Source organism: Methylobacterium sp. CM6257 (assembly GCF_054611515.1).
The window spans coordinates 4,600,235-4,712,711 of the sequence record NZ_CM137735.1 but is presented as its reverse complement, the minus strand read 5'-3'; the positions used below and the strand labels follow the sequence as shown (position 1 = coordinate 4,712,711).

Here is a 112,477-nt window from a genome sequence, read left to right as displayed (position 1 = left end):
TTGCCCAGCTCCTGAAAATGAGTGCGCCAAGCACCGTTGTGAAAGGCCTCCCGCTGCTGGCGCAGCAGGGTGGCGAGATCGCAGCCCGGGTGGTTGCCCACTGCGATACTGGCGCTCATGACTTGGTGGGTCGTCATTCCCGGCACGACCGCGCCCGCGGGCAGACCGTAAATCTCGCTATAGCGCCGGTTGACCACCATCAGGCGGTCCTGCGCGTCGAAGAGGCAGAGCCCCTGGGACATGTTGTCGAGGGCCGCGTCGAGCCGCAGATTGGTCTGGGTCAGCCGATCCTCCTGCTCCTTGAGCAGGCTAATGTCGCTGCACACCGCAATGAAGCCGCCCTGTTGGGTGGCGCTGCGGCTCACGCGGAGCCAGCGCCCATCGGCCAGCCGGATCTCGCCGTCGCGCGCAAGAGCCCTGAAGCAATCTTCGAGAGCCTCCGATCCGTCGGCAGGCTGCGCCAACGAGATCCCGGCCTCGATGGCCGGGCCCAGCCCGTCGAAGAAGCAGAGGGCCTGGGTGTTAGCCAGGGCGATGCGGCCGGCCGCATCGACGACCACAACGCCCTCTCGGGAGGTCTGGAGCGCATCCGTCACCAGCGCTTCGGCGGTGCGGCGCTGGCTGACCTCGCGCGCCATCATGGCCCGGATGTTGTCGCGCATCGTCGCCATGGAGCGGAGCAGACTGCCGAGCTCGTCGCGGCCGCCGGCCGGAATGCGATCGTCCAGACGACCGCTGGCGATCCGCTCCGCCGCCGCTGAGGCTGCCGCCAGCGGCCCGGTAATGCGGCGGTTGAGCAGCCAAGCGATCAGCGCGCAGGCAGCGATGGCAAGACCAGCCGCGATGGCGTTGACGTGTATCTCCTGGGCGACGAGCATGCGCGCCGCCTGTCTGAAGGTGAAGCCGTCTCCGGCAGTGTAATTGACCAGCAGGTCGATCTGGCTGTCGACCACGTTGGCCTGCTGGTCCAGGGCATCCCAGCGTTCCGGGCGCGCCGTGGCAGGATCCAGGGTGCGGCGCATCTCCTCCCAAGCGGTCACCGCCGCCTGGACCGCTCCGGCGGTACGGACCGCCCGGTCGGATTGCGAGCGCTCGACGGCGATCGTCAGATCCTCCGCCAGTGTCGTCGAGAGATCCGCGATCTCCGCGTCCAGCTTGGCCGCTTCGGCGGCGTTCTGAACGTGCGTCCGCCGGGCGAAAGCCGTCCGCATCTTGGCGAAATCGGCCGCCGTCGCGCGGGCGTAATTGATGGACATCAACGATTCGTCGTACGTGCGGTTGATGAGCGTCCCGATGTGCGAGATCGCAATGACTGCGTAGAGCCCGAGCGCGCCTGACAGCAGGCTCATGCTCAGGAAGGCGACGAAGATCCGGCCTCGGATCGTATTCGGGAGCCCCACGAATCCGCGTGCGGCGCGCACCCGCCCGGGTGGCCCCCTGTCATCCGTCGCTGTCTGGGGCTCTTGCATCGCACCGGCCGCCGTGTCGTACGTCCGGCGGAACGTAATTGCCACATATTAAGAGGCGATTAGCTCGGCGGTTTGAGAACTCGATTCAACATCAACGGTATGTCCCCTGCATAACCGGGGCGAACCGCGCGATCCGCGAGATACCGCGCATCGCGAAAATGATTCCTCAATCAAAGACAGCCAAGATCAAATCCTCGGAACCCGAGGAACAGCATGGCCGCCGCAGTGATAAGGTTCGCCACGTCGCCGGTCTTGAGGGCGACGATCTCCGCCGCGCTGGCGCTGGGGCTCGGGGCGGGCTGCGGATTGCTCCTGACCGGACAGCTGCAGGCCTCGGGCATCGCGGTGTCGCAGAAGGGCAGGATGTTCCATCCCGGCAATCTCGTCGTCACCCGCGGCGAGACGATCACCTTCGTGAACGACGACAGCGACCTGCTGCACCACGCCTACGTCGAGTCCGACAGCTTCAACTTCGATTCCGGAGACCAGGAGCCGGGCAGCCGCACCCCGGTCGCCTTCACCGAACGCGGGACCTTTCAGGTGCTCTGCGGCATCCACCCGAAGATGAAGCTCGTGGTCCGGGTGGATTGAGGGCGGTCAGCGCTGGGCCGAGCGCATCGGCGTCGCGGCCGGGTCCGGCTTCAGGCGCTCTACCGGCTGGCCGTCGCGCAGGTCCGGGGGCGGGCTGTAGATGATGTGGCTGTCGACCGACAGACCCGCTTCCAGCTCGAGAACCCGCCCGAGATCGCGCCGCACACGAACGGTCCGCCATCTCACCCGGTCGTCGCCGCCGATTTCGGCCACCTGCAGGCCGTTGGTGTTGAACACCGTCGCCTCCGCGGGCACCGTGATACAGGGTTCGGTGCGCGGGATCTTCAACGTCACGTAGGCGTAGAGGCCGGCCCGCAGAGCCCGGTCGGGATTGGGAACATCCACCTGCGTGGTGAGGGTGCGCGAGGCCGCGTTCAAAGCCACTGAGCTGCGTTCCACGAAACCCTCGAAGGTCCGGCCGGGCATCTGCGGCACGGTTATCGCGGCCGTCACGCCCGGTTTGACGCTCACGGCATCGTTCTGCGGCACGTTGACGGTGATGCGGAGCGTGCTGTCCTGGTCGATGCTCACGAGTGGCGTGCCGCCGTTATCGGCCCGGACCAAGTCGCCGACATCGACGTTGCGGACCGTGACGACGCCGTCGAACGGCGCCACAACCCGCTCGAAAGCCGTGAGCGCCTTCAGCCGCTCCACCACCGCCTCCTGAGTCTTGATGTTGGCGGTCGCAACCTTCACGCCCGCCTCCGCGGCTGCGAGCGTCGCCGCCTGCGAGAGGACACTGGCCTGCGCATTGTCGGCGTTCTGCCGCGAGGCCCAGCCCTGTACGGCAAGCGTCGTGGTCCGGTTGTTGGTGAGATTGGCGAGGTTCACATTGGCGCGGGCCTGCTCGACTTGAGCCTGCGCCTGGAGGAGCTGCGCCTTGAGCTGGCCGACCTGTGCCTCGGCCTGGGCGAGCTGCTGGTCGAGATCCGGCGCCGCGATCCGCAGCAGCAGGTCGCCGGCCTTGACCCGCGTGCCGATATCGACCCGGCGCTCGGCGACGTAGCCGGTGGCGCGGGCGGCGATCGCCGCCGTGGTGAAGGCCTGCGTCTCTCCCGGCAACACGAGATCGAGGGGTCCCTCCGCCCGTTCCACCGCGACGGTGCGCACCTGCGGAACAAGAGACTTGATCCGCTCCAGCGTCGCGGTCGCCTCGGTATTGCGCTGCCAGTGGCCATAGGCGCCCCAGGCCACGAGCCCAGCGCCGACCAGCCCCGCGAGGAGAAACGGGGCTTTGGGGGGACGCGGGGGGACGTCCTGCGCCGCGTCATGCCCCTTCATCGACCGCCTCTCCGCCCCGGACCATCCCGACCGGGCTGCGGCAAAGGTAGCGGCCCGAATCCATTGCGGCCAGAGCGGGGTTTGGCCGCATCACAGTCTACACCGCGCGCGGTCCCTCCAGGCGCATCTGCCGGCTCAGCCTTTTGTGCAGATGAACCATCAGGGCGATGCCGAACAGGGGTGTCAGCAGGTTGAGGACTGGAACCACCATCAGAGCGGCCAGCAGGCAGCCGGCCCCGAGCGTCCGGACCGAGAACACGCGGCGCATCTCGGCGGCCTGGGACAAGGGGCGGAACCGCGCGGCCGCCATCTCGAAATACTCGCGGGCGAGCAGGTAGGCGTTTGCGCCGAAGAAGGCTGCGATTCCGATCACCGGAACGAAGAAGATGATCAGCGCGGCCAGGTTGACCAACAGCGTCACGCCCGCGAAGCGGATCGCGTACAGCATGGCGGTTCCGAACGGCATGGCGCGGCCCGGCGGGTCGTCCGGGAAATCCGTGCGCTCCACGATCGCGGCGGCGTCGTCGAGGAAGAAGCCCGCCACCAGGATCGAGACCGCCGGCATCAGGTAGGCGAGCACCACGAAGAGGCCGAACCCCGCGAGATAGTAGGCGAGGCTGTCGAGGATCGGGTACTGGGCTGAGATATGGTGGCTCGCCTGGAAGGCCTGAATAAGCCGGGTCAGGCCCAGCCAGACCAGGACCAGGAGCCCGAGCGTCAGGCCGAGGGACTTCCAGAGGATCGCCCGCAGCGGCGGGGAGAAGGTCTGGCGCAAAGCCGCCGCGGCGGACTCGACGAGCATCGGGCGAGATTTCCGGCCCGCGCCAGGAGCGGCGCGGCTGCGTTGTGAAGCGGTGCGGCGGCCGGCGCAAGATCAGGCCTCGGCACGGGTGAGACAAGGGTGCGGGGGCGCGCGTGCAGGATGCGATGGTGAAGGACTCGATACCCGGTTCACCCGGCTCCAGGAGCGCCGATCCGCCGCGCCCGCCCGCCTACCGGCCGCGCCTCGCACCGGTTCCCGATGCGCCGGAGGTGCTGGTGATCGGGTCCGGCGCCGCCGGGATCGGTGCGGCCCGGACGCTCGCGGCGCGCGGCGTCGCCGTGGCGGTTCTGGAGGCCCGCGACCGGGTCGGCGGCCGGGCCTTCACGGTGTCCCTGCGCGGCCACGCCCTTGATCTCGGCGCGCACTGGCTCCATGCCGGGCCAATCAATCCCCTCGTCGCCGTGGGCCGCGCGCGCGGAGAACGCCTGCGCCCAGCGCCGCAGGACAGCCACGTCTGGGTCGGCCGCCGGCCGGGACGCGCCGACGAGGTCCGGGCCAATGCCCGCGCCTTTGATCGGGCCGACCGGGCGATGACGCGGGGCGCCGCGCAGCCCGGAACCGACCGGCCGGCCGGGAGTGCCCTGCCGCCGGTCCTCGGCCCCTGGGGTGCGCGGGTGGCGCAGGTTCACGGGCTCGTCTCCGGAAGACCGCTGGGCGAGGTCTCGCTGCACGACTTCCCGAGCCTCGAATACAGCGACAACTTCTTCCTCGCCGAGGGCTACGGAAGCTACCTCGCCCGCTTGGCGGACGGTCTGCCAGTGGCGCTCTCCACACCGGTGACGCGGATCGATTGGTCGGGAGGGCGCGTCTGCGCGACGATCGCCGACGGCCGGGACTATCGGGCCCGCACGGTGATCGTCACGGTGCCGGTGATGGTGCTGCGGGACGGACCGGTCTTCACGCCGCCTCTGCCGAATGCGGTTCGCGCCGCTGTCGACGGCTTCACCACCGGCATCTACGAGCACGCGGTGTTGCACTGGCCGTCGAGCCCGTTCCGGGGCCGCGACCGGCTGGCGGCGATCCACGGCGGGAGACACACGCCGGCCGGGATGCTCACCCGGATCGACGGGACGCCGTTCCACTACTACGAACTCGACCTGCACGAGGCTGCGGCGATCGATGCGGCCGGCTCCGGAACGGACGGAGTCCGCCGCCATGTGCGCGCGGTCCTGGCCGATCTGTTCGGCCGGGCACGGCTGCGCGACCTGACGATCCCGGCGGTGAGCACGTGGCGGCACGATCCCTGGTCGCGCGGCTCCTGGGCGGTGGTGCCCCCCGGCCACGCACCGGCACGCCAGTTCTTGCGGGAGCCGCTGGCCGACACAGTGTGGTTTGCCGGAGAAGCGCTGTCTCGCGAACAATGGGGCACGGTCGGCGGTGCCTACGCGGAGGGCACCCGGGCCGCCGAGGCCGTGGCGGAGCGTATCCGCACGGGCACAGCCTGAGCCACGCGCGCCAGGCAGGCGCCCGGGCGGCTTGCCGGGGCCGGACAAGACGGGCATCTCCGAGGAGTCAAGCTTTGCGGGGACGCTTATGGATTGGATCGAGGGGATCGGCTACCTCGGCACCGCGCTGACCATCTCGGCTACCGCCATGAGCACCATGATCCCGCTGCGGATCATCTCGCTCTGCGCGAGTTGCGCGGTGATCACCTACGGCACGCTCATCGGCAGCATGCCGGTGGTCCTCACCGAGCTGATCCAGATGCCGTTCAATGCCTATCGGCTCTGGCAGATGCTGCGCCTCGTCCGCGACGTCGAGACCGCCGCCGACGGCGACCTGTCCCTTGACTGGCTGCGTCCCTTCGGTTCACGGCGTCCGTTCGGGATCGGCGAGGTGGTCTTCCGCAAGGGCGACCTCGCCAAGGAGATGTACTACATCGAGAGCGGCACCTTCCGGATCCCGGAAGTCGGCATCGAGGTGCGCAAGGGCGGGATCGTCGGCGAGCTGGGCCTGCTCTCTCCGGGCAACGCGCGGACGGCATCGCTCATCTGCGTCGAGGCGGGCCAGGCGCTGTGCGTAACCTACTCGGACGTCAAGCAACTCTACTACCAGAATCCGGAATTCGGGTTCTACTTTCTGAAACTCACCAGCGAGCGCCTGTTTCAGAGCGTTCAGGGCGTCAAGGAACCGATGCCGGCGGGCGACGCCCTGTAGCGGGGCCGCCCGCCGCCGCTGTCAGAGCATGCTCGGCAGGATGCGGTCCGGCGGGCGGTGCCCGTCCATGAAGGTCTTGATGTTGATAATGACCTTTTCGCCCATATCGATACGGCTCTCGTAGGTCGCCGAGCCCATGTGCGGCAGGAGCACGACCTTGCCCTGACGGGCGAGCTTCACCAGCCGGGGGCTCACCGCCGGCTCTTGCTCGAACACGTCGAGGCCGGCGGCCGAGATCTCGCCCCCCTCGATCAGCCGCGCCAGGGCGTTCTCGTCGATCACCTCGCCGCGAGCGGTGTTCACGACGATCGCCTCGGGCTTGAGGAGCTTCAGGCGCCGCGCAGAGAGGAGGTGGTAGGTCGCCGGCGTATGCGGGCAGTTCACCGACACGATGTCGACGCGCGCCAGCATCTGGTCGAGGGATTCCCAGTAGGTCGCGTCCAGTGCGTTCTCAATGGCGGACGGCACCCGGCGACGATTGTGGTAGTGGACCTGCAGACCGAAGGCACGGGCGCGTTTCGCCAGCGCTTGGCCGATTCGACCCATGCCGACGATGCCCAGCCGCTTGCCGGTAATACGCCGGCCGAGCATCCAGGTCGGGGACCAGCCGGTGGTCCACTCGTCGTCCGGGATGATGCGCGCGCCCTCGGTGATCCGACGGGCGACCGCGAGGATCAGCGCCATCGTCATGTCGGCAGTATCCTCGGTCAGCACGCCGGGCGTATTGGTGACCGTGATGCCCCGCTCCAGTGCCGCCGCCACATCGATATGATCGACACCGTTGCCGAAATTCGCGATGAGCCGAAGATTCGGCCCGGCCTGCGCGATGAGTCCGGAGTCGATTTCGTCGGTGACGGTGGGGACCAGGACGTCGGCCTCGCGCAGGGCCGCCGTCAGCGCATCCGACGACAACGCCGCATCGTCGGAATTGAGGCGGACGTCGAACAGCTCGCGCATCCGCGTCTCGACGGCATCCGGCAGGCGCCGCGTCACGACCACCAGCGGCTTGCGCTTCGACACGTCTCTCTCCCCGTCAGCCTCGCGGCCCTGGTTTCGGCTCGTGCCTGGCGGCTCTCGCCCGGACCGCTTCCTGCAAGCGTCCGTTAACCGAACTCGGCCAGACAGGATCGGGTACGCGGCGCCGGTTCCGGAGCCTGTTCCGACCCATTGGCCTCTCTACCAGAGGTGGGCCGGAACACAATCGGAAGCCGGCCGGACCCGTTTGGCAATGGGCCCTGCTTTCGACATGCGCAGCGCTCACCGTCGTCACATCCGGATAGGGAGAGGATCATGCGCGCGTCACGCCTGAGCTTCGCCGTTGCGGCGCTGCTGCTGGGCGGTCTCGCGACTGGGGCGAGGGCGGCACCCGCCGCGCCGCCCGAGGCCGGAATCGGCCCGGTGACCAAGCTTCCGCTGCCCCGCTACGCCAGCCTGAAGACCGACCGCGTCAATCTCCGCGAGGGGCCTTCCAAGGATCACCGCACCTTGTGGGTGTTCCAGCGGGCAGGCCTACCCGTGGAGATCATCGGCGAATTCGAGACCTGGCGCCGGATTCGCGATTCGGAGGGGACTGAAGGCTGGGTGCTGCACTCACTGCTCTCGGGGCGGCGCACCGCCATCGTGAATGCCGGGCCCGACAAAGGTGCCGAGAAGGCCGCCGTGTCGCTACGGGCCCGGGCCGACGACAGCGCCGAAGACGAGGCGCGGCTTCAGACCGGTGTAATCGGCAGCGTGAAGAGCTGCACCGGCACGTGGTGCCGGCTGGTGGTGGTTCTTCCGAACAAGCGGGACGTAGACGGCTACATCCGGCAGAATCGTCTCTGGGGCGTCTATCCGAACGAGATCGTGGAGTAGCCGTCTGAAACGAGAAGGGGCCCGGACGATTCCGAGCCCCTTCGAGGATCCTTCGGACGATCAGGCGGGTCGGCTCAGCCCTGGCGGCGCCCGGCTGGCCGGCTGCGGCGCAGGCGAACAATGACCTCGACCCCGGCGATCTCCATGCCCTCCGGAGCCTCGGGCAGCGAATCCACCGTGATGCCGCAATCGGGCATGTCGATCACTTGGCTCTCGTCCTCGAGGTAGAAGTGATGGTGCTCGGTCGGGTTGGTGTCGAAATAGGCCTTCGACCCGTCGAGGGCGAGCTGACGCAGCAGCCCCGCTTCCGTAAACTGGTGCAGCGTGTTGTACACCGTCGCCAGCGAGACCGGCACCTTGGCGCGCATGGCCTCGTCGTAGAGCATCTCGGCCGTCAGGTGGCGGTCGCCACGGCCGAAGAGCAGCCAGCCCAGCGACAGGCGCTGACGCGTGGGCCGCAGGCCCGCCCGCCGCAGGCGGTCACGCAGGTCAGACAGCGGGCAACCGCGGCGCGGAGTCCCGTTGGCCTCCAGTTGGGGGGCGGGGACCCGGCCGTTGAAGACGGCCTGGAATGGCACCGGTTCGGACATCGCTGGACTGAACGCTCGACGAGGGGCCTGGGGAACGGAGTTACATTTAGTATATTGGAGTGACTGGGCTGTCGCAACCCGAGCATCGCCGCACCCGCAGGTTGATGGCTTTGAAGGCGCAGCACACCGTGCTAACCCGCGCGCCAGACGACGGGGCGAGCGTTCTCGCCCGCGACGCGAAGGCCGCGCAACTCCGAGGAAACAGCCAGCTCAATGCCGCCAGACGCCGAGACACCAGCGCAGGGCGCGAGCCGCCGGTCGCATTACGCCTACGAGGATCTTCTGGCCTGCGGGCGCGGCGAGCTCTTCGGCCCCGGGAATGCGCAGCTTCCGCTGCCGCCCATGCTGATGTTCGACCGCATAACCTCGATCAGCGACGAGGGCGGCGCCCACGGCAAGGGGCACGTGCGGGCAGAGCTCGATATTCGCCCCGATCTCTGGTTCTTTCCATGTCATTTCCAGGGCGACCCGGTCATGCCGGGCTGCCTCGGTCTCGATGCCCTGTGGCAGATGGTGGGATTCTACCTCGGCTGGCTCGGCTCGCCCGGGCGTGGTCGGGCGCTGGGCGTGGGCGAGGTGAAACTCGCCGGGCAGGTCCTGCCGTCGATCAAGAAGGTCGTCTACAACGTCGACATCAAGCGCGTCCGCCAAGGCAAACTCGTGCTTGGCATCGCGGACGGCTGGCTTGAGGCCGACGGCGAGCGGGTTTACCAAGTGCAAGACATGCGGGTCGGTCTGTTTCAGAGCTGATCAGGCCTGAAGTTCCGTGGGTGTCGTTCATATCCCGGCGGCAACGCCGGACGCCCTCGGCAGTTGAGATTATGGACCCGTCACCTTAGCTGACCGGGACGCGGCGCGGGCGACCGACGCCGTGACGGAGGTATCGTCACCATCATGCGCCGTGTCGTCATCACCGGGATGGGCATCGTCTCGTCCATCGGCAACAACACGCAGGAGGTGCTCGCCTCTCTGCGCGAGGCCCGCTCGGGCATTGCGCGCGATGCCAGCTACGCCGAGCACGGATTCCGCAGCCAGGTCTCCGGCGCGCCCACTCTCGATCCCGAGGGCGTGGTGGACCGGCGCGCCATGCGCTTCCACGGCGGCGGCACCGCCTGGAATCATGTCGCCATGGATCAGGCGATCCGCGACGCCGGGTTGGAAGAGGGCGACATCTCCAACGAGCGCACCGGCATCATCATGGGCTCCGGCGGCCCCTCGACCCGGGTGATCGTCGAGGCCGCCGCTATCGCACGCGACAAGGGTCCGAAGCGGATCGGCCCGTTTGCTGTGCCGAAGGCGATGTCGTCGACCGCCTCGGCCACGCTCGCGACCTGGTTCAAGATCCGCGGCGTGAACTACTCGATCTCGTCAGCCTGCGCGACGTCGAACCACTGCATCGGCAATGCCGCCGAGGTGATCCAGGGCGGCCGACAGGACATCATCTTCGCCGGCGGCTGCGAGGATCTCGACTGGACGCTCTCGGTCCTGTTCGATGCGATGGGTGCCATGTCGTCGAAGTACAACGATACCCCTTCTCGGGCGTCCCGCGCCTACGACGCCAACCGCGACGGCTTCGTCATCGCGGGCGGCGCGGGCGTCCTGGTGCTCGAGGAGCTGGAGCACGCCAAGGCGCGCGGCGCGCGGATCTACGGCGAGGTCGCCGGCTACGGCGCCACCTCGGATGGCCACGACATGGTCGCGCCGTCGGGAGAGGGCGCGGTGCGCTGCATGCGCCAGGCGCTCGCTGGCCTGAGGGGTGCGCGGATCGACTACATCAACCCGCACGCCACCTCGACTCCCGTGGGAGACGACAAGGAGATCGAGGCGATTCGCGAGGTCTTCGGTCGCGGCGACGACTGCCCGCCGATCTCGGCTACGAAGTCTCTGACCGGCCATTCTCTCGGCGCCACCGGCGTCCAGGAGGCGATCTACAGCCTCCTGATGATGAACAACGGCTTCATCTGCGAGAGCGCGCATATCGATACGCTGGATCCTGCCTTCACCGACATGCCGATCCTGCGGGAGCGTCGCGACGGCGCCAAACTCGGCCATGTCCTGACGAACTCTTTCGGGTTCGGAGGGACCAACGCCACCTTGGTGCTGAAGCACATCGACGCCTGAGCTGCAAGCACCGGAACTGCCGCCAGGGGGACGGCGTTTACCCGGTGTTGAGATTTGGTGGTGGCGATGGGGACCTTCATCTTCGGGACACTGGGCGGCCTCATCATTGCGGGTTGCGCCGCAATTTTCGCCAAGCAGGCCCTGATCGACGAAGCGCGCTCGCGCACCGACGGGTACTTCTGAGCCCAGCCAGCTCACCATGAACACCCCGCCCTCCGGCGGGGTTTTTTGTCCGCTCTCAATCGCCACCGGTTTGGAACGCGCGCCGAGCCGCGTTAAGGCACCCTGTCGCGATTCGATGGATCGCATTGCGGCCCGTCCTCGCCTCCTGGGGGGGCGTGCTCGTTCAGGAAATGGGTCGGCATGACGGGTTTGATGGCGGGCAGGCGCGGCCTGATCATGGGTGTCGCCAACGATCACTCGATCGCCTGGGGCATAGCCAAGGCCCTTCACGCCGAGGGGGCGCGGCTCGCCTTCACGTATCAGGGCGAAGCGCTCGGCCGCCGTGTGGCGCCACTCGCCGCCAAGCTCGATTCAGACATCGTCCTGCCCTGCGACGTGGAGGATCTCTCCTCCGTCGACGCGACCTTCGCGGCGCTCGACGAGCGATTCGACGGCGGGCTCGATTTCTTGGTCCACGCCATCGGCTTCTCCGACAAGGGGCAGCTCAAGGGTCGCTACGTCGACGTCACCACGCGCGAGAATTTCGTGCGCACGATGACGATCTCGTGCTTCTCCTTCACGGAAGTCGCGCAGCGCGCGGCCAAGCGCATGACGAACGGCGGCTCGCTCCTGACGCTGACCTATGGCGGCTCGACCCGCGTCATGCCGAATTACAACGTCATGGGTGTGGCCAAGGCCGCCCTGGAGGCGTCGGTACGCTACCTCGCCAGCGATCTCGGCCCGGACGGGATCCGGGTGAACGCCCTCTCGGCTGGGCCGATGCGGACGCTTGCGGGCGCCGGGATTGCCGATGCGCGGCTGATGTTCAACCACCAGCGGGCCCACGCGCCGCTGCGGCGCACGGTCAGCTTGGAGGATGTGGGCGGCTCGGCCCTCTACCTGCTCTCACCGCTCTCGGGCGGCGTCACCGGCGAGGTCCATTTCGTGGATGCCGGCTACAACATCATCTCCATGCCGCGCCCGGACGTGCTCCAGGCGCAGGACGCGGCGGGTGTCGTAGGCGATTCCTGAGACCCGCTACTCCTCGGGAATCCGGCCCGGCGGCAGCGGACCACCCCGGCGCTCGCCATAGTCGCCGCGACCGCTACGCCGGTGGTGCTCGGCCCGGACCTCATCGGCGGAGGGGGGCGCCGAGGGATAGTTCGAGGCGAACGGGTTCGGCGGTGCCCCCCGAGACGTGCCGCCGAAGAGCTTGTCCAGAAAACCCTCGTCAGCGCCGGCAGGCTTTGCGGTGAGGAGAAGGGCGAGGGTGAAGATCGGTCGGAGCTGCATCGTGATCATCTGCATGCCGGGATCCGATGCCCGTAGCAGCCCTTTCCGGCAGATCGGAGGCCGAGGACGTGGTCGCCTGGAACCGCGGCGCCCGCAGCGGGTTCGCGGTCAACGGTCATGGACGCGTACAGGAGGCGAGATGTCCGAGGTCACCTATCGCATCGTCGAGCACGACGGCGGCTTCGCCTACAAGGTCGGCGACGTGTATTCAGAGACGTTCCCGAACCGCGAGGCGGCCCTTCAGGCGGCCCAGGCTGCTGCGGCGGAGCAGCAGGTCCCCGGCTCGACGGAAGGCATCCGCTATCAGGACCAGGCCGGAGCGTGGCACGACGAGACTGCGCGCGGGAACGACCGCCCCCGCGCCAAGGTCGAAGAATAACGGCGACGGGCATACCGGCCATGCGGAATCCGGCGCATCGGCGGGAGGCGTCGTGGCGCGGGTGACCAGTGTGAAGAAGGGAGCGGGTGTCAAGGCCCGCTCCGCTGCAACGACCCTGCCGAAGGGTGCGCGCCGCACGACCCCGTCGCCCGAAACCCTGGCGGCGCTCGGGCCGGATCGGCTCATTGGGTTGATCCTCGGCGAGACCGCGCGCAATCCGGCCTTCAAGAAGCTCGTGAGCGCGGCGCTCGCGTCCCTTCAGGGACCGGACGCGGTCGCGGCTATCGTCGACAGGCGGCTTACGGCGCTCGAAGGCGCTCAGGGCTATATCGACTGGCAGAAGCGGCGCGCCTTCACCACCGACCTCAACGCCACCGTCACGGTCATCCTGAACGAGCTGCGCCCCCTCGACCCCGGCGCCGCCCTCGACCGGCTGCGGCGCTTCCTCGACGGCGCCGATGCCGTGCTCAACCGCGTCGACGACAGCACCGGCGCCGTGCAGGGCGTGTACGAGCGGGCCTCCGACGCCTTCGTGGAGATCGCGGCCGGTTTGCCGCCGGAGGATACTGCGCGCGTCGCGGAGAGCCTTGTGAGTTCGTTCACGGCCGATCCGTTCGGCTCGCTGGGGGCCGTGCTCGGCGATATCGTCCCGAAGCTCAACGACGAAACCCTCGCCGACATCGACGCCCGCCTCGCCGAGACTGCGGCCGCCCTGCCGAAGGCCGGCCAGCCCCGGAGCGAGGCTGCCTACCGTCGGGAGGCGGCACGGGCTCAGATCCTGCGCCTGCGACAAGCCATCGCCGACCGGCGCGGTGACCCGGATACCTTCATCGCCCTCGAGGGCGAGATCATGCCGGGGCGGGAGAATCGGGCGGAGATCGCCCGACGGCTGCTGGAAGCCGGGCGGTCAGAGGAAGCCTTGACCTGGATCCGGCGCATGCAGGATCCCGGACTCCGCGTCGCCACCCGGGCGGACCTGATCGCCGGTTTCGACCTGCGCGGCCCTGAACGCGAGCGGCAGGCGCTGGAGATCGAAATTCTCGACGCGCTCGGACGGGGCGACGAGGCCCAGGCCCAGCGCTGGGCACGCTTCGAGCGCGATCTCGATGCGCCGATGCTGCGCGCCTACCTCGCCAAGCTGCCGGATTTCGAGGACGAGGAGGCACTCCTGCGCGCCCTCGACCATGCCGAGGCCTTCCCGCAGCCCCATCGGGCGCTCGCCTTCCTGGCGGGCTGGCCGGATCTGCGCCGCGCGGCACGGCTGGTGACGGAGCGGCCGGAGATCTGGCAGGGTGACCAGTACGCCGTGCTGGCGCCGGCCGCCGACGCGCTCACGCAGGACCATCCTCTGGCCGCGACGATCCTCTACCGCCGGCTTCTCGACGAGATCCTCCAATCCGGCCGTAGTGCCGCTTACCCCCACGGAGCGCGCTACCTGCTTGAACTCGACGGCCTCGCCGGCCGGCTCGAGGCGGGCGCGATCAGTCCCGAGCCGGACGCATACCGGGAGAAGCTGCGGCGGGAGCACGGGCGCAAGCACGCGTTCTGGAGCCTGCTGCGGGATTGAGGAGCGACCGCGCCGATGCAAGGAACGCGGACCGTGCGTTCGTCGCCGCGCTCAATCGGTGATCTCGATCGCGTCGACGCGGTCCGGATAGAACGCCACGTACTCCCGGATCGCCGCGACCGCCGGATAGGGACTCTCGTAGCTCCACACCGCATCGGGCCGTCGCAGGCCGTCGACCACGAGGTCGAAATACCGCGCATCGCCCTTGTAGGGGCAGTGGCTGGTCTGCGCCGAGGGGACGAAGCTCTCGGCGCGAATATCGCGTCGCGGCACGTAGAAGACCGCCGGGTAGCGGGCCTCCTCGAGGCGCAGGGCGCTGCGCGTATCTGCGACCGCGATGCCCGCCACGAGGACGCGGATGCGGCGGGGCTCCGGCGCGACGGTAATCGGGTGGTCAGGGCCGGGCACCTTCATGAAGATCCTCCGCTCTCGGGTTTCAGCTCGACGGTCCCGAGCGCATCGGCCAGGCGCGACTTGGCGGTGCCTGGCCTGAGCGGCTTCTGCTGGCTCGCGTGCGGCACCCAGCCCGACAGCCACAGCACCTCGAAGGTCGCCCGCACCCGGCCGTCGGGATCCGAGAAGCGTTCCGCGTAAACCTCCGCGGCGCGCAGGAGGGTGGCCCGGCGCAGCGGGGTCCGCCGCCGTTCGGTGAGAACGTTGGTCATCCCCATGGCGCGCAGATCGCGCATGAGACCGAACGGTTCGGCATAGCGCACCGTCAGCGTGTCGGTGTCCGCCACAGGGAGGGCAAAGCCCGCCCGCTGCAGGAGCGCCCCCGCCTCGCGCACGGCCGCGAAGGGCGCCACCCGCGGGCTGATCCCGCCCTCGACTTCACTCTCGGCCACGGCGAAGCTCTGGCGCAGTTCGGTCAAGGTCGCGCCGCCGAGGAGGCATCCGAGGAATAGGCCGTCCGGCCGCAGGGCGCGGCGCAGCTGGATCAGGGTGCCCGGCAGGTCGTTGACGGCGTGAAGAGCCAGCAGCGAGACCGCGAGATCGAGACTGCCGGTCGCAAGGGGCAGAATCTCTGGATCGCCGACGATCCGACCGCCGCCGGTTTCGGGAAGTGCGGCGAGGCGGAGCTGCCGCGCCTGCGGATACCGGGCCGCCAGCAGCCGGGTTGCGGCCAAGCCCGGCGTTGCGAGATCGAGCGCCGACGAGAAATCCCGCAGGACCGCACCCAATCGATCATCGAGATCCTCGGCAAGCCGATCGGTCAGGAATCCCGCGAAGCCGTTGCGCTCGGCTCTGGCGAGGCGGCGGCGGGCGAGGGCGGTGTCGAACAGGGTGGCCGGTGCATCCATCGGCGTGCAGATGGCATTCGCGACGGCATCCCGCCAGCTCTGCGGCAGCGGATCCGGACGCGCACAGAACCGTGAGCCACGATAGACTGACGGAACGACTCGGCAGCGTCGCTGTTCCTGCTGCAACTGGCCCTACGGCCGAGATTCCTCACGGAGCACGATCATGAAGCGCACGCTCGTCGGGGCCGCTGTGGCCCTTGCCGCCCTCACCGCCGCCGGCGGCGCAGAGGCGAAGGGTTGCATCAAGGGCGCAATCGTCGGCGGCGTCGCCGGCCATTACGCCGGGCACCACGGCCTCCTGGGCGCCGCCGCCGGCTGCGCCATCGGCCGGCATCGGGCTAACGCCCGGGCCCGGCAGATGGATCAGCAGCAGACAGATCCCCAGGCGCGGCCCGTCTCCGCCCACTGACGCCAGGGCGGACGGACCGTCCTCAGGATGGCGGCGATCCACGCCGCGGCAGCAGCCTTGCGCGGGCTTCCGCGCGGGATCCTGTCTTTGGTCTACCCGCCAACCTGCTCCGGATGCGGCGCTGCCACGGCCGATCCCGGTGCCTTGTGTCCGGTCTGCTGGTCCAGTCTGCGGCTGATCGAGGAGCCGGTCTGTCAGCGCTACGGCACACCGTTCGCGCTGGATCTCGGGATCGGTCCGCTGCTCTCGCCTCGAGCGATCGCGGACCCGCCGGCCTTCGCACGCGCCCGGGCGGTGGCGCTTTATGACGAGGTGGCGAGGCGCCTCGTCCATCGTCTGAAATACGAGGACCGCCTCGATTTGGCGGGTATCATGGCGCGGATGATGGCCGCGAGCGGCCGAACCCTGGTCGCCGAGGCAGAGTGCCTCGTGCCGGTGCCGCTCCATCGCGGACGGCTGTGGCGGCGTCGCTTCAACCAGGCAGCCCTTCTCGGGAAAGCGATCGCGGCCGGAGCGGGGCTCCCGTTCGCGCCGACGGCGCTGGTGCGCATGCGCGCGACCCGCTCGCAGGTCGGCCTGAGCCGCGCGGCGCGGGCCGAGAACCTGAGCGGCGCGTTCCGGGTCCCAGCCGCCGAGGCGCATCGGATCTGCGGGCGCCGGGTTCTACTCGTCGACGATGTCACCACCACGGGCGCGACCGGCAATGCGGCCGCCCGTGCCCTCCTGCGCGGAGGAGCTGCGTCGGTCGATCTCCTGACCTTCGCCCTGGTGGGCGACAGGGCGGGGTGAGCGCCCACCGTACTGTCAGGCCGGACTGCGTTCCCGGTTCGGGAAGCTCACCGCGAGGCTGAAATCGAAGGCCTCCGCGATGCCCTCGTACCAGAAGGAGAACGGCGTCGGCCGTTCGAGGTGGAGGGCGCCGTCGATCTCGGCCCCCTCGTGCTGGAGTTCCGCGCCATGCTTGGCCGCGAGCCGCAGCATCGGCCCGTTCCCGGACAGGCAGCGGACATGGAGATCCACCACCCCGCGGTACCGAGCCGCGCGGGCGATCCGCGCGAACAGGCCCGCACCGATGCCGCGGCGGCGGAAGGCGTGCTCTACTGCGAAGGCCGCTTCGGCTCGCGGACCGAGGACGCAGCTCGACCTGCACGGCCCCATGGGGCGCAACTCGCCGAGCCCCCGCAGAAGGCCGTCCACGAAGGCGCCGTACATCACGCCCTCGGCCGTCACAGCCTGCGCGGCATAGCTCCGCACGCCCGCCTCGCTGACATTGCCCATGAAGCGGCTTTCCCGAGTGTCGGGATCCAAGCGCAGAAAGTAGTCGAGAACTGCGGCGCGGTCGGCCGGCCACAGCCGCCGGATGCTGTGAGCCGGCACATCAAGGTGTCGAGCGGCCATGATGGGTCTCCGGTCTTGGCGCATGGATGCGCGGTTTGATCCGGACGTTCCTCCCCAGAGACGGCCACGGTCTCGCATCCCCGGCATCGTTGTGCAATGCAGCACGAAGGGAGGATGAATGTTCCGCGTGGCAGCCATGCAGGGTCGCGATGGGACTGCAGGCCCCGGACTGTTCGATGCCGCACTTGATTCGGGTTGAGCTTGCGCGGCACAGGAAGTGGTCCTGGCTCGGAAGCAGCCGAGGCGGTCATGGGGGTGCCGGTCCGGCGCCGCGAGGAGCTGCGAGGAGCCGGCGGCGTGAGCGAGAGAACCGGGAAGCAACACGCCCCGTCGCCGGAGGCGCGGGCGAGCGCCGTGTCACCCGGCCCGGTTCACGAGCGCTACGAGGCGCTTGTCGCTGCGGGCGCCATCGAGCGCGATCCGGCCCAGGTGCGACTCCTGCGCGCCCTCGACCGGCTGATCCTCGAGTTGCAGCGCCAGAAGCGCGCCAGCAAGACCAGCGCCCTGGGCTGGCTGTTCCGGCGCAAGGACGAGGCCGAGCCGCCGAAGGGCCTCTATGTCTGGGGTTCGGTCGGGCGCGGCAAGACCATGCTGATGGACCTGTTCCACGAGGCAGCGCCAGAACCGAAGCGGCGGGTCCATTTCCACGGCTTCCTGGCGGACGCCCACGAGCGGATCCATACCTACCGGCAGGCCCTCAAGGCCGGAACGGTGAAGGGTGACGACCCGATAGGCCCGGTCGCCGATCAGCTCGCCGACGAGGCGACCCTGTTGTGCTTCGACGAATTCACCGTCACCGACATCGCCGACGCGATGATCCTGGGGCGCCTGTTCGGCCACCTGTTCCGGCGCGGGGTCATCGTGGTGGCGACCTCGAACGTCGAGCCGGACCGGCTCTATGAGGGCGGCCTCAACCGGGCGCTGTTCCTGCCCTTCATCGAGACGCTGAAGGAGCGAGTCGACGTCGTACGCCTGGATTCGCGGACCGACTTCCGCCTTGAGAAGCTGGGCGGTGCGGCCGTCTACCACGTGCCGCCCGACGCAAACGCCCGCGCGGCCCTCGATGCCGCCTTCAAGGGGCTCACCGGGAAGGCGCGAGGACGTCCGGCTACGATCAAGGTCCATGGGCGGGATGTGGCGATCCCCGAGGAGGCGAGCGGGGTTGCCCGCTTCACCTTCGACGACCTCTGCCGGCAGCCCCTCGGCGCCTCGGACTACATGGCCCTGGCGCGCGCCTACCACACCGTGATTCTCGACCAAATCCCGGTGATGCGCGAGTCCGAGCGGAACGAAGCCAAACGCTTCATCACCCTGATCGACACGCTCTACGACCGGCACGTGAAGCTGGTGGCGTCCGCGGAAGCTGAGGCGCAGGATCTCTACACGGCCCAATCCGGCCGAGAGGCCTTCGAGTTCGACCGCACCGTCTCCCGTCTCATCGAGATGCGTTCCCGGGAATACCTTGCCCTACCGCATGGCCGGCCCGATTCCGAAGCTTCCGGGGCGAGCACCGGGCTGGTGGAAACGTGAGCGCCGCACCGGGAGCCGGATCAATCTTCGGCCTGCGTCGCCGGAACTGGCGCGGGTCCGGCCCCTTGGCGCCTCTGCTCGGCTCGCCCGCCGCCTTCATCCTGCTGGTTGTCGCGCTGGCGGCCGGAACGGCGAACTACCTGGCCGGCGAGGCCGGCCGCGCCGCCACGGCCCGGACGAATGCCACCATTGCGGGGGTCGAGCGCCTCCTCTCCGAGGTCAAGGACCTTGAGACCGGCGAGCGCGGCTTCGTGCTGGTCGGCACAGAGGATTATCTCGCGCCGTACACGATGGCGCTGAGCAAGATCGAAACCGAGCTCTCAAGTCTCGGCTCTGCCGCGCAAGAGCCGGTCCGTGCCGGCGGCCCGTCGCTCGCCGGTCTGATCGCGCAGAAGCGCGACTTCGCAGCTCGGGTCGTCGCGGCCCGGCGGGAGCGGGGTTTCGATGCGGCCACCGACGTTGTCCGGACCGGCGAGGGCAAGCGCCTGATGGACGCGATCCGCACCGAGGCGGCCGCGCGCCAAGACGCCGCCGCGGCGCACCTTGCCGCGCTGCAGGTCCGGGAGCATTGGCGCGGGCTCGCCTTGTTCCTGCTTTCCGGGGCGGCGGCTCTGGGCGCCATCGTCCTCCTCGCCCGGCTCGCCCTGGTGCGGCGGCAGGAATCCCTGCGCATGTCCCGGCTCCTCGACGGCGTTCTGGCCAATGCCCCGGTGGGACTGGGCTTCCTCGACCGCAACCTGAAGATCCGGCACATGAACCGGGCGCTCGCCACCATGAGCGAGCGCGGCTTCGGGGCCGATCTCGGCGCGCCGATCTGGGCGATGCTGCCGACTCTGCGGGAAGACCTGGCGCCCAAGCTCGCCGCGGCGCTTCGCGAAGGACTCGTGTCTCCCAATGTCCCGGTCGCCGTCCCGGCCCCATCGGCGCCCGGGGGCGTACGCCACTTCTCGATGAGCTTCTATCCGCTGCGCGGGGAATACGGGACCGCGGACAGTCAAGGGCATGATGTCGAGGGCGTCGGCCTCGTGGTAGTCGACGAGACCATCCGCCACCTGGCGGAGACTCGGCTTCGGCGGAGCGAGGAACGGTTCCGCTCGCTGATCGAAGCCAGCGCGGCGATCGTCTGGACGGCGAATCCCGAGGGCAACCTGCATAGCCGCCAGATCGCCTGGAGCCGCTTCACCGGCCAGGACGAGGCCGCCTATGCCGGGCTGGGCTTCCTGGAGGCCGTCCATCCCGAGGATCGCGATCATACCCGGGCCGAATGGGCGCGGGCAGTCGGGACCCTGCAGCCCTACGCCACCGAGCACCGGATACGCGCGCGCTCGGGCGCCTACCGGCACATGAGCGTGCGCGCGGTCCCGATCCTCGAATCCGATGGAACCCTGCGTGAGTGGGTCGGCACCCACACCGACATCACCGAGCGCAAGGAGGCCGAGGCGGCGATCGAGGCGGCACGGTCTGCCGCCGAGGCGGCCAACGCGGCCAAGAGCCAGTTCCTGGCCAATATGAGCCACGAGCTGCGCACCCCGCTCTCGGCGGTGATCGGGTATTCCGAAATGGTGCAAGAAGAGTTGGAGGATCTCGGCGAGGCCGAGCTCGTCGCCGACATGAAGAAGATCGAGGCGAATGCCCGACACCTTCTCGGCCTGATCAACGACGTGCTCGACATTTCGAAGATCGAGGCGGACCGGGTCGAGATCTACGCGGAGGATTTCGACGTCGCCGCGATGGTGAGCGACGTCGCCACCACCGTCGAGGGTCTGATCGCCAAGAAGGGCAACACCCTGGCGCTTGCCCTCGCGGACGATCTGGGCACAGCCCATACCGACGTGACGAAGCTGCGGCAGTGCCTGATCAACCTCCTGAGCAATGCCGCGAAGTTCACCGAGAACGGCCGCATTACCCTGTCGGTCGACCGGAGAGACGATGCGCTGCACTTCGCCGTTGCCGATACGGGCATCGGGATGACGCAGGAGCAGGTGGGCAAGCTCTTCGAGCGCTTCACCCAGGCCGATGCTTCGACGACGCGGCGCTTCGGGGGCACCGGCCTCGGCCTCGCAATCACTCGGGCCTTCGCCGAGATGCTCGGCGGCTCGATCGCCGTGGAGAGTCGGGCGGGGGAAGGGACCACCTTCACGCTGACGCTTCCGGTCCTGTTTCGAGGGTCTGAGGCGGAGCACGCGGAAGAGACCGGCGAGGCCATGGGCGACCGCAAGACCATCCTGGTGGTGGACGACGATGCCGCTACCCGGGACCTGCTCGCCCGCTTTCTGGAGCGCGAGGGCTTCTCGGTCGCCGTGGCCGAGGATGGGCGGCGCGGACTTGATCTGGCGCGCAGCCTGCGGCCCCGGGCCGTTCTGCTCGACGTGACCATGCCGCAGATGGACGGCTGGGCGGTCCTCCGATCCCTGCGCGCCGATCCGGAGATCGGCGCGACGCCGATCGTGATGGTCACGGTCCTCGACGAGCAGAACCTCGCCTTCTCGCTGGGTGCGACCGACTACCTGCAGAAGCCGATCGACTGGGGCAACCTCCGCCAAGTTGTCGACCGCTTCCGGCCGGTCGCGGGCGAGGGGCCGGTCCTCGTCGTGGAGGACGAGGCGGATGTGCGCTCCCATGTCTGCGCTTATCTCAGGCGCGAGGGCTTCCCGGTGGCGGAGGCGGAGAACGGCGTGCGCGCCCTCGACGCCCTGGCGAAGGAGCGTCCGTGCCTGGTCCTGCTCGATCTGATGATGCCGGAGATGGACGGCTTCGCCTTCCTGCGGGCGCTCCGGGCGCGGCAGGAATGGCGTGACGTGCCGGTGGTGGTCCTCACCGCCAAGGACATGACCGCGGAGGATCGCCGCCGGCTGGCCGGCCAAGCCGACCGGGTGCTCGCCAAGGGATCGACCGGGCTGGGCGAGCTCGCCCGCGAGTTGCGCGCGCTGATGCCGGCTGCGGCCGAGGCGGATGAGTCCCTGTCGCGCTGACCGAATAAGGGACCAATTCGACCCGGGGCGCTCGACAGGGCAGCCCTACGTCCTCGGGAGCGCAGCGAGGCAATCCGGGCGGCTCTGGGCTGTGCGACCTCGCGCAGCCCTGCACCGCTTCACTGTGCTCGCGATGATGGAAGAGCGGAAGCCACCGGACGACCGCACCGCATGCAGTCCTAAAGCCCCCGGAACGCCAGCACGAGCGCCCCGATGGCAATGCCCCAGAGCGCCAGGGTCGACCAGATCGCTCGCCAGCGTTCGTTGCGTGCGAAACGCTCCAGACGGCGTGCGTCACCCGTCCCGGTCTCGTCGAGGCGGATCAGCACGCGCTTGAGCCGCATCGCGAGATCCGGGATATCGCCGACCACATCGGAGACCACCCGCAGAGCCTCGAGACCGCTCTGCGCCCGGCCCACAGGCCCCATGTTCCGGGCGATCCACGACCGCACCACCGGCTCGGCCGTGGTCCACATGTCGAGGCGCGGATCGAGGGAGCGCGCCACGCCCTCGACCACCACCATGGTCTTCTGGAGCATAACCAGCTCGGTGCGGGTGCTCATGTCGAACAGGGCCGTGACGTCGAAGAGCAGGGTCAGCACCTTGGCCATCGAGATCTCGTCGGCCCGGCGCTGATGGATCGGCTCGCCGATCGCCCTGATCGCCTGGGCGAAATCCTCCACGGAATGATGAGCCGGCACGTAGCCCGCCTCGAAATGGACCTTCGCCACGCGGCGATAGTCGCGCAGGATGAAGCCGAGCAGGATCTCGGCGAGGAACCGTCGCTCGTTGGGCCCGAGCCGGCCCATGATGCCGAAATCGACTGCTACCAGCCGGCCGTCGGCGTCGACCATCAGGTTTCCCTGGTGCATGTCGGCGTGGAAGAACCCGTCGCGGATCGCCTGCCGCAGGAAGCTCTGGATGACGGTGCGCCCGATCGCCTGCGGATCGTGACCCTTGGCGGCGAGTTCGACCGCGCTGTGGAGGCGCGTGCCGTCGATCCACTCGGCGGAGAGCACCTCACGGGCGGTCAGCTCCCATTCGGGCCTTGGAACCCGGAAATCGGGGTCGTCCTTGGTATTCTCCGCGAGTTCCGAGGCGGCCGCCGCCTCCAGGCGGAAATCCATCTCCATCAGCACGGAGCGTGCGAGGATCTCCACCACCTCCCGTGGGCGCAGCCGCTCCGCCTGCGGAGAGAGCGCGTGCACCACCCGCGCCATGAACCGCATGACCTGGAGGTCGCGCATGAAGCGTTCCCGCACGCCCGGCCGCATCACCTTCACGGCAAGTGCGCGCTGCGTCCCGTCGGCATCCTGCACGACCGCCCTGTGCACCTGCGCGATCGAGGCGGCGGCGATCGGCTCGCTGAACGACACGAACAGCTCGTGGACCGGCTTGCCCAGCGCCGTCTCGACGACGCGCAACGCGGTCTCCTGCGGGAAGGGCGGAACCCGGTCCTGCAGCTTCTCCAGATCGAAGGCCGCCCGGACGCCGACGATGTCCGGCCGGGTCGCCAGGAACTGACCGAACTTCACGTAGGAGGGCCCCAGCCGCGTCATGGCCGCCGACAGCCGGGCGGCGCCGTCGCCGAGCCCCGGTCGCTCCAGGGAACGACCGATCCTCAGGGCGAGGCGCAGATGGGGCGGCAGCTCCGAGGGATCGGCGAAGGCGAGCGCACCCTCGCGCGCCAGCACGAAGCCGACCCGCGCACCGCGGAAGAGGTTGATCGCGGCGCTGATCATCGGGCCGGCACCCCTGTCTCAACCGCCTGGTCGGGCCGCTCTTTCCCCCTGCGCGGGGGCGTCGGAGGTGGGGGTGGTCCCGGATGGATAAGGGTGCTGCCGCCTGCAGCACCCATACCCCAAGCCCCTCCCCACACGGGCGAGGGGAGAGCGCTGCTGCTCAAGATCAGGAGACCTTCCAGCCCGAATGGATCGCCACGATTCCGCCGGAGAGCGGCCGGTCGGTGACGTGGCGGAAGCCCGCACGCTCGATCATGCCGGCGAAGGCGCCGCGGGTCGGGAACTTCCGGATCGATTCCACCAAGTAGCGGTAGGAATCGGCATCGCCGGCCACGCGGGCGCCGATGCGCGGGATCACGTGGAAGGAATAGGCGTCGTAGATGCGATCGAGCAGCGGGATGTCGACGGCGGAGAATTCGAGGCAGAGGAACCGCCCCCCCGGCTTCAGCACCCGTCGAGCCTCGGCGAGCGCCACCTCGATCCGCGGCACGTTCCGAATGCCGAAGGCGATCGTGTAGGCGTCGAAGGACGCGTCCGGAAGCGGCAGGCTCTCGGCATTGCCGGTCACGAAGGCAATGCGGTCGCCCAACTCGTCGACCCGACGTTCCTTCGCCCGTTCCGCGCCGACGCGCAGCATGGACTCATTGATGTCGAGCACCGTCACGTGGGTGCGCGGGCCGCCGGCGGCCAGCACCCGGAACGCGACGTCGCCGGTACCGCCGGCCACGTCGAGATGCGCGAAGGGCCGGCCCTGCGGCGGGCGCAGCATTGAGACGAGCTGCGCCTTCCAGGCGCGGTGCAGGCCCGCCGACATCAGGTCGTTCATGATGTCGTAGCGGCGGGCGACCGAGTGGAAGACGCTGTCGACGCGCCCCTGCTTCTCGTCGAGCGCCACGCGCTCGAAGCCGAAATCCGCGCTCGCGCGCTCAGACGCCTCGTCTCCGGCCTTCATGACGCTCCCGTTCCTCGATGGGCGCGTCATAGCGAAGGTCGCGCCCGTCCGCCATGCGTCGAAACACGCGGCCGGTGCGCGGACCCCTGCGCCGTCACGCGCCGGGTCTGATTTTCAGGCCGCGCGCGCCTTGAGGGCATCGGCGACCACTGATGCCATCGCGCGGGTCCCCATCGGATTGATCCCCTCGCCGGCGATGTCGGCGGTGCGCGCGCCACCCGCAAGCGCATCCGTGATGGCGCCGTCCAGCGCATCGGCCGCATCGCCGAGGCCGAAGGAGTAGCGGAGGCACATGGCGAGCGAGCCAATCATGGCGATCGGATTCGCTCGGTCCTGGCCGGCGATGTCGGGGGCCGAACCGTGGACCGGCTCGTAGAGGGCCCGGCGGAGGCCGCTCGAATCGACGGCGCCCAGCGAGGCCGACGGGAGCATGCCGAGCGACCCGGTGAGCATCGCGGCGATGTCCGACAGCACGTCGCCGAACAGGTTATCGGTCACCAGCACGTCGAACTGCTTCGGCCGGCGCACCAGCTGCATGGCGCAGTTGTCGGCCAGGATGTGCTCCAGTTGCAGACCGGCGTAGTGCTCGGCATGGACCTGGGTCACCACCTCCTTCCACAGGACGCCGGACTTCATCACGTTGTGCTTCTCGGCCGAGGCCACCCGGCCCGAGCGCTTGCCGGCCAGATCGAAGGCGACATGAGCGATCCGCTCGATCTCCGCCGTCGTGTAGACCTGCGTGTCCACGGCGCGCTTCGAGCCGTCGGGGAGGGTGGTGATCTCCTTGGGCTCACCGAAATAGACGCCGCCGGTGAGTTCGCGGACGATCATGATGTCGAGCCCCTCGACCAGCTCGCGCTTGAGCGCCGAGGCGTCGGCCAGCGCCGGGTAGCAGATCGCCGGGCGCAGATTTGCGAACAGGTCGAGTTCCTTGCGCAGGCGCAGCAGGCCGGCTTCCGGGCGCTGCTCGTAGGCAACGCCGGCCCATTTCGGCCCGCCCACCGCGCCGAGCAGGATGGCGTCCGCCGCCTTCGCGCGCGCCAGTGTCTCGTCCGCGAGCGGGGTACCATGTGCGTCGAGGGCGGAACCGCCCACGAGGTCGGTCTCGGTCTCGAACTGCGCGAGGCCGGTCTCCTTGAGGGTGTCGAGCACGACCTGCATTCCGCCCGCCACCTCCGGGCCGATCCCGTCGCCGGGCAGGAGCAGGAGCTTGTAGCTGGCCATGATAGTCTCGCGCTTTCTCTCTCGACGTGCCGGCGGGCTTTATCGAGGGCACACCGCGATTGGCAAGGCGCCCGCGAGGCGGGTCGATGCCCGCGACGGTGCCTTGCCGCCCGACTGGGTCCCGCTACCCGCAGCGTCTCGGCGGAATGATCTGCTACGACGATCCGGCGGGCACATCGGCATGGAGCGGCCTTTTGGCTCGCCGAGCCTCTCCTGACCGTAAGAAGACCGGACGCGTATGGCGGCGCATCGGCCTCCCTTGTGTTCGCGAGGTTCCGGAGATACCTACGGTCGACCCCGCGCCGTGGCCGAGCCCCCGCGCGGGCCGCCGACAGGAGAGACGAGCCTTGGCCAGAGCCGGCTCAGCGACCGAGACCGCCCGCGCCGCTTCGACGGCGCCGCGGTCGCGTGCGCGCTTCGCCGGGCTTCGTCTTCCGCTTCTGCTTACCCGCCCCTGAGGGCCGTCCGGGCACGCGCCTGGGCCTTCAGGGGAGTTGTTTCATTCGCGAATCCGCCCTCACGGGCACCACGCCGCGCCGCGCCATCTGCCGGGCGGCCCGCGACAGGGTAAAGCCATGACCACGACCAGCAGCACGCAGACCGCTCCTTCCGTCCGCGACCGGATCCTGATCTTCGACACGACGCTCCGCGACGGCGAGCAGTGCCCCGGCGCCACCATGACCTTTGACGAGAAGCTCGCGGTGGCCGAACTCCTCGACACGATGGGCGTCGACATCATCGAAGCCGGCTTCCCGATCGCGTCCAACGGCGACTTCGAGGCGGTGTCTGAGATCGCCCGACGCACGAAGCGTGCGACCATTGCGGGGCTCGCCCGCGCCATCCCGGCCGACATCGCCCGGGCCGGCGAGGCGGTGCGGCACGCCAAGCGGTCGCGAATCCACACTTTCGTGTCGACCTCGCCGATCCACCTCGCGCACCAGATGCGTAAGAGCCAGGACGAGGTGGTCGAGATCATCCTGAAGACCGTGGCGCAGGCCCGCGACCTCGTCGAGGACGTGGAATGGTCGGCCATGGACGCGACCCGCACGCCGATCGACTACCTGTGCCGCTGCGTCGAGGCCGCGATCAAGGCCGGCGCCACCACCATCAACCTGCCCGACACAGTGGGCTACGCCACACCGTCCGAGTATCGCGAGATGTTCGCAAGCGTGCGCGAGCGCGTGCCGAATGCCGACAAGGCGGTGTTCTCGGTCCACTGCCACAACGATCTGGGCCTGGCGATCGCCAACTCGCTGGCCGGCATCGAGGGCGGGGCCCGGCAGGTCGAGTGCACTATCAACGGGATCGGCGAGCGGGCCGGCAATGCCGCGCTTGAGGAGATCGTCATGGCGCTGCGCACCCGCGCCGACGTGCTTCCCTATGAGACCGGCGTCGAGTCGACGATGCTGACCCGCGCCTCGAAGCTCGTGAGCCACGCCACGAACTTCCCCGTGCAGTTCAACAAGGCGATCGTCGGCCGCAACGCCTTCGCGCACGAGAGCGGCATCCATCAGGACGGCATGCTCAAAAATGCCGAGACCTACGAGATCATGACCCCGGCCTCGGTGGGTCTGACGAAGACCTCCCTGGTGATGGGAAAGCATTCGGGCCGGGCAGCCTTCCGTTCCAAGCTCGAGGATCTTGGCCTGCACCTGTCCGACAACCAGTTCCAGGACGCCTTCGAGCGATTCAAGGCCCTGGCCGACCGGAAGAAGCACGTCTACGACGAGGACATCGAGGCGCTGGTCGACGAGAACCTCGCCACGGCTCATGACCGGATCCGCCTCGTCTCCCTGTCGGTGATCGCCGGCACCCGCGGGCCGCAGCGCGCGACCCTCCGCATCGCCGACGAGACCGGCACGCGCATCGAGGAGGCGGACGGCAACGGGCCGGTGGATGCGGTATTCAACGCCATTTCGGCGCTGGTCCCGCATCAGGCGCAACTGGAGCTCTACCAGGTACACGCCGTGACCGGCGGGACGGATGCCCAGGCCGAGGTCTCGGTACGCTTGCGCGACGGCGACCGCAGCGTCACCGCCCGCGGTGCCGATCCGGACACCCTGGTCGCATCCGCGAAGGCGTACCTGTCGGCGCTGAACAAGCTCGTGGCCCATGCCGTGCGGGTTCATGCGCAGCATAACGCCGCCGAATGACAAAAAACCTGCGGCTGGGGGTGGACAGCCCCCGGCCGCGTTGGTATCAGCCCGCCACCCCGACGGACTTGGTGGCCGCCGGGCGATCGCAGAAGCGATCGGGCGCATAGCTCAGTTGGTAGAGCAGCTGACTCTTAATCAGCGGGTCCTAGGTTCGAACCCTAGTGCGCCCACCAATCAAATCAGACACTTAGAGGCACAACTGCCTCGGCCCGCCTTCCCGCTGGCTCAGACGTAACGGCGCGCAGCTCCGCAGACTATTGCCGCTGCAGGCGTGCTGAGCTTTCGCTACGGCTGTGCACCTGATCGGAGGCTAAATCGGCTCAGCCCGCCCCGCGACATGGGCGTAGTACGTCGACGTGGCGATCGGCAGCACCCTGTAGATCGGCTCGACCTCCTGCAGGGTGCGGCGATCGTCGATAAAGGCGACCATGACCGGAACCGGCGGTCGAGCTCCACGTCCGGGCCAAATACGCCGACACCTTGATCAGGATCTCGTTGGCCTCCCGGAGTTCGCGGCTCTCCCGCTCAAGCGCCTTGATCCGCTCGCGTTCGTGCGTGGCCGATCCGGCTCGCACGGCCACGGTCACGCTCAGCTCGCGGCACCCAGTTCCTTAGCGTTTCGCTCGAGCAGCCGAACTTCGCTGCGATCGAGCGGATCGATCCGTCCGGCGAGCCGTGCTCGCCCTGGTGCTTCAACACGATCCGCACTGCACGCTCGCGGATCTCAGGCGGAAGGGCAGGGTTCGCTTCCTCATGGCTCCATCCTCGCAAGATCAGGAGCCTCCGGGACATCCGGCGCGGTTCAGTCCAGGGCAGCCAGTATTACAATGCCCTCGCTCACGCAGCCATGCCTCACCGTCTATTGCGCAACTGGGCCGGTGCTGCTCGTTCCTTGTGGAAGGCCCACACCAAGAGCCAAGCGCACCAGCTCCGAAAAGCTTCGGGCCTGGGTCTTGTCCATAATTCGAGCCCGGTGGACCTCGACCGTGCGATAGCTGATCCCAAATTCGCGCGCGATATCCTTGTTCGACAGCCCAGCTACCAGCCGATCCACGATCTCCCGCTCGCGACCTGTCAGAACAGCAAGGCGACCGGTATCAGGATTCTGCGCTGGGTCGGATTGCGCTTGATGACACCCTTGCTTCAGAGCCTCTTTGAGGCTGGCAAGCAGCCGCTCCGCCTCGAACGGCTTTTCCAGAAAGTCGCACACGCCTGCTTTCATGGCCTGCACAGCCAGGCCCACGTCGGCATGGCCGGTGATGATGATAAGCGGTTTAGTGACACCTCGGCGGGTCAGCTCCTGCTGGAGTTGCAGCCCATCCATCTCCGGCATGCGGATGTCGACGACCAGGCAATCCGCCGCCAGTCCGCCCGGGCTGTTCAGAAGCTCGATTGCGGACGAGTAGGTCTTGGCCGAAAACCCCTCGGATTCCACCAGGGCCGCCAAGGATTCGCGCACGGCCTCATCATCGTCCACAATGTGAACGGATTGCCCTCCCGATCCCTCCACCATGGACAGGCCTCATCATCTGCGCTTGATCAACAACATGCGCACAAGTGAGCGCATATCTCTGAGCTAGATCAATCTTCGGAGGACGAGATCGCGATGCGCGAGAGCCTTCCGGATCAGGACCTCGGAGGCGCGTGGGCGTACCGCTTGCTAGTGGCCGCCACGCTGCTCATCCCGGCGCTGCTGTTCGGCGCCGTAGCCTGGGAGGACCGCGCCCGCGTTCTGGACAATGCAGAGCACGATATCCAGCAGACGGTCGACATCTTTCGCCAGCAGGCCTTGAACGTCTTCGAGACCCACGAGCTGATTGCAGCACGCATCAGCGAGCACCTGCGCGGCATGACTTGGGACGAGATCGCCGGGGCGGAGCCGCTCCACCGCTACCTAAAGGCGATCCAGGAGGATTATCCGCAGGTTCAGCATATCTGGCTCGCTGACCCCTCTGGCATAATCCGCAACTCCAGCCGCTTCTTCCCTGCCGCGCCGACAAATGTATCGGATCGCGATTACTTCGTTGCGCTCCGTAGAGCCGATCATGGCACATTCATTGGCCATCTAGTGTACGGACGTGTTGTCAGAGACCTCAATTTCAACGTGGTGAGCCGCCGCGAGAGTAAGACAGGGGCCTTTGACGGCGTGATTATCCTGACCGTCTACCCACAGTACTTCATCGAGTTTTGGCGCAAGGTCGCGCCTAATCCCGAGAGCGTGGCCGCGCTGGTCCGGGCGGATGGCATGATCCTCACCCGCGTACCCGATCCCAAGATCCTGTCCCTGCCTCAAGGGGCGGTACTGTTACGCGCGATCCAGCAGAGTGATGAGGGCTCCTTCCGGGCCGCCTCCGCCGTGGACGGGATCGACCGGCTCTTCAGCTTTCGCAGGATTGGAAGATACCCCGTCTTTGTGGCCTCCGGCCTGAGCATCAAGGCAGCGCTGAACCAGTGGCGGAAGGACCTCCTGTTCTATGGTGTCTTTCTCGGGCCTGCGGCCTTGGCCCTGGCGCTGATTGCGCTCCTGGCGCTCCAGCGCGCGCAGCGCGAGATCGCCGCCGTGCAGGAGCGCCGGCGAGCCGAGGCGCGGCTGCAGGAATTGCGCGCGGAGTTGGCTAATGTCTCGCGGCTGGCTGCCATGGGCCAGATGGCCTCAGTGCTCGCCCACGAGCTCAATCAGCCTTTGGCGGCGGCCTCCAACTACCTGGGCGCAGCCAAGTGCTTGCCCGTCGTTGATGGGAGCCGGGTCATGGCTTTCGTCGACAAGGCAGGCCAGCAGGTTCTGCGCGCCGGCGAGATCATCCAGCGCCTGCGTGACTTCGTCTCCAAAGGCAAGCTCACCCGCCGCCCTGAGGATCTCGGACAAGTGTTGAAGGAAGCTGCCGCCCTGGCGCTTATCGAGCCGAAGCATCGGACCATACGAGTGATCACTCACATTGACCCGAAAACCCGCTATGCGCTGATTGACCGGGTCCAAATCCAGCAGGTGTTGGTAAACCTGATCCGCAACGCGGCTGAGGCGATGGAGGGAAGCCTGCAGCAGGAGATCGCGCTGGCAACGGTGCCCAAAGAAGCTTGCCTGATCGAGGTCAGTGTTGCGGATACCGGACCAGGGCTGCCTGAGGATGTGGCCGGCCGGCTGTTTGAGCCGTTCATCACGACCAAGCCGGACGGCATGGGAGTGGGTCTCTCGATCTGCCGGACGATCATTGAGGCGCATGGCGGGCATATCCGGGCGGAGGCCAATCCGGCGGGCGGCACGGCGTTTCGCTTCACCCTCGAAGCCGCTGACGGGCCTTCGACCTTGGATCAAATTCGCTGATTCCTGCACCTCGGCCGAAGCTTTGTGATCCGCCTGTATCGTGGCGGCTATCGGACCTGGATTGGCTTGTGGCCTCGGAGGAGGCTGCACAGTGTCAGCAGACCTCACTCGAAACTGATCACCACCCTCCGACGGAGATCCAGGCCCACCGAGAGAAAATGTAGGTGTTTCTGCGTACGTGTTTAGCCGAATATCGTTGCCCACCCCCGCCGGGTTAGTCGCTGCGTGACCGTCAGGCCTTGCACCTGATCTCTTCTGGTCCGGAACCGCTCCGATCAGCTAGCGTAGATTGCAGATCTTGCCACCTAAAGCCTCCACCAAGGCAATGGATGGCTTCGCTTTATCAGCCTAGGCCGGACCATTTTGCTCCACCAAAGCCGGATTCGATGTTGCCGCTTTCAGGAGGCGCAACAATTTGTCACCACAAACGCGGATAAGAGATATTTATCTATACAGGATTGAGCCGATGATTGCTCTTCAGACATCATGTCAGGTTGAGCCCAACGGGCTGTCAAGTCGGCGTGCTGTGGCCGTAGCTAATGCGAAGTGGTTTCGCGACTTGGCGCGGAGAGCGCTGCGCGACGGTGGGCCGAAGGGGGCATTGCGTGCGGCCAAGGCCCGCGCTGCAGCCCGCATCGTCATCCAGAAGGCGAAGCGGGAAGCCCTGGTCAGTCGCATGGCTACCGGCGCATTGACGTCCGATCTACCTGCTCGTGCTTTCACCTCTCCATCGGTGTCATCGAGCGCGGGTATGGAGTGCACGCCCCAAGCTCAAGCGAGGACCCTATGAGCGCCGCCCCGGCGCGGACGGTTTCAGATTGGCGTGCAAACGGCTATCGCGGCTTGCGCATCATGCGCTGCCCAGAGTGCCGCTGCGCGACCGACCGGACTTGGGAGCAGTTGGGAGCTGAGCCGGGAGAGGACGTGGTCGAAGTCGCTCGCCGTGTCCGGTGCGACAGGTGCGAGAAGCCGCCGGCTGGACTGGCTGTCCTCACCTACAAAGAGGTCGCCTGACAGCCGCCGCCTCCTGATCCCGAACCTCCCGCCTCAACGGCACCGGATCGGTTTGGGTGTGCTGAACGGTGAGGAGCCACATGGTGATCCTCCCTCGGTTTCGTGGACACCTCTGATACGCTCTGGATGAGCGGGGCAGGTGTCGAATGGCGAAGACGAGACGAGAGTTCACGCCCGAGTTCAAACGCGAAGCGGTCGCCCTGCTGGAGAGCAGTGGCCGGCCGCAGATGCAGATCGCGGCCGAGCTCGGGATCCAGCCGTCGATGTTGCGGCACTGGCGTGCAGTGCTGAACGGGGCCTCGCCCCGACCACGGCCGGCAGGACCGACGGGGATTTCGCCCCAAAGCTCGGTCGCGTCCCCGTCCGATCAGGACGCCGAGATCGCTCGGTTACGGCGTGAGCTCGACCGCACGCGCATGGAGCGCGACGTGCTAAAAAAGCCATTGGCATCTTCGCGGAGATGCCCAAGTGACCTTCGCCTTCATCGAGCAGCATGCACGCAGGTGGCCGGTGCGTCTCATGTGCCGCGTGCTCGGAGTCTCCCCCAGCGGCTTTTACGGCTGGCGGTCACGCCCCGAGAGTGCCCGATCAGCGTCCAACCGTCAGCTCCTGGATGACGTCCGGCGGATCCATGCCGCTCACCATCGACGCTACGGTGCGGCGCGCGTGCATGCCGCCTTGCGGGCGGAAGGCCGATCGGCCAGTCGCGGGCGAGTAGAGCGCCTGATGCGCCGCCACGGCATCCGCGCCCTGGCGGGTCGTCGGTTCCGACCGTGCACGACCGACAGCCGCCACGATCTTCCGATCGCCCCAAACCTCCTGAGGCAGGACTTCTCGGCCGCGCGGCCCGACACGGTCTGGCTGGCCGACATCACCTACCTGCCGACTGGCGAGGGGTGGCTCTACTTGGCCGCCGTCCTCGATCTGGCCACGCGCAAGATCGTCGGCTGGTCGATGCGCGATCACATGCGCACCGAGCTGAGCGTGGCTGCGCTGATGATGGCCACCCAGCGGCAGCGACTAGCTGCCGGGCTGATCTGTCACTCGGATCGCGGCAGCCAGTACGCGGCCGAGGCCTACCGGAAGCAGCTCGCCAGAATGGGGGCGAGGCCGCCGATGAGCCGGACGGGGTGCTGCTACGACAATGCCCCGATGGAGAGCTTCTTCCACACCCTCAAGGTCGAGCTCGCCCATCAGCGGCGATGGGCGACACGAGATGAGGCGCGGCGCGAGCTGTTCGCTTACATCGAGGGCTACTACAATCGGCAACACGTCCACTTGGCGCTCGGCTATCTCACGCCCGAGCAGGCCGAACGAACCGCGAGCTAAACTCCCGTGTCCGCGAAATCAGGGGAGGATCAGTACATTGTCGTCAAACCCGTGCGTATGGCAGGGCGTCAGAGCCTCTCCTGCTGGCGCAGGCGGACGGATGCAAGCCGCATGCGATGAGCTGCTCGGGTTAATCGCCGTCAGCAACATCTGCTCCCAGCCCGTGCGGACCAGACGGGCCGCACGCTCAACGTCCGCTATGGAAGAGCGGAAAGCAGCATGCGAGCGACCGGAATGGGCGCGAAGCCGAACGTCCGGTCCTGCGCGCGATGGCGATCCGGCGTGACGGAGTCTGGCCGATTGCGGCCCGGCCGCTTCTGGACAGGAGATCGGAATAGCGGACGCTCTGATCAGTGGCAGCACCAGGGTTATCTGCGGCTGAGGCTGAATCTGTGGCAGGCTCCAGAACGTTGCGCCCATTCCTGTCAAGGAGCGCGGTGCCGATCCCTCAGGCTGGAGAGGTAAATTGCGATCGCATCCGCCTGTTGATCGAGCAGTTGCGGGTTCGGCATCTCGAACGGTGGGGTGGTGCCGACATGCCTCGTTTGCAGGAACACACGCATCGACCGAGGTGAAACGTCCCTCCTTTGAGCAATCTGGGCGAAACTCGGCCCTGGCCGTCTCAAGATCGGAGCGCTCTGCTGGTCAGAACCGACGACGTGGCAGGCACTGCAGATCTGAAGCGCAAGGCGATGGCCCTCGTGGATCTCCGCTTTCTCGGCGTCGCCCTCGGCACAGACGTGGCTGGCGTGAAAGGTCGGAAGACCGATGAAAAATGCTTGAACAAGGTGCTTCATGCGCGCCAAGGTTTCATAGGGGCGAGCCCTATCTGGAGCTTTCGGGTACCGGTAAAGGGAATTTTGCGATCTGGGCACTGGCGAAACGAGATCAGCGGGAACAGCCGACACAGATCCCGCGCGTGATCGCATCATCGCGCATCTGGTCGGGAGTCCGCCGTTGAATAGCGCTGTTCTCGTTGGGATCGAGCTTGTCCGGCTTCGGCACAGTCTTGCCGCTCTTCGCAATATAATCCGTCCTGTCGGCCACCGTCTGCGCCGGATCCGAGTGGATCGCGTCCTGCCCAAGCACCGGCAGTGAGCCCGAAAGCCCAAGCATAGCCCCTGCAACAAGTAGACGTCGCGCAGACATGGCAATCTCCCTTGAAGATCAGGGAGTGACGTCACGGCTTTTTTGGGCGGGCACCTTGATGTAAATCAAAGCGGATATGCGGATCGTTCAGAAGGCGGCAGGCAGCGAGTCTCGGAGATCCGCCATGGCCCTGTCCAACCAAACGGCAACTCCTGCCGCTCCAGAGCCGTTGGACCGAGAGCCGCGCGTGACGAAGCGAACTATCGCTCAACGCACTTTGGACGAAGCGAAGCGGTATGTTGCCTTCGCGGCCTACCTGATGGTGGTCCCAGGAACACTGATCCTATTTAGTCTCAACATCTACGCTCGCGTCAATCAGGACGTCCAGCAATATCCGAGCTACCATTTCAACGCGCTCGCCTTGATATATGCGCTTGTGCTTGGCAAATTCATGCTGGTGGCGGAGATGACCAAATTAGGCTCTCTGACTGTGGGTCACCATTTGCGGCAGGGGCCGCTCATCTACCCGATCTTGTACCAGCCAGCCCTGTTCTCCGCCGTTCTGACCGTTGCCTACGTGCTGGAAGAGGTCTTGGTGGGAGCCTGGCACGAGAAGCCCCTCAGGGAAGTCCTCCCCGAGATCGCCGGCGTTCCGCGTGGATTGGCCACAGTTGTCTGGGTGCTGTTCGTAGCGCCGATCCCATACTTCGCTTACCGCGAGACCGATCGTGCGCTTTGCGAGACACGATTGCGGGCTCTTCTGTTCAACGCCCGCCCGGCAGCATAGCCGCATCGGCTTGGCGTAGCTTCGCATTCAAACAGCTCGTTGTGGACATGCGAACCTGCGCTTGACTGAACAAGACCTCGCCGGGGGCATTTGGCGGTCGGAAGGCCCCCTTGCCGATCAGGGCGAGGATGGAAGCACCGAACTGGCCGAAATAAAGGGCATTCGCTGCGAGACGATCAGCGTTGGCGCCGGCCGGCGTCCCGTGTCCGGCCCGAGGCTTACCCGCCGTTGATCAAGGGCGTGCCGCGCATGCGCCAGGGCTGTCAAAAGGGCCGCCATACGATCGCGATCGGTATCACTGCCCTCGGGCGACCGCCCCAGCACGGATGAGACGATCTGATGGAATTCGCTCTCCAATGCGGCGAACTCTGCCATATCGGCATGCGGCGCCGTGTCGGCAATCTCGACCAGCCGCTTGATCGGCCGCCGATCCGCCCCCGATCGACATCAGTTCCAGCGGGCGGATGCGGCCGCGAAGAACGACCCGGGCAGATTGACCACAAGGCCGCCAACGTAAAAGTACTGCTGAAACTGGCGAAGAGGCGCTGATCCCCGTTGCTCAGATAGGCGGTGACGCCCGGATGGACGGACAGGATCGGGGTCTTGTCGTCCGGATCGGGCGCCTCGATCTGGCTGGCGAGCGGCGTCACCGCCACGAGCTTGGCCTTGGTGGTCAGGATCGACCGGGCGATCGCCGCCGCGACGACGTTGGGCATCAGTTCCGAAGCGGCGAACCGATAGGTGACCGCCAACGTCGTGACGGAGTCGCTCGGCGTAGCCGGCCGCGCCCGGAACGCCGCGGCGGGCACGTCGATCGACTCGAATCCGGGGAAGCGCTTGCCGATGGTCTCCGCCTCATCGGGCGCGAGAATGCCCGGGAACCCCGTGTCGCGTGCGCAATCGCGGCGGGCGACCACGTCGACGACCTCGCCTGCCGCCATGGGACCGACCGCGCGGACTGCCGCGAGCGTCTGCTGCTGGACGCTATTGGCAAGGTCGTCGACCGACGGGAAGGTCCGGCTGACATCCTTCGCGTGCAAGTTGAAGTAGCCCAGCACCATGTCGATGACATCGGAATTGGCGGCCTGCAGCGGCCCAGTTGAGATGCCTACTGTACCGCCCGCGGATTGTGAGACACCGATCTGAAGCCTATGCGGCCAAGGCCGCGGGTGGAAGCTGCGCGGTGCGAATGGCGGCTGGTGGTCGGAACCCGTGCCGCTCGATCAGCCACGTCTTATTGTAGAGGTCGCGAAACGCCAGCAGCGCGCGGCGCAGGTCCTCGACCGTGTCGAAGTGCTTCACCCACAGCAGGTTCTCCTTGAGCGTGCGGATGAAGCGCTCGGCGCAGCCATTTCCTTCCGGCGCTCGCACGAAGGCGGGCGAACTTGCGATACCCAGGAACGCCAGCTCCGCCTGGAAATCGTCCGACATGTACTGGCTGCCGTGATCGTGCCGGACACTCAGGCCGGAGGCGATCTCGGCCGTAAAGCCGCCGAAGCGCTGCCGCACACCCTGGCGGATCGGCTCCAGCGCCTCAAAGCGCGTGGCCCGGCGCGCCGCATGGAGGCCCACGCATTCGGCCGAGCAGTGGTCGACGGCCACGAACACCGCGACCTGCCCCTCAGCCGTCCAGGTGGTGGTCAGATCAGTGCCCCACATCGTGTCCACCCTCTCCGGGACGATGGTGCCGTCGTGGTTGCGCGGGCCGCGCGGTGTGCCGACGCGAGAGGGGGCGAGCAGATCATGGGCGCGCATCAGGCGCAGCACGCGGCGTTTGGAGGTGCGCACGCCCTTGTGGCGCAGCCGCGCCCAGACCTTGCGGTGACCCTCGCCGTGAAAGGGGCTGTCCGTGAGGGTGGCGCGGATCTGCGTGAGTAGCGCCGCATCCGGCATCGGCCCGACCGGGCCGGGACGGCGCGACGGCTCGGGCCGGGCGGGTGAGAGGTGCCGGTGGACGGTGGCGCGCGACACGCGCCAGATCCGGCACACCCGGGCCAGTCCGTAAGCTTTGCCGCTGGCAGGCGAGACGGCCCGGCTCATAGCCGCGACCTCCTGCGGGCCAAAGGGCCGGGGCCGCGCGCCTCCAGGGCAGCGATCTTGGCCTCCAGCAACTCGCGCTCGATCAGCATCTCGCCGAGCTTGGCCTTCAGTCGCCCGCTCTCCAGCGCGTCCGCATCAAGGGACCGGGTGGAGAGACTGGCCTCGCCCGCCGTCAGGAAGGCGTCGCGCCAGCCCGACAAGGTCGCGGCCGTCACGCCTAAGCTGCGCGAGACGCTCTCCAGGTCCTCGCCGCGCAGCAGCCGCAGCACCGCATCCCGCTTGCGCTGCCGGGACATGCGCCCGCCGCGACCAGGACCGACTGCGCCTGCATCTGCCTTCGTATCCGAGCTCATCGTCCTCACCCCTGTCGCGGAGACCGTCCGCTAACGGGGTGTCTCAAGCAACCGGGAGGCGGAGGACTACCGTCTTACCTGCTAAATTCGCGATAGAGCTGACGTGACTGTGGGGAAGCAGAACGAAGGCGACGACGTCCCTGCGCAGGATCACGATGGTTTGGGCATTGGCGGGCGGGCCGCATCGCTTCGCACGATGACGAGGTTGGTCCGGCGCTCCTCTATTGCCTTGGCACCCCCCGCAATGTCGTCCACCTGCACGAGCTCAAGGTTGACGCAGGGATGCTGCACTTTGGAGACGGACGCGAAGGCCGTGATGAAGCGGTGGGCCGTACTGCGCGGTGGACCGGTGGTGATGCGTAAGTTGGCGTGCGGTGACCAGAGTTGAGCGAGCGCGAACCCGGCGGCTGCGACCAGCAGCACCCCAGCGGCAGCAAGTGTTCAGCTCCATCGCCGGCGCCGTAGCGCGGGGGGAACTGGGCCTTCTGGACCGGTCCGCTATGGGCTGGCGCGCTTGGCGCCATAGCACATTGCGGGCCGCAACGATGGTGCCGTTCTCTACGGTCAGGTCCGTCAGCTCCGTCATGATCGCGCCGACGGCAGCGTAGAGTTGCGCTAATCAGTGCTCAAGAGAAGTTCTTCTTTCAGACCTGGCGGAAGGGGAAGCGTGACGGCCTGCTCGTGGCGGAGATCGTCTCCAAGGCACAGATCGAAGCATGCCCCTGGCTTGCTCTCCGCCCGGCTGTCGCCTCGTCGGTGCCAAGCGGGAGTACTTACGAGCGTCTGCGGTCGGTGAGTAACCCCAGGGTGCGACGTCATGCTCGTCGATTGTCATGATGAGCAGGCGATATTCGTAGATGTTATGTCATTTCCGCCGTTATCCTGCGAGTTCCATCTTCCTGGAGATATAACGGAGTGCGGTGGAATAGAGAAATAGTAGTTCTTTGTATCGAACCCCTGCGAACCATCTGGCTTGTAGTAGGTTCGAAAGAGCTGGAGCGTGCATCTGTGGTGCGGCTTGTCGTCTGGATTTATTACGAGCAGCTGGAAGACCGGCGTCGGCGATGGCAGATACCAAGCAAAGTAAGGCGCCGCCTGGGCCGGAAGGCAAAACGCGAGAACCTGAAGCGTTGCCATGAAGTAGCGTGCGACCCTGGCAAGCATGGAACCCCTCCTTTTCCACTAAAGGAGCAGCCACTTAGGGTACGCGTGCAGAAGCCACATCACAAGGGTGCGGAATGATCGGCCGCACGCAGCGATTCATCGCCGAGCTTGATACTGCTAACGGACTCCGGAAGAACATTGGAGCATAGGAGTTGCGGATGCGAGGCGTGTTGACGCTGATGTTCACAAGCCTCGAAATCTCAGACAATACTGCCGGGCCCCCCTCAATCTTGCATGATCCCAGTCTCGCCTGGCAATCAAGTTAATCTCCGTCATGGCGCCAAGCGAGCGGGTAAATTCCAGCTCATCGAAATTCACCCAAGGCCACGCATTTGCAAAATCTTGTGGGGGCCTTCTCGTCAGTAGCCTTGAGCCCGATAAACATGTCTTCAGAACGTTGTGGCTCCAGAACTTGAAGACATCCTTGCTTCGCAGGAGCAGGTCGCCAGCCAGGGAGTGGGTCGCAGAACGGGTGAACGCTTGGCTTGATCCAGATCAATGTAGGGAGGACTTCACAATCTCAGGGCGCGTTCAACCGAACGGCTTGGTTCGAGGCAGCATCGCCCGCGATGCCGACCGAGTGGATGTCGCTGGCCGACTCTGGAAAGGTTACGGAGCGGGAAGCTGGGCAAGCTCCGGTGAATGGAACTGCGCCGGTTATTTGAATGCGGAGCAGCGGAGCTTGTAGCGAAAATGTGCTGACGCGCACAACTCGCGTTGGCGCCGGAGGACTCTTCTTCCAAAAATCGTTGCCTCCGCAAGAAGCCAATTTGTAACATATTTCCAGCGCAAATTTTGATGGCTCTATAATCGTAATCGGTGAGTAATCTCTAGATTGCTGTAGATTATCATGCGCAAACTATATTCCAGATCCGCTCGGCGTCAAACAATTCGGCGCGCCGGCAATCTGATCCTTTTCGTAGGCCTACTGACCTGCGGTGCAGACGCGGCAACCCAGAAACCAAAGGCATGCGCTCAGAGCTCCGGCTTCACGGAACAGGATCTCGCCGCAGCGCGACCGGAGAATCTATCGCCGCAGGGTCGCTTACCGGCCGATGATCCCGATCGCTTCAAGGCTCTGGTCCGGGAGAGCCCGATGGCCGGACGCACGCCCTGGCTCATTCTGTCGAGCGGCGGCGAAAACGGCGCCTTCGCCGCCGGTCTCCTGATCGGCTGAACCGAGGCCGGGACGCGGCCGAGCTTCGCCGTGATCACGGGAATCTCTACGGGAGCCCTGATTGCCCCCTTCGCCTTCATCGGCGCCAAAGGGGACGCAACGCTGGAAAAGCTCTACACGACGACCTCTGCGGCGGATGTGTTCGAGTTCGGCGGAACACACGATGGCTTGACGGACACTTGGCCGCTGAAGCGGCAGATCGAGCGGACTGTCACGGCATCGCTGCTGAACGAGATCGCGGCTGAGCACCGTGCCGGCCGTCGGCTGCGGGTTGTGACGACCGAACAGGACAGCGCGGCCGATCCTCTGGGGCATGGGCGCCATCGCCGCCGAAGGAGGGCCTGCAGCGCTGACGCACTTTCGCGCAGTCCTTCTGGCGTCCGCCGCGATACCCGGTGTGTTCCCGCCCGTGATGATCAACGCCCGGGGCACCGAAAACGCATGCCTGCAGGAATGCATGCTGACGGCAGCATCACCGTGCCCTTCTATCTCGCTCCGGGTCGACTCTTATTCGCCGAAGATTCTGAGCGCCTACCTGCCCCGGCGATCTACCTCGTGGTGAACCACAGGCTCCGCCCGGAATTGCAGATCGCACAACGGACTGTGCTCGACGTGCTCGGTCGCGCGCTGTCGGCGGCCATCAAGGCTCAGGTCGCCTCGACGCTCACGCTGACACGCGCCTTTGCGCGCCGTCCCAGTCAGTCCTTGTACGTAGCGCTGCTGGACGCGCGCTTTGATCGAACAGCCCGCGCTCTTCGACTCCGACTACATGAAGGCTTTGTTCGCGCATGGCCGGATCGTCGGACGGTCCCAGGCTGCGTTCGAGCCCATCGGCCATGCTGCGCCGGCGGCAGAACCAACGAGCTTCAGGTCCGTTGCGGCCGCATCCCGAGTGACCGATCGTTCGAACGCCATCCAATACCCAACCGTCCGGGCTTATGACCGCGACCATCTACCGTCCGTTGGTATTCAGCGCGCATCCGGACATGCTTTCCCCTTCATGCCACATCATCGACGAGGGGCTCCTGTCTTGTCCGATCAAGCTAGGTCCCTTCGGCTACGGTAGCCTGCATTCGAAAGCTACCAGGAGGAGCCAATGAGAAGTGCGGAAAACCCTGCAGTATTCTTGACCGAGCCACGGCCAGCCCAATGATGGCTCGCCACGGCGGAAGCCCTGTTGGTGATCCTCGGCACCGCACGCCAGCGATGGCCCTGGCGTTCGCCGGCGACCGCACCCTTTGATATTGCGTGCCGCTGCTGACGGCCTGTCCCGCTGCGGAGGTCGAGGCCGTAGCGCGCGAGGGACAGCGAATTTTGGCGCTCACGCGCGCCGCGGGTTCTAGCGGGCAGCAATGGCCCTGGTCAGCCTCTGGGCGATGGCCTTCTCGTCTCGTGTGACCTGATCGCTGCCGGCCTGTCCGGGCTCTGAGTCAGCCAGTGAGGGGGCAACTCACGCGACCTTCTGCTGAATCTCCTCACCCGGCCAGCTCCCCGGCACACTGACGGCCCGGCGGAGCCGCATCGGGGCACGCACGCACCGCAAATCACAGGAGCTACGACATGGCCGGAGCACGTGGAACGGCCGGGACTTCGAGGAAGAGCCGCAATCGGGGCGCGGAGCGCTTGCCTCCGCAACCCGCGGCGCGTCCGGACCGCCTGGCCTTCACCCTCGACCTGAGTACCGGCCAGATCACATGCGTCGAGGGCGTGGATGCCGACGGTGTCCGCCGCGAACTCTCCGAGACGGAGATGGCCGATCTGAGAGGCGGCCTGCGGCGGGCCAAGATCGAAACACTGCTGGAAGAAGCCTTCGAAGCCGGCATCACATGCGTGCTCGGCGGCGGCGATCCCGATGAGCCGCCGGAGACGTCCGACGATACCGATCTCCGGCAGACCATCCTGAAGCCGCTGATGGAGCGGAGCGCGGCCGCGCGCCTGATGCGCAGCGACGTGCTCGACCAAGCCATCGTCGAATCCTTGATCGACCACGCTCTCTTGCGCCGTCCCGCTGGACCGAATGGTGGACCGCAGAACCCGGATTCCGACCGCGCTGCTTCACCCAATTCAGCGGCGTCACACTAGAAGGAGACCACCATGGCCTTAGCACTTCGTGACGACGACCTCGCCCGGGTTCTGATCGGGAGCCGGCTCCTGCGTCGACGCCGCATGCGCCGCCTGCTGCTCGCCCATTTGCTGCGTGAGAAGCGCGCCGGCGAGGCTGAGGACAGCGGCTTGGACGAGGGCGAGGACGAAGACGGCGGCGAGGAGGAGAGCCGCATCCTGCGCCTGCCGTTGGCCAGCCGCGTGGCGCGCCGGCGGCGCATGCGCCGGCAGTTGCTCACCCACCTCCTGCATGAGAGGGAGGACGAGGGCGAGGAGGACGAGCCGGAATCGTCTGGCGAGGAGGACGAAGAGGACGAGAACGGCGAGCGCCGCATCCTGCGCCTGCTGATCGCGAGCCGCATCCTGCAGCGGCGGCGCATGCGCCGCGCACTGCTCGCTCACCTGCTGCGCGAGAGGCCCGCCGGCGAGGAAGAAGACGAGTCCGGCGACGAGGAGATCGGCGAGCATGAGGAGAGCGGCGACGAGGAACGCCGTCTTCTGCGTCTCCTGATCGGCAGCCAGATCCTGCGCCGGCGGCGGGCACGTCAGATGTTGCTCGCCCATCTCCTGCGTGAGAGGCGCGCCAGCGCGGAGACCGGCGAGGAGGAGGATTTCGGCGAGGACGACGAGCTTGGCGAAGCTGAGGAGGGCAGCGACAGGGAGCGCAAAATCCTGCGCCTCCTGATCGGCAGCCAAGTCCTGCGTCGTCGGCGGATCCGTCGTTTGCTGCTGGCCCATCTCCTGAACGAGAGGCGGAAGGCGGCCTGATCACTGCCGCGTCTTAGCCAGCAACCGAGGGACCGGAGGGAAATCCTCCGGCCCACAGCTGTGGGCGCCCCCGCTCCAGCCCCGAATGCAAGCATCAGCAGCGGAAGACTCAGCGGTGATAGACGCGGCAATAGCCCCGCCCAAAGGCGCATCAACTCACACGCCGCCTCACGACCGGCTCGGACGGGGCGGTTCGGCGCTGCTGCCGTCGCGCCCGCGCTCCGCAGGTGATGATTCTGCGCCCGCAGTGAGAATGATCAAACCGTGCATCTCACACTCCCAGCATCCGGCCAGATCGGCGACAGGAGGAGCGTCATGAAACGTCAATTGTTCACCGTGGTGACCTTCTCGAATGCTCTGGTCCTCTCTGCTGCGAGCGCCGACGCCCGCGGATTTGGCGGGATGGGCGGCTTTCACGGCGGGATAGGGGGTGCTGGCTTTCACAGCGGGGGTTTCGGGGGCGGTTTCAGGGGCGGTGTTGGGGGTGTCGGCTTGGGTGGAGCGCGTGTTGGAGGCTTCGCGGGTGGATACCGCGGCGGTTTCGGAGGCCATCCCGGCGTAGCAGTGGGCGCCTACCGAGGGGGTGCCGGTACCGTCGGCTTGGGTGGTGCGCGGGTTGGAGGCTTCGCGGACGGATATCGAGGCGGTTTCGGAGGCCACCCCGGGGCGGCGGCCGGCGTGCACCGTGGTGGAGTGGCTGCCTATCGCGGCGCGGGGATTGGCGGCTACCCCGGGGTCTATGGTGGGGTCGGACGTTACGGCTACGGCTACGGGCGGGGTTACGGCTACCGTCGCGGTTGGTACCCGTACGGCTACGGTCTGGCTGGAGCGGGACTCGGGCTGGCCGCGGGCTATGCCCTCAATAACGGCTACTACGGCGGCTATTACGGCACCGGTGACTGTGGGCCTTACGCCTATTACAATCCGTATTACGGGGCCTGTGTCTCTACAGATTACTATGGCTATGCTTATTGAGGCATTGACTAGGGCGTTCAATACTCTCGAACAGGGTCGAAAAGGGATGCGGCAACGCTGAGCCCGCCGTTCGCCGCGCCACACCCCCTGCCGCTACGGCAGCGACAACGGGCTCGCGCAGGTCCACGACAGCAATAAGGGCCCAAGAGGTCCTCTACCGGAGCGTCCGCTTTCGAGATGCTGCTGCATCCGGCTGAACGGCAGCAACGGGCGCAAAGCCGAACGTCCGATTGGCGCGTGGTGCCGATCCGGCGTGACGTCATCTGGCCGGAAGCAGCTGGTCCGTTCCAAGGCGACTAACACGCTAAAGCAGACACCCCACTTCCGATTCATCAGGGCTCTACGATGTTGGGCACCTTTCGCGTCCTACGCATCTTGGGTCAATGCTTGACGCACGTCGGCGATGAGGTCTGAGGGCTTCTCCAGACCCGCGTTCAGCTGCAAAACCCGCCTTCGTAGCCAGACTGCGCCCGCGGTCGCGGTGGTAGGCCATCACAAGGCTGTGCGTTCCGTCTCAACTAGCGTCCCAAGCGGTCAAGCGGCGTCTCCGAAGACCGGTATCGTAATTTCTCTCTTCAGGCCCGATGTCGTTGCATCAGTCACCTGAAAACGTTCGGAGGCTCATCATGAGATACGCCCTGCTGATGCTTGGTCTCCTCGCGGGCCTCGTTACATTCGTGCCGATTGAGGCGAACGCCGTTGTCTGTGCCCGAGGCGTGTACCGGGCCGGCTGCGTCGGGCCGCACGGCGCGGTGGGTGTCAGGCGTGGCGTCTACGGGCGACGTGCCGTGGCAGTCGGGCGCCACCGTCGCTGGTAATCTCCGCCTTGCACGCGCTTGTCCTTAGACCGCCGTGACCTGACCGGGATTTTGAACCGGGTCCATTCCAAGTCTGCTGAATGGCGGCGACCATGCATAGCCGGAAGTCCAGATCCGGGATGGTGACACGCGCGGGTGGGCGGTAGCCCTAGGATGAGTGCGGCCTTACGCGGGTGTAGGTGGCGCGCGCCGATCGCAACCTTGACGGTCGCGCCGCCAGAGTGGTCAATTCCTGCGGAATAGACTGTGGTATATTTTACTTAGCACACTTTACCGACTGACATCCATTCGTCGGTCCAACGACAGAGCTGGTTTAGCATCGCTGACCGGCGAGCGCTCAACACCCGATCTTTACGGCCCTGAATGTCGGCTCTCGCTCCGAGCAATATATTGGGTTCGCGGAAGAGCGGGCAATCACTGCATATGCAATTAGGTGCGGCGAATAAAGGCTTCTCGGCAAAACATGACGTGATACCTCTATATCTTTGGATGATTACTCTCCGAAGAGCGCACCATGCCGATGTAGTGCTCATTGCGTCGGCGGCTCCGGCGCGGCATCGTAATTATACCGAGATGATGTGCTCCTAGTTCGGAGGAGAGCTTATGATGGCTAGGTCAAGAAAGTTTCCGTCGTGGCTTTCACGTCGTGGATACGATGATCGTCTGAAGCAGCGCATAGCTACGATGCTCTCTCGGGACCAAATTGCTCAGGCCACGGCATCGAAGCCCAATCTACCTGAGGAGCAAGCCCTGGACGAGAACGTGCTTGTCTTTCCCCTAAACCGCGTCCTCAAGCGTCCTAACGCGGCCTGAGACAGGGTGCCCAAAAAGCTACCCAGACGGGAACGCTTTGGCTTCGAAGGCGGCGTGCGGTTCAGTATTCAAGCTCGTTCCTTGGCCACCTTTATGCGAGTAGCTCGTCTACCACGCAGGAAGGTCTGCTTTCGAGACATCATCACGGTCAGCTCGATGGCCAGGTTGGGCGCGAGGCGGCCGGCCGGATCTGGCCCGTTACAGCCCGTCCGCTTCTCGGCGGGAAAGCGGAAAAACGAACGCCGTCGTGAGGCTCGCTCGCGACCCTGCGCAGTCATTTAGGTGCAACCAGCGAAGGACCGCTTGCAATGGCGTAGCGGACCTTCTGGAGGAGCCCTCCCAGCGCCGACAGGCGAACTTGGCTGTTTCGATGGGTTCGAGGGCTTCGAGGCCGAGGCGTTCCGGAAACTTACGCCCTCCGTTTGGAACGGTCTTGGTGGTCGTCTGGAGCATTCCACACGGACAGGCCCTTTTGGAACGCTTCGCTGCGTCGCGGCCTAGCTCACCAAGCCCTACTTCTTCGGGTATCCGACATAGTAGACCCCGATGACGCCGCTGCTGGCATCGCGGATCGGCTCGTAGCCCGTCGTATAGGGCTTGCCCAGAATGTCGGCGTCACCGAAATAGGCCTCGCCCTTCGTGATCGCCGCGAAGGCTTTTCCCTTCGGGTCGAGGACGCCGGCTCACCGCCTCGTATCGCTGATCTCGATCGAGCATCAGGCCCAGACCATATCGGGCGCGACTCAGGACCCGCCCTCGCGGGCAAGGAGCGCTGCGAGCAGGCTGAGGTTCACCTGCAGGGCGTGGCGCACCTGCCCCCGCCGGAAGCCGAGATTCCGACCCACCATCTGGTTGAACTCACCGACGCGCCTGCCAGCAGCGCGTCTGCTCATCATGACGTGCTGATGACCTAAGTGCCGCGTCCAACTGAACAGCGAGCGCGGCAGTTCACGAGTTTGTGCGGGAGGAGGAGTGCCCCGCTCCAGAAGGAGTGAGCGGGGCGCTCCAGATTGCCGGTAATCGGGGACGGTAACGACTTACCCACATCCAATCTTTCGGTCGTCAACTGCACAAAGAATTACGTTCGGAGCAGCCTACGAGCGGGGCTCCTGTGGCCAGCTGCGGAGTGGGGATTGTCGACAGCGTGACCCTAAACAGCGAGGGACAGGGGAGAAGACGTTCAAAGTCCCCTCCCATAGTCCCCTCCCGAAGACTGTCACGTATGCAGCAGTAAGCCCGAATCCGCCTGTTGCATCGGTGCGAACGCGAAGTTCAGCATGACTTCGGATCCCGCAGAAAAACTAGTGCCCAATAAGTTAACGGTCACATCGTTCGCGTCGAACGTGATGTCACTCTCGCTCAAGCCCGAGGCGCTGCCGCCATTGTTGACGAGGGTTACACCTGTGATGTCAGGAACCTGATTGTAGAGGTCAGATAGCGTGAAGCTGTTAAAGATCCCACCAAACGATGCATTCTGCGTGAACGTGATCGTCGCGGACGCGCCAGAAAGATCCAGGTAGCCGACGCTGGGCACGAACCCAGGCGCAGGAAAGCTCGTTTCGATTCCCGGGCCGACCGTGAGGTCCTCCTCGAAGTGAAATCCGGCCGGAGGCGAGGCGAAACCATAGGAGTAGTTGATGGTAGCGCCGTCGAAGTCTTCGACGACCGGGGGATTGCCTCGCAAAGCCGCATGCCAGTCCACGCTGCCGGTCAGATCCTTCAAGATGCCGTCCACACTGTCCCCGATGGAGGTATGGTCATCATAGAGCCAGCGATCAAAAACGATGCCGGCGCGCTCCATACCTGGATGTAGGTGGAAGTCGGCGATCACATGGCGGCAGTCCTGCGGCGCATTGCCGGCACCGGGAGCTGCGTCTTGGTCAAGGATCGTGCCGAGCCCCACGCCCTTGGCAATCCCCGCGTTGACCGGGTCCGAAAGGTTGACGCTGAAATACTCGGTGCCCTCGTTGATGTTGTCGCCCAGGATCTCGACGTTCACCGTCTGCGCAATTACACCCGGCGCGAAGGTCAGCGTGCCTTCGGTCGGCACGTAATCGATGCCCGCCTCCGCGCTGCCATTGGCGGTCGCATAGTGAACCGTAACCTGTTGGCTACTGGGGCCGGGCAACGAGACTAGGAACGTGGCGTCGGTCTTGTCGCCCGCAACGGCCGGCTCGGTCACGGACTGCGCATCGGAAATTGTCATAAACGGGAATCCGGGCATGGGAAATCTCCTAGTGCGACATCCGATCAGGTTGTGTCGTAGCCGGCAGGGGCGAGGTAGGCTGGGCACTGTCTGGCGCGAAGCGAGTCAAGCTGCGTCGGATGACTCCCACGCCTGGTTCAGAACCGCATTCCATTCCAGCATGGCGCCTCGTCATTCCTCGGGTGGGATCCCGCCGGTCCGCTACCGTTCCGGAGCCGCGGGAGCCCACCGTTTTCCTAGCGCGCCGCGGCTTTCGCGACCTCAATCCACTCGCCACGCATGGCGGTTGGGGAAGTCATGGTGAAGCTGTATCGGCCGGTCTCTTTGACGTTTGCATAGGCGCCCGTGCCTGACACGTGGCGCCATGTCCCTTCACTCGTGGTGCGGGGCTGGCCATCAACCATCTTCGTGGTGACCCGGCCTGTGTAGCCCGAGGTAATACTGCCTTTGTCGTCGACGAGCGTGAAATAGCCGTTCTGAGGACCATTGCCCTGGTTCAACTCAGCCGTATCCGAGATCAATACTTGAGCGCCGTCGCCGTGAGGTTCCGATCCGGTGCTCTTATTCAGGCCTGTTGCCATTCCGGCGACGATGACGTGATCGGGCCCGCCGAGTGGCCGTGCTTCCCGCTTGGTAAACTCTGCAATCCACTCCCCGGCGTGTGATGCGTCAGCAGCAACGGCCGGCACCCCGACCAAAACGCCTGCGGCCGCAAACGTCAAGCTGATCAGTATATTGCTTGTCATGCGCGCCTCCCGCAGATTATATTCTCGCATAAATATTTGCGGACCCGTTAGTCTTGCGCGTTATCCGCGTCGGCGAATCCAGGCCGTAGGACGTCGCGCTATGCCAGCCGCTGGCCGGCAATTCTGAGACGCCGATACGCAGGATATAATCTTTCGTACTTGAGAATTAGTTGTTGCTGCGGTAGCCGCGTGAGGAGTGATGATTGGCTTGGCCATCACTTGATTCCTAAATGTCGTGCCGCGCGTATCGTCGTTCTGAACAACCATGCGCCCGTTCCCGGCGTTCGTTTTTGATTTGGCTCAATGATTTCGTCGCCCTAGCGGCTGATCCTTCCAAGAATCGCTTGAATCTCCGAGCTTCAAGGGCCCATGGATCGGCCGAAAGACTGAATTTATATATGTTATGTGGCAAATCTGAACTATAAGCGGTTGATGTATGCACAAACAGGGGCAGAAATCCGGATTTGCTGAGAATTTATCGGGACCGGCGGAAGTCTAGGTGGTCGCGCGCCTCAGCCGATGCCCCAAGCCGCTCATCCGATCATGAGCCGAGCGGAGGGTCTCATTCTGATCTACCTACGGGAGGAGGCGGTATGGCGCAGAGCGGGCGATCAGGTGAACTGCACCGAGCGCTCCAGCGTAGCGTCGGCGCCCTCGCCGGTGTCGCCTGGATGAGCGCGCTGGTGAACGTGCTCACGCTGACCGGCTCGTTCTTCATGCTGGAGGTCTACGACCGGGTCATCCCCAGCCGCTCGCTGCCCACCCTGGTCGGCCTGTGCGTCCTGGCACTCGCCCTGTTCGCCGCGCTTGCCATACTCGAAACTCTGCGCGGACGGGTGCTGTCGCGGGTCGGTGCGGCCTTCGACGTCGATCTCGGGTCGCGCGTCCTCGGTGTCAGCCTGCAGGCGCCCCTGCGCGGGGCAAGCTCCGAGACGGCCGGTCAGCTCCTGCGCGACCTCGACCAGATCCGTGCTTTCCTCGCCAGCTCCGGACCGGCGGCCCTGTTCGATCTCCCCTGGTTGCCCGCCTACGTCGCGCTCTGTTTCCTCTTCCATCCCCTGATCGGCATCGCTGCGGTCGTGGGCGTCGGGCTGCTGGTCGGCCTGACCCTGGCGACCGATCTCGCCTCCCGTGCACCGGTCCGCGCCACAACCCTGCATGCCGCCCGCCGGCAGGCCCTGTCCGAGGCGGCGCGCCGCAACGCCGAGGCGGTGGCGGCCATGGGCCTGCAGGACCGGGTGTCCCGGCGCTGGGAGACCATCAGCCGAGAGCACGCCGCCGCGCAGCAGCGCTGCTCGGATGTATCCGGGGGTCTCGGTGCTGTGTCGAAAGCCGCCCGTATGGCGCTGCAATCGGGTGTGCTGGCGCTCGGGGCATGGCTGGTGATCAACAATCAAGCCAGCGGCGGCATCATCATCGCGAGCTCGATCCTGGTCGCCCGCGCCCTGGCGCCAGCCGAACTCGCGATCGCCCATTGGCGCGGCTTCGTAGCTCTGCGCCAGAGCTGGCGGCGCTTGTCCGAGGCGCTGGAGCGGCTGCCTGCCTCAGCTTCACCGCTGACGCTACCCGCACCCTGCGCGTCGATCTCGGTCGAGGGGATCAACGTCGTACCGCCCGGGACCGGACGGGCGGCGGTCTACAATGCGAGTTTCCGCCTCGCCGCAGGACAGGCGCTCGGCGTGATCGGTCCCTCGGCGTCGGGCAAGTCGAGCTTGGCACGGGCGCTGGTCCGGGTCTGGACACCGGTGCGCGGCCAGGTGCGCCTCGATGGGGCGGCGCTCGACCAGTGGGCGCCCGAGGCTCTCGGGCGGCATATCGGCTACCTGCCGCAGGAGGCCGGGCTGTTTGCCGGCACGATCGCCGAGAACATCGCGCGGTTCGACCCGCAGGTGTCGGCCGAGGCAGTCATGTCAGCAGCCCGCGCGGCAGGCGCGCACGACCTGATCCTGCGACTGCCCCGGGGCTACGAGACGCCGTTGGGAGATGCCGGGGCCGGGCTCTCGGCCGGGCAGCGCCAGCGCATCGGATTGGCGCGCGCGCTCTATGGCGAGCCGTTCCTGGTGGTGCTCGACGAACCGAATGCCAACCTCGACGCGGAAGGTGAGCAGGCCCTGACCGAGGCGATCCGCGGGGTGCGGGCGCGCGGCGGGATCTGTGTGGTCATCGCGCACCGTCCCAGCGCATTGGCGGCGGTCGATCTCGTGCTGATGCTGGCCGACGGGCGGATGCAGGTATTCGGCCCGAAAGACCAGGTGTTCAAACGCGTGCTGCGTCCGACGGCGGTGGCGCCTGCGGTTGCGTCCGCGCCGCAGCCCGAGCCTGCGTCGCCAGCGGCGGCCGCGTCGCCGCGGGCCACGTCACTTGGCGACGTCATGGAGCAGAGCGCGTGACGACGATTCAATCCATCGTCTTGCCCGCGACGGATCTCGCGGCGCATCCGCGGACCTCGATCCGCCGCCATCTGGCGCTGGCGACCCTCGTCTCGCTGGCGCTGGTACCCGGGATCGGCGGCTGGGCGGCCTACACCGCGATCGCGGGAGCGGTGATTGCGCCGGGCCAGCTCGTGGTCGAGTCCGACGTGAAGAAGGTTCAGCACCCCACCGGCGGCGTCGTCGGCGCGTTGCGGGTGCGGGAGGGCCAGCGCGTCAAGGCCGGCGAGGTGCTGATCCGCCTTGACGAGACGCAAGTCCGGGCCAACCTCGACGTGGTGCTGAAGGCGCTCGACGAGCTGTCGGCGCGTCGCGCCCGCGATGAGGCCGAGCGCGACGGCGCGAAAGCCATCACCTTCCCGGCAGCCCTCCTGGCTCGCAGGAACGAGCCGGACGTGGCCCACCTCGTCGATGGTGAGGCGCGGCTATTCGCGGCGCGCGTCGCCGGCCGCGAAGGACAAAAGGCGCAGCTGCGCGAGCGGGTTGCTCAATTGCGCCAGGAGATCGCCGGCCTGAGCGAGCAGACCGAAGCCAAGGGCCGGGAGATCGCGCTGATCGGCACGGAGCTGGTTGGAGTGCGCGACCTTTACGCCAAGAACCTGGTGCCGCTCTCGCGTGTGACGGCGCTGGAGCGGGATGCGGTGCGACTGTCGGGCGAGCGGGGTCAGCTTGTTGCCTCGACGGCCTCGGCCAAGGGCAAGATTGCCGAGACCGAGCTGCAGATCCTGCAGATCGACGGCGACATGCGCACCGAGGTCGGCAAGGACTTGGCCGAGATCCGGGGCAAGTGGTCGGAGCTTGTCGAGAAGCGGGTCGCGGCCGAGGACCAGCTGAAGCGGGTGGACCTGCGCGCGCCGCAGGACGGCGTGGTGCATCAACTCGCAGTGCATACGGTCGGCGGCGTCATAACCCCGAGCGAGCCGGCGATGCTGATTGTGCCTGATGCCGACCAGCTGATGCTCGAGGTGCACATCCAGCCACACGACATCGACAGCGTGCGCTTGGGGCAGCGGGCGGTGCTGCGCTTCTCAGCGTTCAACCAGCGCACGACGCCGGAGATCGAGGGCATGGTGAGCCGGATCTCAGCGGACGTGACCCAGGATGCCAAGACGGGCCAGAGCTACTACACGGCGCGTATCAGTCTCACGGCCGACGAGCTGGAGCGGCTCGGCGGGGTGAAGCTGGTGCCGGGCATGCCCGTAGAGGCATTCCTGCAGATCGGTGAGCGCACGGTGTTAAGCTACCTTGTCAAACCGCTGTCCGATCAGATCGCGAAGGCCTGGAAAGAACGATGAGCCTTGTGGGTCGGCGATCTCTTCGCGGGCGCTGGGGGCAAGCGAACTCATCGAGCATGTCTACGCCTACCCGATCCAGCAGCGCGACGGCAGCGCAGAATTCTCGATTGATCCGGGCGAGTTTGAGCGGCGGGATCGGAGGGCGGCTGGGCTCGGGCCGACTGATACCAAGACGCGTTGGGATCACTTTGCGGCGGCCTTGCAGGTCTTTGTTGATTACTTCCGGCGGTTCACGGTAAAGCCGGATGTCGGAGCGGACTCGTCACTGATTGAGATGGCCATCCGTGCGAGCAGGAAACACCGGATTCTAGGACCGCTATCCACGCTTCTGCGACATTTACCTGATTACACCGAGCGTCCGGCTCGGAGGATGGGCCAGGAGGCCCGCGACGTCCGGCATTGGCGCAAAACTGAAGGTCTGCTTTTCCGCAGCCCACTTTGGCTTGCGGTGCCCTACCAGACGTCGAGCCACACGCAGTGCGCGACGTACTCGCTCTCTGAGAACGCTCTGGGCGCACTATCCAGGCTTATGGTACGCATGCGCTGCGCAAGCCATCAGGCGCTAGCCCGATTTCTTGGCTAAGTATGCCGAAAATATTCGTACCTTGAGTCCACAGCAGGTCATCACAAATGGGCTGCTTCAGATTGCTACCCTGTCCGAGGGCGTTTTTGTCGTTTGCAGCTGAGTGCATACTCGCGCACCCGAGGGCCGTTTCTCGCTCTCGGAATATCAATGAGTCTCTGACCGAGAGATTCTAAGGCGCGCCACTACCGTGGTACGTCCGGCAGCCAGCCTGGTGGCGACACCAAGTTCAATTGAAGATCAGGCAAGTCAGGACGCAAAGCCGGTGCTTCGGGCCGACGGGGTCACATCAGCGCGCGGGGCGGACCTATCAGTGAGCCATGCTACCGCCAGTGCCAGGGCTTCTTCGATCGGTCTGGGTTCGTAACCGAGTTCCCGGCGCGCTTTGCTGTCATCGAACGACGCGGAGCGTAGCGCAAGGCGTACACACAAGATCGACGGCGGCCATCTGACTTCTCTGACAACTTGAAGAATTCTGACATCCCGATAATTTTGCGCGTTGATCTCGATCGAGGCGGCCGTAAATCTTCGAATGATTTGCGCTAGGTCGAATACAGTCGTCAGATTGGCCGAATTGGATAGGCCGCAGGCTCAGGCCATATCTTGGATTCGTCGCATCGCTTCGGGGGTCAGGAGGTGAGCGCCCCATCCCTGCCGCGCCATTGCCCCGGCGCGTCCCGGCTGCGCGAGGAGCATCAGCGCCGCGCCGACCACCGGTAAGACGCTGGGCGGGTCAAGACCCGCCGGCGTCAACTCTTCTCGCGCCTGCGCCAGCGACCCTGAGCAGCCGACAAGCTGCATGAGCGCCGCGACAACGTCTCGCCGGCTGCCGCTCCGAAGCGCCGCGCCCAGGAGAATTTGCAGGGCGAGCCGCGTGCGCACCCCCGGTCGACCAGTGAGGCACTGCGCGATGCATTGACCGGCAGACACGCGGACCAACAAGTCAGCAAGGTTGAGGCCCGCGAGTGTGGCGGCCATCGGCTCGACCAAGCGCGGGTTGCCATCGATGTACAGCGGATGCTCGCCGCCGTCGTCGATGAAATAATCGACGGATAATGCCCCATGCCAGGACAGATGTGAGCCGATTTTCGCAAGATCGCCGGCAATCTTCGGACGGTGAACGCTCTCCTTGAGGGCCGCGCCGCCTCCCGCCCCTTCGACGAGCCTGCGCGTGGCGTGGAACCCGACGAGCTGTCCCTCTTGGAACACACCCTGAGCCTGCTCCAGCGGCGCGGACACCCATGCCTGCACGAGGATCGGCTCGCCCGCGATCGCCACTTGCGCGAGTTCGGCAGCGGCGCGGTCGCGGTCCGCCTGGCAATGGATCAACCATGTGCTGCGGCTGGCCGTGCCAAGGTTCGTCTTCACGACGAACGGGTAGGCCGTGTGCTGGGCGAGGCTATGAGAATTGTCGAGCAGGCGCGTTTGTGGCTGTGGTAGGCCGAGTTCGTTCAGCAGGCCGCGGAAACCCAATTTCGTCTGGAAGCGCTCGTAGCTTTCGAAGGCCGGAACAGCAAACGCAACCAGCGGGCGCAGTTCGTCGGCCACGCGGGCGATGAGGCATCCTTGCTCGTGAATGGGCAAGAGGACATCGAATCTCTCCTTTAGGAGTGTGTTGTGCAGGAACTGTCGAAACCCCTCCGGATCCGTGCCGAGGGGCGGGCAGCGGTAGCGGCGGACGACGAAGCGCGAGAACCGCCCGAGGCATATCGGAGCGGGATCGCAGAAGGCGATTTCGTGGCCGGCGAGCGCCAGGGCCGTGATGGCTTGGCGCGCAGACGTGCTGCTGCCCTCGGTCAGGAGAACGCGCATGCGGTGCCCATCGCCTGCAGGATGCTGAGAGGGGTGCCTGCCATGCCAGGGTAGCCGGCGCCACTGTCGACGCCTTCAGCTCGACTTTGGCCATTCATGCGGCGTGGCAGAGGGCATAGGCCCAGGGCGCGGGCAAACGGAAGCGGGGTTTTGTTCGGGCGCGTCGGCGCGGTGATGTTGCCAAAGTCCGCTCGCGCCAGATCGCGCAGCGCACGGCGGCCAGAGCATCGGCGAAGGTCGGGCGCGGTTTGGGGTACCACGCGGCGGCCGCGATCCGTCGCCGTTGGCGGGCCGGGAGCCGTGCGGCCAGCAGCGTGACGATCGAGAACAGGGCGAGCAGGCAGGGTGTGGTGCGGGCAATCGCCGTGTCGGACCACTGCCGCTGCGTCTCGACGCCGAGATGAGCGCGCACTTCCTGGAAGGTGACCTCGACGGTCCAGCGCCGCACGAACCACCCCACGATCTGCGTGGGCTCGCGCGTCGGATCAGTGCAGAGCAGGGCCTGGGGCGGGAAGCGTGCCTTGGGATCGCGGATGAGTACCCAGCGGATCGGCACGACCGGCAGACCGCCGTGCCGCCACACCGCGGTGTCCGAGGCGATCTCGATCGTGCGCTCGCCCGCCCCGTACCAGCCCGGCACCACGACCGCGTGCCAGCGCGTGTCCTTGGCCGCGAGGGTCGCGGCGAGCGTCGGCCGCCGAGCGCCTTTGGTCCGCGGGCGCCCGATCGTGCCGGGTGGCCGCGGCGGGGCGGGATCGTAGAGAGCAGCATCCAGCCGCAGGCGGGTGATTGCCGTGATGCGGGCGCGGCGCATCGCGTCGAGGAACAGCAAGGCCGAGAAGCCGCTGTCGCCCACCACCACGAGGTCGCGTGCGCGCAGCCAGCGGCGGGCCTGGAGGGCAAGTTGGCGTCCGACGTCGAGCAACGGCTTGTGCCGACGGCCCCGGTCGCGACAGGCGCGCTCTGATGGCACCAGCGCGGTCAGGAACGGCAGCGCCCAGACGCGCCCCGCCCAGGGGATCGGGGCGAGCAACATCAGGCTCATCCAGCGCAGCCCGCTCGCCTTGACGAAGTGGCTGTCGGAGGAGCGAACCGGATCACGGTAGATGCCCTTGGCGGCGATCCGCTTGCCGCGGCGGCGCTCAATCGTGTCGTCCAGTCCCAGGACCACGGGGCCGCGTTGCGCGAACGCGTCGACGAGGAACCCGAGCAAAATGCGGCTGCCGCTGCGCGGGCACCACGCCGCCCGGTTGAGGATGCGGTGGGCGTTCACGAACCGCCGCTCCTGCGCGCGGCCCATGATGCGCAGGACACTCGCCACCGTGCGGCGGCCCGGCGTCAGGATCGCGCCGATCAGCAGAAGCTGAGCATGGCGCCACGAGCGGTGGACGAACAGCGGCGCGAACGCCAGGATGATCCCGGCGAAGCGGGTGGGCAGGTCCAGCATGGCGGTGTCTCTTGGCGGGGACGCCACCAGCCTATCCGTCACACCCGCTTCGTCACCTCACATCCTCGACGACCCGTCCGATTGGCCAAAGTCGAGCTTCAGAGCACATCGTTTTATCGCGCCGGACAGTGTCGCTGCCGACTCCTTATGAGCAGGGCACGGGACCCTCCCCAGGATGAGCAGACTGGCACGGTTGCCGCGGCGGAGGCGCGCACAGCCGGTCGCGAAGCCACCGAAAGCTGGGTACCGGCCCAAGCTCGCGGACGTTTGAAAGGTCTTCTCCCGCGCGCCACACCGACCTGGCCGTGGTAATTCTGCGACCTGTTGATCATGGGCGACCGGCCCTCTGTGATTCGACGGCTTGGGCCGTCGTCTCGCAGTTGGCCGGATCTCGCCGTTCCTATCGCCCGACCGTTTTCCGAGTCGAGAGCCGCCGTCGGCTCATCCGCGAGGATGACGGACGGATCCGCGACCAGCGCGCGTGCGATCGCGACGCGCTGCTGCTCGCCGCCGCTCAGCTCGCGCGGGAAGGACCTCAGCTTGGCGGAGAGGCCGACATCGGCAAGGACCGCAGCGCTCTTATCAATCGCCTCGGAGCCTCGCTCGCCGCGGATGTCGAGGGCCAACTGCACGTTCTCCGCCGCGGTGAGCGTGGAGAACAGATGGTAGGATTGAAAGACAAAGCCGATATGCTGCCGCCGAATGGCCGCCAGCATCTCAGGCCGGGCGTCGCGGGTCGACACGCCGCAGACCCTTACGGTGCCGCTCGTGGGCGTCAACATGCAACCCAGGATGGACAGCAGGGTCGTCTTGCCACTGCCTGACGGCCCGACCAAGACGGTCAATTCGTTAGCGCGGATGACAAGATCGAGGGCCCGCACCGCCTCGACGCACGTCGGCCCGTGCCCGTATTTCTTGGTCAACCGCGCGGCTTCGAGCGCGGCACTCATCGCGTGAGCACGCTCGCAGGATCGACACGGACGATCCGGACTATTGAGGCGACGCCAGAGGCGATGCACATGAGGAGCGTGAGCGCGAAGGCTACAGCCACCAGAGCGGGCGTAATGACGACCGGGGCGACGCTCGTCGCTGTCAGATGCTCGACCCCGATACTGATCACGGTGGCCACCGAGAGACCGATCAGCGCGTTCACGAGCGCTTGGATAGCGATGACGCGATAAATGTATCGATTGGAGGCGCCGATCGCCCGGACCATCGCGAATTCGTAGAGGTGCTCCTTCGTGCTGGAGTAGAGTGTCTGCGCGATGATGACGGTCCCGACGATGATGGAGAGCAATGCACCGGCGACGAGAGCCGCGCCAGCTCCCGTCCGATAGAGCCAGAAGTTCAGGGACCGGGCGCGAAATTGATCCGGCGTGAGCGCCTCGACGCCGGAGACACGCGATTGCGCGTCCTGTCGGATGCGCTCGATGTCGGCTCCGGGCCTCGCCTTGATGAGGTAGTACGTGACCAGATTGGCCGGCAGTCCGATGTACGATCGGGCGCTGCGGAAATCGGTGAAGACGTAGGGCCGCGTCGTGAAGGAGCGCAGACCGGAAGTGACCGTGCCCACCATCACCGGGTGTCCGCGAACCTGTGCCGTCTCGCCGCGCGAAGACACGCCAAGTTGGTCTGCGTAGGACCGTTCGAGCGTCACGGTGCCGGGCGTCGTGAGATCGTCGAGGCTACCCTCAACAATGTTCCACGGCGCGAGGTCACCGACAGGGTCTGACGCGATGATGAAGATCCCGATCAATCCCCCTTCCGGCGGCAACCAAGCCGAGAAGCCCGCCACAACCGGCATGACGTCAGACACTCCGTCGAGAGCGCTCAAATCCTGGCGAATGTCTGTGTCCAGAATTGAGATGTCCTCGAAATACTGGGTGCCTTTCGACACAATCCATAGATCAGCTGGGGTGTGATCGACAATCAGCGTCACCATCCGCCCGAAGCCGTAGAAGAGGCCTATTTGCACCAGAATGAGGACTACCGAGAACACGATGCCGGTGACCGCTGCCACGAAGCGAAGCCGGTCCTGAAGCAGATTTCGTCGCGCCAGCGTCAGGACAAGCGGCATACTAGTGTCCAGTTCGTGTCTTGAACCATGCAAATTTGATCGTAATTCTTAAGGCGACCACATTGATCCGCGTCAATGACGGTATTTGAAAGCTGTATTCGCGTCAGATCTCATTGTAGATTGGAGAGGCAGATATGCGCTGCTCGTGTTGTGTAGTCGCCGCCACGACAGCGGTGGTGCTGGGTGGCTCTGCCGCTTGGGCAGGAGACGCTTTCGAGGGGCGATATCTGCAGAACCGGCCATGTCGTGGCGACAGTGCCGATCCCGCAAATCTAAGGGTGACAATCACGCCTCAGCAGATCACGTACGCGGGCGGAACTTGCGCGATAAAGAGCAGACGCAGCGAAGGGAGCAGGATCGTCTTCGGCGTCTCATGCCGGTTTCGCAGCGGCAATACGATGGGGTCGGACATCGCGTTCACGCCCCAGCAGGGCGGCGCATGGCACATGACCCAGGGCGACGGAGATTTCGAAGCCGATATCTACAGGTGTCCGGATTGAATCCAGATTCTGGCTGACCGGAGCGGGCCTGGCGTAGCCGTCACACCGAAGCCTCAGCGGTGCGCTTCTTTGCATAGCAATTACTTGAGCCTCGAACCTATGCGAAGCCCACTGCAGGGTCACAGGCTCTGACCTGCCTCGGTCCAGTCAGTAGCTGTGTGTCCGCTTCATCTAATCGGTCGCTCCGAAGCGGGCAGGCAGTTTTCGGCCGACATCGGTCGCTGCGCCTAATGAGATGAGACTGCCCGGAAGCGAATGTTTGCAGGGCCTGCTCTAGGTCATCCTCTCTGGTTGGACGCTCCTTAAGCAGGATGGCGCGGGGAGCACCTCAGCCGCGATTGCGGATCTTACCGCCCCCCGCCTTTGTCGCCGAAGCCTTGCGCTGAACTAAGCGGCGGTCAGGCCTGTCGAAGCGTCGAGCATTCAGACGCACGAGACGGCGCTTAGAAGGGCGGCAGCGGCACTCGAGCCCGGCGCACTCCGCGCTGCGTTTAGCACACTCCCGCCCGTCTGAACCGCGCTCTCGCGGCTTTTTAGCTGCGGTGTGCGCTGCTCGTCGATCTGCAGCGTTTCAAGCCACGTACCAAGTCGCCCTACGACCTGGGCCTGAACGCGGATCAGGCGAGCAGTTAGCCGAGCATGGTTTGCCGCGTGCATGCCCGTCGGCCGAGGGGGAAGGGGGCTGAGCGCTCCGTTCGGCGGAGCCCCACCCGCGATACGTGCGTAGAGCCGGCGCAAGGCCGCGAACGTGTTTTGCTTCGTGGCCGGCTTGTCGCTTAGGGCGTCGAGGACGGCGATTACGTTCCGGCGCCGGATATCCTCGATATGCCGCCCGGACCACTGATCGACGCTGCCGCCTCTGACAGGCGTGAGGCGATCCTCATCAGGTCGTAGCCCAAGAAGCCTGACAGTTTCCTTCCAGGTCCGGTTCTCAGGCCGCTGATCGCGCTCAATGAAGAGGCGAGTGACCTCAGCGCAAAGGGTAGAGGTGTCACCTCTGGCGTGACGCTTCTCGGCCGCCGGATCACGTGCTTCTGCGACAGCACGACGTGCCGCTCGCGCGGCCTCTCGTGCGTCGCCGAGCGAGAAGGCGGGCAATCACGCCAAGGTCATGTTCCGCGTACGCCCCACATGGCGATAGCGCAGGGCGGCGGAGCGGGTTCCGGATGGCTGGATGACGAGATACAGGCCCGGCAGCCCGCCGTCCGAGAACTCGCGCACACGCGCTTCTGGCTTCATCTGATCGATGGCGCGCGGTGAGTGGCTTTGCCATTGTGGGCAGCTCCACGTAACAGATACGTAACGGCATAAGGACGTTAGACCGCGTGCGGCCGCGCTATAACGCGAGCTAACATTTGCCGGCTGGTAAATTTTAATCAGCGGGCTCTAGTTTCGCATCCTAGTGCGCCCACCAAGCTATCTCAAATCCGAGATGTTTCTAAGCACGGACGGGTGCGTTGCTCGGGCGGCCTTTCACCGCCTTCACGGTTGCTGACCCTGCGCCGCCCTTTACCCCCGCTTCATGGAAGCGCGTGGTTCAATCGGCGTCCCCAGGGCCACTGACATCTGCGCAGGCCGTGTCGACAGACCGGATCAAGCGCATCGGGACACGCCGTCGCTGGAACGCGTGCACCGCCTCGGGACGCGTGCATCGATGGGTCGCCGTCCGGCTCAGCCCCCTCGTCTCCATCCCTCGAACCGAGCCGCCGCCCTGACGAGCCTCACGCCGGCCAGGCGATACCGTCCCATGCACAGGCTGAGAGCCGCGCCGACGACGGGCCTCGTCACCGAGTACAGGACGAACGGCATGCCGTAGCGATGCCGGCGCAGGATCAGCCCCATGCCGAGGCCGTAGGACCAAGCCTTCGCGAGGTCGCGCGTGAAGGTCTCCTCCGAAACAGAGTCGTGGAAGATGACGACGGAGGGGTCATATTGGAACGTGCACCTGCGGCTGAGCGCGCGTAGGATCACGTCCGTCTCCTCGCCCGAGAGGAAGGGCGTTCCACTTCCCAGTCCGATCGTGGTGTCGAATGGACCGACATCGTCTAGCACGGTCTTCCTGAAAAAGATCGTGGCGGAGACGCCGCAGCTCCAGACATTGTTCTTGTTGACGATCTTGCGCGTCCTTGCATGCCGTCCTGCAGCGCTCCTGCCGAGCGCGTCGAGGCAGCGTCCGAACACGCCGTCGACGCGCGTCTCGGTCAGCATCGTATGAACGTGCTGGAGCAGATCCTCCGCGTACCAGCAATCGTCATCGGGAAAGGCGACGAACCGTCCCCGCGCCAACGCGATGCCGCGATTCCGTCCGCGGGAGACACCCCTGGCGCTTGAGGTGTGAAGGATCGTCAGCCTATCCCGATACGCCTCGATCAGGTCCTGGACCCGTGCGTCCGGGCTCTGATCGACGATGATGACTTCGAAATTCCTGAATCGCTGCGCAACGAGACTCTTCAACAATCGTTCGAAATGACGCGTCTCGCCGATCGTCGAGATGATGAGGCTGAACGCGATGTTAGGATCAATGCACGCGTCACGGTCGGGGTCACCACGGGACATCGATCAAGTTGCCAGAAGCGTACGGATCTTCTGCGGCCAACCCGATCGATACGACTGCACCACCATGAGATCTTCGCCCTTCTTGGATAAGACCACGCGCGGGATCAAATAATCGTCTCCCGGAGGATGCCACGACAGGGCAGCCGGGTTCGTGGAGAGACCCGCCTGGAACCCGCAGGCCTTTACGATTGCCGGAGCGCAGGCTCCGACCTCGTGAGGCTGACCATACGGATAGGCGAAGAAGCGCGGCGGGACACCGACCACTTCCGCAATGCGATCCCGGCTCCGCGTGATTTCGGATCTGATCGCGTGCCGATCCAGACCGGCGAATTCCGGGTGGCTCACAGAATGACACCCTATCTCGGCCAGCCCGCTGTTCTGCATCGCCTGGACCATGGCCCAATCGAGCCCGCTCTCATAGGCGTCCTCGAGGCGCAGGGACTCGTTTCGGTTGGCCAAGTCTTCGAGCATGCGCCTTTGCAGGTCGGAGTCGGCTGCACGAAACCGCGCCGCGATATCCCGAAAGACCTTCAATTTCTGTCTCGGGCTTCCGGCGGCCAACGGTCCGGCCGCGACGTGGAACCGATCCGTACGCGCGAGGGCGAGCTCCAGCGCGTGCCACCACATCGGTGCGGACCGATCGACAATTCCGGTCGTGACGAAGACTGTGAAGGGAACGCCGTGGCGTTCGAGGATAGAAAAGCCATTCGTGTAGAGATCGCGGTAGCCGTCATCGAACGTGAGAACGAGGAAAGGACGCCGATCCCGTGCGTGCCAGCGCTGAAGCGCCTCCGCGAGACCCAGGATCGGGATACTCTTTCGTGCGCAATCGCGGATCAGGTCTTCCAGAAATTCAGCGCTGATCGACAGTGCGCTCACATGGAGATCGCTGCGGCGCCCCGGCGAGATGGAGTGCAGCGAGACGATGAGTTGCCCCTCTTGCTTCGCGAAGTGCGCGCATTTTCCGATCAGGCCGAGCGCCGACCGGTACAACCGTTCTCCGAGAGGTGCTTCCCACATCGAATCCAGAGCCAATCCGAGACCATGACCGCAAGGCGCGTCCAACAACGTCGAAAACTGGGTGCTGCCGACCCGAAATTTAGACATGTCAGGATCTATTCGATCCAAGGTGAGAACCAAGCCGCCGGGCCAGGGCCACAGTCGTCAAAGTCGGGTTCGCGCTGCCAGATGTGGGAAATACGCTTGAGGAAGCGATATAGAGATTGCCAAAGTTGAACACACGGCAATCCCGATTGACGATACCATGATCTGGACTTGAAGACATGCGCGTAGTCCCGATCTGATGATAGCCGTCCAGGGCCTGCGCGGTGACCAGGTCGTGGCGGTAGGCCGGCGCCGAACGATATTCAAGGTGGCCGATACCGGTCTTGCGTAGCGCGTCGTCGAGGATCTCGTGCGAACGGATCACCGACTCGATGTCGAGCGGGAGGAACTTGAAATCGACAGTGAGGTCGTCCGGGCTGCGAGGATCGATGTAGATCCGGCTGTCGTAATCCGGAACTTGCTCGGCGTGATAATCGAGCGCGTACCTGCCGCCTGCGTTGAGGAGCAGGCGCGGCATGTTCTTGATGCGCGTCTGAGCCATCAGGGTTGCGACACCGATCGCGGTCTCCGCCGGAGCGTTCAGCATGTTCTGCACGTGCTTCCATCCAGAGGCGGTGCGCCGCTCCGGCGTCCTTGCGGGGGCGGCGGCTGGCGGCTTCCGTCCTGGAAACGGCGCGATCATCGATCTCGCGAGGCTGACGGCAGAAAGGGCGCCGTTTCGGTGTCTCGGGTCCGCCATGTCCGGCGAGCGCAGGACAAACGCCGTGTTGAGGAGCCTTTTGTCCGACCGCACCTCGGCGCGAAGCTTGATCCGGCGCTGCTTCCAGACATGGCGCCCGTCGCTGGAATAGAGAAACGCGGCAGCCTCCGCCGGACGCCGGAACACGAGGGTAGCGATGACGCCGCTCAGATGGCCCATGTAATACCGGCCCAGCGGCGGCCGGCCGTTGCCGAAATGCTGCGGTCGATCGGCAGCCAGCTTCATGAGCATCTGCGTCGTGGCCAGGCCGCCCCCCGCAAGGACGAAATGGCCGGCATGGATCGTCCTGCGTCCCGGTGCACCGACGGTCTCCGCCGCGGCAATGCGCGATCCGCTCTCGTCGCAACGGAGCGCCGCGAGCGTCGTCTTCAGGAAAACGTCGATGGTTCGGGATTGCTGCAAAGTCTCCTTGTGCAGGAGCCCGATGTTCGGTTGCGCGCCGATGCGGTGGTACTGGGTCAGATCGAGGATGTCGCCCGGGCTTGTATAGCGGTCTTCGAAATCCGCATGTCCGTTCAGGCCCAGGAAGCGTGCCGCCTCGCGGTACCACTCGGCCATCTCCGCGTAGGAGATCGGCCAGGCGGCATCGCGGTCCCACCATGGATCCGCGAAATCGGCCGGATCGTACGGGACACAGGTGCCACCCCATGCCGACGACGTGCCGCCCAGACCGGAGCGCAAGGTCAGGTCGGTGCTCTCGTGAGCCCGCGGCGCGAGATTGGTGATCGACAAGGCGGCGACCGGACCTGGCTCGAGCCCCCCGGCCTCCAGAAGGGCCACCGATTGACCGCGCTCGGCACAGGCCAGGGCGACGGCGAGGCCCGCCGGGCCGGCCCCCACGACACAGACATCGTAGAGCCGGTAGTCGCGACCCGGGCCGCCGGGGACAATCATTGAACCTCCTTCACCATGGCATGGCCCCGCTGGTCAGCAAGCACGATGCCGAGATTGTGGGACGTGGCGAGTGCAAGGAGCGCAGTCTATCGGGCTACGCCTGTGCACCGGTGCCCGCGTCGGATCCGGGCTGCCGGCTGGCACACGCGACATCTGATGTTCACGCCGGCTGGTCGCGTCCATGGATCGTGCTGCCAATCGGTCCCCCTCCATGCTGATGTCGCGTTTGTGAAGTGGCGCTCCGCCGCACCGGGCCAAGGGGCCTCGGACCATTGAGGTGATCGGTGAAACCGGGCCGCATCACTTTACCCGTCCTCCGACGGCGTGCATCGGGCCTCGACGACCCGTTGACACCGCCGAGGCAACTCACCCCAGGGGCGGCGATCCAGCCATCGTGTGGTGGACCGGCTTGATCGGGATGCGAAGGCGCCGGGAGGGCGGTCGTGAGATCCTCGTCCGGACCAACGTGCCCATCGGCCTGTATCCGCCGCCGTCTGGACGGTTCGGCGAATATGAATATCGGCGCGCCCGACGGAGTCGCTCCGGACACTCCGCAACGCGAAGTGTGGCCCAACTGCCGCCGGATTGTCTCTCTATCGCGATTCTGCGTAGTTAGCCGGGACGCCGGACGGGGGACCACCCGCCGCGCCGGCTCGTCAATGCACGTGAACTCTCGGCAACCAGGAGGTCGCTATGGTTGTACTGCGGATCGCGGTCCTGTCCGGCTGCGGGCTGGCATTGGGAGGTTGCCTGTCCGCTCCGCAAACCGCGGGCGTCAGCGCGACCACGACATCGTTGGCGGTCTCCGACGCGGCTCTGCCGCCCACCTCGGAGCCGGGCCGCCCCCTGAAACCGGGTCTTGGCCGAAACCGAGGGGGCGTGAACCCGAGCGCCGAGCTGACGTCGTCGATGCGTGCGCGGGTTGCATGGGCGCCCCTGCGCCCCGACCAGCTCAGTCAGAAGCCCGCTTTTGTCACCCCGTCCGCGAACCTTTCCGGGTCCGACCCGACGGCGGCTCCGGCCGGTACGGCGAGCGTCACGCCCGCGGCGAAGAGCGACTTCAAACGGGGCTCCGCGCCACCTGCCCGCAACAGCGAGGCTGCCTTCGATCGCCTGGAACGGGAGAGTCGGCAAGACGCCAAGCCGATCTGCAGCGGTTGCTGATCCGCCAGAACATGAACCGGCCGACGGCAGAGGCGGCGGTTGGCCTACGGCCACCGCGCGGGCAACCGGCGGCGACTGCATGCGCCTGAGGAAGGGGTAGGCTCGGTTGGGCCGGCCTCTACAATGCAGGCATCGGAATTGCCCGGGCGTGAGACTGGTCTGTCGTTCGGCGTCGGGGGCTGAATTCGGGGGTTTACGGTTTGGTTCGCTTCACCTCGATTCTGGCCTTGGCCGGATCAGCGGCACTCATGACGTGTGGGCCTGTCCGGGCCGCATCCGATATCACGATGGCGGCGATCACGACCGGCCGGCTTTACGTGGTCGGCACGACCGAGCGTCCGCACACTGCGGTGACGCTCGATGACCGCTTCCGGACGGAATCGGACGATACGGGCAAGTTCCAGTACGAATTGGTCTATCATCCGGCCCGCTGCATCGTGTCCGCCGTGATCGAGGGGAAGGCGCACGAAGCGGTCGTCACCAATTGCGGCCAGCAATGCCAGCCCGGTCAGGAGAACCTCGGCGCGACCGCACCCTCGGCGGCCGTGGCGCCGCTCCTGCCGGCCGCGGTGCAACCGGCCGGGAAGCCGGCAAGCATGGGAGCGGCGGCGCATCCGGAGGCCAAGCCGCCCCTGCCAGCGCCGCCGGTGCGGACCGGCGCGGCTGCGCCGCCGACACCGGCCAAGACCAAGCCCGCCGCCAAACCGTCCCCCGAACCCGGCAAGGTGGTCCAGCCCGCCCGCACTCCGCCGCAGAAGGCGGCTCAGCATGCGACGCCACAGGTTAGACCCACACCCTCGCCAAAGCCGGCTCGCAAGCCCCGCCCGCCTGCGGCAAGCAATCCCGACGACGCCGATCCTCCCATCGCGGATTGACGCGATGCGCCTCGCCGACGCATCAGGGGCCGAAGGCGTTGCGCCTTAATCAAACGAGATGCTCGACTCATCGGCGCCTGTCGATGTCTCGGTCCCGACGGATCAACGCAGCCACCACAGGCGGTGGTTTCAGCGAGCGTGGAAAAATGCCGGTCACCGCCCAGTAGGCCTTCTCATGCCGACACCTCGTTCAGCCGGTCGAGGCCAGACAGGCTCGCGCCAGCCCGATTAATATACTGATGAACATACGTTAGAAGTCGATGTATTCAAATTAATATTATAAATTTCGGCAGCTAACGCGGCATCTCGCCGTGAGCACTGTGAAATAACTGATTCATGCAAATAACCTAAAGGCTGTTGCCGTTGTGCGCGCGGTCGGGCGCCGTGGCCCGGACCTAGGGTGAAGGGCTCGCCGCTACCGCACGCCGAGGGTCCCTTGCAGGAACTGCCATCAAGCGGATGTCGCATCCCGCACGCGCGAACGATCGAAGACCCGGCTGCGTCGACGCGCCGGGACCAAGTGGCAATTAGAGGTTGTTAAAAACTCATCTGTAATCGTGCAGCCTGCAGCCACGGATTTTTTATACGGCTGCTCAGAGGCCGCCGTGTCGCTACAGACCGTTTCAATCCGTACAAAGCTCGTGATCGCCTTCTCGCTCCTGACCGTCTTTGTGGTCGGGCTGGGCCTGCTCGGGCTCACCAGTACGCGCAAATTGCGCGAGCAGGCCCTCGTGATCGAGACGAACTGGCTCCCGAGCATCAGGACGCTAGGCGAGATCGACACCCTCACGGCACGCAGCAGCGGCCTCCTCCTGCGGCACACGCAAGCCACCGATCCGGCTCTCCTGGCCAAGATTGAGAAGGATATGGAGAGCTTCGACCGGAAGCTGGCCGACCGTACGGCCGCCTACCAGGGGATGATCAGCTCGGCCGAGGAGCGGACGCAGTTCGAGATGTTCAGCCGCGAATCCGGCACGTTCAGGGCGGTTCGCGACGAGGTTGTCGCCCTCTCGCGTAAAGGGGAGAAGGCACAGGCCTATCAGCTCTACGAGACGACAGGCCTCGTTCCGCGCCGTGCAGCGTCCGTGGCCCTTGAGAAGCTAGTGACGATGAACAATGACGGGGCACGGGACTCGCAGGCGCAGAGCGCCGCCGTCTACGAGGAGACCCGCACGGTGATCCTCATCGCGATCGGGCTCGCCCTGGCACTCTCCGCGCTGTCAGGTGTTGTGATTGTCCTGGGCGTGACCCGTGGCATCGGCTCCGTGGTGCGGCCGATGCAGGCGCTGATCGCCGGCGACCTCGCCGTGGACATTCCCCATCAGGGCGCCAAGACCGAGATCGGCACCATCGCGACCGCCGTGCAGGTGTTCAAGGACGGCCTCATCCAGAAGGAGACCCTGGAGGCGGAGACCGCGCAGGCACGGCTCTCGGCCGAGGAGCAGCGCAAGGCGGGCATGCGCCACCTGGCCGACCGGTTCGAGGCCGCGATCGGCGGCATCGTTGGCCAGGTCTCGGCCTCCGCCACCGAGTTGCAGGCCACCGCTGGGTCGATGTCGGCCATGGCCGGCCAGACTTCGGCACAGTCGGGCGCGGTCGCGGCCGCCGCGGAAGAGGCGGCCAGCAACGTCAACACTGTGGCGGCGGCCGCCGAGGAGCTCGGCTCGTCGGTCCAGGAGATCGGCCGCCAGGTCGACGGCTCGGCCGAACTCGCCAGGGTCGCCGCCGGAGAGGCGGATCAGACGGCTGCGCTGGTCCAGGAGCTGAGCGGGGCGGTGGCGCGCATCGGCGATGTCATCGGGCTGATCTCGTCGATCGCCAGCCAGACCAACCTGCTGGCGCTCAACGCCACCATCGAGGCGGCCCGCGCCGGTGCGGCCGGGCGCGGCTTCGCGGTGGTGGCCTCCGAGGTGAAGGCGCTCGCCGAGCAGACCGCCCGGGCCACCGAGGAGATCTCCGGCCAGATCACGCGAGTTCAGGGGGTAACCGGCCAGGCGGTCGGCGCCATCGGCACGATCACGGCGCGCATCCGCGAGATCAACGGGGTGGCGACCTCGATCGCCGCGGCGGTCGAGGAGCAGGGCGCGGCCACCCAGGAGATCGTGCGCAACGTGACCCAGGCCGCGCAGGGCACCGACGCGGTGACCAGCAACATTGCGGGGGTGGCGGGCGCGGCCGAGGAGACGGGGGCGGCGGCGAGCCAGGTTCTGGGCGCGGCCTCCGAGCTGTCGCGCCAATCCGAGCACCTCACCGCCGAGGTCGGACGCTTCCTCGCCAACGTCCGGGCTGCGTAGGCCGCAGGTCGACGCCGACGATCCATCCCGTATATCGCGCCCGGGGCTGCCGAGGTTTCGGCGCCCCGGAGATCCTCCGACGATCCATCCGGACCAGCCCGACACGACGTTTCAGACCGGTTGAGCCACCGCGCATCTGGCGAGACCTCAGCGCCGATGTCCCAACGCATTTGAGACCACTTCCTCAGGACTGCTTAACGCCAATCACCGTCGGGAGCTGGCTCTTCCTGGATTGCGAGGCAGATTGCCGGAGCGTTGCTCGGCTTGTGCTTGGGTCCAGCGGTGTTCAAGGCATTGGCGTTCCTGGCCGGTCTCGGATCGGCGACTTGCGGCCTCCTGTTCGTTCGTGAGGTCCTTTGGGCGCTGTCCAGACAGGCAGCCATGGGCGAAGACCGGCTCGGCCCCATGATCGCGCTGCTCAGCTTCAGCGTGAGCTTCGGCATCGTCGCGATTCTGCTTCTGCGCAGGCGTTGACGTCCGCCCGTGAGTAACCGCCTGCCGCCCAAGTGTGCAGGAACACGCCGGCCCGGAAAGCTTGGGCGTACATCAGGGCCATGCCGCGAACACAGTCGCGGACCCGGTGGAGACTTCCCATGACCCTCGCTGCTCGCATGACCCTGGCCGCTGCCGTCGCCGCCGCCACGGTTGCGGTTCTGGCCGGCACCTATGTCGAGGCCCTGGACCGCGCCCTGCCGATGCATTTCGTCTGATGAGCGTCGACGCGGACTGAGTAGCGCCGCCCGCCGGTTGGCCGTCCTCGCGCGACGGCCCCGCCGGCAGCGGGCAGGAGATGGCTGATGAACAGCGTGCTGCATTCGATGATCGATGGCGCCGTTCGGATCGCCGACGCGCTGGACGATCTCCTCGCCGAAGCCGCCCTGGGCTTCGGTGCCGCCGCCCCTTTCGTGATGGACCGGGGCGACGATCGTGCGCCCGAACGGCCCTGCCTGTCGCGGCCGAGCGAGCCCGGTGGTCGGCCCTGAGACGGACAGCGTTCGGGCGCCTCGCCAGCATGCTTCAGCTGGTAGTGGCTTGGGCCACGGATCGGCCCTAGGCCCGGCAGCTGGGATTTACGGCTTCTGTGCGCCGGGAGCGGATTGATCCGTCGGGGGCTCGGACTTGGCGGCGTCAGGCTTTGTGGGCGCGTTGTTCTGTGCCTGCTTGTCGCCGCAGGCAGCGAGCCCGAGAAGCACGAGCCCGAGAAGCACGAGCCCGAGAAACACGAGCCGGAGAATCGCGACGAGGCTCGTGGTCTCGGCGCTACTCCTCCGAACGGTTCAACGGCACAGTGTCGAACGCTCACTCCGCCCGGCACGATCCGAGCGGGGCATTGCGATGTCGCTTTCAGTGCTGCGTCAGCGGCTCCCGGCACCCGGCTTGGCGCCGGAGCCGGCATCGTTCGGGCCCGTGCTGTTCATGGTGCCGGAGCGGCTCAGTGAACCGGTCGACGGGCCGCTTCCCTTGGCCCCAGGAGTCGAACCCGAACCCGCGTCATCCGGGCCGGTTTTGTTGGCCGTGCCGGACCGGCTGGTCGCGCCGGAGGTGTTCTCGGCGGCCAAGGCGGGGACGACGGCGGCGAGCAGGCCGGCAACAGCGATCGTGATGAGCTTCATGGCGTATCTCCCTCTAGCCGACAGTCGGATCCCGCGGGGCTGCTGTCAGTCTCCTGGGGAACTCCACGCCACCGGGGCTGTTCCTGCGCCCGCCCGGTTCAGGATGAGGCGGAGCGATCGTCACTGACCGCCGAGGCAGGCAAGGTCTCGCGCGCCTCCTCGTCGGGCATCCGGTAGCCGCGCTCCCAGGTGCGGTGCGCGTCCGATCCCGCAGGGTAGGGATTGGCCGTGATCGGATCGCCACGGTCGCGGGCGTGACGACCTTCCTCGCTGATGGCGGTGGGTGAACGGGATGATATCGTCACGGCTGACCTCCAGCGCTCGGTCCGCTTGATCGTGACCGGCTCAGCGGATGACCGGGGCCGGGCCGGCCCGCGACTGCGAGTTCGCGCCGGTCACGCGCCAGACCGTGCCGCCCGCGTCGTCGGCGATAAGGAGGCCGCCATGGCTGTCGACCGCGAGGCCCACCGGCCGGCCACGCGCCTGCCGGTCACCGGTGACGAAGCCGGTGACCACGTCCTGGGCCTTGCCGCTGGGTTTCCCGTTCTCGAACGGGATGTAGACCACCTTGTAACCATTGAGGGGATCGCGGTCCCAGCTTCCGTGCTCACCCACGAAAGCACCGCCGCGATAAGTCTGCGGCAGAGCCGTCCCGGTGTAGAAGGTCATCCCGAGCGGTGCGACATGCGAGCTCAGGGAATAGTCGGGCATGATCGCCCGGCCGACGAGTTCGGGGCGCTGCGGCATCACCCGCGGGTCGACGTGGTTGCCCCAGTAGCTGTAGGGCCAACCGTAGAAGCCGCCGTCCTTCACCGAGGTCATGTAGTCGGGCACGAGGTCGGGTCCGAGTTCGTCGCGCTCGTTGACGACGCACCAGAGCGTCTTGGTCTGCGGCTCGAACGTCAGGCCGTTCGGGTTGCGCAGGCCGGTGGCGTAGAGCCGGTGCGCGCCGGTCGCCCGGTCGATCTCCCAGATCGCGGCCCGGTCCTTCTCCTCGTCGAAGCCGTTCTCAGTGATGTTGCTGTTCGAGCCGACACCCGCATAAAGCTTGGTGCCGTCCGGGCTGGCGGTCAGGCTCTTGGTCCAGTGGTGGTTGATGTGGCCCGCCGGCAGTTCGGTGAGCTTGACACCGGGTTCCGTGATCTGCGTCTCGCCCGCCTTGTAGGGATAGCGCATCACCGCGTCGGTTTCGGCGATGTAGAGATCGCTGCCGACGAGCGCCATGCCGAAGGGCGAGTTCTGCTTGTCGAGGAGGACGCTGCGCTGCTCTGGCACGCCGTCACCGTCGGCATCACGCAGCAGGGTGATGCGCTGGCCCGGCGTCTCGGGCGAATGCGATTTCCGCTCCAGCCAGCCCATGATGATCTCCTTGGGCCGGTTGATGGGCGGGTTGGGTCCGCCGCTCTCCGCTATCAGGATATCGCCGTTCGGCAGGACCAGCATCGACCGCGGGTTCTTCAGGCCGGTCGCGAGAGCCTTCACCTGGAGTCCGGCGGCGACCTGCGGGGTCTCGCCCTCTTTCCAGCCGATCGCGCTGGAGACGTGCATCGGGGGCAGCAGGTACTGATGGGGCTCAGGCAGCGGCGGATTCGGCCCGATCTGACTCTGCGGGTCGATGGGATCCGGCCCGCAGGCGGAGAGCGGCAGCAGGACGACCGTGGCCAGCACCCGTCGGAGGCGCGTCATGCCCGTTCTCCCATCTGCACGCCCACGCCATGGCGATGAATTAAGGTCGCCCCGCTCCAGCCGGTGACCAGCAGAATCAACACCACGAGAGCGGACAGGATCAGCCCGGTCGGCACGACCGAGGTGTACGCGTCGCGGCTGTGCACGAAGACATTGATGATGCTGAGGACCAGGGCCAGGGCATTCCCGGCCGCATGGATCCAGGCCGGACGCAGACGCCGGATGCCGCGATCTCCGAAGAAGTCAATCAGGCCGGCCAGCGCCGCAAGAGCGGAACCGATCAGCCCCACGCTCAGGAGCCAGGCAGAGAAGTTCGCCCACTGCATATTGGCGGTGAACCAGTAGGCAATGTCGGTCACCAACGTCCCGACGAAGCAAACGATCGGGATCGGAACCAGCATCGGATGGATCGGGTGGCCGGCGATCCGGGCGGTGGATTGCGGGTTGGTCTGGGGCAAGCCGGTATCCTCGCCACGAACTCTGGTCGCGCGGCCCCCGTTCTACCGCGCGTGCCCACAAAGGTTCCCGGGTAGCCGTGCCGCTGCCGGGGTTGTGATCCCGAACAACCCGCCGAACCTTGACGCAGGAACGAGCGGATCCCGGGAGCGCCGACGAGGAGTCGAGGATGTCGGGAGCGCGGAACAGCTGACACAGCCCGGCGGAGCGAGCCCTCGCCTGCGATTGTACCGCCGATGTGGTCGAGGCACTCGCCCGGCGGCACCATCGGCCACGCGTCCATGGCGCGAACGGTGGCAACATCGGCCTCGACGTCGAGACCGTACGGGACGCGCTGCACGGAGTACCGGGGACCGTGTCCGGCAGCATGCCGATGCGCTGAAAGGCCGGGATCTCGCGGTGCCGGCCTCGGTTTAACAGAGGCCTGGCCCTCCGAGGAGCGATTGATGCTGGACGAAAAGCTTTCCGGTCCCGACCTGCCCGAGCGGCCAGCCATCGGACCACAAAGCCCCAGTCCGGCATCGCGGAAGGATGTAACGACCGGCCTAGCCTCGGCGCAGGGTGCCGGGCCGGCTCAGCGCTGGTCCACGCGGCGACTCCTGACGGTACCGGGACTGGCGCACGGGCGGTGTGGGTCGACCTACAGCTAGAGCGCGACCTCCCTGCGACGCGAAGGGGGCCGGCGTGCCGCATCGGAACGTCTTCGCGGACGGTGCGCGGACCCTGTGCGGGTCGCGTACCGTCCTTTGTCCCGGAAGTGCGACGGTTCAGTGCGACCGGTCGGTCCGATCCGGCGCACGACCCTTCGTGCTGTGCGTATGATCGCTGTCGCGCTCGCCGCCCCCGCCCGAGACATGGGACTTTGAGTCGCTGGTGGCGCTGCCCGGTTCCGGCCCGCGGTGCTCCGCGACGTGCGGCTTCGAGGCATCCTGATGGCTGCTGCCCGGCCCGCCGTGATGGCGGTCGGCAGCCGGAATTTTCTTCGATGTGCTCATACCGATCCTGCTCATGCGCGATCGGACACCGCGCGCCTGAATGGTACGGCCGCCGGTCCGCTTTCGATCCGGAGAACCGGCGGGCCCAGGTCCCGATCGCAGATGACAGGCCAACCCGAGGGTTCGCAGCGTGTTCCGTCCGGTACCTCGCGCACGCCGGCCGGGAACATGGCGGGATGGCCTCCATTGAACCGATCGAGCTCTGCGGAACTGGATGGTGCGAGTGGGGGCAGGTGTGCGCCATGCGGCGTGGACGGCCGGAGCGGCCGGGCTCCTGTCCCTCGGACTGGTCGCCTGGGCCCGAGCGTCGGGCGTTAGTGTCCGTGCCAAGCTGATCAACGATGTAGCGCTGCCATTGAGCGGTATGAAGCGCCGGGCGCGCGACGCCCGAAGCCTGCACGACGATATCGCCCGGCATCGGCGCGTCGAACCGGCCCGACCGTCGGCATGCCTGCACCGCAAGTTCTTGATCAAGGAGACCGTCTGGTGCGGGGCGCAGGTCTTCACGATTCGGCCGCGCACCGCCGGGTCGGGGACGACGATCCTCTACCTGCATGGCGGCGCCTGGGTGTTCGACATGCTCGTGGCGCATTGGTGGATCGTCGAGGCTCTCGTCGACCGCACCGGCGCGCGCGTGATCCTCCCACGCTATCCGCTGGCTCCCGAATGTACGTGGCGCGACACTTACGCGTTCCTCGATCGGCTCCTGAGCACGCAGCTCGCCACGGAGCGGGACCGGCTGATCGTGGCGGGCGACTCCGCGGGCGCCTGCCTGTCGCTCGGGATCGCGCAGCGGATGCGTGAGCGGGGCGAAAAGCTGCCGGCGGGCCTGGTGTTGTTCTCGCCCGCGCTCGACCTTTCGCTGTCGGATCCGCGAATCCGCGCCATCGCGCCGCACGACCCGATGCTCGCCCTGCCGGGGTGCCGGGAAGCGGTACGCCTCTGGGCCGCCGATACGCCGACGGACGATCCCCGGATCAGCCCGTTGTTCGGCCCCCTCGACGGTCTGCCGCCGGTGGTGGTGTTCACCGGCACCCGCGATCTCCTGCACCCGGACGCGCTGCGACTCCGGGATCGCCTCGCGTACCAAGGGGGTGCGGTCGCGCTCTTCCGTTACCCCGGCATGTGCCACGTCTTCGTGGGCACCCCGACCCCGGAGGCCCGGCAGGCCCTGGACGAGGCCGGAGCGTTCATCCGGGCCTGTGCACCTGCGAACCGAACTCGGATACGCCCGTGAAGGATGGCAGGTTCGCCAGGCCCACGCGTCATCGCCCTGTGTAACCCGCTGCCGCCGCAGCGTCCTTCAGGCGCGCGAAGGCGGTGGCGTAGCGTTCCTTCAGAAACGTGGCGTTCGCCGGAATTCGGGACGGACAGAGATTGTCCTCGGTATCCGACATCTTGATCAGGATCGCCGCAAGGTTGCCCGTACCGATCAGCGCGCCGATCCGCTCGGAATAGGCTGTCCGGGATATTGGCTTCGTGAGGATGGTCACCGTCCTGATCACGTCCGGCTCGAAGCCGGCGGCGCGCAGGTCCGCGGCTGTACGCGACGTGTCTTCCAGCACATCGTGAAGCAGCGCGGCCTGCATCACTCGCATCGGGTCGATGTCCAGCCCGTCGACGAGTCGCGCGTGACCGGCTCGGGCGAGGGCGGCGTTGGCGACGCGTTCGAGGTGCCGCATGCAGGGCTCGCCACCCTTGTCGAGCTGCCCCGCATGCGCGGTGAGGGCGAAGGTATGGGCATCGAAGATCGTCGGCACGCTGCCCTCCCGCGGAACGCGCCGGACCAGCCTTGGATCGGGCCGCCCGGCCGGCGTGCGCCTCCTGACCCGACCTGGCGCGGCCCAGCTTCGGCCCCCGACCTCAAGAATTCGCGGCCGCCGCGCGCCGTTCCCGGAGCTTCGCGGCGCGCCTGCTCTGCTCGCGACCCGCGCTCCCGGCCCGGAATTCGCAGCCTACCGCATTTCGGTGATGCCGAATCAGTGCGGTCCGTCGGAAAGATATCGTTGGCAGCACTATTGCCCAGCTCGCAAGGCATCGCCATTTCTTGTCTCATACACGGACAAGCGGCGCATCGCAGTCTAGGAATGAGCCAATGGCGTCCGTTGCAATAGAGAAGCCGCTCGATGTCGGAGGCCCGATGAGCCGCCGCGCTGCGGCTCTGGCCAACGCGAAATGGTTCCGCGCTCTCGCTTGGCGAACACTGCGCGACGGCGGTCCGCAGGCCGAATTGCGGGCCGCCAATGCCCGTGCCGCTGCCCGGATCATGCTGCGTCAGGCCAAGCGGGAGGCTCTCGTCGCCCGCATGGCGCGCGAGGCCTTGCAGGCGGACCTTTAGCGCGCGGCGCATGCGTCTGCGCGATGATCGTCTTGCAGCCTCTCGGCCGGAAGCGGCGCCGAGCCGCCCCCGGCCGTCCTGTCCGGCGTGTCCCGATCAGCGCTTGAACTTGCCCTCGTACTTGAACTCGGGTGCCGACTTGAGCTGGTCCTTGCTAGCGCCGATGATCGCCTTCCATTTCTTGGCATCGGCGTCGTAGCCGAGGGCGATGGAGCTGGGCGAGACCGCCACGTAGCGCTCGCCCATGCCGAGGAAGCCGCCAACCGAGACGATGTAGCCCGCGAGCTTCTCGTGATCGATCACGAGGTCCTTGATCTCGCCGACCGTATTGTTCTGCGCGTCGGTGACGTTGAGCCCGATCAGGTTATAGCTGAGCACCGCGTCCTGCGGGACGGTCTCGAATTTCGGGGCCGCGGTCGGGGGCGTCTCGTTGGCGGCAAGCGCCGGACCGGCAAGGGCAGCGACGGCGAGAGTGGCGAGGACGAGGCGGCGCATTGCAATCTCCAGGAACTCGAGTTGGGTCGCTGGAAATGGGAGTTGCCGCTTCATCGTTCCGGCCCGGCGCAGAAATGTAAAAGCGCGGAACATGGAACCTTCTTGAGCCCGGCGGGCTGTCCGGCGCTGCGTGCAGACCGACCCGAGCGCAGCGGACCGGCGGGCGCCAACCCGCTCCCGAAAACCGTACCGGTGGACGGTCAGGACAGATCGGCCGCAAGCTCCATGATCGTCCCTGGCCCTGCCTCATGGCGGGCGGCATGCCTGCCGCGGGGATTCGGTTCCGGGAGAGATGTGTGGCGAAGGGGCTTGGGGCGATTGAGGCGACGGGCGGCGGCGCCGCGAGCGCCTGGGCCGACGGACTCATCGGCATCACCATCTTCAGTGCGTCACTGGTGGCAACCCGCCTCGCGCTGACCGGCATGGATGCGCTGTTTCTCAGCGCGGCGCGGGCGGCCTTGGCCGGCCTCGCGGGGGCGGGGGCTCTGCTCGCGCTACGGCAAAGGCGTCCGCAACGCGGCGATATACCGGCGCTGGCGATCGTGGCGGCGGGAGTCGTGGTCGGCTTCCCGCTCCTGACGGCGCTCGCCCTGCGGACGGTGGGTGCCGCGCATGGGACGGTCTTCCTCGGCCTGCTGCCGCTCGCCACCGCCCTGTTCGGCGCGCTCCGCTCGGGTGAGCGCCCGTCCCCGGCATTCTGGCTGCTGTCGCTGCTCGGCGCCGCCGTGACCGTCGGGTTCGCGGCGCGCGGCCTCGACGGGCCGCCCGGACCCGGCGATGCCTTCATGCTGGCCGCGATCCTCGTCTGCGGCCTCGGCTATGCCGAAGGTGGCGTCCTGGCGCGCCGGCTCGGCGGCTGGCAGGTGATCGCCTGGGCGACGGTCCTGTCGTTGCCGGTGAGCCTGCCGCTGGCCCTGCTCCTGAGCCCGGCCGAGCCCGCCGCGATCCCGTTGCCCGCCTGGGCCGGTCTCGCCTACGTGGCGCTCTTCAGCATGCTGATCGGCTTCGTGTTCTGGTACCGGGCGCTGGCGCGCGGCGGGATCGCGGCAATCGGGCAGCTCCAGTTGCTGCAGCCGTTCCTCGGCCTGGGTGTCGCAGCGCTCGTGCTCGGCGAGCGCATCGAACCCGCGATGATCGGCGCGGCGCTGGCGGTCGCGGCCTGTGTCGTGCTGGCGCGGCGCTACGCTTGATCCAACGCGGCGGCGCGGAGAGGCGTCAGCCCGACTTGGCCACCACCTCGATGTCCCGGTCGAGCCCGCTCTCGACCTTGAATTCGCGGGTGTAGACCTGTCCGTCGTGCCGGGCGATCAGGACGTAGTCGCCCTCGGCGAGGGTGACCTGCGGGAAGGCGCCGATCGCCTCGCGGATCGTGTCGCCGCCGGGCGTCAGGACCGAGAAGGCGGTGCCGGCGAAAGCCTCCGCGCCCGGCGCGGCGACGAGCTTGAGGGTCACGGTGGCGGCGCGGTGATTGAGCGTCGCCTCCGTCACCTTGCCGTTCTCGACGCGGAGATCCGCCCGCTGGATCGCGTTCGATTCGCCGTAGGTCGAAACCACGTGATACGTGCCCTCGGGCAGGCGCAGGAGTTCGCCGGCCTTGATCCCGGAGCGCACAAGCCGCCCTTCGGAATTGGTGCCCACCGGCACGAAGACCGAGAATGTGACTTGGGCCGGCGGGATCTTCTGATCTCCGACCGCGCCGGCGAGCTTCAGGGCGCCGGCTGCGACCCGCAGCGTGTCGGTGGCCGGCTCGCCGCCCATCACGATCCGCTTCGAGGCGCTGGCGAAACCGTAGGTCACGGTCGCCACGTAGGTTCCGGGAGCGAGGGTGAAGTGCGGTTCTGCATCCGTGGACCGCGCCACGATCGCCGGGCGCGTCCCATCACCGCGATCCTCGTAGATCCGCCACGCTAGTCCCTGGCGCAGCGGCACACCGGGTCCGGACAGCAGCGCCGACAGGGAGAGCTGGGCCTCCGGCTCGGCCGGCGGCATGGCAGGCGGCAGGTTGGGACTTGTGATCGACGGGGAGGGCAGGGGACCGCCGAGGCGGTTCTGGAACAGGTCCTGCTGCGCGATCGCGGGAGCGGACAGCGGAACCGTGAAGAGAATTGCCAACGCCGTGGCGGCAAGCCTCGTGCGCATCGGTCAAGCCCTCTCGTCCCTCGCTTCGGCGCACCGGCCGCGCTGCAAGTCCGCGCGGGGCCAGGCCGGCCCGGACGGCGGATCGTCGAACTCTGCCTCTGCATCCGGACCATGGCGGCGGCAAGGCCGCTCTTCCACCCGCGGCCCCAGCATGCCACATCCCGACCGGGACCCGATACCGGGACGGAGCGCATGACCGCCACCCTCGATCTCCTGAAGACCCGCCGCTCGGTACCGCCGCCGCTGCTGGACGGCCCCGGTCCGGACCGGACACAGCTCGAGGCCATCCTAAAGGCGGCCTCACGCGTGCCCGATCACGGCAAGCTCGCGCCGTGGCGCTTCATCGTGATCGCCGGCGAGGCCCGCGAGCGGGTCGGCGAAATCATCGCCAGGACGTTCGCTGCGGACAATCCGGATGCGTCCCAGGATCGCCTGGCGCAGGAGCGCGGCCGCCTGACGCATGCGCCGGTGGTCATCGCCGTGGTTTCCCGCGCGGGACCACACGTGAAGATCCCCGAATGGGAGCAGGTGCTCTCAGCCGGAGCCGCCACCATGAACCTCGTGATCGCCGCCAATGCCGCCGGCTTTGCGACCTCGTGGCTGACGGAATGGTTCGGCTATGACCGCCGCGTGCTCGACGCGTTGGGCCTGGCGCCCGCGGAGAAGCTCGCGGGTTTCGTCCATATCGGCCGGGCGCGCGAGGTGCCGTCCGACCGCCCGCGGCCGGCGCTCGACGAGATCGTCACCTACCTCTGAGGGGCTCTTCGCCGTGTATTACGATCTCGACGTCCCGCGGGCGGCGCGCGCGCTTCCGCACAACCCGCTCAAGGCCATCGTGGCGCCGCGGCCGATCGGCTGGATCAGCGCCATGAGCCGGGACGGCAAGCTCAACCTCGCACCCTACTCGTTCTTCAACGCCGTGGCGGAGAACATGGTGGCGTTCTCCTCCTCGGGCCGCAAGGACGCGATGACCTTCGCCGAGGAGGGAGCCGAGTTCGTCTGCAGCCTCGCCACCTGGGACCTGCGCGACGGGATGAACGATTCCTCGGCGCCGCTGCCGCGCGGAGAGAGCGAGTTCGCGTTTGCCAACCTGGAGACCGCGCCCTCGCACAAGGTCCGGCCGCCCCGGGTGGCGGCCTCGCCCGCCGCCCTCGAATGCCGGTGGCTTCAGACCGTGCCCCTCGTGCCGCTCGGAGGCGGCGAGGCGGAGAACTTCCTGGTGATCGGGCAGGTGGTCTCGATCTACATCGACGAGCGCTACGTGAAGGACGGGCTCGTCGATACGGCGGCGATGCATCCGATCATGCGCGGCGGCTACTTCGACTACTTCCACGCCACTGCCGACACGCGGTTCCAGATGCGCCGGCCGAGAGGGGCGGGCGAGTTCACCGGATCCTGAAAGCGGACTGTCCTCGTCTTCGCCGATTGAGGACTTATTTACCATGCTGGGCGCAGGTTCGGGCCGTCTTCAGCCCCCGTGCGCGCCCGGATGTTCCTGTTCACCACGCCGTCCAGCCCTCCGGAGAGCCCGCCGCCATCGGCGCGGGCGATGTCCGGGACGGCCGCTTCCGCGCCGGTGGTACAGGCGATCCGCGACGGGGCGATGGCGAGCGGCGTCGGCTTCGATTACCTGCTCGCCACGGCGCGCCGGGAATCCGCCCTCGACCCCGCGGCCAAAGCCGGGACCTCCTCGGCCACCGGCCTGTTCCAGTTCATCGAGCAGACCTGGCTCGGGGTGATGAAGAATGCCGGCCCTCGCCTCGGGCTCCAGGCGCAGGCCGACGCCATCACCCGGCAGCCGGACGGCACCTACGTCGTCCCCGACGCGGGACAGCGGCAGGCGATCCTCGATCTGCGCCGTGACCCCAAGATCTCAGCCACGCTCGCCGGCGCCCTGACCCAGCAGAATGCCGAAGCGCTCTCCGGGGCCCTCGGCCGGGAGCCGACCGCGGGCGACCTCTACGCGGCGCATGTGCTCGGCGCCAAGGGCGCGGCCGCCCTGATTTCCACCGCCCGGGCCTTTCCCGAGCGCGCCGCAGCCCTCGACCTGCCGGAAGCCGCTGCCGCCAACCGTGGCCTGTTCTACGACCGGGCGGGCCGGCCGCGCACCGCGGCCGAACTCTATGCCAGCCTGTCGGCGGCGGCCCAGGGTGCTGCCGCCACCGACCTCACCGCCCTGCGCCAGGACGGCGCGCCGATGACGCAGGCCGTCTCCGCCTATGCGAGCACGGCGACGGCGTTCGGCGGCACCAGCGACCTGCGCAGCCTGTTCCAGACGGACCAGCGCGTGGCGGCCTCAGACGCCGCGGCGCGGCTCCGGCAAACCCGCAACGCGGCGCAGCCGGCGCCCCGCGCAGCGCCGACCTACTTCCCGCGCTCCGACGGGGAGCCGCCCGTGCAGAGTGCCGCCCAGGATCCCGTCGTCACGGGCGCGCTTTCCGAGCCGGCGGTGACGGCCCCCGGCACCGCCCTCGCCAATCCACCTCTGCCGCCACGCCGCCCGGCGGAATTCGCGGCGGTGAGCCCGAAGACCGGCGTCAGGAACAGCCTGTTCGCCCCCCGGAGCGGTCCATGATCATCCGCGAATTCCTGGCCTGGACGCAGAACGCCTCGGCCGGAAGCCGGGCCGAGGCCACCACGGCCCTGGCGCGGGCCTATCTCTACGGCGGCCTCACCGCCGACGAGGCATGGGAAGCCAAGACCGCGCTGCTCACGCTGCTGGACGACCCGTCGCCCCTGGTCCGCCGGGCGCTGGCCGAGACCTGCGCCGCCTCCGCGCGGGCGCCGCGCCCCCTCGTCGTGGCGCTCTCCTGCGACGTGCCCGAGGTCGCCCGGCTCGTGCTGGCGCGATCGCCGGTCCTGACGGATGCGGACCTGGTGGATGCCGCCGCGCTCGGCGACGAAGCCACGCGCGCGGTGATCGCCGCCCGCCATCATCTGTCACACGCAGTCTCGGGCGCGCTGTCCGAGATCGGCGAGCTAAACACGCTGGTGGTGCTGGCCCGCAATCCCACCGCGAAGATCACCGCGGGCCGGATGCTGCGCATGGTCGAGCGTATGGGGCAGGAGGCGCCCCTGCGCGAGGCGCTGCTCGCCCGGGCCGACCTGCCGCCGGAGGTGCGCCACGCGATCGGTCTCGCTGTGGCGCAGGCCCTGTCGGCCTTCGTCACAACGCGGGGCTGGATCGGCCAGGAGCGCTGCGACCGCATGAGCCGCGAGGCCGGCGAGCGGGTGGCGCTCGAGGCCTGCGAGGGTGCCGGGGCCGCCGCCGTGACGCGCCTCGTGGCGCATCTGCGCACGAGCCGGCAGCTCACCGCCGGCCTGATCCTGCGCGCCGTCTTGTCGGGCCGGACCGACTTCGCCCAGGCGGCCCTCGCGGACCTGTCGGGCCAGAACCATGCCGACGTCGCCCGGGCCATGCGGGATCCCCGGACCTTCGCCGACCTGCACGCACAAGCGGGCCTTCCCGACGCGCTCCTGCCGGCGATGCACGCCGCCGTCTCCGCCTGGCAGGATGTCGCCCGACGCGCGATCCCGGTCCGCGGCGCCGGACTGTCGCAGCGGATCATCGAGTGCGCCATCGCGGCCTGCGACGCCCTTCCGGCACCGGACATGCAACCGATCGTCGCGCTGCTGAACCGCTACGAGGCCGAGGCTGCCCGCGACGAGGCCCGCGAGGCCGCGCGTGCGATCGCCGCGGAGGCCCTGGCGCGAGAGAGTGCACGCCGCGACGCCCAAGCGGCGGATGCGGCGTGGCGGGCCGCCCTGGAGAGCCAGCGCCGCACCGCCTTCGAGTCTCCGGCGGACGAGGCGGAGACCGTGGTGATTGCGGTCGCAGCTGAAGACGCCGAGGGCGGTGAACCGATCAACCCGGTCGGGGCGATCCTGGACGCGCTGCCGGACCAGATCCTGGCTTGGTACAGGACGGAGGAGCAGCCGGTGGATCCGGAGGCGCAGTCAGCCACCGACGCCGTGCTCGACGGCCTCGGCGAGAGCCTCCTCGACCATTTCCGCGCCAGCCGCGGCCTCGCCGAGCCGGAGACGGACGGGAGCGCACCGGACAAGGTCGTGAAGATCGCCGCCTGACGGGAGCCCGGTCTCGGGGACGGGCCTGTCGCGGACGATCACTCGGCCGCCCGGCGCTCCGCGGCCTCCGCGGAATCGGCAATCCCGTAGCGCTCGATGCTGCTCTCGAGGCGCAACGCCGCATTGATCAGCGCCATGTGGGAGAATCCCTGCGGCGTGTTCCCGCGCTGATTGCCGGTTTCCGGGTCGATCTCCTCGGCGAACAGGCCGACGTCGTTACTCCGGGCGATCAGCCGCTCGAACGCGGCCTTGGCCTCGCCGGTGCGCCCGTCGAGGGCAAGGCAGCCGACCCGCCAGAAGGCGCAGGCCGTGAACGCCGCCTCGTCGCCCTCCAGCCCGTCATCCAGGCGGTAGCGGTAGATGAGATCGCCCTGCCCGAGCTCCCGCTCGATCGCCGCGAGGGTCGAGCGGGTGCACGGGTCCTTCGGATCCAGGGCGCCGAACAGGGCCACGCGCAGCACGGCGGCATCGAGGTGGTGCGAGCCGTAGGCGCCGACAAAGGCCTGCTTCTCGGCGTTCCAGCCCTTCTCGTGGTACTCGGCCCGGATCTCGGCGGCGGCGCGCTCCCAGGCGGCGATCTTCTCTTCGGGAACGCCCGCGATGTTGCGGGCGATCCGCGCCGCGTCGGTCAGCGCCACCCAGATCATCGCCTTGGTATGGACCTGCTGGCGCGGCCCGGTGCGCAACTCCCAGATGCCGTGATCCGGATCGTGCCGGTGGCGGATCGCGCGGGCGGTGAGGTTGTCGAGAACCTCCGGCAGGCGGTCATTCACCTTCTCGGGCGGGTCGTAGTCCACGGCCTCCAGGAAGATGCACAGGGCCCGCAGCAGCTCGCCGTAGATGTCGTGCTGGTCCTGGGCTTCGGCGATATTGCCGATCACCACCGGGCGAACACCGTTCCAGCCGGCGAGATGGGCGAGTTCCTCCTCGGGTGGCATCCCGTCCGAGATGCCGTACATCAGCCGGGTCTCGCGCCCGTAGGTGCCGTCCCGCTCGCGCAGGAAGCGCAGGAACTCGGACGCCTCGCGGACGTAGCCGAGCATCACGAAGGCGGTGACCGTGAAGGACGCGTCGCGCATCCAAGTGAAGCGGTAATCGTAGTTGCGGTTGCCCGGCACGGCCTCCGGCAGCCCCGCGGTGGCGGCTGCCAGGATGCCGCCCGTGGGCGAGTAGGTCAGCAGCTTCAGGCAGAGCGCCGAGCGCATCACTGCGTCGCGGTAGGCGCCGCGATAGGTGCAGCGGGCGCTCCACCGGCGCCAGTAATCGGCCGTGATCTCCAGGCGGCGCTGGGCCCCGGCGAAATCCTCGATGCAGGCCTCCTCCTGGTCCTCGCCGTGGGTGAGGACCAGGTAGGCGGTCTCGCCCTCCGACAGGGTGAAGCGCACTTCGGCGCTGTCTCCCGCCAGGAGCGGCTGCGGAAAAGCATTGACCCGGACCCGCCAGTCCCCGGCCTCGAACAGCACGGATTCCCCTTCCGTCAGCGGGGTGGAGGCACGGCGGGCGTAGTCGAAGGTTGGGCGCACGACGAAGCGGCCGGCCACGCGCCCGCGCTCGCAGGTGAGCAGGCGGATCAGCCGGCTCTCGCCCTCGCCGTCGGGTCCCTCATCCGGCGCGGGGCTCGGCGGATTGACCGGCATCAGGTCGACGAGGCGCGCGCACCCGGTGGCGGTCGTGAAGGTCGTCTCGAGGATGTTGGTGTCGGGCACGTAGCGCCGCGCCGTCTCCGCGAGCCCGTCGAAGGCCACGCTGCACGCGCCGCCCTTCTCGTCGTCGAGGAGCTTCACGAACAGGGCAGGCGAATCGTGGCGCGGCCAGCACAGCCAGTCGATCGACCCGTCGCGGGCGATCAGCGCGCAGGAATGGGTGTCGCCGATGAGGGCGTAGTCGCTGATGGGCTTCGACACGGGGCTTCCGGATGGCGGCCTCACCCGGACTGCCGGGCAAAAACCGATCCTGAGTTAGCCGGGGCTGGCCGGTCGGGGAGTCCGGCTCGACGATTCGCCGCATGACGGATCAGGTGACCCTCGGCAGCATCCGGTCGCTGATGATGCGCCGCTGGATCTCGCTCGTCCCTTCGAAGATCGTGGTCAGGCGGGCGTCGCGCCAGTAGCGTTCCACCCGGCGCTCGGTGGTGTAGCCGTTGCCTCCGTGCAGCTGCATCGCCTGGTTGGTGACGCGCACCGCCATCTCGGTGGCCAGGAGCTTCACCATCGCCGACTCGCTTTCGGCGGCCTCGCCCTCGTCGAGCAGGTGGGCCACCTGATGCCAGAAGGCGCGCGCCTGCGCGACCTCGGCAGCCATGTCGGCGAGGGCGAAGCGCAGCGCCTGGAAATCGCCGATCGGGTGACCGAACTGGACCCGCTCCTGGAGATAAGCCTGTGTGTCCTCGACTGCCGCCCGCGCCACCCCGACGGCGCGCGCCGCCGTGTGCACCCGGGCGATGTTGAGGCCCCTCTGGACGGCAGCGAATCCGCCGGAATCCGCGTCCGCCCCCTGGTCGCCGTAGAGGCCAGTGAGCCGGTCGCTCTCGGGCACGCGGACGCCGTCCAGGGTAAGTTCGAAGGTCTGGAAGCCGTGATAGCCGATCTTGTCGATCACCCGTCCGGTCATGCCCGGCGGGAAGCTGTCGCGGTCCTTGACCACGAGGAACGGCTCCAGCCCGGCCGAGCGCGATTCCCCGGGCTCGGGGTCGCGGGTGCGGGCCAGGACCTCGACGAAATCGGCGCCCCTGGCGAAGCCTGCCCAGCGCTTGGTGCCGGTGAGCACCCAATGGTCGCCGTCGCGCACCGCCCGGGTCTGGACGCCGGCGAGATCGGAACCCGCGTTCGGTTCTGACAGAGAGATCGAGCCGATCCACTGTCCCCGGGCCGAGCGGCGGAGCAGGTCCGCGCGGCGATCCGGGTCGAGGGTCTGGGTACCCAGGCCCTGACCGCGGGCCAGGATGCTGCCCACCGAGAGCCAGGCCCGCGCCAGTTCCTCGGAGACGAGGCAGTACTCGAACACCCCGAGCCCCAGCCCGCCCTGCTGCTCGCGGATCGTGATGCCGAACCAGCCCTTCTCGGCCATGGCGTCGATGAGCGAGCGGGGCATCTCGGCCTTCTGTCGGTCGAGTTCGTCCGCCAGGGGCAGCACTGTGTCCCGCGCGAAGGCTCGGGCCTCCTCCTGAAGGGCGGCCCGCTCCGGCGTGCGCCAGGGCGAGGCCAGTTCCGGCGGCTGCGGCAGGATCAGGTTTCGCTGGCCGTCAAATCCGGACATCATTCCCCCCCGGGCATGTGGCCGCCCAATTCAGGGCGCGTGCGAGAAACACGCGCTTACAAATTGGTTCCGCTTCCCACCTTCGAATAATCATCGGTTCGGCGCATAATAGCCTGATGATGCACGCCGACACGCACACTGACTCGTTCGCGATGAGTGCACCTGCAACACCTCACATCCTCGTCGTCGAGGACGATCGGGAGATCTCGGCTCTGATCGCGCGCTATCTTCGCGGCAACGATTGCCGCGTGACGCTGGCGGGCGACGGGAACGACATGGACCGGGCCCTGGCGGAATCGCGCATCGACCTGATCGTGCTGGACCTGATGCTCCCGGGCGAGGACGGCCTGAGCCTGTGCAAGCGCCTGCGCGGCTCCTCGCAGATCCCGATCCTGATCCTGACGGCGAAGTCGGAGGATGTGGACCGGATCCTCGGGCTGGAGCTTGGCGCCGACGACTATCTCCCCAAGCCGTTCAACCCGCGGGAGCTCCTCGCCCGCATCCGTGCGATCCTGCGCCGGGTTGCCGCCGAGGCGCCTGACACGGACGAGCGTCGGCGCCTCCACTTTTCCGGCTGGACGCTCGACGTCTCCCTGCGGCAGGTTCTGTCGCCCGAAGGGGCGCGCATCGCCATCACAGGGGCGGAGTTCGACCTCCTTCACGCGCTCTGCCTGCGCCCCGGTCGCGTCCTGTCCCGTGACCAGCTTCTCGATCTCACCCAGGGCCGCGCCGCCGGCCCGTTCGAGCGCAGCATCGACGTGCTGATCTCGCGCATCCGCCAGAAGATCGAGCGCGACACCCGCAACCCGGAATTCATCCGCACGATCCGGTCGGGCGGCTACCTGTTCACGCCCGAGGTGACGCGCTCATGAGCGCGCTGCAGCGTTTGCGTACCCGGCTGCGGCCGACGACCATTGCGGGCCAAATCGCGCTGCTCGTCGTGGCTGGGATCGCGGTGGCGCACGTGGTCGCGACCGCGGCGTTCCTCCTCCTGCACGAATCGCAGAATCCGGACGAGCTCCCGGGCGTGGCCGCGAGCCGCCTCGGCACGCTCGCGCGCCTGCTCGACGCGGTCGACCCCGCCGCCCGGCCGGCGCTGCTCGCCAGCGGGCGCAGCCTGCCGCTGATCCGCGTGGAGGCCTGGGATGGAAAGATACCGGACGGTGCCAAGCCGCTTCCCGAACTTCCGGTGATACGCCGCCTGCGCAACGGTGCCGGCCGGCCGGTGACGATCACCGACTTGTCCTCGGGTGACCCGGAACAGGCCCGCTCGGAGGGGCGGCTGCATGTCGGCATCGTCACGCCCGCCGGGGCGCGGCTCCAGGCGACGATGCCGAACGATCCGCTCCGGGGCCCCAAACAGGGTGCCTTGATCTTCACGGTGGTGTTTCTCGCGCTGACACTGGCGCTGCTCTGCGTCTGGGCGACCCGAGCCCTGACGGCCCCCCTGAAGCGCCTCGCCGGCGCCGCCGAGGCGTTCGGAACCCGGGATGACCACGTGGCGCTCCCGGAGGCAGGCCCGCGCGAGGTCCTCGCCGTCTCCAGGGCCCTCGACCGGATGCGGTCGCGGGTGCGCCGCCTGATCGACGACCGCACGCAGATGCTGGCGGCCATCAGCCACGACCTGCGCACGCCGATCACCCGGCTGCGCCTGCGGGCGGAATTCATCGAGGACGAGCATGCCCGGGCCGCCACCCTGCGCGATCTCGACCAGATGAACGGCCTCGTCGAGGCGGCGCTCTCCTTCGTGCGCGACGGCCAAGCGCGGGACACGGGCAGCTACAGCCTTGTGGACCTCGCCTCGGTGGTGCAGACGGTCTGCGACGACTTCTCGGATTTCGGTGCCCCGGTCAGCGTCGGCCGGAGCCGGCACGTCTTGGTGCAGGGCCGGCCCGAGGAATTGCAGCGGGCCGTGACGAACCTCGTGGACAACGCCGTCAAGTACGGTGGCCGGGCCGAGGTTCACATGGAGGCTTCCGAACGGGGCGTCCGGGTCTGCGTGCTCGATCCCGGCCCGGGCATCCCTGAGGCCGAGCGCGAGGCGATGCTCCAGCCCTTCGTCCGCGGCGACCGGGCGCGGAACCTCAACGAAGCCAGCGGCTTCGGTCTCGGCCTCTCGATCGTTCTGGCGATCGTCGAATCCCATAACGGGCGGCTGACGCTGGAGAACCGGCCCGAGGGCGGCCTCTGTGCGTCCATCGAGCTGCCCCTGGCGGCCCAGGCCTTCGCCGGGCAGCCGGCGGAGAAGCCCGCCGCTCTGCCGGCCCGGGCCGCCTGACGCGGCCCCGTCAGGCGGCCCGCACGTTCCGCAGGAACTGTGCGACTTCGGTGCGGAGCTGCTCCGAGCGCGCCGCGAGGGCATCCGACGCCTGCGCCACCGACGCGGCTGCCTGACCGGCATCGTCCGCCACCCGGGCGACCTCCGCGATGTCGGCAGTCATCCCCTCGGTGCCCGCGGAGGCCTGTCCCATGCTGCGGACGATATCCTGCGTGGTGACGCCCTGCTGCTCGACGGCGGCCGCGATGCTGGTCGAGACCTGATTCATGGCCTCGATCTGCGCCGCGACGCCCTGGATCGCTCCGGCCGCGTCACCCGTCACGGTCTGGATCGACGCCACCTGACGGCTGATCTCCTCGGTGGCGCGGCTGGTCTGCGCGGCGAGTTCCTTGACCTCGGCGGCGACCACCGCGAAGCCGCGGCCCGCTTCGCCCGCGCGCGCCGCCTCGATGGTGGCGTTGAGAGCCAGGAGGTTTGTCTGGCCGGCGATCATCGAGACCATGCCGACCACGTCGCCGATGCGGGTGGCCGCCGCGGCGAGATCGGTCATCGTCTGCTCGGCCCGCCGGGCCTCGCCCACGGCCGTGGCCGACATGCCGGCGGCTTGCTCCACCTGGCGCCCGATCTCCTGAACGGTCGCGCCCAGTTCCTCGGCGGCGGCCGCCACGGCATTGACGTTGTCGGAGGTCTGCTGGGCGGCACCCGCGACGCTGGTCGAACGCTGCGATGTTCCAGCGACGGCGACCCGCATGGTGCCGGAGGCGTCCTGAAGCCCTGCGACGGACTCCGTGAGGCTTTCGACGATACCGCCGACCGAGCGCTCGAAGCCGTCGGCAAGCTCCTTCAGCATGGCGCGGCGGCTCTGCTCCTCGCGCAGGCGCGCGGCCTCCGTCGTCTGCAACTGCTGGGCTGCATCCTCAAGCGACATATCCCGGATCGTGACCACGGCGCGGGCGATGTCGCCGATCTCGTCCCGGCGCCGGCTGCCGGGCACGTCGGTCAGCGCTTGCCGATCCGCGAGCGCCTTGAGCGCGCGGGTCAGGGCCCCGAGCGGCGCCACGATCGAACGCGCCAGCAGCAGGCCGAGAACGGCCGTCACGGCCAGGACAAACAGCCCTGTCAGGATCAGCGTGCGCGAGAGCGCCCGGACCGCGTCGATTGCCTCGGCCTGCGACTGCTCCGCCACCACGGCCCAGGGCGCACCCAGGACATTGAGTGACGAGACCGCGGCCATGTGCGGTCCGTCCGCGGCCGTGAAATCGAGATTGCCGCCCGCCTTCACCCGATCCGGGGAAATCCCGAGCGGCGCGAGCCCGTCTCCGGCCTTCACGCTCGGATTCAGCGGCGGGTTGCTCCGCAGGAGACCGTCCGCACCGGCGGCGAGGATCTGTCCGGTCTCCCCGAGACCAGTGCGCTTGGCCAGGGCCTGATCGAACAGGGTCGGCGTCACGCGCATGACGATGAAGCCGATCCGCTCCGCGGCCTGCGCCGTTCCCATGGCGACGTTGGCCCGCTTGGTCATGGCCCGCCCGATGAAGGCCGCCGGGACTCCGTCCACCGGATAGGCGGAGAAATCCTCGAACAGGACTGCGCCCGGATCGGCGGATCCGAGCCGCTCGACAAGGCGCGCGAGCGCTGTCCCCTTCAGGCTCTCATCCGAGACCGACTTGGCGAAGTCGGCGCCCTTTGTCGTCGTGTAGACGATCCGGCCGGCCTCATCGAGGAACAGGAGGTCGGCATAGCCTGGCTGCGCGACGAGCTTGCGTGCCACCTCCTGAACCTTGGCGTGCCGGCGGCCGTACATCGAGGTCATGCCGGCTCCGTCGAGGGCGATCCGGGCCTCGACGGTCTGCGGCGCGCGGAACGCCTCGATCACCGCGGCGGTATCGGGCTTTGCGGGATCGAGGGTCTCGATCAGGTCGGGAAAGTTCGAGACGATCTGGGGGTGAGCCGCGGCGGCCAGGAAGTCGGCGTGCATCCGGTCCGCCACCAGTTCGATCCCGTCCCGGCGGGCCGCTGCCGCGAGCTGAAGACGCTCATGCGCCGCGGTCATCAGGCCGGACCGGGCCGAGTACCAGCTGAAGCCGCCCATCGCGGTGGCGCTCAACAGGGCCAATCCGACGGTCATCGCCGGAAGCCGGGTGCTCAGCCGCGAAAGCTTTACCATGTCAGTCTCTGGAATACCTTAAATCGGGTTTCTCCAGAGGCGATGCCGCAATGCTGCTGAAAATCTCGTAAACGCTATGATCCTGGACGGGCTCGCTTATCTGGTCCGTATGAGGGCTATTGGACAGAGTTGGCGGCGCCGATCAAAGTCTTGACGAGGGCGAGCATGCCGGTTCAACAATCGATCCCGCTGCCGATCTGCGTGGAGACAGTTCGCCGCATGACCGGTAGTCGACGACCTTCGCGAAGATAGGCGAAAGCCAGGGCGTCCGGATCCTGGCGCACCGGGGGCGCCCGAAGGTCCGGTCGCCGGCCTGTTCCGCGCATCGTCATCGTATGGCGGCCCGGCGCCTGCTAGAGGAGCCGCGGAGCGCAGTGGCTTCCGCGACGGAGACCGGATGACGAGCCAAGCCCGCCAGGACGAACCGCGCAGCATCGCGCTGATCGGGGCACCGATCGAGGTCGGAACCAGCGAGCCCGGCGCGCTGATGGGACCGGCCGCACTGCGCACGGCCGGATTGGTCCGCGTCCTCTGCGACCTGGGGTACGCGGTGGTGGACCACGGTGACGTCTTCCCCGATGGGCCGGCAGCGGTACGGGGTCTCGATGCCGTCGCGGCTTGGACTCGCGCGCTCTCGCGCTCCGTCGAGGACGCGCTCGGGGCCGGCGCCGTTCCGCTGGCCGCCGGCGGTGATCACAGCCTCTCGCTGGGATCCGTGGACGGGGCCATGCGCCACTGCGCGCGGCAGGGCCGGCCGCTCTTCGTGCTCTGGCTCGATGCCCATGCCGACTTCAACACGCCGGAGACCTCGCCATCCGGGAACGTCCACGGCATGCCTCTGGCCGCCCTATGCGGGGAGCCGGGCTTCCCGCCCTTGTTCGCCGAGCCGGCGCCGAAGCCCCTCCCGCCGAGCAACGTCCACCTGTTCGGCCTGCGCTCCATCGATGCGGGCGAGCGCGCTCTGGTGACCGCGCGGCGGGTCGGCGTCACCGACATGCGGACCATCGACGAGTTCGGTGTGGTGGCTCCTTTGCGGCGCGTGCTCAATCGTGTCTCGGCCGAGGGCGCACATCTCCATGTGAGCCTCGATATCGACTTTCTCGACCCATCCATCGCCCCGGGAGTGGGGACGACGGTGCCGGGCGGCGCGACCTTCCGGGAAGCCCACCTGATCATGGAGATGCTGCACGATTCCGGCCTCGTGCGATCCCTCGACGTGGTGGAGCTGAATCCGTTCCTCGACGAGCGCGGGCGCAGCGCCCGGGTGCTGGTCGAGCTGGTGGCGAGCCTGTTCGGTCGGCGCATTCTCGACAGGCCGACCCTGTCCATCGAGGCGGTGCCGAGCGACCCGGCCGGGCGCGACTGATGCACGGCCACGTCACGGCTCCGCCGCTCTCGCGCCCGGCAACCGAAGCGGCACCGGCGCGCCAGCGCTCCAATGGTCGCGTCCGGCTGCGAGCCGGGCCGGCCTCGACCGGAGGCTCGACCCGCATCCTCGACCTTTCGGAATCCGGCCCGTCGCGGCTGCGCTTCCCGCGGGGGGAGGGGGCACTGGAGGCGGTGCTCGTGAATACGGCGGGTGGGGTGGCGTGCGGCGATGCGTTCGCGATCGAACTGGATCTCGCTCCGGGTGCCGACCTCGTGCTGACCACCACGGCGGCGGAGAAGATCTACCGGTCGGATGGACCGGTGAGCCGGATCCAGAACCGGCTCGCCCTGGGGGAGGGGGCGCGGCTCGCGTGGCTGCCGCAAGAAACCATCCTGTTCGACCGCGCCCGGGTCCGGCGTCATTTCGAGGCCGACCTCGCCCAAGGGGCCGCCCTGATCGCCGTCGAGATCGTGGTGTTCGGCCGCGCGGCCCACGGCGAGCGGATCGCGGACGGACTGTTCGCGGATGCGTGGCGCGTGCGTCGGGCTGGACGCCTGACTTATGCCGACAGCTTCGTGCTGGAGGGTCCGATCGGCGATCTTCTCGCGCGGCCGGCGATCGGCGGCGGCGCGCGCGCCTGCGCGACCCTGCTCGACGCCTCTGATGGGGCGCAGACGTGTCTGGAGGAGGCACGCTCCCTGTTGGCCGAGGCGGATATACCCGGCATCGAGGCGGCGGCGAGCGCCTGGAACGGCAACCTTGTCGTGCGGGCCCTGTCGGCCGAGATCGGCCCGCTGCGCGGCCTCGTGGCCGGCTTCCTTGCCGGGTACCGCCGCCTGCCGATGCCTCGGGTCTGGCAGAGCTGACCGAAACCCGCAAAGTCGCGTCGCCGTAGCCGTTGCCTGACGCCGCCTACCTCTGCTAGAGACGCGCACCCGGAGCTGTCCGCCAGGCTCCGTGCGGCGCTGCGGCGTCGCTTGAAGGTGGCCTCGTGGCGGAGTGGTTACGCAGAGGACTGCAAATCCTTGCACCCCGGTTCGATTCCGGGCGAGGCCTCCATCCTTCTCTCTTCCGACCGTCGCTCCCGGCATGACGCGCCGGGAACAGGAGCGATCCGCGTGGTCCCGCTCCGGGCGGCGCGCGCTCAGGCGCGGTGGACCTGTTCCATGAAAGTCTCGATCGCCTGCTGAAGGCTCTGCGTGCCGGCATTCACGTGGGCGGCGCTGCCCCGCACCTGCCCGGCCTGGATATCGTTGGAGGCGGCGGCCGCCCGCACGCCGGCGACGCTCTCCGAGACCTTGCGGGCATCCGCGGCGGCATCGAAGATGGCGCGCGCGATCTCCTGGCTGGCATTGCCCTGCTGGTCAGTGGCCTCGGCGACCTCGGAGGCGATCAGGCTCATACGGGTGATCGGCTGGCCAATCGACTCGATCGCCCCAACGGTCCGGGCGGCAGCGCTCTGGATCGAGCCGACCTGCCCGGTGATGCGATCGGTGGCGAGAGCCGTCTGCCCGGCAAGGGTCTTCACCTCCGCCGCCACGACGGCGAAGCCGCGGCCGGCAGCCCCAGCCCGCGCCGCCTCGATCGTGGCATTGAGGGCCAGCAGGTTGGTCTGATCGGCAACCTCGCGGATCAGGGACACGACGGCGCCGATCTCCTACCGACGGCGCCGATCCTCGGGAAGCTGGTCCTCCATCGCTTCGAGGAATGGCCCTCGCACCTGCGCGACCGTAGCCAGAGCCTCGTGGAGCGCCGACAGGCGCGTGCGCGCCTCCGCCGTGTCTTCGGCCGTGTAGAGGGCCGTGGCCTGCACCACCGCATGCTCGATGGCCTGACCCAAGGAACCGGCCTGCAGACCGGCATTCCAGATCCTGTCCGCGGCCGCCGCACGTTCCTGCTCCCAGACGGACTGGCGTACGGCGAAGGCCGAAATGCCGATCGCCACGATGCCCAGCAGACCGACGACAGCCGAGTGCTTGAAACCGAGGGAGACGCGCATGGGAGCGACACCACGTTCGCAGAGGACGACGAGCCAGCAGCTATATGGAATGTTCTTTGCCTGACAGGTTAAGTATAGTCGGCAAAAACAAGAGATCTTCGCTTTAGTTCGCCTTTTCATTTTGCTGGCAAAACGCACAGTTCATTGAAAGCAATCAGACTCAAGCGCGTTCTCTCTGCCGGCCGGCGACACGAAATCCGCGCCTGAAAAGCTGTTCTTCAACTGCCGCTCATGCGCGATTTCTGCCCTGGCCGGAACGGGCCTGTGCGCGCCTCCCGTTGGAAGTGAGGCGCACCAACCAGCGCGACATCGAGAGCTTCCGCCTCGTCAGTTGCCCGGCAATCCCGCGACTCCGGCGCGAAGCTGACCGATCCTCGTCTGCCCGGCGACCGGGAAGGCTGCGACGATCTCCTGGCGCAGGTCGTCGCGCTGCGCCTCCACCAGATCGGGCAGGATATCGGTGGCCTGCTCGTCGAGGGCCACGATCAGGTGTGGTCCATCGGCGGCCCATTCGAAGGCGACGCGGACTTCGCGCTCGGCATAGGGATCCTGAGGGTCGAGGCAGCAATGGGTCAGCATATTCGCTGTGGGGTTGCGCCGGCTTCCCCGGCGGGGCGGGTCCCGTAGGCCGCTGCCGTGACATCCGGATGACTCCGGAGCCCTCCGCTGCTTTCCCCACTGCTGCGGGGCGCCCAGCCGGAGCTTGGGCGACTGTTGCCGATCGGCCACTTCGAAGGTGTCGCAGCCGCGAATATCGTGCGGATCGCGCATCCAGGCTCTTGCGTCCGCCGAACCCGATGTGTACAGACGCCTTCGTGATCCCCGATAGCTCAGTTGGTAGAGCAGGCGACTGTTAATCGCCTTGTCGCAGGTTCGAGTCCTGCTCGGGGAGCCATACTCTTCGTAACATCTTGTACTCGCTGGCCTTTCGGCTCTCGCTTCCGCACCGGGTGCTGAGGTGCGGGAATCGCGTCGCCGCATCAGCAGTCGGCAATACGCTCGGCAAGCTTCGTTCGATTGGCGTCCCGCACGAGGGTCGCGCTCTCGCGGCTTCCCGTGGCCCATCCGAACCACGCGTTCAGCCCGGGGTCTTTCGCCCCGCTCTCGGCGACCCAGCGCGCCGGCTTTGCGCAAGCTGGTGTAGAGCAGGAGATCGAGCGCCAGGCGCTCGCGGGTGCCGAGCGGTCAAGGCGCCCCGAACCGGGCGACCTCCTCCTCGGTCCAGGTGTTGACGCCGTTCCGGTTCTTAGGTCTGGGCGGCCGGAACGGCCGCTTGCCCCACTCCCGGGACTCGACCTTTCGAGACCGACAATCGATCCTCTGGCCTTTCTCTCATCCGTTCGCACCGTCCAAGATGCTGGCGAGGAAGGGGGCCGCAATGGTAGACTGTGATTGTGGGCGCAGGCTTACAGCAAAGCCGACAGCGGCTCCCGCCTGGCCAATCGGATCACCTCCTATAGGTGTGCGCCCGGGCGCCTTGGCCGCCCACATTCCCACCGAGATCGGCTTCCATGACCGCGCCCCCTGAGCCAAACAAAGGCCCTCTTCGGCATCGCCGGCCTCGATGACATCCTCGGTGGCGGCCTCACCCGTGATCGCCTGTATCTACTCGAGGGCGACCCTGGAACAGGCAAGACCACGATCGCACTGCAGTTCCTGCTTGAGGGCGCCAGAGCCGGCGAGATCGGCCTCTACATCACCCTGTCGGAAACCAAGCAGGAGTTGTGCGACAACGCCCTCTCTCACGGGTGGAGCCTGGACGAGCGCATCACCGTGTTCGAACTCGTTCCGCCTGAGGATCTGTTCGAGGAAAGCCGGCAGCAGAGCCTGCTCTACTCCTCCGACCTCGAACTCGGCGAGAGCACGCGGGCCATCCTTCAGGCGGTTGAGGCCCACAAGCCTACCCGCATCGTGCTCGACAGCCTGTCGGAGATCCGTCTGCTCGCCGGCGGGAGCCTTCGCTACCGCCGGCAGATCCTGGCGCTCAAGCACTACTTCGCCGGCCAAGGCGCCACCGTGCTGATGCTCGACGATCTCACAGCCGACATCATGGACAAGACCGTCCACAGCGTCGCCCAAGGTGTCATTCACCTCGAGGAGAAGGCACCCGAATACGGGGCCGAGCGGCGGCGGCTGCGCGTCGCCAAGTACCGCGGCCAGCGCTTCCGCGGCGGCTATCACGACTTCACTATCGCCACGGGCGGCGTACAGGTCTTCCCCCGCCTGATCTCCCTGGAGCACAAGACCGCCTTCACGCGCACCAAGCTGGTGAGCGGCATCAGCGAACTCGATGCTCTCCTGGGTGGCGGAATCGAGCAGGGATCGAGCACCCTGATCCTGGGCCCGGCCGGCACGGGCAAGTCGCTGCTCGCCATTCAGTACGTTCTCGCGGCCGTCGCCCGCGGCGAGAAGGCCGCGATGTTCGTGTTCGACGAGGAGTTGGGCATCCTGTTCGACCGAACTCGGCAGATAGGTATCGATCTCGAGGCGCTGTGCAACCAAGGGCTGCTCTACATCGAGCAGGTCGATGCCGCCGAACTGTCGCCGGGCGAGTTCGCACACCAGGCGCGCACCTGCGTCGACAGGAACGCGGTGAAGACTGTGGTGATCGACAGCCTCAACGGCTACCAGGCCGCGATGCCGCAGGAGAACGCGCTGATCCTGCACATCCACGAACTGCTGCAATACCTCAACCGCCAAGGGGCCACGACCTTCCTGACGATCGCCCAGCACGGGTTGGTCGGCGACACGAAGACGCCGGTCGATCTCACATACTTGGCCGACACGGTCTTGCTGCTGCGCTACTTCGAAGCGCGCGGGCAGGTCCGGCGAGCGATCTCGGTGGTGAAGAAGCGGACCGGCAGGCACGAGGACACGATCCGCGAGTACCGCATCGGTTCATCCGGTCTGGCGATCGGGGCACCGTTGACGGAATTCCAGGGCGTGCTGCGCGGCGTCCCGGTCTATGTCGGCAAGGAGAAAGATCTCGGCCCATGACCGAGCGATGGCGTCTCGTGACGATCGCACAGGACCTTTTCTCCGAGCGGGCGCTGATCCTGGCGCCGATCGGCCGTGACGCCGCCCTCGCACAAGCGCTCCTGGCGGCGGCTGGCGTCCACGCCGTGACCTGCAGCCACCTCCACCAGCTGCCCGGGATGATCTCGGAGGGGGCTGGGCTGGTGATCATCGCCGAGGAGGCACTCCGGGATGCCGATCTCTCGCCGGTCAGCCATTTCGTTGCCGGTCAGCCGCCCTGGTCGGATCTCGCCTTCGTGCTGCTCACGCGCCACGGCGGCGGCGCGGAGCGCATCGCGAGGGCGGCGTGGATATCGGAGGCCCTCGGCAACGTCACCTTCCTGGAACGCCCGTTTCACCCAACGACGCTGGTCAGCGTGGTGCACTCGGCGCTGCGTGGGCGGCGGCGGCAGTACGAGGCTCGGGCCCGCCTTGAGGAGCTGCGTCAGAGCGAGGAGCAGCAGCGGCTAACGGTCGAGCTTGTCCCTGCCATGCTCTGGTGGACCGATCCCGAGGGACGGGAGATCTCCACCAATCAGCGCTGGAAGTTCTACACCGGACAGCAGGGCGCCGAGATCCGGGACCACCTCTGGCTCGACGCCATGCATCCCGACGACCTTGAGGCGACGCGCGCGGCCTTTGCGCACGCTTTCGCGACGGGCGAGCCGATCGAACGCCAGCAACGGATCCGGCGGTCGGACGGCGCGTACCGCTGGCACCTGGTGCGGCAAATCCCGGTTCGCGACGATGCCGGTGCCATCACGCACTGGTTCGGCGCCGCCATCGACATCAATGACCTGCACGCGTTGCAGGAGCGCCAGCAGGTGCTCGTCGCCGAGTTGCAGCACCGCACGCGCAACCTCATGGGCGTGGTGCGCTCCCTCTTGGACCGGACGCTGCGCCGATCGGCCGACCTCGCCGACTTCAGGTCGCACTTCAGCGACCGCTTGGCGGCGCTCGCCCGTGTGCAGGGTCTGCTCTCGCGCCTCAGCGAGGGGCAGCGGATCACCTTCGACGAGGTGATCCGCACCGAGGTCGCGGCGCTCGAGGGCGAAGCCGGCCGGGTCACGCTGGATGGGCCGACAGGGATCGCCCTGCGCTCCAGCACAGTCCAGACCTTCGCCATGGCTCTCCACGAGCTGGCCACCAACGCGGTCAAGTACGGAGCATTCTCGCAGCCGCAGGGGCGTCTCGAGATCCGCTGGGGCTTGGAATGGCCCGAGGATGGCCGTCCCTGGCTGCACCTGGACTGGCGCGAGCGCGGGGTCGTCAGGGCGAGGTTGGATGCGCCACAACCCGGAGGCGGAGCCGGGCGCGACCTGATCGAGCGCGCCCTGCCGTATCAACTCGGCGCGGAGACGAGCTTCGTGATGGAGGAGGACGGCGTTCATTGCTCGATCCGGCTGCCCGTCTCGAAGCGGCAGGCGATTGGCGAGAGCGACCATCCTTGAGAGCTGCGTCCGGGAACGCCGCACAGCTCTGGATACCGGGATATCCAGTCAGAAAATCAAAAATCCGGAAACCCTCGAAAACGGACGCACCTTACACGCGCCGCGAGGGGCCACTTCAGGTCGGACGCGAAGCGTCGGCTTCCGGATACGAGCACATGAGTCATGGTCGCCTGCTGCCCGGCCGCGTCGGTCGCGCTGCGCGCCCGGCGCGACCGCGTCCCCTACGACCTCTGGGCGCAGGCCTGCTCGACCATGGCGGCTACCCGGTGCCGCGCTGGAGATGGCCGGCCACATTGGCGCCCGGTGGAGTAGCCGCATCTCGACAGCCCGCCACGGGACTTCGCGGGCGTGGCGGCTGACGTGGATCGGCCCAAGGCGCGTCATAAAGGGGGGAATGAGGAGCGCCTTCCCCGTTCCAACTGCCCCTGCAATCTGACAGCCTCTGTGCGGCATGACTTTGATCTCGCTCAATTGTGCACAACTGGACAGAGCGCGATCCGATCACAGCAGCGCGATCCTCCAGGGTCTACGCGCCAGAGTTCGGAGAGCAGGAGATGCGCCGATCAAATCCGACGCTCGGGACTTGGCCACACGTCCGCGACATGGGCCACAGCGCTACCGTTCGGCGCGGCCTTAAGGGAGTGAAGCCGCACTTGCCGCGCCGAGTGATCGGCCAGCGTCGGCCTAATCTCGAGCGGCATCCCGAGCGATCTGGTCCAGAATGACGGGGGCCTCGACCACTTGGAACGTCATCTGGAACAGGATCAGCCCCGTGTGATCGGTGACTTCGATACGCCAGTCCTCACCCAAGGCGATGCGATGAGCCTCGTCCTGCAGGATGTGACCCGCGAGACGAATGGCTTCGGTTCGGGCGGCCTGCCAGTTCGGCAGCTCCGTGCCTTCATCGTCAATGATGCTCTTGCCATCGTGAACGTGAAAGTAAAATCGCGCCATACAGGCGCTCCCATCGTGTCCGGCGGGGGTCAGACCCTCACTCGCGGACGCCGAGGAATGTAACCGCGATTGTCTACTTGTTGACACGGTTTGACCGCGGTCACTCTGATGTGCGTTAGATTTCTGCCATTCAAAGCCCCCGGCCGTGCCGGTCGCCCGATTTCGCGCGGTGGCGCGGATCATACAGCGCGGCCGCGTCGAGCTGCGGCTCGGGGTGATCTACCCGCTGGACGGCGCGCGCGGCGTTCAAGGCGGTCAAGGACGCCTATCCGACGAACGAGGTCACGTTGCGGCAGGCGGCTCGGGTGGTGGTGCCGGCGCGAGCGGCCGGGCACGCCCGCCCACGTGGATGCCGCTCCGACGGGCTATTGACACAGACCCCCGATCCAAGAAGGCTGAATCCGGCGAACATTAAAAATCATACGGACGCTTGAATTCCGAACCAGGCACGACAACTGCATAACTGAAGTCGATCGGTTTGGCCGTGACTCAGGAGCTGGCTCATGACTTTTGGCCCAGCAATCTTTGCAGCGGCACTGTGCGTCCTGCCCACGTGTGGATGGGCCCAGGCCTCTCCGTCCATGATAAACGACTGCACCCTTCTGACAGATCCGACTGAGATGCAGTATTGTATCTATGCCGGCCAAGGGATCTGGCCAGAATTGCCGCCGATTGTCATATCCAATGGCGAGTACCCTTTCCCGTTCATCATCGATGGCAGACGCAGACATTCCCGTTCCGCATCCGCGCCAAACGCCTCATCTGTCGGCACTTCGAGAGTCAGGGTTAGGCTCGGACTCGCGGAATCCGCCAGAATCGCACAGCAGGATTTCCACGATCCCATTCGTAGCAATGACCCGGGCCATGTCTACGTCCAGCAGGTCAACGTGTCTCCTGCATTCGGAAATAGATTTCCGCCGCATCGTCTTAACGAAATTTACATCAACCAGATTGGCGCGCGGACTCGACGGTAAAAATTCGCCAGCAGGCACGTATCTGACCGCATGAACACCGGTCTCTGCGCAGAGATGCTGGGGAGGGTCGGTCTGGGAGCGCCGCCGACCAGCCGGCAAACTCCGTATTCGAGGCGGTGTAGCGGGTTTAGCCGCGGAATGAGCTGTCGCGGCGGCAGGCGTGGCAACCGGACCTTGCCCCTTCCTCCGGAGGCGGACATTCCGCCTTCGGCCCCTGTCGGATTTGCAGGTGGTCGTCAGGATTTTCCGACACCGGCCATACAATGGCCGTCCATCGAACCCGGCCGGGCTGGCTAGCTCTCGTCGCGGGCCGCGATGAGCTGACCACCGCAGCACCCTGGCGGCTGCGGACTCGCAGATCGCCCGGCCCTGGCAAGGCCCCGCCGCGAGCCTTTGATCTGGATCAAGGCCTGATGGGCCCGCAGCCGCATTTCTTGCGCGTCGGTGCTTGGTCCAGTCGCCTTTGGAGAGTGCCGTCCGTCCTTGACCGTCCCGAGCGTCGGGATGGCCGTCACCGAGGAGCCTGCAGCGATGATTGGCTTACAATGAGGCTACGCGCCGCTTGGCCGGATTTCGGCGGTACCGGCTTTCTCGTCGGCTTCACGCTGTTGGCGACGATCCTGGCGGCCTGCGGGCTCACGGGGCTGGTGCCCTGAGCAAGGTCTGAGACGGGTGGCAACCGGGGCCTGGCCTCGTCTGATAGCGTTCGCTCCGCCTCCGATCCTTGTGCGCCATCGAGGTTGAGGAGGCCTTTCCCGAAAAGGAATGCAGAACTCTCAATGGGCGCAGACGGCTTCTAAGCTCCCGACATCGACGGTCGCGACCGGCGCGCGGTTCGGTCGATGGCCCGGCCTATGGCCCGGAACAGGCATGTGGGCAGATCGTGTCCCATCCCCTCGATCAACATCATCTCTGCATTCGGGATTGCGGCGGCGGTGTCCTGACCGCAGGCTGGGGGGAAAAGAGGGTCGTCCGTGCCGTGAATGACGAGTGTTGGTGCCTTGATCGCCGCCAGTCGTGACCGGCGGTCGCCGGCCAGGGCGATGGCCGCGAGCTGCCGCCCGAACCCACCCGGTGCATGGCCGCGCCGCACCTCCTCCCGGAGAAGAGCACGGCAGGCCTCTTCGTCGAACGGATAGACGGTGCCCGCGATGCGCCGCGCGAAGGCTATGCCGCGATCGAGGAAACCCGCCTCGTCCGATACGGGGTCAGGGGCGTGGCGCCGCATCATTGTCATGGCATCAGGGTCTGCCGACGGCATGTCCGGGTTTCCCGTGGCTGACATGATTGAGGTGAGCGAGAGAACGCGGGACGGGTGCTCGCTTGCCATCACCTGGGCGATCATCCCGCCCATCGACCGCCCGACAACATGAGCCTGCGGGATGGAGAGGGCATCGAGCAGACCGATTGCATCCCCGGCCATGTCGGCGAGTGTGTAGGGCACAGGTGGCCGCTGCCCCGCCATGAGGAGGGACACCAACGCCTCGAAATCCACCACTCCGTGCTGGGTGAAGGCGGTCGAGCGCCCGGCATCTCGATTGTCGAACCGGATGACGCGATAGCCGAGCACGGCAAGTTCCCGGCAGAAGGGTTCTGCCCACCGGATCATCTGCGTCCCCAGTCCAGAGATGAGCAGTATGGCTTCCGACTCTTCCTCGCCGAAGCTGTCATAAGCCAGCGTGATACCGTTGTTGTTCAGGATTTTCATCATCATCCGCGTCTCTTTGTCAGACCCGAGCAGCCTGAAGCCTTTCCACCCAGTGCATGAGGCGCTCCTGTACTCGCCGGTCGCGAACATAAGCGATGTCTTCCTGTTCGAGACGCTCAAGGAACTCGAACGTGAATGCCTCCGCCCCCTCGGCGCACCACGCGTCCTGAAGCGAACGATGCGTGTTGTTTCCGAGCCGCAGGGTGAACCACAGCCGGTTCTGGATCGTGGATAGGTCTGGGGCTTGCCCCACCCAGACTGCGCCGGTCGATACGCAGCGAACGGCGTAGATGCCGGCCGCGACTTCTCGCTTCTTGTAGGCCGCGACGGCCGCCTTCCGATCTTCGCTGTTCATGACGTGAACGCCTCCTGCCGGCGGCGACAGCTAGCCGAAGCCAGCCATGAGCGCAATATCATCCGGATGATATTGACTCGCGTGTTTCTACCCTGTCAAAATACCCGGAGTGGAGGACCCGATGTCCGATTACCTGTCCAGGCCGTGCACCGCGTTCGTCGGCACGGAGCAGCTTGCTGCTGGAGCGCTGGTTGACGTGGCCCTGGCGATCAAGGCCGCTGAGGGCGCCCGCCCAAACGCGTCCATTCTCGTCTTCGATGATGCATCGGGATCCGTCGTGGATCTGGACCTGCGCGGCACGACAGCCGAAATCGTGGTTCGCCTCACCGAGCGGGAGAAGCGCGAGGCACGGGCGGCGCGGACGCAAACGGCTTCGGGCCTCGACGCAGAGCCTCGCGGGCGTGGGCGGCCGAAACTGGGGGTCGTCGCCAGAGAGGTTACGCTGCTGCCCCGACACTGGGATTGGCTCTCCGCGCAACCCGGCGGCGCATCTCAGGCTTTGCGGCGTCTCGTTGACGAAGCTCGCCGTTCCGATGGCGGCCAGACCCAGGCCAAGGCCGCACGCGAAGCCGCCTACCGCTTCCTGACCGCCCTGGCCGGTGACCTTCCCGGCTTCGAGGATGCGATTCGATCTTTGTTCGCGGGCGAGGACCAGGATTTTGCCGACCGCATGAACGCTTGGCCCCCGGACGTGAGACGCCATGCCTTGAAGCTGGCGGCCGGGCCACGTCCGGGTAGGACTGATCAGGCAGCGGAGCCGACGGTCCGTTAGCCGCCTGTTCCAGCCGTATGGCTCTGTCTCATCCGGCAGCCTGCTGCCGGGCACTTCCGAGGTCTGCTGGAGGTGGGGAGCAGAAGCTCGCGGGGAATAACCCGAATGACCGATTTCCCGCCGGATTCGGACGTTGCCGGATCAGGTGCCATAGAACATAGGCTTGGCCGTTAGGGCGCCATCCTCTCCGATGCCTTGAGCTTGTCGAGTATCGCACAGCGTGCCATTTTGATTATTCCGGACGCCCGGCGAGGCGATAATCCACAATCGCCTCGACCCGCGCCCCTGCTTTCGGTCAGAGTCTCGACCCGTGGCGGGAGGTTGCTATGGAAATCATAGGCTATCCACCATCATCACCTCAGGACCATCCCCGTCGCAGTCTGCGCTCGCGCATCACCTGCGACGATCCGGTCCGGCGAGACGTGCTCTGCGGTGGCGGCGCTTCGGTCCTCGGCCTCGTTCTGGCGAGCCTCTTAGGCGGTGGGCGCCCGGCGCTGGCCGAGGCTTTGACTGGGCCGGCGCCCGAACTCGACGCAGTGGCCGTGCGCATCGTGACCGACAGCTACCAGTTCGCGGTAGCTCCGAGCCGGAAGGTGGAGGGGCTCGCCATCGAGCACTTCGGCTGGGGCATCGCTCCCGATCATCCACCAGGGCCGACCCTCGACAGCGAATTCGGACTCTCGATGCACGTCACCTCGCGGCGCGGTGAGGAAACGCGTCAGACCTTGGTGGATTTCGGTTTCACGCCAGAAGCGCTCAATAACAACCTCAAGCTTCTGGGGGTACAGCCCTCCGAGATCGACGCCCTCGTTCTCAGTCACGGCCATTACGACCATTTCGGCGGCCTCGCCGGCTTCCTCGGCAACAACCGGGGGCAACTCAAGCCAGGGCTTCCATTCCATGTCGGCGGCGAAGACTGCTTCTGCGCTCGTGAGTGGACGGCCCCTCCGGTTAAGGGTGATTTTGGTGTGATCGACCGCCAAGCCCTCGAATCCGCGAACCTCACGATCACCTCGACAGAGCGCCCAGCCCTTGTGGCGGGCCACGGCTTTACATCCGGTCAGATCGACCAGAGCAGCTTCGAGAAGCTCCTGTCACCGAGCGCAATGAAGCTCGGCATCAATCATGGCTCGGGATGTCATCCGGATCAGATGGCGCAGGCCAATCAACGAGATGGACTGATCCCCGACCAGTTTCAGCATGAAATCGCCACAGCCTTCAACCTGAAGGAACGTGGTCTCGTGATCCTGACCTCCTGTAGTCATCGAGGCGTGGTCAACGCCGTTCGACAGGCCCAAGCCGTGTCCGGCGTTAAGAAGGTGCATGCAGTGATCGGTGGCTTCCACCTCGCGCCTTACCAGCCCGACTACGTCCGGCAGACGATCGCGGCCTTGAAAGAGATCGGGCCTGACTTTGTCGTTCCGCTTCACTGCACGGGCGAAACCTTCTACGAGGCTGCCAAGGCGGAGATGCCGAACTCGTTAGTGCGCGCCTACACGGGCACCCGGTTGGTCTTCAATAGTTCGGCCATCTAAAGCGGGACTATTTACTGGCACACGAGGGCTCGTCGTACTGCGATCCGCAAGCGCCGCCGCATGGGAGCAGAGGCTGGCCGTCATCCTGATGTCGGGGCCGGCGTTGTCAGGTCCGCTTCCTTCTCCCGAGCGGACCTCCTGAGTTCCGTGGTGGGAGGTCCGTCAGGGGCTGAAGGCGGCCTCTGAGGCGCCCATCGTACGGCGGCGGCCGCAGTCAGACGAACTGCGACCTGATCTTCTGCAGAAACCGCCTGTGCCGCGCCATGACCCGCGCTACGGCAACAAGATCGCTCACGCCCGGGCCACGGCCGGATGCAGGCTGGTGTCGGCCGCGCCTCCAGCCCTCAGCAAGGCCTGCGCCGCGGCCTTGATATCGCCGACGCTCCCCCGGCGAGAGCGGCTTGCGCGCGTTCTCCGGCTTCCCGCAGGAGCGGCTGGCGTCGAAAGGCGCCCAGTTGGTCGTGCGCCCGTGCGGCGGACGCCTCTAGATGGGCGACCGCGAAGGCGAGCTTCAGGCGCCGGGCGCGCACGATCTCCGGCCCGACATTGACCTGCGCGTACTGGAAGATCCGGTCGCAGTTCAGGCTCGTGCGGTCGACCGCGTCGCCGCCTTCCCCGAGGAGGGCGCCCCGGACGTCCCGAATCGCAGATCCGAAGGCGTAGGCGCGGACTTGGTCCGGTCGGATCGGCAGGATCACTCGGACCGTCGTCGAGAGGATCACGGCGACGATCATCATCTGAGCGATGTTAGTGAAGAACGTCTGCGCCTCGAAGGCTTGCGGATTCCCCGGGGACAGCAGCACCGGGAAATAGACCAGCAGGATGAAGCCGATGGACGAGGCGGCGGGTCGCGATCAGCAGGCAGGCGGCGAGGACGACGGGCGCCACGGCCAGCGACAGGATCGGGAAGCCGTTCACGGTCGGCGGGATCACCAGCAGGATGAGCCCGGCCGAGAGGGCCGCGAGCGAAATGCCGATGAGGACGCCGTCGGCGTATTTCAGCGGGTCGGGATTGACGGACGACATCGCGCCCATGGCGGCGACCTGCACGAGGGCGTAGGTCGTGGCCGGCCAGCCGAGGGCGACGAAGAGGGCCGCCGTCAGCGCGAAGGCCAGGGCGACCCGCGCGGCGCCGCGGAATGCCATCGGAAAATCGCGGTGTGTCGGCAGACGCACGTTGCGCAGCGGCCGATATCCGGTGCCGAGAGCGGTCAATCCGTCCTGTGCGAACATCAGCGCGGTTGCGAGGTCGTGGGCGCGCTGGAGGGCGAGCACCTCGTCGAGACTGCGCCCCCCGTCGCGGATTGCAGCCGCGATCAGGACGCGCAAACGTCCAAGCGCGCCCGCGAAGGTCTCAGGGGCCGAATGCGCCGTCCCGTCCACGACCAGACTGGCGCAGATCGCCCGCGCTTCCGCGATGGCGGAATGTTCCGGGCCGGCATCGCGGGCCGCAATGGCGAAATTCCGGGTCTCCGCCATGGCGGCGTAGAGGGCCGCGATGGCGCTGCGCGCCCCCGCCGCGCGTTGCGGACCGTCGTCGAGCTCGCCAGCAATCGCATTCGCGTCGGCGCGCAGGGGAGCCGTCATGCGGATCAGGTCCAGGGCCTTCTCGGGCCCGGGATCGCCCTCCCGGAGGGCCTGGCGGGCGAAGGCCTTCACGGATCGGAGCGCGGCGGCGATCGGCGGAAGGAGGCCGCGCCACGTGCTCGGCGAGGCGAGGGCATCGTTGATGAAGGTGATCGCCACGATGGCGACGGCAATCGCCGCGACACGCGAAACAGCCGCGTCGAAGACGTTCTGCGGCGTGTCGATGTTACTGATCGCGATGATCGCGACCGTGTAGCCCGACAGCATGGCGCCATAGGGGCGGGTGTCCTGCAGATATTGCGCGACGAACACGCAAAGGCTCAGCCAGGTCGTGAAGCAGACCAGCATCAGCACCCGATCCTGACCGGATGCTGACGCGAACACGATGGAGACCACACCCCCAGGATCGTTCCCAGGAACCGATAGATCGCCTTGGAGACGGCCTGCCCGCGCTTCGGCTGCGCCAGGATCGCCACGCTCACAGCCGCGGACGAGGCGCTCTCGAGTTGGAGCCAGAAGGCGACGTAGAGTGCCAGCATCATCGCGATCCAGATGCGGAGCGCGAAGAACCAAGCCTGCGGCTGCGGCACTGCCGCGTCCAGTCGGTCGAAAATCCGGTCGAACCGCGATAGACGGGCTTCAGACACGCATCACCTTGCCCGTCGCGCCCTGCGGGCCGGCCACCCCAGCTCGGCCGGAATCCGGATCGCGGCGCCTCAAGAATGGACGAAGAAACACTGCGGCGCAGTGATAGAGTCTACGCCCCGGGCGAGGCTGATGAAGCTGCATCATTCGTGTCGAATGATTTAGTGCTATGACGCGTGTTGGGAATACTTGGAATAATGAGCGGGATTACTAACGCTCTTTCACCGACGGCGGCGTCGAAACGCGAACAGGATCGCGAAGGCGATGATGACGCCAACGAGGATCCAGAACGGCGTGCCGAGAAGCCCGTTGGATTGCGCGACCTCGGTTCCGGGCGTCGGACTGGCCGACTGGGCCAGAGCGGACAGGGCCGCCACGCCGAGGACCGGCACGGCGAGAAGTCCCGATCTCAGCATCGCGCGTCTCCCGATGATTTCTCGCAAGCGCCGAGGATCGCGGGCGGCGCCGCGATCCCCGGACAGGATCACGCCCCCGTTGGGGGCGTGACGCAAACTGCTCAGGAGTGTTGCTGCTTCTTGAGGCTGCTCTGCTCGCCGGATTCGTCCGTCTTCGGGTTCGCGAGCCCGCTGGTATTGCCACTGGCTGTGAGCGCCTCTGCGTCCACGCTCTGACGGTTTCCGGCGTGGTCCTGATACTGCTCGGTCTGAACGTTCTTGCTGTCGAGGCCGCGCTGGTCACTGTGCCGGGACTTGTCCCGGTTGCTGAGAACCATGTTCTCCGGCAGCACGCCCTCGGGCAACTCCGACATAGCGCCGGTCCCGGTCCCTTTTCCCTGGGCGCCCGGGCCGCCCTTATGCCGACTTGCATTCGCCATGGTCTTCCTCCGATGCGGATCAGCGGTCCTGTGGGAGGCGACGGCGAGCAGTGCCGTCGCCGATGTGGCCGTCAGCGGTCCTGCTGATAACCCTGGTTGGTGGTGTTCACCTTCGAGTTCCCGGCCTGACCGACCTTGTCCGGGTCCTTCGTCTGCGAGCCGGCGCGGCCCTGAGAAATGGGCGCCTCTGTCGCGCTGCCGGGCCCCTTGTCGGAGCGGTTGGCCGGAGGAACGGGCGGTGGTTTGGTTGTCATAGGTACCCCGTCGTTGCCGAATACGGTGCAAACCCGGGGCTGTGCGCATCGTTCCGGCCCATCGATCTTCAGCCAAGCTTCCCGAATAATCGCCAAGCTGGCCGACGCGTGAGCAAAAACATACACTTTCGACAGCGCTTCCCGATGCCGAAGCTTCGACGGTCGACACCACCTTTACTGCGATTGCGCGCAGAACGACGGGGCTTCACCGGACGATCATCCACCCTGCAGCCGCGCGCCTGACCTCTCCGAGGCTCCCGCGCAAAGGACGAAACAATGCCCGGGAGCGCGGGTTGTCGGGGCAGAGCCGATGCCCGCGACGATCGCGCTGGTCTCGCCTCACCGACGCGCGTGCCTTTCTGCCCGGGCTCGCCCGCGTCGCGGCCGCATGCCCTGCGAGAGCGGTGCCGAGCGCCGCGCGTGGATCTTCCAGAGATTTGTCATCCCCGGTCTTCGCCCCGGAAGGAGCGCCAGAATGACGGAATTTCCGAAGCCGCCCTTCGATCGACAGCGCCTGCTCACGCCGCCGGCCCGCGATGCCGACATGGACCCGCGCCCGGATTACGGCGAAGCGCATTACAAGGGCTCGGGACGCCTGTCCGGCCGCAAGGCGATCATCACCGGTGCGGATAGCGGCATCGGCCGCGCGGTCGCCCTGGCCTTCGCCCGCGAAGGGGCGGATGTGCTGGTGAGCTACTACGACGAGCACGACGACGCGCGCGAGACCTGCCGCCTCGTGGAATCGGCCGGGCGCAAGGCCATCCCGGTCCCCGGCGACGTGAAGGACCCGAAGCATTGCCGGGCGATGGTCGACAAGGCGGTGGCCGAGTTCGGCCAGGTCGATGTGCTCGTCAACAATGCCGCGCACCAGAAGACCTTCGCCAACCCGGAGGAAATCTCCGATGAGGAATGGGAGGTCACCTTCGCGACCAACATCCACGCGATGTTCTACCTAGTGAAGGCCGCCCTACCGCACATGCAGCCCGGGAGCGCGATCATCAACACGACCTCGGTAAATGCCGACACGCCGAGCCCGCAGCTGCTGGCCTACGCCACCACCAAGGGGGCGATCCAGAACTTCACGGGCGGCCTCGCCCAGATGCTGGCTGAGCGTGACATCCGGGTGAACTGCGTGGCGCCAGGCCCGATCTGGACGCCGCTGATCCCCTCCACCATGCCGGAAGACAAGGTGCGCACCTTCGGCTCCCAGGTGCCGATGAAGCGCCCTGGCCAGCCCTGCGAGCTGGCCCCGGTCTACGTCATGCTGGCCAGTCCGGAATCGAGCTACGTCTCGGGCGCCACCGTCGCGGTGACCGGCGGCAAGCCGATCATCTGACCCGCCCAGACCGGCGCGTAAGTAGAGCACGGGAGAGTACCGATGGCCCAGAAACCAGACGATCCGCACCAGTCCAAGCGCCCAAATCTCCGGGAATTCGACGCTTATGCCGACCGCAACGGCCAGGATTTCGGACAGGACGACGCCCGCGATGTCGGTCGTCCCGCGGAACTCCAGCGCGAGCTCGAATCCGATCCGAGCTGGCAAGCGGAGACGGCGCGCATCGCGTCCGGGCACCAACGCCTCGATTCTGTAGCGGGCGGCAGCACGGCTTCGGTCGAGGCGACGGAGGCGGAGACGCCCCCGGAGAACCTGCGCCATCTTGGCGATGCAAGCACGTCGCCGAAATCGTCATGACGCCTTGACGAGGAGAACCTCGAGGATGGTTCCGAGCCGCGTGCACGCCGTCACCGACTACGTGTTTCCGGCCCTGATCGCCGCGCTGTCGCGGCGGCGGGGTGCCGCCACGCGCCGGATCATGCAGGTCGGCCCGGTGTGGCACTACGCCTACACAATCCTGACGCGCTACGAGGGCGGCCTCGTCCCGGTCCTCTCGATGCGGACTCATCTCACCTGCGACGCGGTGGGGGCCCTCGGGTTCGTGGGCGCTGCCGCCCTGCTGAGGGACGAGGCGCCGAGCGACCACATCCTGCTCGCGGCGCTCGGGCTCGGCGAACTCGCCCTGATTGCCCTGAGCGAGCGCGAGGTCCCCGTCACGGAGCTGGCGCAGTGACCCTGTCGCCCGTCCGGCGCGCCGACCCGGCGGGACGGCCCGAGATCAGGGCGCGCTCGAAGCGCCATGCCGACCTGGAGTTCCGCGAACGGATGATGGCGATGACTTTGGCGATCCGACGCACCCCTGAGGCGTGCATTCCTGGCCCGGCCGTCCTGCCACCCCTGCCGTCGGCTCCCGCACTCGATTGCCGTGTATCCGCGAGGGCCTGATTGACGATGCCGACCGGTCTCAGCTTGCCGCTCATCATGGCCTCGGTCTTCACCCTCGGCTGTATCCTTATCCAGAAAGCCGGCAAGCGCGCCGAGGCGATCACCGAAGGGCTCGGCTTCCTGTTCCTGCTCTGCGTGCTGCTCAATGCGATCGCGCTGCTGGCCTTCTTCGTCAGTACCAAGCCGACGGGCGTGGTGCTGATCCGGTCGATGTCGGCCGGGTAGGCGCATCGGCAAACTTTGCCGGACGGCCGATCCTGCCCACGCGGGCAGCTGCCGCGGCCTTGAAATCGCAGGAAAAAATCTGGAACGCCCCATGCCTGCCTCTGCCGAACGCGTTCGGAAGGGTGCAGCATGTCGATCAACACGGTTTCGGGCAGTTCACTCCAGCGGGACCTCGTCACCGCTCTGCGGCAGGCGCGCGCCGCGTCCGCGAAGCCGATCGATCCCACGGCTTTCACGGCCACCGGCGAGGAAGCCGACACGACGCAGGCGACCGGCGGCTCCTCCCAGGCGAGCAGCGCGATAGCAACGTCGGCGCTGTCGAACGACCTGATGGCGTCGCTCCTGCAGTTGCAGTCCGATTTCAACCAGTTGGGCTTGCAAAACGGGATCACGGCGCCGGGTGATTCGGACAACGCTGCCGACATATCCGCGACCACGGGGGTCGCGGCAACGGATCCGAGCCAGGCATCGGCCGGCACAACGCCCCTCCATCACCGTCATGGCCACCATGACCGCCCGGTTGCGGATACCGACGCCGCCGCGCAGGCTGGTCAATCCGGCGGCACGGAGACCGCGTCGGCTCCAGCGGCAGCGCCGACCACAGGTTCCGCGTCAACGACCGATATCGGGGACAGCCTGCAGTCGCTGTTGCAGCAGATGACCAAAGCGATCGCGGCCTACGCGACCGGCGGTCCCATCGGGGTCGCGGCCACCGCGCTCACCAGCACCGCGAAGGCCTGAGCCTTCGTGGGCGGCGCCCTGCCTGGCCGGGCGCCCCGGCCTCTGGCATGATCTCCCGAACCGGAGGCCGCCATGTCCCTCACCGTGCCCGTGATTCTCGGCAGCGTCCGCACGGACCGCGTCGGCATCCGGGCGGCCCGCTTCCTGGTGGCACGGCTTGAGGCGCGCGGCCACACCGCCCCACTGGTGGACCCCGCCGAGTTGAAGCTTCCGCTCCTCGACCGGATGTACAAGGAATATCCCGCCGGCACCGCGCCCGAGCCGCTGGAGCGGCTCGCCGGCCTCTACCGCCGGTCCGATGCCTTCCTGCTCGTCTCGGCCGAGTACAATCATGGTGTGCCGCCGGCGCTCTCGAACACCCTCGACCACTTTCTGGAGGAGTATTTCTGGCGTCCATCGGCGATCTGCTGCTACTCGGCCGGCCAGTTCGGCGGCGTGCGCGCCGCGATGCCGCTCCGGGCGATGCTCGCCGAGATGGGCATGCCCAGCATTCCCTCGCTCCTGCCGATTCCCCGCATCCAGAAGGCCATCGACCCCGGGGGCACGCCCGCGGAGCCTTGGCTCGACAAGGCGGCAGGCCGCTTCCTCGATGAGCTGGAATGGTACGCGGAGGGCTTGCGTGCCCGGCGTCAGGACGGGACGCCGTACTGAGGAACCTTCCGCACTCCTCGGGCCGGACAGGCACCGATTGGTGTTGCGTTCACGAAGCGTATCACCCGGATTTATCCCAGCTCGATCGACCTGCGATTCGAAGGCCCGTTACGAGTCGATGGTGACCATCGCTGCACGCGCGGTAGCAATTGCGTGGCGGGGCCGATCGTAACCGTGGGGCCTGCCCAGAATCAGCGGCCGGAGCACCCTGTGCGCCGCCAGCAGAGCTGCGGCCGCACCAGCGTTGCCCGAGACTCGATGATTGAACGAGCGGGCGCGATTGCCGCGTATCGACTCAGATGATTGTGAGATCGATTTTGGCTGACCGCTGCATCGCCTGGAAAAGCCGGCAGCATATCTTTGAATACCGTCCCAGAAACACACTCGAACGCCCCGTAACGCCCGGCCGCGAGACTGTATTGTTCTGTTGCAAAAAGGTGGCTGCACGATCCGCGGAAGTATGGGAGCTTGGCCATGTTCCCGAACGCGGACTGATTCCCATGAAGATCGACGAGAGGGCGCTCCTGCAGGAGCGCGTGCGTACACTTGTCCTGCGTCATGCGCTGGAGGCCGTGCTCGAGCGCCTCGCGGCAGCCACGCGCGACCTCGGCAAGGATGCCGAGGCCGAATTCCTGAATCTCGAACAATCCCTGGTCTCGGCCGCCCGCAGCATCGCGGATCGCGCCAGCGCCCAGAAGTTGGCGGTGCTGGTCGCCGTCGAGGACGCCAGCACGACGATCCGGGCCGCATTCGACAACGCCCATGACCGCCTCGAAGCGCTGCGCCCGGCGCAACCCGCGCACCTCGAACCGCCGGCGGCCGTCGCCGCCTAGCGACTCGGCCGCGCTTTTCCTTGCAGGGCTCGGTGCAGGCGTGCGCACCTCTGATCTCACCGGGTCCGGGCTTCGATAGCGGCGCAGCGCCTTCCACCGACGGAAGGTCGGGGAAGGCGGCTGGACTGGCCGAAAGCCGCAGTAGAATCGCGAGACCAAGCGCGAGAAGACATGCACCTCCGGTCAGGACGACACGCCCGATCCGGTCCGTGCTGATGATCTTGGGAGAACCTACAACCGAGAGACGTCACGTGCGGCCCGTGTCACCCGGCCTTGCACAGGGCCGCAGGACGGCACTAGTCGCATCGGCAGGCTCCCCGGCCGGACGGAGGCCCCTGAAACCGGGGTGACCGTCGCAA

General features: G+C 67.0%; 100 protein-coding genes, 3 tRNA genes, 3 pseudogenes and 1 other annotated feature (1 of these 107 only partly in view). Of the genes and pseudogenes, 53 read left to right on the top strand and 53 right to left on the bottom strand.

Features of this window, described 5'->3' with window-relative positions:
• Nucleotides 1-1,469 carry the 5' portion of an EAL domain-containing protein gene (locus ACYCO6_RS22890; RefSeq protein ID WP_459763583.1) on the bottom strand. It extends 1,399 nt beyond the left edge of the window, so only the first 1,469 of its 2,868 coding nucleotides appear in the window; it begins with the start codon at nt 1,467-1,469; its stop codon lies beyond the left edge, outside the window.
• A gap of 213 nt (nt 1,470-1,682) precedes the next feature.
• Between ACYCO6_RS22890 and ACYCO6_RS22885 the strand changes: the two genes are divergently transcribed.
• A complete protein-coding gene (locus tag ACYCO6_RS22885; protein WP_459763581.1) occupies nt 1,683-2,060 on the top strand; it encodes a cupredoxin domain-containing protein in 378 nt (125 codons plus the stop codon).
• A 6-nt stretch (nt 2,061-2,066) separates the two neighbouring features.
• Here ACYCO6_RS22885 and ACYCO6_RS22880 read toward each other — a convergent pair whose 3' ends face one another.
• Together ACYCO6_RS22880 and ACYCO6_RS22875 are read right to left on the bottom strand one after the other, a co-directional pair.
• Nucleotides 2,067-3,341, bottom strand: coding sequence for an efflux RND transporter periplasmic adaptor subunit (locus ACYCO6_RS22880; RefSeq protein ID WP_459763579.1), 1,275 nt, complete (start codon nt 3,339-3,341; stop codon nt 2,067-2,069).
• Between the two features lie 97 nt (nt 3,342-3,438).
• Nucleotides 3,439-4,143, bottom strand: a complete 705-nt coding sequence (locus ACYCO6_RS22875; RefSeq protein WP_459763577.1) for a sulfate transporter family protein — start codon at nt 4,141-4,143, stop codon at nt 3,439-3,441.
• Between the two features lie 125 nt (nt 4,144-4,268).
• Between ACYCO6_RS22875 and ACYCO6_RS22870 the strand changes: the two genes are divergently transcribed.
• Nucleotides 4,269-5,609: a flavin monoamine oxidase family protein gene (locus tag ACYCO6_RS22870; RefSeq protein ID WP_459763575.1), complete on the top strand. Its 1,341-nt coding sequence runs from the start codon at nt 4,269-4,271 to the stop codon at nt 5,607-5,609.
• 88 nt (nt 5,610-5,697) lie between these two features.
• Nucleotides 5,698-6,321 carry a Crp/Fnr family transcriptional regulator gene (locus ACYCO6_RS22865; protein WP_459763573.1) on the top strand — a complete coding sequence of 208 codons (624 nt, stop codon included), beginning with the start codon at nt 5,698-5,700 and terminating at the stop codon, nt 6,319-6,321.
• A gap of 21 nt (nt 6,322-6,342) precedes the next feature.
• On the opposite strand, the gene ACYCO6_RS22860 is transcribed toward ACYCO6_RS22865, so the two are convergent.
• The gene (locus tag ACYCO6_RS22860) at nt 6,343-7,341 is read right to left on the bottom strand and encodes a 2-hydroxyacid dehydrogenase (RefSeq protein WP_459763571.1); all 999 of its coding nucleotides are present in this window, start codon (nt 7,339-7,341) and stop codon (nt 6,343-6,345) included.
• A gap of 270 nt (nt 7,342-7,611) precedes the next feature.
• On the opposite strand from ACYCO6_RS22860, the gene ACYCO6_RS22855 reads away from it, so the two are divergent.
• Nucleotides 7,612-8,175 carry an SH3 domain-containing protein gene (locus ACYCO6_RS22855; RefSeq protein WP_459763569.1) on the top strand — a complete coding sequence of 188 codons (564 nt, stop codon included), beginning with the start codon at nt 7,612-7,614 and terminating at the stop codon, nt 8,173-8,175.
• A gap of 74 nt (nt 8,176-8,249) precedes the next feature.
• Here the strand turns inward: ACYCO6_RS22855 and irr are convergent, their stop codons facing one another.
• A complete protein-coding gene (gene irr, locus ACYCO6_RS22850; protein ID WP_012319639.1) occupies nt 8,250-8,765 on the bottom strand; it encodes a Fur family transcriptional regulator Irr in 516 nt (171 codons plus the stop codon).
• Nucleotides 8,766-8,978: 213 nt separating this feature from the next.
• Here irr and fabA point away from each other — a divergent pair, with 213 nt between their 5' ends.
• The 3 genes from fabA to fabI all read left to right on the top strand — a co-directional run bounded on the left by fabA (nt 8,979) and on the right by fabI (nt 12,080).
• Complete coding sequence (gene fabA / locus ACYCO6_RS22845) at nt 8,979-9,515, top strand: 3-hydroxyacyl-[acyl-carrier-protein] dehydratase FabA (RefSeq protein ID WP_459763566.1); 537 nt, start codon at nt 8,979-8,981, stop codon at nt 9,513-9,515.
• 144 nt (nt 9,516-9,659) lie between these two features.
• The gene (gene fabB / locus ACYCO6_RS22840) at nt 9,660-10,886 is read left to right on the top strand and encodes a beta-ketoacyl-ACP synthase I (RefSeq protein WP_459763564.1); all 1,227 of its coding nucleotides are present in this window, start codon (nt 9,660-9,662) and stop codon (nt 10,884-10,886) included.
• Nucleotides 10,887-11,249: 363 nt separating this feature from the next.
• Entirely contained in the window at nt 11,250-12,080 is an 831-nt protein-coding gene (fabI, locus tag ACYCO6_RS22835) for an enoyl-ACP reductase FabI (protein WP_459763562.1), read from the top strand.
• A 6-nt stretch (nt 12,081-12,086) separates the two neighbouring features.
• Here fabI and ACYCO6_RS22830 read toward each other — a convergent pair whose 3' ends face one another.
• A complete protein-coding gene (locus tag ACYCO6_RS22830) occupies nt 12,087-12,356 on the bottom strand; it encodes a hypothetical protein (RefSeq protein ID WP_459763561.1) in 270 nt (89 codons plus the stop codon).
• A gap of 124 nt (nt 12,357-12,480) precedes the next feature.
• On the opposite strand from ACYCO6_RS22830, the gene ACYCO6_RS22825 reads away from it, so the two are divergent.
• Both ACYCO6_RS22825 and ACYCO6_RS22820 read left to right on the top strand, forming a co-directional pair.
• Entirely contained in the window at nt 12,481-12,720 is a 240-nt protein-coding gene (locus ACYCO6_RS22825) for a hypothetical protein (protein ID WP_459763560.1), read from the top strand.
• A gap of 52 nt (nt 12,721-12,772) precedes the next feature.
• On the top strand, nt 12,773-14,287 hold the full coding sequence (locus ACYCO6_RS22820) for a DUF6880 family protein (RefSeq protein WP_459763558.1): 1,515 nt from the start codon (nt 12,773-12,775) through the stop codon (nt 14,285-14,287).
• A 51-nt stretch (nt 14,288-14,338) separates the two neighbouring features.
• On the opposite strand, the gene ACYCO6_RS22815 is transcribed toward ACYCO6_RS22820, so the two are convergent.
• Both ACYCO6_RS22815 and ACYCO6_RS22810 read right to left on the bottom strand, forming a co-directional pair.
• Nucleotides 14,339-14,701 carry a DUF427 domain-containing protein gene (locus tag ACYCO6_RS22815; RefSeq protein WP_459763556.1) on the bottom strand — a complete coding sequence of 121 codons (363 nt, stop codon included), beginning with the start codon at nt 14,699-14,701 and terminating at the stop codon, nt 14,339-14,341.
• On the bottom strand, nt 14,698-15,588 hold the full coding sequence (locus tag ACYCO6_RS22810; RefSeq protein WP_459763554.1) for a methyltransferase domain-containing protein: 891 nt from the start codon (nt 15,586-15,588) through the stop codon (nt 14,698-14,700). Before ACYCO6_RS22810 ends, ACYCO6_RS22815 begins: the two co-directional genes overlap by 4 nt.
• A gap of 163 nt (nt 15,589-15,751) precedes the next feature.
• Between ACYCO6_RS22810 and ACYCO6_RS22805 the strand changes: the two genes are divergently transcribed.
• Nucleotides 15,752-15,997, top strand: coding sequence for a hypothetical protein (locus ACYCO6_RS22805; protein ID WP_459763552.1), 246 nt, complete (start codon nt 15,752-15,754; stop codon nt 15,995-15,997).
• A 27-nt stretch (nt 15,998-16,024) separates the two neighbouring features.
• Complete coding sequence (locus tag ACYCO6_RS22800) at nt 16,025-16,786, top strand: ComF family protein (protein WP_459763550.1); 762 nt, start codon at nt 16,025-16,027, stop codon at nt 16,784-16,786.
• Nucleotides 16,787-16,801: 15 nt separating this feature from the next.
• Here the strand turns inward: ACYCO6_RS22800 and ACYCO6_RS22795 are convergent, their stop codons facing one another.
• Nucleotides 16,802-17,395, bottom strand: a complete 594-nt coding sequence (locus ACYCO6_RS22795) for an N-acetyltransferase family protein (protein ID WP_459763548.1) — start codon at nt 17,393-17,395, stop codon at nt 16,802-16,804.
• Between the two features lie 297 nt (nt 17,396-17,692).
• On the opposite strand from ACYCO6_RS22795, the gene zapE reads away from it, so the two are divergent.
• Nucleotides 17,693-18,925, top strand: a complete 1,233-nt coding sequence (zapE, locus tag ACYCO6_RS22790; protein ID WP_459763546.1) for a cell division protein ZapE — start codon at nt 17,693-17,695, stop codon at nt 18,923-18,925.
• Nucleotides 18,922-21,897, top strand: coding sequence for a response regulator (locus ACYCO6_RS22785; protein WP_459763544.1), 2,976 nt, complete (start codon nt 18,922-18,924; stop codon nt 21,895-21,897). Before zapE ends, ACYCO6_RS22785 begins: the two co-directional genes overlap by 4 nt.
• A gap of 179 nt (nt 21,898-22,076) precedes the next feature.
• Here ACYCO6_RS22785 and ubiB read toward each other — a convergent pair whose 3' ends face one another.
• The 3 genes from ubiB to leuB form a co-directional block, all read right to left on the bottom strand.
• Nucleotides 22,077-23,639, bottom strand: a complete 1,563-nt coding sequence (ubiB, locus tag ACYCO6_RS22780) for a 2-polyprenylphenol 6-hydroxylase (protein ID WP_459763542.1) — start codon at nt 23,637-23,639, stop codon at nt 22,077-22,079.
• Between the two features lie 166 nt (nt 23,640-23,805).
• On the bottom strand, nt 23,806-24,591 hold the full coding sequence (gene ubiE / locus ACYCO6_RS22775) for a bifunctional demethylmenaquinone methyltransferase/2-methoxy-6-polyprenyl-1,4-benzoquinol methylase UbiE (RefSeq protein WP_459763540.1): 786 nt from the start codon (nt 24,589-24,591) through the stop codon (nt 23,806-23,808).
• Nucleotides 24,592-24,705: 114 nt separating this feature from the next.
• Nucleotides 24,706-25,815, bottom strand: a complete 1,110-nt coding sequence (gene leuB, locus ACYCO6_RS22770) for a 3-isopropylmalate dehydrogenase (RefSeq protein WP_459763538.1) — start codon at nt 25,813-25,815, stop codon at nt 24,706-24,708.
• 575 nt (nt 25,816-26,390) lie between these two features.
• Between leuB and ACYCO6_RS22765 the strand changes: the two genes are divergently transcribed.
• Nucleotides 26,391-27,968 carry a 2-isopropylmalate synthase gene (locus tag ACYCO6_RS22765; RefSeq protein ID WP_459763536.1) on the top strand — a complete coding sequence of 526 codons (1,578 nt, stop codon included), beginning with the start codon at nt 26,391-26,393 and terminating at the stop codon, nt 27,966-27,968.
• Nucleotides 27,969-28,068: 100 nt separating this feature from the next.
• Nucleotides 28,069-28,144, top strand: a tRNA-Lys gene (locus ACYCO6_RS22760).
• A 143-nt stretch (nt 28,145-28,287) separates the two neighbouring features.
• On the opposite strand, the pseudogene ACYCO6_RS22755 reads toward ACYCO6_RS22760, so the two are convergent.
• Together ACYCO6_RS22755 and ACYCO6_RS22750 are read right to left on the bottom strand one after the other, a co-directional pair.
• A pseudogene (locus tag ACYCO6_RS22755) lies at nt 28,288-28,726 on the bottom strand (transposase); the annotation flags it as partial.
• Nucleotides 28,327-28,445, bottom strand: a sequence feature (AL1L pseudoknot). Its footprint overlaps the pseudogene before it by 119 nt.
• Nucleotides 28,727-28,830: 104 nt before the next feature.
• Nucleotides 28,831-29,484, bottom strand: coding sequence for a response regulator transcription factor (locus tag ACYCO6_RS22750; RefSeq protein WP_459763534.1), 654 nt, complete (start codon nt 29,482-29,484; stop codon nt 28,831-28,833).
• 93 nt (nt 29,485-29,577) lie between these two features.
• Between ACYCO6_RS22750 and ACYCO6_RS22745 the strand changes: the two genes are divergently transcribed.
• Together ACYCO6_RS22745 and ACYCO6_RS22740 are read left to right on the top strand one after the other, a co-directional pair.
• Nucleotides 29,578-31,293, top strand: a complete 1,716-nt coding sequence (locus tag ACYCO6_RS22745; RefSeq protein WP_459763532.1) for an ATP-binding protein — start codon at nt 29,578-29,580, stop codon at nt 31,291-31,293.
• Nucleotides 31,294-32,453: 1,160 nt separating this feature from the next.
• Nucleotides 32,454-33,636 (top strand): IS3 family transposase gene (locus ACYCO6_RS22740; RefSeq protein WP_459763529.1). Its coding sequence is split into 2 segments (ribosomal slippage): nt 32,454-32,749 and nt 32,748-33,636, totalling 1,185 coding nucleotides; the frame shifts between segments, so codons are not numbered across the junction.
• Between the two features lie 425 nt (nt 33,637-34,061).
• Here the strand turns inward: ACYCO6_RS22740 and ACYCO6_RS22735 are convergent.
• Entirely contained in the window at nt 34,062-34,433 is a 372-nt protein-coding gene (locus ACYCO6_RS22735; protein ID WP_459763527.1) for a c-type cytochrome, read from the bottom strand.
• 91 nt (nt 34,434-34,524) lie between these two features.
• Nucleotides 34,525-34,785, bottom strand: coding sequence for a hypothetical protein (locus ACYCO6_RS22730; protein WP_459763525.1), 261 nt, complete (start codon nt 34,783-34,785; stop codon nt 34,525-34,527).
• A 124-nt stretch (nt 34,786-34,909) separates the two neighbouring features.
• Here ACYCO6_RS22730 and ACYCO6_RS22725 point away from each other — a divergent pair, with 124 nt between their 5' ends.
• Nucleotides 34,910-35,512 (top strand): hypothetical protein, encoded by a 603-nt coding sequence (locus tag ACYCO6_RS22725; RefSeq protein ID WP_459763523.1) that lies wholly within the window; start codon nt 34,910-34,912, stop codon nt 35,510-35,512.
• Nucleotides 35,513-35,775: 263 nt separating this feature from the next.
• Here ACYCO6_RS22725 and ACYCO6_RS22720 read toward each other — a convergent pair whose 3' ends face one another.
• From ACYCO6_RS22720 to ACYCO6_RS22710, 3 genes are all read right to left on the bottom strand, one after another.
• Entirely contained in the window at nt 35,776-36,573 is a 798-nt protein-coding gene (locus ACYCO6_RS22720) for a TAXI family TRAP transporter solute-binding subunit (RefSeq protein ID WP_459763521.1), read from the bottom strand.
• 88 nt (nt 36,574-36,661) lie between these two features.
• Nucleotides 36,662-37,905, bottom strand: a protein-coding gene (locus ACYCO6_RS22715; RefSeq protein WP_459761871.1) for an IS3 family transposase whose coding sequence is annotated in 2 segments (ribosomal slippage) — nt 36,662-37,581 and nt 37,581-37,905 — 1,245 coding nt in all. Because the reading frame shifts where the segments join, the coding sequence is not laid out codon by codon here.
• A 150-nt stretch (nt 37,906-38,055) separates the two neighbouring features.
• Entirely contained in the window at nt 38,056-38,328 is a 273-nt protein-coding gene (locus tag ACYCO6_RS22710; RefSeq protein WP_459763519.1) for a hypothetical protein, read from the bottom strand.
• A gap of 1,948 nt (nt 38,329-40,276) precedes the next feature.
• On the opposite strand from ACYCO6_RS22710, the gene ACYCO6_RS22705 reads away from it, so the two are divergent.
• From ACYCO6_RS22705 to ACYCO6_RS22685, 5 genes are all read left to right on the top strand, one after another.
• Nucleotides 40,277-41,188, top strand: a complete 912-nt coding sequence (locus tag ACYCO6_RS22705; RefSeq protein WP_459763517.1) for a hypothetical protein — start codon at nt 40,277-40,279, stop codon at nt 41,186-41,188.
• Between the two features lie 681 nt (nt 41,189-41,869).
• On the top strand, nt 41,870-42,328 hold the full coding sequence (locus ACYCO6_RS22700) for a hypothetical protein (RefSeq protein WP_459763515.1): 459 nt from the start codon (nt 41,870-41,872) through the stop codon (nt 42,326-42,328).
• 12 nt (nt 42,329-42,340) lie between these two features.
• Nucleotides 42,341-43,117: a hypothetical protein gene (locus ACYCO6_RS22695; protein WP_459763513.1), complete on the top strand. Its 777-nt coding sequence runs from the start codon at nt 42,341-42,343 to the stop codon at nt 43,115-43,117.
• Between the two features lie 315 nt (nt 43,118-43,432).
• A complete protein-coding gene (locus ACYCO6_RS22690; protein WP_459763511.1) occupies nt 43,433-44,092 on the top strand; it encodes a hypothetical protein in 660 nt (219 codons plus the stop codon).
• Between the two features lie 626 nt (nt 44,093-44,718).
• Entirely contained in the window at nt 44,719-44,910 is a 192-nt protein-coding gene (locus ACYCO6_RS22685) for a hypothetical protein (RefSeq protein WP_459763509.1), read from the top strand.
• 1,325 nt (nt 44,911-46,235) lie between these two features.
• On the opposite strand, the pseudogene ACYCO6_RS22680 reads toward ACYCO6_RS22685, so the two are convergent.
• The 4 genes and pseudogenes from ACYCO6_RS22680 to ACYCO6_RS22665 all read right to left on the bottom strand — a co-directional run.
• Nucleotides 46,236-46,388 (bottom strand): annotated as a pseudogene (locus ACYCO6_RS22680) (Cache 3/Cache 2 fusion domain-containing protein); the annotation flags it as partial.
• Nucleotides 46,389-46,466: 78 nt separating this feature from the next.
• Complete coding sequence (locus ACYCO6_RS22675; RefSeq protein ID WP_459763507.1) at nt 46,467-46,619, bottom strand: hypothetical protein; 153 nt, start codon at nt 46,617-46,619, stop codon at nt 46,467-46,469.
• A 320-nt stretch (nt 46,620-46,939) separates the two neighbouring features.
• On the bottom strand, nt 46,940-47,947 hold the full coding sequence (locus ACYCO6_RS22670) for a Calx-beta domain-containing protein (RefSeq protein WP_459763505.1): 1,008 nt from the start codon (nt 47,945-47,947) through the stop codon (nt 46,940-46,942).
• Nucleotides 47,948-48,165: 218 nt separating this feature from the next.
• Nucleotides 48,166-48,675, bottom strand: a complete 510-nt coding sequence (locus ACYCO6_RS22665) for a hypothetical protein (RefSeq protein WP_459763503.1) — start codon at nt 48,673-48,675, stop codon at nt 48,166-48,168.
• Nucleotides 48,676-49,268: 593 nt separating this feature from the next.
• On the opposite strand from ACYCO6_RS22665, the gene ACYCO6_RS22660 reads away from it, so the two are divergent.
• Nucleotides 49,269-51,065, top strand: a complete 1,797-nt coding sequence (locus ACYCO6_RS22660) for a type I secretion system permease/ATPase (protein ID WP_459763501.1) — start codon at nt 49,269-49,271, stop codon at nt 51,063-51,065.
• A complete protein-coding gene (locus tag ACYCO6_RS22655) occupies nt 51,062-52,399 on the top strand; it encodes an HlyD family type I secretion periplasmic adaptor subunit (RefSeq protein WP_459763499.1) in 1,338 nt (445 codons plus the stop codon). The genes ACYCO6_RS22660 and ACYCO6_RS22655 overlap by 4 nt, the downstream gene beginning before the upstream one ends.
• Nucleotides 52,400-53,573: 1,174 nt before the next feature.
• On the opposite strand, the gene ACYCO6_RS22650 is transcribed toward ACYCO6_RS22655, so the two are convergent.
• From ACYCO6_RS22650 to ACYCO6_RS22615, 8 genes are all read right to left on the bottom strand, one after another.
• Complete coding sequence (locus ACYCO6_RS22650; RefSeq protein ID WP_459763497.1) at nt 53,574-54,794, bottom strand: ATP-grasp domain-containing protein; 1,221 nt, start codon at nt 54,792-54,794, stop codon at nt 53,574-53,576.
• A 94-nt stretch (nt 54,795-54,888) separates the two neighbouring features.
• On the bottom strand, nt 54,889-56,241 hold the full coding sequence (locus ACYCO6_RS22645) for an IS701 family transposase (protein ID WP_459763495.1): 1,353 nt from the start codon (nt 56,239-56,241) through the stop codon (nt 54,889-54,891).
• Between the two features lie 113 nt (nt 56,242-56,354).
• Nucleotides 56,355-57,191, bottom strand: a complete 837-nt coding sequence (locus ACYCO6_RS22640; protein ID WP_459763493.1) for an ABC transporter ATP-binding protein — start codon at nt 57,189-57,191, stop codon at nt 56,355-56,357.
• A complete protein-coding gene (locus ACYCO6_RS22635; RefSeq protein ID WP_459763491.1) occupies nt 57,188-58,318 on the bottom strand; it encodes an ABC transporter permease in 1,131 nt (376 codons plus the stop codon). Before ACYCO6_RS22635 ends, ACYCO6_RS22640 begins: the two co-directional genes overlap by 4 nt.
• A gap of 1,598 nt (nt 58,319-59,916) precedes the next feature.
• Nucleotides 59,917-60,057 carry a hypothetical protein gene (locus tag ACYCO6_RS22630; protein WP_459763489.1) on the bottom strand — a complete coding sequence of 47 codons (141 nt, stop codon included), beginning with the start codon at nt 60,055-60,057 and terminating at the stop codon, nt 59,917-59,919.
• A 432-nt stretch (nt 60,058-60,489) separates the two neighbouring features.
• Nucleotides 60,490-61,374, bottom strand: coding sequence for a glycosyltransferase family 2 protein (locus ACYCO6_RS22625; RefSeq protein WP_459763487.1), 885 nt, complete (start codon nt 61,372-61,374; stop codon nt 60,490-60,492).
• A 3-nt stretch (nt 61,375-61,377) separates the two neighbouring features.
• The gene (locus ACYCO6_RS22620; protein WP_459763485.1) at nt 61,378-62,481 is read right to left on the bottom strand and encodes a polysaccharide deacetylase family protein; all 1,104 of its coding nucleotides are present in this window, start codon (nt 62,479-62,481) and stop codon (nt 61,378-61,380) included.
• Nucleotide 62,482: 1 nt separating this feature from the next.
• Nucleotides 62,483-64,093 (bottom strand): GMC oxidoreductase, encoded by a 1,611-nt coding sequence (locus tag ACYCO6_RS22615; RefSeq protein ID WP_459763483.1) that lies wholly within the window; start codon nt 64,091-64,093, stop codon nt 62,483-62,485.
• 1,451 nt (nt 64,094-65,544) lie between these two features.
• Between ACYCO6_RS22615 and ACYCO6_RS22610 the strand changes: the two genes are divergently transcribed.
• From ACYCO6_RS22610 to ACYCO6_RS22595, 4 genes are all read left to right on the top strand, one after another.
• The gene (locus ACYCO6_RS22610; protein WP_459763481.1) at nt 65,545-66,132 is read left to right on the top strand and encodes a hypothetical protein; all 588 of its coding nucleotides are present in this window, start codon (nt 65,545-65,547) and stop codon (nt 66,130-66,132) included.
• Nucleotides 66,133-66,737: 605 nt separating this feature from the next.
• Entirely contained in the window at nt 66,738-68,426 is a 1,689-nt protein-coding gene (locus tag ACYCO6_RS22605) for a methyl-accepting chemotaxis protein (protein WP_459763479.1), read from the top strand.
• A gap of 282 nt (nt 68,427-68,708) precedes the next feature.
• On the top strand, nt 68,709-68,900 hold the full coding sequence (locus ACYCO6_RS22600; protein ID WP_459763477.1) for a hypothetical protein: 192 nt from the start codon (nt 68,709-68,711) through the stop codon (nt 68,898-68,900).
• Nucleotides 68,901-69,223: 323 nt separating this feature from the next.
• A complete protein-coding gene (locus ACYCO6_RS22595) occupies nt 69,224-69,409 on the top strand; it encodes a hypothetical protein (protein ID WP_459763475.1) in 186 nt (61 codons plus the stop codon).
• A 372-nt stretch (nt 69,410-69,781) separates the two neighbouring features.
• Here the strand turns inward: ACYCO6_RS22595 and ACYCO6_RS22590 are convergent, their stop codons facing one another.
• The 5 genes from ACYCO6_RS22590 to ACYCO6_RS22570 all read right to left on the bottom strand — a co-directional run bounded on the left by ACYCO6_RS22590 (nt 69,782) and on the right by ACYCO6_RS22570 (nt 73,176).
• Nucleotides 69,782-70,039, bottom strand: coding sequence for a hypothetical protein (locus ACYCO6_RS22590; protein WP_459763473.1), 258 nt, complete (start codon nt 70,037-70,039; stop codon nt 69,782-69,784).
• Between the two features lie 98 nt (nt 70,040-70,137).
• On the bottom strand, nt 70,138-70,344 hold the full coding sequence (locus ACYCO6_RS22585; RefSeq protein ID WP_459763471.1) for a ribosome modulation factor: 207 nt from the start codon (nt 70,342-70,344) through the stop codon (nt 70,138-70,140).
• A 40-nt stretch (nt 70,345-70,384) separates the two neighbouring features.
• Nucleotides 70,385-71,725, bottom strand: a complete 1,341-nt coding sequence (locus ACYCO6_RS22580; RefSeq protein WP_459763469.1) for a PQQ-dependent sugar dehydrogenase — start codon at nt 71,723-71,725, stop codon at nt 70,385-70,387.
• Entirely contained in the window at nt 71,722-72,183 is a 462-nt protein-coding gene (locus ACYCO6_RS22575) for a DUF2231 domain-containing protein (protein WP_459763467.1), read from the bottom strand. Before ACYCO6_RS22575 ends, ACYCO6_RS22580 begins: the two co-directional genes overlap by 4 nt.
• Before the next feature lie 765 nt (nt 72,184-72,948).
• Nucleotides 72,949-73,176 carry a hypothetical protein gene (locus ACYCO6_RS22570; protein WP_459763465.1) on the bottom strand — a complete coding sequence of 76 codons (228 nt, stop codon included), beginning with the start codon at nt 73,174-73,176 and terminating at the stop codon, nt 72,949-72,951.
• A 364-nt stretch (nt 73,177-73,540) separates the two neighbouring features.
• Here ACYCO6_RS22570 and ACYCO6_RS22565 point away from each other — a divergent pair, with 364 nt between their 5' ends.
• Entirely contained in the window at nt 73,541-74,413 is an 873-nt protein-coding gene (locus ACYCO6_RS22565; RefSeq protein ID WP_459773669.1) for an alpha/beta hydrolase, read from the top strand.
• A 28-nt stretch (nt 74,414-74,441) separates the two neighbouring features.
• On the opposite strand, the gene ACYCO6_RS22560 is transcribed toward ACYCO6_RS22565, so the two are convergent.
• A complete protein-coding gene (locus tag ACYCO6_RS22560) occupies nt 74,442-74,936 on the bottom strand; it encodes an HD domain-containing protein (RefSeq protein WP_459763463.1) in 495 nt (164 codons plus the stop codon).
• Between the two features lie 380 nt (nt 74,937-75,316).
• Here ACYCO6_RS22560 and ACYCO6_RS22555 point away from each other — a divergent pair, with 380 nt between their 5' ends.
• On the top strand, nt 75,317-75,514 hold the full coding sequence (locus ACYCO6_RS22555) for a hypothetical protein (RefSeq protein ID WP_459763461.1): 198 nt from the start codon (nt 75,317-75,319) through the stop codon (nt 75,512-75,514).
• 96 nt (nt 75,515-75,610) lie between these two features.
• Here ACYCO6_RS22555 and ACYCO6_RS22550 read toward each other — a convergent pair whose 3' ends face one another.
• The gene (locus ACYCO6_RS22550) at nt 75,611-76,009 is read right to left on the bottom strand and encodes a PRC-barrel domain-containing protein (RefSeq protein WP_459763459.1); all 399 of its coding nucleotides are present in this window, start codon (nt 76,007-76,009) and stop codon (nt 75,611-75,613) included.
• A 296-nt stretch (nt 76,010-76,305) separates the two neighbouring features.
• Between ACYCO6_RS22550 and ACYCO6_RS22545 the strand changes: the two genes are divergently transcribed.
• Nucleotides 76,306-77,199, top strand: a complete 894-nt coding sequence (locus tag ACYCO6_RS22545; RefSeq protein WP_459763457.1) for a DMT family transporter — start codon at nt 76,306-76,308, stop codon at nt 77,197-77,199.
• 25 nt (nt 77,200-77,224) lie between these two features.
• Here the strand turns inward: ACYCO6_RS22545 and ACYCO6_RS22540 are convergent, their stop codons facing one another.
• Nucleotides 77,225-78,148, bottom strand: coding sequence for a hypothetical protein (locus ACYCO6_RS22540; RefSeq protein WP_459763455.1), 924 nt, complete (start codon nt 78,146-78,148; stop codon nt 77,225-77,227).
• A 192-nt stretch (nt 78,149-78,340) separates the two neighbouring features.
• On the opposite strand from ACYCO6_RS22540, the gene ACYCO6_RS22535 reads away from it, so the two are divergent.
• The 4 genes from ACYCO6_RS22535 (at nt 78,341) to ACYCO6_RS22520 (ending at nt 82,234) form a co-directional block, all read left to right on the top strand.
• Nucleotides 78,341-78,904 (top strand): nitroreductase family protein, encoded by a 564-nt coding sequence (locus tag ACYCO6_RS22535; RefSeq protein ID WP_459763453.1) that lies wholly within the window; start codon nt 78,341-78,343, stop codon nt 78,902-78,904.
• Nucleotides 78,905-78,917: 13 nt separating this feature from the next.
• Nucleotides 78,918-79,547: a flavin reductase family protein gene (locus tag ACYCO6_RS22530; protein WP_459763451.1), complete on the top strand. Its 630-nt coding sequence runs from the start codon at nt 78,918-78,920 to the stop codon at nt 79,545-79,547.
• 90 nt (nt 79,548-79,637) lie between these two features.
• Nucleotides 79,638-80,723 (top strand): lytic transglycosylase domain-containing protein, encoded by a 1,086-nt coding sequence (locus ACYCO6_RS22525; RefSeq protein ID WP_459763449.1) that lies wholly within the window; start codon nt 79,638-79,640, stop codon nt 80,721-80,723.
• Nucleotides 80,720-82,234, top strand: coding sequence for a DUF2336 domain-containing protein (locus ACYCO6_RS22520; RefSeq protein WP_459763447.1), 1,515 nt, complete (start codon nt 80,720-80,722; stop codon nt 82,232-82,234). The genes ACYCO6_RS22525 and ACYCO6_RS22520 overlap by 4 nt, the downstream gene beginning before the upstream one ends.
• Nucleotides 82,235-82,272: 38 nt before the next feature.
• Here the strand turns inward: ACYCO6_RS22520 and ACYCO6_RS22515 are convergent, their stop codons facing one another.
• Together ACYCO6_RS22515 and ACYCO6_RS22510 are read right to left on the bottom strand one after the other, a co-directional pair.
• Complete coding sequence (locus tag ACYCO6_RS22515; RefSeq protein WP_459763445.1) at nt 82,273-84,138, bottom strand: glycoside hydrolase family 15 protein; 1,866 nt, start codon at nt 84,136-84,138, stop codon at nt 82,273-82,275.
• A 109-nt stretch (nt 84,139-84,247) separates the two neighbouring features.
• Nucleotides 84,248-85,489: an acyl-CoA dehydrogenase family protein gene (locus ACYCO6_RS22510; protein WP_459773667.1), complete on the bottom strand. Its 1,242-nt coding sequence runs from the start codon at nt 85,487-85,489 to the stop codon at nt 84,248-84,250.
• A 152-nt stretch (nt 85,490-85,641) separates the two neighbouring features.
• Between ACYCO6_RS22510 and ACYCO6_RS22505 the strand changes: the two genes are divergently transcribed.
• Nucleotides 85,642-86,361, top strand: a complete 720-nt coding sequence (locus tag ACYCO6_RS22505; RefSeq protein WP_459763443.1) for a response regulator — start codon at nt 85,642-85,644, stop codon at nt 86,359-86,361.
• Nucleotides 86,358-87,767 carry an ATP-binding protein gene (locus ACYCO6_RS22500; RefSeq protein WP_459763441.1) on the top strand — a complete coding sequence of 470 codons (1,410 nt, stop codon included), beginning with the start codon at nt 86,358-86,360 and terminating at the stop codon, nt 87,765-87,767. The genes ACYCO6_RS22505 and ACYCO6_RS22500 overlap by 4 nt, the downstream gene beginning before the upstream one ends.
• A gap of 10 nt (nt 87,768-87,777) precedes the next feature.
• Here the strand turns inward: ACYCO6_RS22500 and ACYCO6_RS22495 are convergent, their stop codons facing one another.
• Entirely contained in the window at nt 87,778-89,934 is a 2,157-nt protein-coding gene (locus ACYCO6_RS22495) for a methyl-accepting chemotaxis protein (protein ID WP_459763439.1), read from the bottom strand.
• Nucleotides 89,935-90,331: 397 nt separating this feature from the next.
• Between ACYCO6_RS22495 and rocF the strand changes: the two genes are divergently transcribed.
• The 3 genes from rocF (at nt 90,332) to ACYCO6_RS22480 (ending at nt 92,362) form a co-directional block, all read left to right on the top strand.
• Nucleotides 90,332-91,300, top strand: coding sequence for an arginase (gene rocF, locus ACYCO6_RS22490; protein ID WP_459763437.1), 969 nt, complete (start codon nt 90,332-90,334; stop codon nt 91,298-91,300).
• Nucleotides 91,300-92,169, top strand: coding sequence for an urease accessory protein UreD (locus ACYCO6_RS22485; protein WP_459763435.1), 870 nt, complete (start codon nt 91,300-91,302; stop codon nt 92,167-92,169). Before rocF ends, ACYCO6_RS22485 begins: the two co-directional genes overlap by 1 nt.
• 119 nt (nt 92,170-92,288) lie before the next feature.
• Nucleotides 92,289-92,362: transfer RNA gene (locus ACYCO6_RS22480), tRNA-Cys, on the top strand.
• Nucleotides 92,363-92,447: 85 nt separating this feature from the next.
• Here ACYCO6_RS22480 and ACYCO6_RS22475 read toward each other — a convergent pair.
• The 3 genes from ACYCO6_RS22475 to ACYCO6_RS22465 all read right to left on the bottom strand — a co-directional run bounded on the left by ACYCO6_RS22475 (nt 92,448) and on the right by ACYCO6_RS22465 (nt 94,073).
• The gene (locus ACYCO6_RS22475; protein ID WP_459773665.1) at nt 92,448-92,957 is read right to left on the bottom strand and encodes a methyl-accepting chemotaxis protein; all 510 of its coding nucleotides are present in this window, start codon (nt 92,955-92,957) and stop codon (nt 92,448-92,450) included.
• A 3-nt stretch (nt 92,958-92,960) separates the two neighbouring features.
• Nucleotides 92,961-93,302, bottom strand: a complete 342-nt coding sequence (locus tag ACYCO6_RS22470) for a hypothetical protein (protein WP_459763433.1) — start codon at nt 93,300-93,302, stop codon at nt 92,961-92,963.
• Nucleotides 93,303-93,629: 327 nt separating this feature from the next.
• Entirely contained in the window at nt 93,630-94,073 is a 444-nt protein-coding gene (locus tag ACYCO6_RS22465; RefSeq protein WP_459763431.1) for a hypothetical protein, read from the bottom strand.
• Nucleotides 94,074-94,121: 48 nt separating this feature from the next.
• Here ACYCO6_RS22465 and ACYCO6_RS22460 point away from each other — a divergent pair.
• From ACYCO6_RS22460 to ACYCO6_RS22450, 3 genes are all read left to right on the top strand, one after another.
• Nucleotides 94,122-94,197, top strand: a tRNA-Asn gene (locus ACYCO6_RS22460).
• 629 nt (nt 94,198-94,826) lie between these two features.
• Entirely contained in the window at nt 94,827-96,299 is a 1,473-nt protein-coding gene (locus ACYCO6_RS22455) for an ATPase domain-containing protein (RefSeq protein ID WP_459773664.1), read from the top strand.
• The gene (locus ACYCO6_RS22450) at nt 96,296-97,768 is read left to right on the top strand and encodes a sensor histidine kinase (RefSeq protein WP_459763429.1); all 1,473 of its coding nucleotides are present in this window, start codon (nt 96,296-96,298) and stop codon (nt 97,766-97,768) included. The genes ACYCO6_RS22455 and ACYCO6_RS22450 overlap by 4 nt, the downstream gene beginning before the upstream one ends.
• Before the next feature lie 684 nt (nt 97,769-98,452).
• Here the strand turns inward: ACYCO6_RS22450 and ACYCO6_RS22445 are convergent.
• From ACYCO6_RS22445 to ACYCO6_RS22430, 4 genes are all read right to left on the bottom strand, one after another.
• Nucleotides 98,453-98,722 (bottom strand): DUF6894 family protein, encoded by a 270-nt coding sequence (locus tag ACYCO6_RS22445; RefSeq protein WP_459763427.1) that lies wholly within the window; start codon nt 98,720-98,722, stop codon nt 98,453-98,455.
• A 130-nt stretch (nt 98,723-98,852) separates the two neighbouring features.
• A complete protein-coding gene (locus tag ACYCO6_RS22440) occupies nt 98,853-98,981 on the bottom strand; it encodes a hypothetical protein (protein ID WP_459763425.1) in 129 nt (42 codons plus the stop codon).
• Nucleotides 98,982-100,492: 1,511 nt separating this feature from the next.
• The gene (locus tag ACYCO6_RS22435) at nt 100,493-101,410 is read right to left on the bottom strand and encodes an alpha/beta fold hydrolase (RefSeq protein WP_459763423.1); all 918 of its coding nucleotides are present in this window, start codon (nt 101,408-101,410) and stop codon (nt 100,493-100,495) included.
• Between the two features lie 13 nt (nt 101,411-101,423).
• Nucleotides 101,424-101,759, bottom strand: a complete 336-nt coding sequence (locus tag ACYCO6_RS22430; protein ID WP_459763421.1) for a GIY-YIG nuclease family protein — start codon at nt 101,757-101,759, stop codon at nt 101,424-101,426.
• A 121-nt stretch (nt 101,760-101,880) separates the two neighbouring features.
• Between ACYCO6_RS22430 and ACYCO6_RS22425 the strand changes: the two genes are divergently transcribed.
• Together ACYCO6_RS22425 and ACYCO6_RS22420 are read left to right on the top strand one after the other, a co-directional pair.
• Entirely contained in the window at nt 101,881-102,531 is a 651-nt protein-coding gene (locus ACYCO6_RS22425; protein WP_459763419.1) for a DUF2239 family protein, read from the top strand.
• 326 nt (nt 102,532-102,857) lie between these two features.
• Nucleotides 102,858-104,066, top strand: a complete 1,209-nt coding sequence (locus ACYCO6_RS22420) for an MBL fold metallo-hydrolase (RefSeq protein WP_459763417.1) — start codon at nt 102,858-102,860, stop codon at nt 104,064-104,066.
• A gap of 344 nt (nt 104,067-104,410) precedes the next feature.
• Here ACYCO6_RS22420 and ACYCO6_RS22415 read toward each other — a convergent pair.
• The 4 genes and pseudogenes from ACYCO6_RS22415 to ACYCO6_RS22400 form a co-directional block, all read right to left on the bottom strand.
• Nucleotides 104,411-106,192 (bottom strand): annotated as a pseudogene (locus ACYCO6_RS22415) (FUSC family protein).
• A gap of 327 nt (nt 106,193-106,519) precedes the next feature.
• Nucleotides 106,520-106,714 carry a hypothetical protein gene (locus tag ACYCO6_RS22410; RefSeq protein WP_459763415.1) on the bottom strand — a complete coding sequence of 65 codons (195 nt, stop codon included), beginning with the start codon at nt 106,712-106,714 and terminating at the stop codon, nt 106,520-106,522.
• Between the two features lie 101 nt (nt 106,715-106,815).
• A complete protein-coding gene (locus ACYCO6_RS22405) occupies nt 106,816-107,133 on the bottom strand; it encodes a hypothetical protein (RefSeq protein WP_459763413.1) in 318 nt (105 codons plus the stop codon).
• A gap of 71 nt (nt 107,134-107,204) precedes the next feature.
• Entirely contained in the window at nt 107,205-107,387 is a 183-nt protein-coding gene (locus ACYCO6_RS22400; RefSeq protein WP_459763411.1) for a hypothetical protein, read from the bottom strand.
• 475 nt (nt 107,388-107,862) lie between these two features.
• Between ACYCO6_RS22400 and ACYCO6_RS22395 the strand changes: the two genes are divergently transcribed.
• The 7 genes from ACYCO6_RS22395 to ACYCO6_RS22365 all read left to right on the top strand — a co-directional run bounded on the left by ACYCO6_RS22395 (nt 107,863) and on the right by ACYCO6_RS22365 (nt 112,118).
• Nucleotides 107,863-108,723: an SDR family oxidoreductase gene (locus ACYCO6_RS22395; protein WP_459763409.1), complete on the top strand. Its 861-nt coding sequence runs from the start codon at nt 107,863-107,865 to the stop codon at nt 108,721-108,723.
• Between the two features lie 42 nt (nt 108,724-108,765).
• The gene (locus ACYCO6_RS22390; RefSeq protein WP_459763407.1) at nt 108,766-109,080 is read left to right on the top strand and encodes a hypothetical protein; all 315 of its coding nucleotides are present in this window, start codon (nt 108,766-108,768) and stop codon (nt 109,078-109,080) included.
• Nucleotides 109,081-109,105: 25 nt separating this feature from the next.
• A complete protein-coding gene (locus tag ACYCO6_RS22385) occupies nt 109,106-109,456 on the top strand; it encodes a hypothetical protein (protein ID WP_459763405.1) in 351 nt (116 codons plus the stop codon).
• Nucleotides 109,457-109,674: 218 nt separating this feature from the next.
• Entirely contained in the window at nt 109,675-109,893 is a 219-nt protein-coding gene (locus tag ACYCO6_RS22380) for a hypothetical protein (protein ID WP_459773663.1), read from the top strand.
• A 129-nt stretch (nt 109,894-110,022) separates the two neighbouring features.
• The gene (locus ACYCO6_RS22375; RefSeq protein ID WP_459763403.1) at nt 110,023-110,634 is read left to right on the top strand and encodes a cell wall anchor protein; all 612 of its coding nucleotides are present in this window, start codon (nt 110,023-110,025) and stop codon (nt 110,632-110,634) included.
• A gap of 72 nt (nt 110,635-110,706) precedes the next feature.
• The gene (locus tag ACYCO6_RS22370; protein WP_459763401.1) at nt 110,707-111,285 is read left to right on the top strand and encodes an NADPH-dependent FMN reductase; all 579 of its coding nucleotides are present in this window, start codon (nt 110,707-110,709) and stop codon (nt 111,283-111,285) included.
• A gap of 500 nt (nt 111,286-111,785) precedes the next feature.
• A complete protein-coding gene (locus ACYCO6_RS22365) occupies nt 111,786-112,118 on the top strand; it encodes a hypothetical protein (RefSeq protein WP_459763399.1) in 333 nt (110 codons plus the stop codon).
• Nucleotides 112,119-112,477 lie beyond the last annotated feature (359 nt).

What these genes read in the sequence shown, in the direction of transcription:
- ACYCO6_RS22885 (WP_459763581.1), top strand. Translation starts at nt 1,683, where the DNA reads ATGGCCGCCGCAGTGATAAGGTTCGCCACGTCGCCGGTCTTGAGGGCG.
- ACYCO6_RS22880 (WP_459763579.1), bottom strand. Translation starts at nt 3,341, where the DNA reads ATGAAGGGGCATGACGCGGCGCAGGACGTCCCCCCGCGTCCCCCCAAA.
- ACYCO6_RS22875 (WP_459763577.1), bottom strand. Translation starts at nt 4,143, where the DNA reads ATGCTCGTCGAGTCCGCCGCGGCGGCTTTGCGCCAGACCTTCTCCCCG.
- ACYCO6_RS22870 (WP_459763575.1), top strand. Translation starts at nt 4,269, where the DNA reads ATGGTGAAGGACTCGATACCCGGTTCACCCGGCTCCAGGAGCGCCGAT.
- ACYCO6_RS22865 (WP_459763573.1), top strand. Translation starts at nt 5,698, where the DNA reads ATGGATTGGATCGAGGGGATCGGCTACCTCGGCACCGCGCTGACCATC.
- ACYCO6_RS22855 (WP_459763569.1), top strand. Translation starts at nt 7,612, where the DNA reads ATGCGCGCGTCACGCCTGAGCTTCGCCGTTGCGGCGCTGCTGCTGGGC.
- irr (WP_012319639.1), bottom strand. Translation starts at nt 8,765, where the DNA reads ATGTCCGAACCGGTGCCATTCCAGGCCGTCTTCAACGGCCGGGTCCCC.
- fabA (WP_459763566.1), top strand. Translation starts at nt 8,979, where the DNA reads ATGCCGCCAGACGCCGAGACACCAGCGCAGGGCGCGAGCCGCCGGTCG.
- fabB (WP_459763564.1), top strand. Translation starts at nt 9,660, where the DNA reads ATGCGCCGTGTCGTCATCACCGGGATGGGCATCGTCTCGTCCATCGGC.
- fabI (WP_459763562.1), top strand. Translation starts at nt 11,250, where the DNA reads ATGACGGGTTTGATGGCGGGCAGGCGCGGCCTGATCATGGGTGTCGCC.
- ACYCO6_RS22830 (WP_459763561.1), bottom strand. Translation starts at nt 12,356, where the DNA reads ATGCAGATGATCACGATGCAGCTCCGACCGATCTTCACCCTCGCCCTT.
- ACYCO6_RS22825 (WP_459763560.1), top strand. Translation starts at nt 12,481, where the DNA reads ATGTCCGAGGTCACCTATCGCATCGTCGAGCACGACGGCGGCTTCGCC.
- ACYCO6_RS22815 (WP_459763556.1), bottom strand. Translation starts at nt 14,701, where the DNA reads ATGAAGGTGCCCGGCCCTGACCACCCGATTACCGTCGCGCCGGAGCCC.
- ACYCO6_RS22810 (WP_459763554.1), bottom strand. Translation starts at nt 15,588, where the DNA reads ATGGATGCACCGGCCACCCTGTTCGACACCGCCCTCGCCCGCCGCCGC.
- ACYCO6_RS22805 (WP_459763552.1), top strand. Translation starts at nt 15,752, where the DNA reads ATGAAGCGCACGCTCGTCGGGGCCGCTGTGGCCCTTGCCGCCCTCACC.
- ACYCO6_RS22800 (WP_459763550.1), top strand. Translation starts at nt 16,025, where the DNA reads ATGGCGGCGATCCACGCCGCGGCAGCAGCCTTGCGCGGGCTTCCGCGC.
- ACYCO6_RS22795 (WP_459763548.1), bottom strand. Translation starts at nt 17,395, where the DNA reads ATGGCCGCTCGACACCTTGATGTGCCGGCTCACAGCATCCGGCGGCTG.
- ubiB (WP_459763542.1), bottom strand. Translation starts at nt 23,639, where the DNA reads ATGATCAGCGCCGCGATCAACCTCTTCCGCGGTGCGCGGGTCGGCTTC.
- ubiE (WP_459763540.1), bottom strand. Translation starts at nt 24,591, where the DNA reads ATGAAGGCCGGAGACGAGGCGTCTGAGCGCGCGAGCGCGGATTTCGGC.
- leuB (WP_459763538.1), bottom strand. Translation starts at nt 25,815, where the DNA reads ATGGCCAGCTACAAGCTCCTGCTCCTGCCCGGCGACGGGATCGGCCCG.
- ACYCO6_RS22765 (WP_459763536.1), top strand. Translation starts at nt 26,391, where the DNA reads ATGACCACGACCAGCAGCACGCAGACCGCTCCTTCCGTCCGCGACCGG.
- ACYCO6_RS22750 (WP_459763534.1), bottom strand. Translation starts at nt 29,484, where the DNA reads ATGGTGGAGGGATCGGGAGGGCAATCCGTTCACATTGTGGACGATGAT.
- ACYCO6_RS22745 (WP_459763532.1), top strand. Translation starts at nt 29,578, where the DNA reads ATGCGCGAGAGCCTTCCGGATCAGGACCTCGGAGGCGCGTGGGCGTAC.
- ACYCO6_RS22735 (WP_459763527.1), bottom strand. Translation starts at nt 34,433, where the DNA reads ATGAAGCACCTTGTTCAAGCATTTTTCATCGGTCTTCCGACCTTTCAC.
- ACYCO6_RS22730 (WP_459763525.1), bottom strand. Translation starts at nt 34,785, where the DNA reads ATGTCTGCGCGACGTCTACTTGTTGCAGGGGCTATGCTTGGGCTTTCG.
- ACYCO6_RS22725 (WP_459763523.1), top strand. Translation starts at nt 34,910, where the DNA reads ATGGCCCTGTCCAACCAAACGGCAACTCCTGCCGCTCCAGAGCCGTTG.
- ACYCO6_RS22720 (WP_459763521.1), bottom strand. Translation starts at nt 36,573, where the DNA reads ATGGTGCTGGGCTACTTCAACTTGCACGCGAAGGATGTCAGCCGGACC.
- ACYCO6_RS22695 (WP_459763513.1), top strand. Translation starts at nt 42,341, where the DNA reads ATGGCCTTAGCACTTCGTGACGACGACCTCGCCCGGGTTCTGATCGGG.
- ACYCO6_RS22690 (WP_459763511.1), top strand. Translation starts at nt 43,433, where the DNA reads ATGAAACGTCAATTGTTCACCGTGGTGACCTTCTCGAATGCTCTGGTC.
- ACYCO6_RS22685 (WP_459763509.1), top strand. Translation starts at nt 44,719, where the DNA reads ATGAGATACGCCCTGCTGATGCTTGGTCTCCTCGCGGGCCTCGTTACA.
- ACYCO6_RS22675 (WP_459763507.1), bottom strand. Translation starts at nt 46,619, where the DNA reads ATGATGAGCAGACGCGCTGCTGGCAGGCGCGTCGGTGAGTTCAACCAG.
- ACYCO6_RS22670 (WP_459763505.1), bottom strand. Translation starts at nt 47,947, where the DNA reads ATGCCCGGATTCCCGTTTATGACAATTTCCGATGCGCAGTCCGTGACC.
- ACYCO6_RS22665 (WP_459763503.1), bottom strand. Translation starts at nt 48,675, where the DNA reads ATGACAAGCAATATACTGATCAGCTTGACGTTTGCGGCCGCAGGCGTT.
- ACYCO6_RS22660 (WP_459763501.1), top strand. Translation starts at nt 49,269, where the DNA reads ATGGCGCAGAGCGGGCGATCAGGTGAACTGCACCGAGCGCTCCAGCGT.
- ACYCO6_RS22650 (WP_459763497.1), bottom strand. Translation starts at nt 54,794, where the DNA reads ATGCGCGTTCTCCTGACCGAGGGCAGCAGCACGTCTGCGCGCCAAGCC.
- ACYCO6_RS22645 (WP_459763495.1), bottom strand. Translation starts at nt 56,241, where the DNA reads ATGCTGGACCTGCCCACCCGCTTCGCCGGGATCATCCTGGCGTTCGCG.
- ACYCO6_RS22640 (WP_459763493.1), bottom strand. Translation starts at nt 57,191, where the DNA reads ATGAGTGCCGCGCTCGAAGCCGCGCGGTTGACCAAGAAATACGGGCAC.
- ACYCO6_RS22635 (WP_459763491.1), bottom strand. Translation starts at nt 58,318, where the DNA reads ATGCCGCTTGTCCTGACGCTGGCGCGACGAAATCTGCTTCAGGACCGG.
- ACYCO6_RS22630 (WP_459763489.1), bottom strand. Translation starts at nt 60,057, where the DNA reads ATGAAGCCAGAAGCGCGTGTGCGCGAGTTCTCGGACGGCGGGCTGCCG.
- ACYCO6_RS22625 (WP_459763487.1), bottom strand. Translation starts at nt 61,374, where the DNA reads ATGTCCCGTGGTGACCCCGACCGTGACGCGTGCATTGATCCTAACATC.
- ACYCO6_RS22620 (WP_459763485.1), bottom strand. Translation starts at nt 62,481, where the DNA reads ATGTCTAAATTTCGGGTCGGCAGCACCCAGTTTTCGACGTTGTTGGAC.
- ACYCO6_RS22615 (WP_459763483.1), bottom strand. Translation starts at nt 64,093, where the DNA reads ATGATTGTCCCCGGCGGCCCGGGTCGCGACTACCGGCTCTACGATGTC.
- ACYCO6_RS22610 (WP_459763481.1), top strand. Translation starts at nt 65,545, where the DNA reads ATGGCGGCGATCACGACCGGCCGGCTTTACGTGGTCGGCACGACCGAG.
- ACYCO6_RS22595 (WP_459763475.1), top strand. Translation starts at nt 69,224, where the DNA reads ATGAACAGCGTGCTGCATTCGATGATCGATGGCGCCGTTCGGATCGCC.
- ACYCO6_RS22590 (WP_459763473.1), bottom strand. Translation starts at nt 70,039, where the DNA reads ATGAAGCTCATCACGATCGCTGTTGCCGGCCTGCTCGCCGCCGTCGTC.
- ACYCO6_RS22580 (WP_459763469.1), bottom strand. Translation starts at nt 71,725, where the DNA reads ATGACGCGCCTCCGACGGGTGCTGGCCACGGTCGTCCTGCTGCCGCTC.
- ACYCO6_RS22570 (WP_459763465.1), bottom strand. Translation starts at nt 73,176, where the DNA reads ATGAGCACATCGAAGAAAATTCCGGCTGCCGACCGCCATCACGGCGGG.
- ACYCO6_RS22565 (WP_459773669.1), top strand. Translation starts at nt 73,541, where the DNA reads ATGAAGCGCCGGGCGCGCGACGCCCGAAGCCTGCACGACGATATCGCC.
- ACYCO6_RS22555 (WP_459763461.1), top strand. Translation starts at nt 75,317, where the DNA reads ATGAGCCGCCGCGCTGCGGCTCTGGCCAACGCGAAATGGTTCCGCGCT.
- ACYCO6_RS22550 (WP_459763459.1), bottom strand. Translation starts at nt 76,009, where the DNA reads ATGCGCCGCCTCGTCCTCGCCACTCTCGCCGTCGCTGCCCTTGCCGGT.
- ACYCO6_RS22540 (WP_459763455.1), bottom strand. Translation starts at nt 78,148, where the DNA reads ATGCGCACGAGGCTTGCCGCCACGGCGTTGGCAATTCTCTTCACGGTT.
- ACYCO6_RS22535 (WP_459763453.1), top strand. Translation starts at nt 78,341, where the DNA reads ATGACCGCCACCCTCGATCTCCTGAAGACCCGCCGCTCGGTACCGCCG.
- ACYCO6_RS22525 (WP_459763449.1), top strand. Translation starts at nt 79,638, where the DNA reads ATGTTCCTGTTCACCACGCCGTCCAGCCCTCCGGAGAGCCCGCCGCCA.
- ACYCO6_RS22520 (WP_459763447.1), top strand. Translation starts at nt 80,720, where the DNA reads ATGATCATCCGCGAATTCCTGGCCTGGACGCAGAACGCCTCGGCCGGA.
- ACYCO6_RS22510 (WP_459773667.1), bottom strand. Translation starts at nt 85,489, where the DNA reads ATGTCCGGATTTGACGGCCAGCGAAACCTGATCCTGCCGCAGCCGCCG.
- ACYCO6_RS22505 (WP_459763443.1), top strand. Translation starts at nt 85,642, where the DNA reads ATGAGTGCACCTGCAACACCTCACATCCTCGTCGTCGAGGACGATCGG.
- ACYCO6_RS22500 (WP_459763441.1), top strand. Translation starts at nt 86,358, where the DNA reads ATGAGCGCGCTGCAGCGTTTGCGTACCCGGCTGCGGCCGACGACCATT.
- ACYCO6_RS22495 (WP_459763439.1), bottom strand. Translation starts at nt 89,934, where the DNA reads ATGGTAAAGCTTTCGCGGCTGAGCACCCGGCTTCCGGCGATGACCGTC.
- rocF (WP_459763437.1), top strand. Translation starts at nt 90,332, where the DNA reads ATGACGAGCCAAGCCCGCCAGGACGAACCGCGCAGCATCGCGCTGATC.
- ACYCO6_RS22485 (WP_459763435.1), top strand. Translation starts at nt 91,300, where the DNA reads ATGCACGGCCACGTCACGGCTCCGCCGCTCTCGCGCCCGGCAACCGAA.
- ACYCO6_RS22470 (WP_459763433.1), bottom strand. Translation starts at nt 93,302, where the DNA reads ATGCGCGTCTCCCTCGGTTTCAAGCACTCGGCTGTCGTCGGTCTGCTG.
- ACYCO6_RS22465 (WP_459763431.1), bottom strand. Translation starts at nt 94,073, where the DNA reads ATGCGCGATCCGCACGATATTCGCGGCTGCGACACCTTCGAAGTGGCC.
- ACYCO6_RS22450 (WP_459763429.1), top strand. Translation starts at nt 96,296, where the DNA reads ATGACCGAGCGATGGCGTCTCGTGACGATCGCACAGGACCTTTTCTCC.
- ACYCO6_RS22445 (WP_459763427.1), bottom strand. Translation starts at nt 98,722, where the DNA reads ATGGCGCGATTTTACTTTCACGTTCACGATGGCAAGAGCATCATTGAC.
- ACYCO6_RS22435 (WP_459763423.1), bottom strand. Translation starts at nt 101,410, where the DNA reads ATGATGATGAAAATCCTGAACAACAACGGTATCACGCTGGCTTATGAC.
- ACYCO6_RS22430 (WP_459763421.1), bottom strand. Translation starts at nt 101,759, where the DNA reads ATGAACAGCGAAGATCGGAAGGCGGCCGTCGCGGCCTACAAGAAGCGA.
- ACYCO6_RS22425 (WP_459763419.1), top strand. Translation starts at nt 101,881, where the DNA reads ATGTCCGATTACCTGTCCAGGCCGTGCACCGCGTTCGTCGGCACGGAG.
- ACYCO6_RS22420 (WP_459763417.1), top strand. Translation starts at nt 102,858, where the DNA reads ATGGAAATCATAGGCTATCCACCATCATCACCTCAGGACCATCCCCGT.
- ACYCO6_RS22410 (WP_459763415.1), bottom strand. Translation starts at nt 106,714, where the DNA reads ATGCTGAGATCGGGACTTCTCGCCGTGCCGGTCCTCGGCGTGGCGGCC.
- ACYCO6_RS22405 (WP_459763413.1), bottom strand. Translation starts at nt 107,133, where the DNA reads ATGGCGAATGCAAGTCGGCATAAGGGCGGCCCGGGCGCCCAGGGAAAA.
- ACYCO6_RS22400 (WP_459763411.1), bottom strand. Translation starts at nt 107,387, where the DNA reads ATGACAACCAAACCACCGCCCGTTCCTCCGGCCAACCGCTCCGACAAG.
- ACYCO6_RS22395 (WP_459763409.1), top strand. Translation starts at nt 107,863, where the DNA reads ATGACGGAATTTCCGAAGCCGCCCTTCGATCGACAGCGCCTGCTCACG.
- ACYCO6_RS22390 (WP_459763407.1), top strand. Translation starts at nt 108,766, where the DNA reads ATGGCCCAGAAACCAGACGATCCGCACCAGTCCAAGCGCCCAAATCTC.
- ACYCO6_RS22385 (WP_459763405.1), top strand. Translation starts at nt 109,106, where the DNA reads ATGGTTCCGAGCCGCGTGCACGCCGTCACCGACTACGTGTTTCCGGCC.
- ACYCO6_RS22380 (WP_459773663.1), top strand. Translation starts at nt 109,675, where the DNA reads ATGCCGACCGGTCTCAGCTTGCCGCTCATCATGGCCTCGGTCTTCACC.
- ACYCO6_RS22375 (WP_459763403.1), top strand. Translation starts at nt 110,023, where the DNA reads ATGTCGATCAACACGGTTTCGGGCAGTTCACTCCAGCGGGACCTCGTC.
- ACYCO6_RS22370 (WP_459763401.1), top strand. Translation starts at nt 110,707, where the DNA reads ATGTCCCTCACCGTGCCCGTGATTCTCGGCAGCGTCCGCACGGACCGC.
- ACYCO6_RS22365 (WP_459763399.1), top strand. Translation starts at nt 111,786, where the DNA reads ATGAAGATCGACGAGAGGGCGCTCCTGCAGGAGCGCGTGCGTACACTT.